The organism is Hanstruepera sp. CR43 (assembly GCF_055227665.1).
The window spans coordinates 1960830-2076172 of the sequence record NZ_CP200078.1; the positions used below are offsets into that span (position 1 = coordinate 1960830).

A 115343-nucleotide genomic window follows, 5' to 3' on the forward strand; every position below is an offset into this window, starting at 1 on the left:
ATCAGTATCTGGGCAACCATTAAATTCAGCAGGACCAGCTTCTTGTGGGCAAGAATCTTTAGCATCTTCTATACCGTCACCGTCAGAATCTGGACAACCATTGAATTCGGCCAATCCCCATACTTCAGGACAAGCATCATCTTTATCGTAGATACCATCTTCATCAGTATCTTTACCACCAAACTTAACTGATATACCAGCTGTGTGTTGGAAGTGTGTGTCTAAATAATCTTCAAATGCGTGCTTGTAGGATGTTTGAATGGTGAAGCCAACATTTTCTGTAAACCAAAAATTAAGACCAAAAGTTCCATTTAAAGTTCCAGCACCAATTTCATCAACCCAAGTGTATCCACCACCTACACCTAAATAAGGGTCAATACATTTAGAATTCAAAATACTAGCAAAACTATATTTTACTGTACCATCTAAACCAATATAAGTAGCGTCGTTATATCTTAATCCATCATCACCAAAGTCGTCGATTTTGTTAACAGAGGCAGTAGCTCCTACAGAAAACCCACTGTTAAGGTAACGAGATACGGTAATTGACGACAAAGATGGTAAAATGTTATAATGATCGTCAACATTAAAGAATTCATCAAAATAACCTCCAAGTGGAGCGTCTTCACCAGTTGGATAAAAATCAACCGCATTTACGCCAAAGCTAATAGCCCACGGGTTGTTCTCATCTTGTGCGTAAGTGTTGCTGAAACCTAAAATAAGCAACATAGCGAACAATAATCTGCTAAGATTTTTCATATTCAAAAATTTAATTTTTAAGTGTTAATTGTAAGCAAAAGTAAGTTGTTAAATATTATTAACAAAGACAAATATAGAAAAATATTGGAAAAATTACCTAAAATGTCAATGTTTGTCAGAAAAAATTAAATTATTTCAAGCGTTTTTCCAACTTTAATGAAAGCGGAAATAGCTTTGTCCAAATGTTCTTTGGTGTGAGCTGCTGATAACTGAACGCGTATTCTAGCTTTTTCTTTCGGTACAACAGGGAAAAAGAAGCCAATGACATAAATGCCTTCAGCCAATAACATATTGGCCATGGTTTGTGATAACTTGGCATCATAGAGCATAATTGGAACAATTGCGGAATCGCCATCCACTATGTCAAAACCAGCTTTTTTGATTCCAGATTTGAAATATTCTGTATTCCAGGCTAATTGATCTCTTAAACGCGTATCATTTTTTAGCATGTCGAAAACCTTGATAGACGCACCCACAATAGCAGGAGCTAAAGAATTGGAAAACAAATAGGGTCTGGAACGCTGCCTTAAAATTTCAATAATTTCCTTTTTGCCAGTTGTATAGCCGCCCATAGCACCACCAAGCGCTTTTCCTAGCGTTCCAGTAATAATGTCTATTCTGTTTAGAACGCCTTTTTCTTCAAGCGTACCCCTTCCCGTTTTACCTATGAAACCAGCCGCATGACACTCATCAATCATAACCATTGCATCATATTTTTCAGCTAAATCGCAAATTTTGTCCAAAGGCGCCACCAGCCCATCCATGGAAAATACACCATCAGTTACAACAATCTTAAATCTGGCACCATTTTTATTGGCTTCTATCAATTGCTTTTCCAAATCTTCCATGTCGTTATTTGCATAACGATATCGAGCGGCTTTGCAAAGACGCACACCATCAATTATAGAGGCGTGGTTCAAAGAATCGGATATGATGGCATCTTCTTGTCCCAATAAGGGCTCAAACACTCCACCGTTGGCATCAAATGCGGCAGCGTACAGAATGGTATCTTCTGTGCTGTAAAAGTCTGCTATTTTTTGCTCGAGTTCTTTATGAATATCTTGCGTCCCACAGATGAACCTTACCGAAGACATGCCAAACCCATGAGTATCCATAACATCTTTGGCAGCCTGAATGACTTCGGGATGTGATGACAACCCTAAATAGTTGTTTGCACAAAAATTCAATACGGTTTCTCCAGTGTTGAGGGTTATTTCGGCCCCTTGAGCCGATGTAATAATGCGTTCAGTTTTATAAAGACCATTATCTTTAATGGTTTGCAATTCGTCTTTAAGATGATCTTGAATAGTTCCGTACATTGATTTAAATATTTTTTACAAATTTAAAATTCTTTTATTTGAATATCATTATTTATATATATGAGAATTTTTTTTGAGACATTGAAGCCCATATCGTTTAAAACCTCCTCATAATTTAACAATTGCAATTCGTGTTTTTTGCTTGGGTTACCAGATTTATAATCAATTAAATAGACAGTATTGTCAGGAAAAACCACTAACTTATCTGGTCTAATTATTAAGTTGTTTTTAGCTATTACGTCCCGCTCATTATAGATTTTATTTTTTGGGTCGAAACAGGCTTCCAATTTAGGGTTGGAGACTAATTTTATCACCAAGGGTTTGAGTTCGACAGCTTGTGCCTTGCTGATTTTTCCGGACCTTAAATAATCACTAAATGCAAATTCGATATCTTCTTTCGTAGTGATATGCGACATAATATCATGAACCAAGTTGCCCTTTTCAATAGCCTCTTTTTGCTCTGTATCCCAAAGATATCCCGAATTGGTGGCAATCAAAATATTGTTGTCATTTTTGGAGACACTCACAAACTCTTGCGCAATAACAAAGTTGTTTTTACTACTTTCTGAAAATTGTTTGGTTGCCTTTTCACCAAAGATGTAGGTCGAGGTTTGATCATCCCACAGTTTTTGATTTTGTAAATACGAAATAAAAAATCCCGAAAATGTATTATTGTTTACGGCTCCTTTGGAGCTTATATCTTTCTTTGAAATAATGTACAGTTGCTCAATTGGCCTTGTCAAAGCCACATATAACAGGTTTATGTTGTCCAATTCCAATTCCGATTGATGTTTGTTAAAAATATCCAATCCCTGCTCGCCAAAGTTTTCAAAAGCACTGCTGTAATTCAATAATGCATATGAAAAGCCATTATAAGTTTTTGGATCAAGTGGGAACCATTCAACGGGATTTATTTCCCGATAAATATTTAAATCGGCATAAGGAAAAATGACTATTGGAAACTCCAAGCCTTTGGATTTGTGAATGGTCATGATCTGAACAGCGTCATAGCCTTCAGGAGCGATAATACTCAATTTGTCAGATTGGTTCTCGAAATATTCCAAAAAGCTTTGCAAATCGGCTTTTTGTCTATTTGAAAACTCTAAAACCACATCCATAAAATATTGAACATAAGCATCTGATTTTTCAACTAAACGGAATGATCTCACAATAGTTTCAACTAAATCATAAAATGATAGATGCGGTAATTCATCAAAATTAATTTGGCAATTAATAGACTCAAAGCTTTTGAAAAGGATCTTTAAGTCCAAGTTGATGTGTTCCTTTAAGAAATTATGTTTGTTTTCAATATTAAAAATAACAATCAAACTATTTAAAAGGTCCGCTTTTATTTCAAGATTATTGGGTTGGGATAAAAGCTTTAATAGCGCGACTATGAATCTAACTTTTATTGAATTATTTATCAGCAATGTTTCAGATGACATAATCTTTATGCCTGAAGCGTTTAAAAATTCTGCAAGAGCAAGCCCCTCTTTTTTCTTTCTTACCAAAACACAAATGTCATTTAAAGCATAGCCTTGGTCAAGACAGTCCAGAATTTTATCAAGTGTTTTTTGAGCATATACCAGGTCTTTGTCATCCGACGAATCGAAATCCAAAAAATCCAAACTCACATAACCAGTATTATTTGAACTGGATTGTTGATTGGAGTTCTTATAGAGTTCCCTATGAACATGATCACTAAAAAAAGTTTCGGAGAGATATTCAAAAAAGCGATTGTTGAACTCAACAATGGTTTCACTACTTCTAAAGTTTGCTTCAAGCGAAATAATTTGAGGGTCTACAAAAAATGGATTTTTAGTCTTATTGAATAGATTCATGAATTGCTCGGCTTTACCACCTCGCCATCGATAGATGGCTTGTTTGGCATCTCCTACAATCATGGCACTACCTTTTTCGGAAGACAATGCGTTGTCCATTAGGGGAATTAAATTTTCCCATTGCAATTGGGACGTATCCTGAAATTCATCAATGAAATAATGCTTGAAACGCTCTCCAAATCTTTCATATATGAATGGGGTAGGTTGATCTTTTATTTCATTACTGATTAACGAATTAAACTCTGAAATAAGTATGACATTCTGTTCAATCTTAATTTCTTCAAGTTCCTTCTGAATTTCATTCAATACAGACAAGGGGGTAATATTTCTGTAGAGCGCTTGTAAAAACTTGATTCTAAAAACGAGTGTTTTAGTATCAACATAGGCTTCAGCCAATTGGGATTGAATAGACTCAATTATTGAAGCAACATCATCAGATACTCTTGTAGGGTATAATTTATTACCTTCAATTAAATCTGTTTGCCAGGCAGTATTAAAGTTAATGTCAAAGTTTTTAGATGTGAGGTTTTCGAAATGCTTTGGTAAATACTTGCCTTTGAAATCTTCTGAAACAAGACCAGCTTCAGAGATTAATGTTAATATGGCATCAGCTGTTTCAACAATGGTGTTTTCAATGATTTTCAAGTCTCTTTTGGTATTGCTTTTTAGAGTTTTAAAATCATCCAGTGTTTTATCCTTTAAGGTTTTTAAATAATAAATGTCATTTTCATTTAAAAGCAGTTTAGAAATAGCATACAAATCTTTCGAAATATCCCAACTTTTATCATCATCAGCTTTTTCAAGAGCATAATCCACTAAAACTTTGGTTAGTTTGTCATTGGATCCAGCTTTAGAAATGAGCCTGTCAACCGCTTCGAGTAAAAGTGAATTGGTGTCCAATTCAACTTCAAAATTCAAGGGGAGTTTCAAATCATAGGCAAAGGTCTTGATTAGTTTGTGCACAAATCCATCGATTGTTGAAATATCAAAAGCTGCATAATTATGGATTAAGGCATCTAATATGAGAGCACTTTTATCTCTTAAGTCAGATTTAGGAATATCCAACTCCTGGCAGATTTGTTCAAACATGGGGTTTGTGTCAGATTCATCAGATTGTTTTGAAAAGGAAACCAAGGCATCAATGACTCTGCCTTTCATCTCAGCCGAAGCTTTATTGGTAAATGTTATGGCAAGAATGTTCTTGAAGGCCGAAGGGTTTTGGGACTTAAATAGAACTTTTAAATACTCTTTGACCAACGTAAATGTTTTACCACTTCCAGCCGAAGCATTATATATTAAAAAAGAACTTGGGTTGGCCATCAATCTAATTTTAACACAAGATAAAAACTATCGATGATTTCATAGGTATTTATTATTTTTTATTGCGTGTTATAATGCGTAAATTTGATGAAAATTAAGTTAAACAATTAAAAACAAAAATATTATGGCTTTCGAATTACCGAAATTAAAATATGCTTATGATGCTTTAGAGCCTCATATAGACGCTCGAACAATGGAAATACATCACTCAAAACACCATGCAGGTTATACTTCCAAATTGAATGCTGCAATTGAAGGAACTGATTTAGAAGGTAAGACCATTGAAAATATTCTAATCAATTTAGACATGACCAATATGGGCGTTAGAAATAATGGTGGTGGATTCTATAATCACTCACTATTTTGGGATGTTATGAATCCTGAAGACAGAGGGTATTTGTCTGGAGATCTTAAAGATGCCATTGAAGCAGAATTTGGATCTAAAGATGCTTTTATAGAAGCTTTTAGCAATGCTGCGGCCACACAATTTGGTTCCGGATGGGCTTGGCTTTGTGTTCATAAAGGCGGAAAAGTTGAAGTATGCTCAACGCCAAACCAAGATAATCCATTAATGCCTGGAGTGAGTTGTGGTGGAACACCAATTTTAGGTTTAGATGTTTGGGAACACGCCTATTATCTTAACTACCAAAACAGAAGACCAGATTACATAGAAGCTTTTTTTAAAGTGATTAACTGGAATGAAGTTGAAAGACGCTATGCAGAATCCAAGTAAGAATTGAATAATCTACACATCAAAAAAGCGGGCTCATTGAGCTCGCTTTTTTTGTTTTATATAATAATTGATCATTTTTCAAATGAAAAAAGGTGAACAGAAGTCCACCTTTTTTGCCCCAAATCTACCATAAACTTAACCTACTTATGTTATGGTGAAACAAATATAACATTGGTTTTGACTAACATTAAAAATTATTAGACAAACGACTTATAAATTGGGCTAAAATAATCTAAATGAGTTTTTTAATGGACAAATGACATATTAGGGAGTAAGTAAAAATAAAAAAAGCCGAACCAAAGTTCAGCTTTTTTTGCCCCAAATCTACCATGAACTTAACCTACTTATGTTATGGTAGCACTAATGTAATTTTTATTTAATTAGAACTTGTTAAAAAATAGATGAAATGCATTTTTTTTAGATAAAGCGCATATTTTTTCAGATAAAATGCAGATTTACAATCTTTTAATAGGCTCTTTCCTTGTTGCCTTCGTAAAAGTTAATAAAAGCTCTATTCACCACACGATTACCACCAGCAGTTGGATAATTACCCGTGAAATACCAATCGCCCAAATTTTTAGGACATGCTAGGTGTAAGTTATCTACTGATTGGAAAATTGTTTCCACCTCGGCATTAACCGAATCATCAGATATTAATTGGGCAATTTTAGCCGATATCTCATCATCAGTAAATTGCGCATATAGATCCTTTACAAAATTGTGAACGTCCTTATCCTCCAAATCAACTTGTGCTTTACACTTTTCATAGACCTCTTGAACCATTTGGTATTTATTGTTCTCTTCTAAAAGCTCCAACATGGCTCTAAAAGCAATTAAATCCTCTAGCCTGGCCATATCAATACCGTAGCAGTCAGGATAGCGTATTTGAGGCGCAGATGAGACAACAACAATTTTTTTAGGATGTAGTCTATCCATCATTTTAATAATACTCTTTTTTAAGGTTGTCCCTCTCACAATACTATCATCAATGATGACTAAATTGTCATTGGGCTTGATGACACCATATGTTACGTCATATACGTGAGCTACTAAATCATCACGACTACTATCTTCCGTAATGAAAGTCCTTAACTTGACATCCTTGATGGCTATTTTTTCTATTCGAGGTCTTTCAGATAATATATCTGTCACAGTTTCGGCAGACAGACCGCCTTTTCCATTCAATATGGCTTGCGTTTTTTTCTGGTTCAAATGATCTTCAACAGTTTCTATCATCCCAAAGAATGATGTTTCAGCAGTATTTGGAATGTATGAGAATACGGTATTTTGAGTATCGTTTTCAATCGACTCTAATACTTTTGGCATTAATAATTTTCCAAGCATTTTACGTTCTTGGTAAATTTCAGCATCACTACCTCTTGAAAAATAGATACGCTCAAATGAACAAGCTTTGCGTTCAAGCGGTTCGATAATTTTTTTGATGGATACCTCACCTGATTTTTTGGTAATTATAGCATGACCTGGCTCCAATTCTTTAACAGCATCAAAATCTACATTGAAAACCGTTTGAATAACAGGCCTTTCAGACGCAACCACAACTACTTCATCATCTTTATAATAATATGCGGGTCGTATTCCGGCTGGATCCCGCAGTACAAATGAATCACCATGCCCCAAAAGACCAGCCATGGCATAACCACCATCCCAATTTTTAGATGATTTTTTAAGAATTTTTGCAATGTTTAAACGCTCTGCGATTAATGGCGAACATTCACTTTTACTATAGCCTTCCTTTTTGAGTTTTTTGTAGATTTTCAAAACCGCATCATCTAAAAAATGACCAATTTTTTCCATGATAGTGATGGTATCAGCTTTTTCTTTTGGGTGCTGACCAAGTTGTACCAAACCGTCAAATAATTGATTGACATTAGTCATATTAAAATTACCCGCCACTATCAGGTTTCTGTGCATCCAGTTATTTTGTCTTAAAAACGGATGTACACTTTCCACACTGTTTTTACCAAAAGTGCCATAACGAACATGACCCAATAAAACCTCTCCTATGTAAGGGATGTGCTTTTTTTGAAGCGCAACATCATCAACGTATTCAGGATGTTCCGTAAAGTCTTTGTTGATGCGTTCATTTATTTGTGAAAATATATCTTGAATAGGCTGTTGGGCAATAGAACGTACCCGACTGATATAGCGCTCACCTGGTTTAGTATCTAATTTAATGCTGGCAAATCCTGCGCCATCTTGACCGCGATTGTGCTGTTTCTCCATCATGAGATACATTTTGTTTACTCCGTAAAAAGCACTACCGTATTTTTCCTTGTAGTACTCTAAAGGTTTAAGAAGTCTGATTTGTGCGATACCACATTCGTGTTTTAAAGCGTCACTCATTGGGTTATTTATATAATTAAAAACGCGCTCAAAATGGAGCGCGCTTGTTTATGTTAATTCAATATCGAACTGTGTTAAATCTCTAAACTGCTGCAAGCGTTTATGAACTTCATGAGGGTTTAAATTAATCATGCGTTCAGTTCCAAATTTTTCAACACAAAATGATGCCAAAGTAGATCCGTAGACTACAGCATTTTTCATATTCTCAAAACTTAAATCATCAGATTTAGCCAAATATCCTGCAAACCCTCCAGCAAAGGTGTCTCCTGCACCAGTTGGGTCAAACACTTCTTCTAATGGTAAAGCGGGCGCATAAAACACATTATCATCATGAAATAATAGTGCACCATGTTCCCCTTTTTTAATAACCACATATTGTGGTCCCATTTCATGAATCTTTCGTGCCGCAACAACCAGAGAATACTCGCCGGTTAATTGTCTGGCTTCCTCATCATTAATGGTAATAACATCTACTTTTTTTATCACATTTTGTAGCTCATCCATAGCACAGTCCATCCAAAAATTCATGGTGTCCAAAATGACCATTTTAGGTTTCTTGTTCATTTGATCCAGAACACTCATTTGGACGTTGGGATGTAAATTTCCTAACATAACTACTTCGGCGTCTTTATAATCAACAGGAACTATGGGATTAAAGTCGGCTAATACATTAAGTTCGGTAGCCAAGGTATCACGGGTATTCATATCGTTATGATACTTACCGCTCCAGAAAAAAGTTTTCCCTTCTTTTACAATTTCAACACCGGAAATGTCAATACCTTTATTTGATAACAAATTAAGATACTCTTGAGGGAAATCACCACCTACAACCGATACTGCAGCAGCATCGACATGAAATTGTGAGGCTGCAAGACCAATAAAAGTGGCTGCGCCACCAAGGATTTTATCAGTTTTCCCAAAAGGGGTTTCAATGGCATCAAATGCAACGGTTCCCACAATAACTAACTTACTCATAAGTATCTTTCGAATTTTGCTGCAAATATAAGGTTTTTAGTTACTAATAGCAGAATTTATTTCCTTCCAAAATCTGCAGGAATTTCACCCCAAGCTTTGGTTTCCCATTTTACAATGGTTGTTGCATAATTATTGGTTTTTAGCCAAGTAATAGCACGATCTACCAAGTCAAAAAGTGGTTTGTTTTTTTCAGAACGCTCTAGTTTGGTGTTAGCTGTTTTCTTTTTTACCCAGCTGATGGCTGTTTTGGAATCGGTGTAGATGATCCGATTACTGTTCTGTTTTTTAAGAAATGCCAGTGCGTGCACGATTGCCAAAAACTCACCAATGTTATTAGTGCCTTCTTCAAAGGGTCCTTGGTGAAACAACCGTTTTTTTGTTTTGGTGTCAACACCTTGGTATTCCATTTTACCTGGATTGCCACTTACGGCAGCATCAACAGCTATGGAGTTGTAATTGGGCTGCCCTATTTTTTTTAATTGTTCATCAGAGAGTTCACTAACAAACTTTTTGCTTTTGCCTATATAGTCTTTATAATTGCCTTTGTAGGCTTTTTTGGCCGCATCAAAGGTTGCAAACGATTTATATTGCGCACCTTCGAAGTCTTTTATTTGTGCTTTGCAGTCATCCCAACTTTCAAAAACACCAGTGTGGTGCCCTTTCCATACAGTATAGTATTTTTTCTTTTTTTTAGACATACTATGTAAAGATGCTGAATCAAGTTCAGCATGACAATTAGTTATTTAATAACCTCTCAACTACCTTTGGAAAATGCTCCATTTCCAACTTGTGAATTTTTTCAGCAACATCTTCAGCTGAGTCAGAAGGAGTAACCTCGCAAGTAGCCTGAAAAATAATAGCGCCTTCATCATAATGCTCATTGACATAATGAATGGTGATACCAGTTTCGGTTTCGTTGTTTGCTACAACCGCTTCATGGACATACATACCATACATACCTTTACCACCATATTTAGGTAATAAAGCCGGATGAATATTGATGACTTTATTTGGGAATTCATTTAAAATATGCTCTGGAAATTTCCATAAAAAGCCTGCCAAGACAATAATGTCTGGGTTTGAAGCTTTTAAGATATTTAAGACATCATCGGTTTCTAAAAAAGCAACCTTATTAAATGATAGGGCGCTTACTTTCAGTTTTTTACAGCGCTCTAATACTTTGGCATGAGGATTGTTAGTAAGCACTTGAATAACAGACACCTGTTCTCTGTTTTGAAAAAACTTAATTAAATTTTCAGCATTAGTACCACTTCCGGACGCAAAAATTACAATTCGCTTCATTTACAGATAATAGTGTTAAGATTGTTCACGCAAAAAAAAGAATAATAATTAACAATTAGAAGGCAAAAAGCATTTACTTCAATCGAATTTTAGTAAATTACAAGCACATTTTTAAACTAAAGGTGTGTAATAAAAATAAAGTTTTTTATTTTTGCCAACTAATTAAAACTTAAAATTAAAAGATTATGTCAGACATTGCATCAAGAGTAAAAGCGATTATCGTAGACAAATTAGGTGTTGATGAAAACGAAGTTGTAACTGAAGCTAGCTTCACTAACGATTTAGGAGCAGATTCATTAGACACTGTAGAATTAATTATGGAGTTCGAAAAAGAATTCGATATCCAAATTCCAGATGATCAAGCTGAAAATATTGCAACAGTTGGTCAAGCTATTTCATACATAGAAGAAGCTAAATAAGAACAGACTTTATGGCACTTAAGCGAGTTGTAGTTACAGGTCTTGGCGCTTTAACACCTATTGGAAACACCAAAGATGAATATTGGGATGCTCTGATTAGTGGAAAAAGTGGTGCGGCTCCGATAACATATTTTGATACTGAAAAGTTCAAGACGAAATTCGCTTGCGAATTAAAAAACTTTAACGCAACCGATTTTCTTGATCGAAAAGAGGCCCGTAAAATGGATAAGTTTACGCAGTATGCTATGGTAGCTTCCGATGAGGCTATTGCTGATGCGAAACTAAACCTTGATGAGGTAAACAAATTACGGGTTGGCGTTATTTGGGGAGCAGGAATAGGAGGTCTTGAGACATTTCAGGATGAAGTTTTAAACTTTGCCGCTGGTGATGGGACTCCTAGATTCAACCCGTTCTTTATCCCAAAAATGATTGCAGATATTGCACCAGGAAACATTTCCATTAAACATGGTTTTATGGGTCCTAATTACACAACGGTATCTGCATGTGCTTCTTCTGCCAACGCGATGATTGATGCATTAAACTATATTCGTTTAGGGCATTGTGATGTTGTAGTGACTGGTGGAAGTGAAGCAGCAGTAACCATTGCAGGTATGGGTGGTTTTAACGCAATGCATGCACTTTCTACAAGAAATGAAAGCCCTGAAACAGCTTCTAGGCCTTTTGATGCAACCAGAGATGGTTTTGTATTAGGCGAAGGAGCAGGCGCAATAATTCTTGAGGATTATGAACATGCAAAAGCAAGAGGAGCTAAAATTTATGCTGAAGTCATTGGAGGCGGTTTGTCTTCTGATGCCTATCACATGACTGCTCCACATCCAGATGGCATAGGTGTTATTGCTGTTATGAAAAATTGTTTGGAAAACGCTGGTATAGACCCTAAAGAGGTTGATCATATTAATACGCACGGAACATCAACACCACTTGGTGATGTAGCCGAGCTTAAAGCAATCTCTGAAGTGTTTGGTGACCATGCCAAAAACATCAATATTAATTCAACCAAGTCCATGACTGGACATTTATTGGGAGCTGCTGGAGCCATTGAGTCCATTGCTTCTATTTTAGCAATTGAACATGGTGTGGTTCCGCCAACCATAAATCACACAACGGTTGATGAAAATATTGATCCTGAATTAAACCTAACATTAAATAAAGCACAAAAACGCGATGTTAAAGTGGCCATGAGCAACACGTTTGGTTTTGGTGGACACAATGCCTGCGTACTGTTCAAGAAAATAGATTAAACATCGAATGAAACACATTCGTAACATACTAAATTCCCGTTCAAAAAACGACGGGAATTTTTTTGTGTCCATCCAGAAAATTCTTGGATTCAAGCCAAAGAATATTAAATTCTACAAAACGGCTTTTACACATCGCTCCATGAATATCAAGGATAGTCAAGGTCATCCTATTAACTATGAGCGTTTGGAGTTTTTGGGCGATGCCATGTTGGGTTCGGTTATTGCCTCTCATTTGTTTACGGAAGTCCCTAGTGGTGATGAAGGGTATTTGACCAAAATGCGTTCTAAAATTGTGAGTCGGGAGCATTTAAACGAATTGGGTAAAGACCTGAATCTAGTCGATTTAGTTGAAAGCAAAATTCCAAAAGGTCAGTTTGGCGACAATATTTATGGTAATTTATTTGAAGCACTTATTGGTGCTATATTTTTGGATAGAGGCTATAAGTATTGTGAAAAATTCATCTACAAAAAAGTTATTATTCCTTATGTGGATATTGAAAAACTGGAAGGCAAAGTTATCAGTTACAAGAGTTTGCTCATAGAATGGTGTCAAAAAGAGAAAAAAACATTTGACTACAATGTTTATGAAGACACAGGTAATGATGACATTAGACATTTTTCAGTCAAACTCTCCATAAACGATAAAATTGTTTCGAAAGCACGCGCCACCTCAAAAAAGAAAGCCGAAGAAAAAGCATCCAAACGTGCCTTTTTTGTGTTTCAAAACCAAATTTCGAAAGCCATTTAAAGTCCCATGTGCCAAACAGGGAATTATTAACGCAAACTATAACGTTTTCGTGATAGTAGACTGCTAAAATTAATTTAAAGGCTATATTATTCACCGTTTTAAGTACTATATTTACAATTATTAATAGCAATCTATGGCCGTTCAAAAACTAGTTCTGGATGATTTTTTAGATATCCATGATTATGGATTGATAGGTATTCATTGCTCTATTGAAGATTATAGGCTAGCTTATTTTCTGAATCAATACTTAAATATCAATCTTTCAAGGAAACCACAAGATTTAGATTTTAGTAAGCAAGTTCAGTATCCAATTTTTGAATGGGAAGATGAAAAGAAACAAATTATTTGGAATTTAGTATCCAACAGTTGTAAGGTAGAGAGTCAAACAATTAACCAAACGGAATCCCTTTTCAGTAATCCACAAGTGACTACTAAAACCCATTATCTTATTTCGGAATACAAGAAAGTCAACTATTTTTTGAAAATTAGTGAGGAGGATATCAATAAAACCAAACTGAAACTTGTTCTAAATAAAATCTTGAGCATTCCCCAAATTGTGACGGCCTACAATGTAAACCCAGAAGAACTAAAGTCTAGAAACAACTTAATATTTTATTAATGCCAAAGAGAAAGAAAACCAAAATCGTAGCTACATTAGGTCCAGCGACCAGTACAAAAGAAGTACTAAAGGGCATGCTTGATGAAGGCGCCAATGTGTTTAGAATCAATTTTTCACATGCCGATTATGAAGATGTCAAACAGCGCATTGCTATGATTCGTGAGTTAAATGAAGAGTTTGATTATAATGCTGCTATTTTAGCCGATCTACAAGGGCCTAAATTGCGTGTGGGAACCATGAAAGGTGAAGTTGTAGTTAATGAAGGCGATGAAATTGTTTTTGCAACAGGCAAACGTTTTGAAGGAACCAAAAAGCGTGTTTATATGACGTATGATCGCTTTCCCCAAGATGCTAAACCAGGTGAAAAGATATTATTGGATGATGGAAAACTCATTTTTGAGGTTGTTTCTACTGATAAGAAAAGTGAAGTGAAAGCACGTGTCCTACAAGGAGGACCCTTACGATCCAAAAAAGGGGTGAATCTGCCAAATACCAATATTTCTCAGCCAGCACTAACCGAGAAGGATATTGAAGATGCCCTTTTTGCTATCGAACAACAAGTGGATTGGATTGCCTTATCTTTTGTGCGTCATGCTGAAGATTTAATGCAATTAGAGGAATTAATACAAAAACATAGTGATCATAAAATCCCTATTATTGCCAAAATAGAAAAGCCCGAAGCTGTAGAAAATATTGATAAGATTGTGGCCTATTGTGATGGCTTGATGGTGGCCAGAGGCGATTTGGGTGTGGAGATTCCTGCTGAAGAAGTGCCATTAATTCAAAAAAAGTTAGTCTTACGGGCCAAACAAGCACGCATTCCAGTTATCATTGCTACTCAAATGATGGAAACCATGATTTCCAGTTTAACACCAACACGTGCTGAAGTCAATGATGTCGCCAATTCGGTGATGGATGGTGCCGATGCAGTGATGCTTTCTGGAGAAACATCCGTGGGAAGTTATCCTATTCAAGTGATTAAGCAGATGTCCAACATTATTAAAAGCGTAGAGGATTCGTCTTTAATACAAGTACCGCAGATACCACCACATATAAGAACCAAGCGATATATCACCAAGTCCATTTGTTACCATGCAGCCAACATGGCCAATGAAATTGATGCCAGTGCTATTTCCACTTTGACCAATAGTGGTTATACGGCATTTCAAATTTCTGCCTGGCGACCCAATGCCCACATTTTAGTCTTTACTTCCAACAAACGAATTTTAACACAACTCAATTTGCTTTGGGGCGTGAAAGCATTTTATTACGATAAGTTTGTGAGTACCGATGAGACCATTGAAGATGTGAATGCTATTGCCTGTAAAAAAGGCTACTTGGAAGTAGGCGACATGTTAATTAGTCTAGCAGCTATGCCTATACAGGATAAAGGGATGGTAAACACATTACGCGTTACGGAGATTACAAGTTGTAGTTTTTAGGGGTTTGTTTAATGGATTTTATTAATATGATATAACATTTATTTTAGTATATCTTCGATTAACTCTTTGTCAATTTCCTCTTTATTTAACTTTAAATATCGATAAGATTTGATTTTAGAGCTGTCAATTTCCAAAATCAAAATTTTGTTTTTCTGTGAATATGCAATTCCTTTATTAAAAGTCAGATAATTGGTTCCAAATTGCGATTCCAATTCTGTTTTAGTTAATCCAACGAGATTTGCTTTCCCTAGATCAGGGTCTCTGTTAAATATTAATAATTCAATTAGTATTTCTGTTTTATCATTATATCTATGTTTATTCTGCCCATATTTAAAAACAAGTATGCAATTTATTTTTTGAAAATTATGGGAATTTAGATCTTTTGGAAGATAATTATAGACGTAGAAAATGGAATCTTTTTTTTTAGGATGAAAATGAAAATACATTGCATTACCAACACCAGTTGTCACATAATTAGAGTTTTTTAGACTTTTAAAATGTTGCAAATCAACTGGGTTTTCGAGAAATGAAGTTAGGTTATGGTTTTGTAGGGATTTTTCTTTTTCAATTTTGCCAGTTTCAGGAAGTAATTCAAGCCTTTTTGATTTAGCTGAAGTTGATTTACTTTCATTGTTGTTTTTGCAACTTAAACAAACTAAAAGCAATATGATTAAAGAGCCAAATCTCATTTTACGATAAATCTTATAAGATACTTTGATATGAACTTTTATAATTGTTGGTGTCAGTATTTAACGAAGTTCGTCTATTTTTTTAACAAAGACAAGTCTATAAAAATCTTCGGTTACAATTTAAATTGATGTAATAATTGGTTATATTTAAGGAACTTAAAACCCAACCAATATGAAAAAAATCCTAGCATTATTGCTATTTATTCTTTTTCTCATTCTTGCTTGGTTTAGCTGGAATTGGTATAAAGAAACTGTTGTCTGTTGCGGGGACGAACCCGAAGAACCTATTGTTGAAGTTCAGTACGGGCCGCTAATTTTTGATTGTGTTTCAGGCGAAGCGATTACTAATGATCAATGGCCTAAAAAGAAACGAGACATTTTATCTGAAAGGAAACCAGATAAAAAGCTACTGCTTGTAGGGCCATATTTTGGATCTGAAACAGAAGATAAAGGCATTGCCAGAGCCGAAAAAGTAAAAGCCCTTTTTACAGAAATACCAGCTAGCGACATTAGAACAGCAGCTCGTTTTGGAGGTGATTGTGATGAAACAAAAACAAATATGCTTCACGAACTTCGTTATAAGTGGGTGATTGACAATGAAGATGTTGTCGAGCATTTTGACAAATTCTTGGTGTTTTATGAATATGATTCAGACAAAGAGGTAACCAATGCGAATGTTTTAAGATTTTTTGATGAACTATCGACATTCTTAAAGTTGACTGGAGACGAAATTATGTTAACAGGTCATACGGATAGTTCTGGAACCACTGAATATAATGAAGATTTAGGCCTTAAACGTGCAGAAGAATATAAAGCACACTTAATAAGTTTAGGCGTTGACGAATCTAAAATAAACGTACAATCAAAAGGTGAAACCATGCCTCTTAAACCAAACGACACTAAAGAAAACAGAAAAATGAACAGACGTGTCGAAATACACATTATTGAATAAATTAAAAGATAACAACTATGAGATTATTACAAATAAATACAACAGCATGTGACGGTTCAGATGTTTTTTGGCCATGGTTTTTATGGCTACTAGCCGCATTTTTATTAGGCCTATTATTAGGATGGCTTCTAAAGCAATTATTTGGAGGAACTGCTAGTTCTGGAACATATTCTGGAAAACAAGATTTACAAAAAGTAGAAGGGATAGGCCCAAAAATTGAAGAATTGCTTAACAAAAAAGGGATTGAAAACTACAATCAGTTATCAAACACTGACATAGCAACTCTCGAAAAGATTATAGCAGATGCAGGACCAGCATTTTATACACATAGAGGTTTGACAATAACATGGCCGGCTCAAGCAAAATTGGCTGAAACTGGACAATGGGAAGAGTTGGAAAAATGGCAAGGCCTATTAAAAGAGGGCGTGTAATTTTTTAAAACGCCATAAAGTAACTCAAACTCCCTGTAAAATTTTTACAGTGAGTTTTTTGTTTTTAAGCCCTACTGAATTTCTAAAATTCACCTGTATATTGGTTTTTAGAGGCTTAATATTTTGGTAAAAGTTGAGTTTAGAACTTTCAAGTTCTTAAAATTATAAACGCGTTAACTGGGCAATGAGTTAACGCGTTTAAACAAGCGGTTAAGTTATTGTATTAAGCTACCACGCTCAACTTTTCTGCAACTGTTTTGCTTGTGGAGGTTCCTTCAAATTGATTCGACGTATTTTTTTCACCACCAGCTTTTAGGGCATTATCACCAGCAAAAAACGTTTTGTGGTCGTCTCCTAAATCTGAACCTGCCATGCGTTGGTGCTTCACACAAGACACACCTTTTCGGATTTCCTGTCTTTGCACACCTTTTACATAGGCTAGCATGCCTTCCTCGCCGAAGTAGGTTTCCGTTAAATCATTCATGTGTAATGCCGTGGTGTGATAGGTAGGCAGCGTGATTAAATGATGAAATATGCCAGCTTCTTTAGCTGCATCTTTTTGGAAGGATTGAATTTTTAGGTCAGCACGGAAACTTAACTCCGAGTTGTCATATTCGGGATTCATTAAATCGTTCAAGTCATAGGCGGTCATGTTTTCACCTTCAGCCAGCATCTCTTCGAAAACTTGATTTCTGAAGTTCAAGGTCCAATTGAATGATGGGGAATTATTGTAAACCAATTTGGCATTTGGTACAACTTCTCTAATTCTGTTAACCATATGGGCAATTTGCTTAATATTTGGAGTAGGCGTTTCAATCCACAATAAGTCGGCACCATGTTGTAAACTGGTTATGCAATCTAAAACGACCCTATCAATATTGGATCCTTCTTTAAATTTATAAAGTCCATTAGCAAGTTTAACAGGTCTTACTAGTTTGCCATCTCTTTTTAAGAGCACATCATCTTCTTTAGCATCCTGAAGGTTAATGTCTTCTGCTTCAACAAATGCCAGGTATTGAGACGCCAAATCACCAGATTCTTGACTAACGGGTAGTTTTTGGGTTAGTCCAGCGCCTTCGGAATCCGTTCGCGCCACAATGATACCATCTTCAACGCCCAGCTCTAAAAAAGCATAGCGTATAGCGTTTATTTTGGCAATAAAATCTTCATGCGGCACGGTAACTTTCCCGTCTTGATGCCCACATTGTTTAGCATCGGAAACTTGATTTTCAATTTGTATAGCACATGCTCCAGCTTGTATCATTTTTTTAGCCAACAAATAGGTAGCCTCCTCGTTTCCAAAACCAGCGTCAATATCAGCAATGATTGGCACGATATGCGATTCATATTGATCTATTTGATCTTGCACATCTTCACCATTTTCAAGTCGTCTAAACAGATCATTTAATTCTATAGCATCGGCCTGACGTAGAAAATCATAAATTTCTTCAATTAAAGCAGGTACAGCTGTTTTTTCATGCATGGATTGGTCGGGTAATGGACCAAATTCAGAGCGTAGGGCTGCAACCATCCAACCAGATAGGTAGAGATACTTTTTATCAGTGGTTTTGTGATATTTTTTAACAGCAATCATTTTTTGTTGTGCCACAAAACCATGCCAGCACCCTAAAGACTGTGTGTAGTTTTCAGGATCTTTATCGTATGCTGCCATGTCCTTTCTCATAATGGCGGCGGTATATTTAGCTATGTCCAATCCTGTTTTAAAACGGTTTTGAATTGTCATCCTGGCGGCATGTTCCGGATTGATTGCCTTCCAAGTTTCACCATGTTTTTCCTTGAGGGTTTTTACGGCTTGATAAACAGATTGATACTTGCTGTGAACTAAATTTTCCATAATTTTGTAATAAGTTATTTTAATTAATAATCAAATCCTGTTGATTGTTGCAGCAATCGCAGGATTGTTTTTTTAGAGATATTTGTAAGCGGGAATCGTTAAAAATTCTTCGAATTTGTCTGATAGAACTAGTTTGTCAAATAGTTTTATGGCCACTTTAAACTTCGTGTTTCGGATGTTAGATTCACCCACTTCGGTGATAATCTTTTCAATCTCATCATCAAATAACTCCATGTAAAGCTCAAGAGTTAGGGTTCTACCGTCTTCCAATACGGCTTCATTTTTCAACCACTGCCATAGTTGGGTTCTTGATATTTCTGCCGTAGCGGCATCTTCCATGAGGTTATAGAGTGCCACGGCACCATAACCTCGCAACCAAGCTTCCAAATAGAGGATACCGACATTAATATTTTTTCTTATACCCAATTCAGAAACAGTGCCTTGTGGAATTTCGAGTAACTGGTCTTCGGTAATAAGAAAATCTTCTCGTTTGATGTGAATTTGATTATCTGTTGGCATATGTTTGTTGAACTCGCCCAATGCCACTGAAACTAAAGCGGGATGTGCTACCCAAGTGCCGTCATGACCATTTTTAACCTCACGTTCCTTGTCCAATCTTACTTTTTCTAGAGCAGCAGCATTTTCTTTTTCATTGTTTTTTATGGGAATTTGAGCGGCCATTCCACCGATAGCCGAAATACCTCGTTTATGACAACGCTGGATGACCAATTTGGAATAGGCATTCATAAAAGGGGTTGTCATGGTTACCTGATCGCGGTTTGGCACATTAAAATTTTTATGGTTTCTGAATTTTTTGATGTAGGAAAAAATATAGTCCCAACGCCCACAGTTTAGACCAACAATATGGTCTTTGAGCTCATAAATTATTTCATCCAACTGAAAACTCGCCGTAATGGTTTCAACTAAAACGGTAGCCTTGAAGGTGCCAATTGGGACATTCAAAAACTCTTGAGCAAATTCAAAAACCTCATTCCACCAACGCGCTTCTAGATAGTGTTCCAGTTTCGGCAAATAAAAATATGGAGCTGTATTTTGACTTAATAACGTTGCTGTATTATGGAAAACATACAACCCAAAGTCTACCAAACTGGCTGAAGCCTCATGATCATTAACTAATAGGTGTCGCTCATTTAAATGTAAACCACGAGGTCTAACCAATAGTACAGCTGTATTATCTTGTAATTGATAGGTTTTTTCACGAACACGGTCAACTAGGGTGATGGTTTTATTATTGGCATCAATAAGATTTTGTTGTCCTTCCATACAATTTTTCCAAGTAGGGGAATTGCTGTCCTCAAAATCTGCCATAAATGTTTTGGCACCAGAATTCAAAGCATTGATAATCATTTTTCGGTCAACAGGTCCTGTAATTTCAACACGTCTATCTTTTAAGTCATGAGGAATTTCACCAGCCACCCAGTCACTTTTTCGCAAGGTTTCTGTTTCGCTGGGAAAACTTGGCAGCTTACCAGAGTCAAAACGCTTTTGTTCTGTTTTACGAGCTTCCAGTAATGCTAATCGCTTATCATTAAATCTTTCTTGGAGTATGGTAATAAACGCAATGGCTTCGTCGGTCAAAAGTTCGGGATAGTAATTTTTTACGTTGTCGGCAAACTGAATTTTAGGCTGTTTTAATAGTGTATTTTCCATAATCGTATTGTTTTACAAGACAATATTAGAATAAAGTTTTTAAAAAAACAAGCGAACGTTCGCTAAAAATGTATTTTCGCTTTTTATTTTGTTTTCGCAAAATTGACTATTTTTGTTTTTAGACATGGAACAAGACTATATTAAACTCATATTTGGACTCAAGCTGAAACAGATTCGAACGGATAAAAATTTATCCTTATTTGGGTTGTCCAAGCTCACTGGATTATCAAAATCCTACTTAAACGAAATTGAAAAGGGGAAAAAATATCCCAAACCAGATAAGATTGCGATTCTATCAGAGAAATTGGATGTACCCTATGATCAATTGGTATCCTTAAAGCTTGATAAAAATTTAGCACCCATTGGGGAGTTGTTGCAATCTAAAATCTTTAAGGAAATTCCGTTGGATTTGTTTGGGATTAAAGAAAGTGACTTAATAGACATCGTTGCCAATGCACCAGCGAAAGTTAATGCGTTTATTAGTACTATTATTGAAATCGCGCAGCATTATAATTTTAGTAGAGAGAGTTTTTTCTTGGCTTCCGTACGCTCATTTCAAGAAGCTAACAATAATTATTTTGATGATTTAGAGCAAAGTGTTTTAAAATTTTCAAAAGCTTATCAAGTTGATTTATCAAAACCCATATCATCTAAAGACATTGAGGAAATACTCATTGAAGAATATGGATACACCATTAATGATAATGAGTTGAAAAAGCACCAGGCATTAGGTAGTCTTCGATCGGTTTTTGTTCCTAGAACCAGAACATTACTATTGGCTTCAGGGATTGATGAAGCACAACGCACCTTTATTTACGCCAAAGAAATAGCATACAATTATCTTGGAATAACCGATAGGTTATACACATTTCCATGGATTAAATTTGAAAGTTTCGATCAAGTACTTAATAATTTTTATGCCTCATATTTTGCAGGTGCCTTAATTATTCCAAAGGCTGAATTGTCTACTCAATTACAGAAACTTTTTGAGATGAAGACATTTGACAACTCGCGATTTATGAAGCTCATGGAAAGTTTTAATGCCTCTCCAGAATCATTCTATCAGCGGTTAACCAATGTTTTACCAAAAGCATTTAATATTCAAGATTTGTTTTTTTTACGGTTCACCCATAGAGCTGGAAGTGAAAAATTTCATCTTAAAAAAGAACTTCATTTGTCCCATCAGCATTCACCACGAGCTAATGAAACCAATGAGCATTATTGTAGAAGATGGGTGTCTCTTAATGTTCTGAAAGACATCAGTAAGAGTGATAAATCACATGAATTTAGTGTTCAGATTTCAAATTATGTCAATGATGACATGAAGTATTTGGTGTTGTCTTCAGCCACCAAAGATCCTTTTCGCGAAAATCAATATAGAAGTATTTCGGTAGGGCTTTTGATAAATAAACAACTGGAACGCAGACTTCATTTTTTAGGAGACAAAAATCTTATCACACATGAAGTTGGTGTCACCTGTGAACGTTGTTCCATCAAGGATTGTCTAGAACGTCAAGCTCCTGCTTTAGTGTTAGACAGAGCAGATAAGAACAAACAAATAGCTGCTATTGTTGAAACTTTAAACAAGACATTTTCTTAAAACTCAAACTGTAATTGCACACTGACTTCTTTTTTAGACTCTGTTTGTTTTGGTTTCTTTTCTGTGTTGAGGTTTGAGAGAGAAATGCCTAAAAGTCTCACAGAGTTTTGTAGTTTCTCTTGGTACAGCAAGTCCTTTGCGGTTTCTAGAATGATACTTTTATCACTAATGAAGTAAGGTAGTGTTTTGCTACGGGTTTGAAGTGTGAAATCACTGTATTTAATTTTTAAGGTCACGGTTTTTCCAGCAACCGTACTTTTATGTAAACGCCGAGAAACTTCTTCGGCAATATGGTCCAATTTTTCTAACATAAAAACCTCGGAAGATAAGTTTTCACTAAAGGTACGCTCTGCAGCCAATGATTTTCGTGTACGGTTGGGTTTGACATCACTGTTGTGAATACCGCGTACGACATAATAATAGTACCTGCCTGATTTGCCAAAATTCTCATCGAGGTATTCCAAAGATTTGCTTTTTAAATCTTTGCCTGTAAAGATTCCTTTTTGGTACATGCGTTCAGCGGTCACTTTGCCAACACCATAAAATTTTCGAATGTCTAATTCCTCTAAAAACTGAAGCACCTCTTCTGGGTTAACCGTTTTTTGTCCGTTGGGTTTGTTGTAGTCACTGGCTACTTTAGCTATAAACTTATTAATCGAAATACCAGCCGATGCTGTTAATCCGACATCTTTAAAAATACGTTCGCGTATTTCTTTTGCAATAAGTGTTGCACTGGGATTTCCTTTTTTGTTTTTAGTGACGTCCAAATAGGCTTCATCCAAAGAAAGAGGCTCTACTAAATCCGTATAATCGTAAAAAATCTTGCGAATTTTTTTAGATATGTCATGATATCTATCAAAACGAGGCCTTACAAATATTAATTCTGGGCACAAGCGTCTGGCTTTGACACCACTCATGGCACTTCGCACACCAAATTTTCGTGCTTCATAACTAGCCGCACTCACTACGCCACGTTTACTACTCCCACCAACAGCAATAGGTTTGCCCTTTAATTCTGGATCGTCCATTTGCTCTACAGAAGCATAAAAGGCATCCATATCCACATGAATAATTTTTCTAATTGGTAAATCGTTTGGCATGATGTAAATTTAGACATTAAATGTCTTTTATTTTTATGATAGAGATTGAACGTAAATTTTTAGTGGGATCTAATGATTATAAGACCGAAGCGCAGCATACGACTCGTATTATTCAGGGTTTTTTAAATACAGATCCCGAACGAACAGTCAGGGTACGTTTAAAAGGTCAGCAAGGATTTATAACCGTAAAAGGAAAATCAACGGAAGATGGACTATCTCGTTTTGAATGGGAAAAAGAGATTTCTAAATCGGATGCCGAATCGTTATTATTGTTGTGTGAAAAAGGTGTGATTGATAAAATACGTTACGTGGTTCCTTTTGGGAATCATACGTTTGAAGTTGACGAATTTTTTGGCGATAATGAAGGATTAATTATAGCCGAAATAGAATTGAACCATCAAACTGAAATTTTTAAAAAACCTTTGTGGCTGGGAGAAGAAGTCACTGGACAAGTTAAATATTACAATGCACAATTAAGCAAACAACCTTTTAATACTTGGTAACTTTGAAACAAATATTGTTGATAACACTATTACTTTTTGCATTTAGTTGTAAAGAAGATAAAACAACTGATTTAAAAACAGAAACTATTATTAAAACGGATACTGTTTTTGTTGAAACCTTTAAAGGAGAACCTGTAAAATCAGCCAAAGCACTTAAAGCTGAACTTACTGAAAAGGGTTATCAAACCTTTGACTATGTTGATGAAAAAACTCAAGACACTGTTTTGATGCAGCAATATTTTATAGCGTTTTTAAAATCAGGTCCAATTCGCTCACAAAATGAAGAAGAAGCTGCTAAACTTCAAAACGAACATTTGGCTCATTTAGGGCGTATGTACGAAGAAGGTTATGCTGATATTTCTGGGCCTTTTGGTGATGATGGTGAGATTCGTGGTATTACCATTTACAACGTGCCAACGTTAAAAATGGCCGATAGTTTAGCCAATATGGACCCAATGGTAAAAGCTGGGCGTTTAGTAATCGAAATACACCCATGGTGGGCAGCGAAAGGGTTTCCTTTGCGGTAATTATTCCGAAATTGTAAAATATCGTTTAGCTTCATTGCCAAATTCGTCTACCACAGTAATTAGGTGTTTGCCTTCTTTGGGGATAATGGCGAGTTCGTGTATGTCTTTAGTGCTTCCAATATAATTATCGTCAAGATACCAAAACACAGTAGTTTCAGGTTTTGAATGTGCGATTTGGAGCACTAAATCGTTTGTAGAACCGTCAAAATCTTTTGGTAAAAAAATACTGTTGTTTTCCTTTGGATAAATAAATGCCATTGAAATGCTGTTTTCACCCAAACAATCACTTCTAAATTTGGGCAAAGGCTTGTAAAACGGATTTTTGGTTTTGTAATAATAAGCCATTAAAGGCGGTAGCACAAACCACGATTTATGTGTGATATTGCTCATACTTTCGCAGGAAGAATTCACTTGAAACGTTTCGCTTTTATCCAAGTGCACTAATACATGATAAGGGCAAGGTTGTGTTTTTAATCCGCTAATTTGAATGAATTTATTTTCGGCATCATCACAATTTGGCGATGCTCGATGACCACTTTTTTTACAGATAGTAACCTCTTGCATTTCATCAAAAGGTTTTGCAAACCAGTCGCTATTGGGCAACACATCAAACACGTCAAATAAAATAGGAGCTGCTGCTTGTACTCCAACCAAACCTGGTCTGCCTTCGCCATCGGCATTTCCTACCCAGATACCAACGACGTAATCCTTTGTTGTACCAATAGCCCAAGCGTCACGAAAGCCAAAACTCGTTCCTGTTTTCCAAGCAATTTGTTTTGAGCCATCAAAAAACTCCCAACTTTCGTCGCCCTCCGGTCGGTTGACTTCTTTTAGACTTTCGTAAGTGAGATAAATGGAGCCTGCATCAAACAGTGTTTTTTCACTGGTTTTTTTTCCGAAGTCAACCGTTTCCGAAGCTAAAAATGTAGGTTCACAAAATTCATTGGAATAATATTCACTCGACGTTTTAGAAAAATGATTTAGGGTTGAAGATAATGCCGCGTAGCTTTTGCACAAATCCCAAAGGTTGCTTTCGGCACCACCAAGAATAAGTGATAAACCGTAATGATTGGCGTTGTATTTTAAATCTTTTAGCTGAAGTGTTTTTAAGTAATGATGAAATCGATCCAACCCAAACTCTTGAAGCATCCTCACCGAGGGTACGTTCAACGAACGCGACAAAGCTCTACTTGCTGGTATGGCACCATCGTAAGTTTTGTTGTAATTCTCGGGATTGTAACTCCCAAATTGGGTAGGTACATCGGCAACTAAAGTATTAGGTAAAATATCGCCAGCATCGAGCATTGCAGCATATAAAAACGGTTTTAAAATACTACCCGTGCTTCTGGGTTTGTCAATAATATCGACATCTTTTTGATGGGATTTATCGGTAGGCGTATTGCCCACATAAGCCAAAACCTGTCTGGTTTTTACATCTAAAACCAAAACGGCTGCATTGTAAATTTCATTCTGACTTAATTGATTGTAATGTCTTTTTACAATGCGATTAACCTGCTGTTGCAATGGTGTGTTGATAGTTGTTTTTATGTGTTTACCGGAATAATTTTGAGCCACTTTTTGCAACAAATGAGGTGCGATTTGAGGTAACGAATACGGTTTTTGTGGTAAACTTTCGGCAATTGATAGATTATAAGTTAACGAATCAATAATTTGGTTTTGAAGCAATTTTGCTAAAAGTCCGTTGCGTTTTTTAAGTAAACGTTCTTGGTTTTTTCCTGGATAAATTAAACTTGGTGCATTGGGTAAAACCGCTAAAGTAGCACTTTCAGCCCAAGAGAGCTCGTTGATATTTCTGTTAAAATAGCGCCACGAAGCAGCATCCAACCCAACTACGTTGCCACCAAAAGGTGCATTACTGCTGTAGTAAGAGAGAATTTTATCTTTGGAAGTTCGTAACTCCAAGCGTGTTGCCAGAATAATTTCAATGACTTTTTCAAAATAGGTTCGGTTTTTACCTTTTCTGGATAAACGAATGACTTGTTGCGTGATGGTGCTTCCACCACGTTTTATACCATTAGATTTTAAATTTTCGCGTAAGGCTTTAAAAATGGAAACCGGATTAAAACCGAGATGCTTATAGAAATATTCATCCTCAAACTGAATAATGCAAGTTTTGAATTTCTCTGGAATACTATCGTTATGCGGAAATCGCCATTGACCGTCTTTGGCAATTTGAGCCCCTAGTAATTCGTCGTTTTTACTGGTTATAACCGTTGCAGTTGGATCTTTGAAAAGTTGTTTTGGTAAACAGAAATAGTAGGCAATCAGTAACACAAAAAGCACGACTGACTTTATTTTGTTGTTTTTTATGTAGGTTGTTATTTTCTTCACAAATTAAACTCATACTCTCGTTCTACCTTGCAAATTTTCACATTGTACCAATTGTACCAATCTTGTCTACCTTTTTGTTGCGCTACTAAATGTTCGGTGTGCTGTTTCCAGTTTTTTATTGCCTCCAGACTTTCCCAATAACTCACTGTAATTCCAACCTCATTTCTTGCGCTATCCATACCTAAAAAACCGTTTTGAGTTTTGGCAAGTGCTTCCATTTGGTTTGCCATTTCAGCATAACCTTCAATATGCTCTTTTTGAGTTGAAGTGAAAATGACTGCATAATAGGGTTTAAAATATTTTTTCATAAACTAATTTTCAACAGTTATCCATTGGCCTTTAGTTCTCACCAAATACGCATTATCATACATGGCTTCGGCTTGAATTCCAGGAAAATAATAGGTTCCTAAATAAGAAGCATTCAGCATCACGTTGAACGTTTTTGTACCCTGTTTTCCTTTTTTGCCTAAATCGAAATAGAAATTCACACGGTCATCTCTTATGTCGGTATAACGTGCTTGACTTGTAGTCGTATCACCAAAATCGGTAAAACGTGTATTGACGATTTCCCAACCTGAAGGAAAAATTTGTGTTAATGCCACATCATTCACGTTTTCATTTTTAAGATTGCTAACGCTAACGGTTGCCACAAAATCCTGACCTTGTTTCAGCCTGGAAACATCAATTTTATTGCCTTTTAAATCCTTATACTGTACTGAAACACTCAAACCTCTTTGTTCAGCAATTTCTTGACCTAAAGGTAATTTCCCTGAATTCAACACACGCACGTAAACCACATTATCAATGTTATTGGTAAACGAAAACGTATTGGCACCATCAATAACGTTGAGTTCGCGTTGTGCAATGGCGCTTTTGGTGTTTATGGTTTCTGTTTTACCATTGTTGGTATAACTTACGTTTAAGTTTTTTCCGCCATTGGCTTCCACCATTTTGGCCATTGCCAACAAGCTGTAGGCTGAGGTTTGGGTACTCATCCAACGATTTCCAGACAACTCTTTAGCAATATATTGTGCTAATTCACGCTGCCTTGGGTTTTTGGTCAAAATCATAGTTTCTAAAGCCATCGCCCGATTTCTATCTACAGATCCATAAGTGTAGTAATTATATTTTGGAGGTTGAAATTCAATGTTGGCTGTTTTTGAAATAGCTTCACTAGCTTCTTTTTGTCCTGCCAACGCATATGCTGCTGCCAATCGCCATTTTGCTTCGTTGGAAATTTCGGTAAACTCACGCAAACGGTTCATACTTGCTAAATCGGGTTCGCCAGCCAACGCCAAAGTGTATAATCGGTAGGCTTGTGCCAAATCGGAATTGTATGTTCTGTAACTTGGTCTCCAATTTCGAGCGGCTTGTTTTTGATAGTTTAGCCAATTCGTCTTGAAAGTGAGCGGCAACACATAGCCTTTCTTTTCAGCTTCCAACATAAAATGTCCTGCATAGCTGGTGCTCCAATCGTTAGCGGTGTTTTCTCCCATCCAATAACTCATTCCGCCATTTGGCTGCTGAAAATGTGCTAGTTTTTTAATACCATTTTCAATATTGGATTGAATGTTTTGCTTTTTATCATAAGTTAAATCGAAAATATCACTCAAGAATAACTGCGGAAATACTGCCGAAGTGGTTTGTTCCAAACAACCGTGAGGATATTGAATTAAATATTGTAAACGGCGCGTAAAATCCATTGGAGGCAAGGTTGAAAATTCTACCGTTGCGCTGTTGGTTCCTGCAACACCAAAGGTTGAAAAATCCAATGAACCGGTTGCGTTAGCTTCTAAAGTTTTGTCGATGGCTTTTGAAGTAATTGGATTCGGATTCACCACATCTAACTCTACTTTGTAAGTCGATTTTTCACCATTTCCAGAAGCAATCACTTCAACGGTATTAATGCCTTTTGCTTTGCTTACATCTAACTCAAAATACGCCATTTGTTCATCGGGTTTGGCAAAGTTTAAATTTTTGGTTTGTTCACCAACTACGGAAATGCCATCGCTTAATTTCAAACTGACATTAACGTTTTTCACCTTGTTTTCCATAGCAAAAACAGTCACTGGAAGGGTTACTTTTTCACCTGGGCTTAATTTCCGCGGAAGAGAAGCCAACACCATCAATGGTTTTTTCACTTGTACGGTTTTGTCGGTGCTTCCGTAAGCCTCTTTGGTATTGTCTCCAGCAACCACCATAGTACGCACTGAACCAATATAATTTGGCAGTTTTATGCGGTGTGTGTTGTTTTCGCCAGCTTTTAAAGTAAAAGGGCCTAAATAGGTAACCACAGGTTTAAAACGGTTGGCTTTTTTGTTCTTTCCAGCCAATACGCTACCGTCACCACCAATGGCAAAAACCTGGTCGATACTGCCAGAATAAGCACCAATAACATCGTCGAAAATATCCCAAGTTTTTACGCCTAAAGCTTGACGTTTGTAAAATTCGTCCCAAGCATTTGGTGTTTTAAAACGCGTTAAATCGAGCAAACCTTCTTCCACCATCGCAATAGTGTAAGTCATGGATTTGTTGTTTTTTTCTGAAACCGAAACTTTAAATTCCTGTTCTGGTTTTAACACATCTGGCATTTTTAGTTGTGGTTCCAACTTGGTATTTGGGTCTTCCACCATAATTGGAATGACGCCATACAAGCGGATGGGTAAATCGTTTGCCGAAATAGCGTGTGGTTGCAACAACGAAATATTAACGAATACATTTGGTGCCATTACATTGGTTATCGGAACATCAACAACCGTTTCGCCTTGTTGGGTTTTTACCCATCTGTAATCGAGAACTTCGGCACCGTTTTCGATGCTTACCAAAGCGCGACCTTCGTTACTCGAATTGAAGGTTATTTTTGCCTTTTCGCCAACATTATATTGTTCTTTATCGGCTGAAAACACTAACATTTTAGCAGCTTCTTTATCGTTTGAAGGTGCTTTTTGCCACCAATTTTTGTAGAAATAAGCGGTTCGTCCTGTAGCGTGACCACTTTTTGGGTCAACCACTCTAATGAGGTAACGACCACGTTCGTTATCTGGAATTTTAATATTGAACGACCCTTTTCCGTTGGCATCGGTGTTTACTTTGGTGTCTAAATACGGTCTGTGGTAGCTGCTCGACACGTAACTTGATAGGTTGTCGTAAGAGGAATTCCACCACCAACGCCATTCAATTTTATAGACTTTTACTTCGAGATTTTTACGTTGGATGGGTTTACCATCCTTATCAACTACAACCACATCAAAGGTTTGATTTTCATCTGTAAAAAACGAACCGTAAGCATTTCCTTTAGGTGATTTTAAGCCGACAAACGACTCGTAAGGTGCATACAGTTTGGTAAAGGCATCCATTGAAAAATCACCACCATTTTCAAAAGCACGAACCAAGAATTGTACGTTCAACATGCCAGGGGCATTTTTGCCAACTTCTAATTTTTTATTGATTTTTGCCAAACCATCAGTATCGACTTTGCCTTCAAACACATTGATTTCTTCGGTATTGAATTCACGAGTTGGGTCGTTAAAAACGTAATCAGTATAATTTTTAAACCCTGAATACGATGTGCTGAATTTCGCTTTCACTTCAGCTTTTAGGTTTTTTCCAGCAGCTCCGTGAAGCCATTTTACGTCTAAAGTTCCGTTTAGCGGTTCGTTGCTGGTTAAAATGTCGTTTTCAAAATCGACTTTAAGTTTTAGTCTGTTGGGTTTTACGGTTTCAATTTTCAGGCCTTTATGAAATGTTGCACCTCCAACCGAAACTTTGGCGTTGTAATTTCCGGTTTTATCTTCAGAAGACGTTGGTACTGTAAACGTGTAAAAATTGTTGAGGTTGTCTGCAGTAATATTTTTGTAGACCAACTTGCCGTTAGGGTCTGTAATTTCCAGTTTTACAGGATGTCCTTTTGGGAGTTTGTTGGCAACATCATTTAGCATAAAGGTTAAATGCAGCGTATCTCCTGGTCGCCACACACCACGTTCGCCATAAATATAGCCTTTAAGCCCCCGTTGCAATTTGTTTCCAGAAACATCAAATTTGCTTAACGACAGCGAATTGCCATCGGCCAATTTTACATAAGTTTTGTTTGGGCCTTTTGCGACGATGGCAAACACCGCATTTTTTTCTAAATTAAAAAGTGTTAAACCTTCATTGTCAGTAGTTTTTTTTGCCAATTCCTGTTGCTGAAAATTATACAAAGTTACTGTGGCATTGGCTTCTGGATTGGTATTTAAAATATTGGTAACCGCAAAATAGTAGGAGTTGTTGGCGCCCTGTTTGGCAATCACACCCAAGTTTGAACCCAACAGATTTTGAGATACGATACGGTTTTCGTTGTAATAGGCTTCGTGACAAGGGTTGTCGCGTTCACGCCAATTATAAGTGTAGTTTCGGTATCTGTACGTGAGGTTGTCCCAATATTCTTCTTCCTTTAATTCTTCATCTTCGGTAAAGGTCTCATTGTAATCACCTTCGTAATAATAGTCTTCTTCGTAATAATAATCGTCGTATTCATCATCTTCAGTATTAGTAACAGAGGTATTTGCAGAGCAATCGTATAACGAATAATTTTTGTTGAAACTCAATTCCACGCGATACATCGCACCAGCATCAGCCTTAAAATAATGGGATAAATCGATGCTGTAGGCTTTCCATTTCCCGGTGTTTTCGGTAGCGGCTTGTAGTTGAATGGTTTGTTTTGCAATGCGGCGACCAACTCTTTTAATGTTGTATTCATTATTACTGTTGAGGTTGTTATCTTGAAGAAATTGCAAAATATTATCTTCAAAAATCTTAATCACCCGAACATCAACAGCACTCAAATTCACTGCTTCAAAATTGAATTTCAATTCCTGTGATTTTGGTAAAATGGTGCCGTTACTGATTAACCGAACTTGCGGTTTTAATTCTTCAAAAGCGATGCTTTCAGAAAATGGTTTTTTGAGTTTAAAACCTTCATCGTTGGAAATACCTTGAAACACATCAACTTGGATATTACCAACCAATTTTATGTCTGGATAGACTTTTAAGAGATTTCCATCAACAATATATTTGGGATTTTTTACATTTTGAATAGTGACCAATCCGTCAAAATTCTGCTGTTTTTTTAATGGATCGGAAAAGTTTATGGAAAGGTATTGTTCAGGTGATTGAATAACATCTACATCAATAATGGTGAAGTTGTTAATACCTGGAATGGCCACTTTATTTTCGCCAGAATTGTCTGATTTTATAGCTTTTCCGTTCCATTTCACCAGAATTTCGCTGTCCTCAATTTTTCGGTTGATGCTGTCAATTCTAAATTCAAAAACTTTTGAACGCGTGTTGTTTTCATTAAAAACAACGGACAGATTTTTTCCGTCTTGAGATGCTTCAACTAATTTTTTAGCATCTTCTAAATTAATCACATCTGCCGAACGTAAAACAGATTCTAAATACTGCCATTCCTTACTATAAGACTGGAGGTTGTTGGTAACAATACTAAAATTTGGTTTTATGGTTTTAAACTGAAACGTGTAGTTTTCAAAACCTTCAGAAATTGTAGTGTAAATCTTATTAAGTTTGACTGAAACCGTATATTCTGTATCTGGTTCTAAAGGCTCATCTGGGGTGAAAATTAATGTATGCTTGTTGGCAACGGTCAGTTTTCCTTCGGAATGTGGTGAGATAGACACTATTTTATCGGTAATTTCTTGTCCCACTCCCCAGCCCTCAACATCGTTAGCCAAATTAATTTGAATAGGATCAACTACCGAAACCAATCCTGAAGATGTGTAACTGATGTAGTCTCTAAATTTAAAAAGATTGTCGGTTTCTACTTCCTTCTTTTTACATGATGTGGCTATGGCAATTATTGCTGCTATAGCCAATAGCTTTTTAAATGGCATAGATTGATGGTTTTAAAAATTGTACTTAAAAAAAGAAGTGTAGGTAATTCCTTATGAATTAATTACGCTCAATTCTTGATTTTTAGTCTTCGCTATATGTTAAATTGTTCATAAAAGTTAATATTAAAATAAAACACGAAAACGATTGCGTTAAATTTATGATCCAATAATAGCAAGTATTCTGACCTCTTTTACAATGTTTCCCTATTTTTGTTAGGTGCATAAAGTTAACACATACAGTAGTGTTTTAATAAGCTTGATTATTTTTTTCTACGCGAATTTTGGTTATGCCCAATTAAGTTTTTGTAGCGGAAATTCAGGAGAACCTATTTACTTTGATGATTTTGGGTCAGGAACAATGAATGGTCCCGCGCTTCCTGTCGGAACGACTTCATATACTTATACCGATTCAGAGCCCAATGATGGTTTTTACACCATTTCAAGTAATACCAATTGGTTCGATTGGCATAACACACAAGATCATACACCAGGAGACACGAATGGCAGAAGTTTAATCGTGAATGCTGATTTTACGCCAGGGGAATTTTACAGAACAACTATTTCGGGTTTATGTGATAGTACGACCTATGAATTTTCAGCATGGTTATTGAACCTATTGCCGCCAGGCGGCTTTTGTGGATCCGGTATTCCAATTAATGTCAAGTTTCAAATTTGGGACAGTACGGACACAATACTATTAGCAACAGGTGATACTGGAGACATTCAAGGCTCAACCACTCCAATTTGGGAAGAGTATGGACTTGTATTCACAACAACAGTTGGACAATCCTCAATAATTTTAAAAATGATCAATAATGGTGTTGGTGGCTGCGGAAATGATTTAGCAATAGACGATATTGTTTTTAAAACATGTGGCGACTTTATAACTATTGAGGATAGTTCATCTAACACTAGTATGTCCTTATGCACTTACGAAGCACCCTATAATTCTCAATTGGAGGCTATTCCAGATTTCTCGGTTTTTGTTTCTCATTTTTATCAATGGCAACAAAGCAATGATGGGATAAACTGGGTTGATATATCAGGTGAAACTAATCAAACACTTACTGTAAATAATCTGACGTCCACAACTTACTTTAGAGTGAAAGTAGCCGAAACGGAAGCCAATTTATTGAACGAATCGTGTAATACTATTTCAGAAGCATTTGAGATAGTTGTCTTTCCTGAAGTAAGCCCCCCAATTAGCAATGGTGATGTTAATTTAAATTGTTCCAATGGTGTTTTGTCGGTAACAGTGCCAAATGGTATAGATGTAAATTGGTATAATACGCCAACGGGTGGTCAATTATTAGAGAGCAATAGCTTAAATTTTAGTCCCAATGCTTTAGGTGTATTTTACGCAGAAGCAATTGATTCTAATACTAACTGCCGTTCAACCACAAGAACAGCTATTGCCTTAACACTAGGGGAAGAGGTTCCGGTTCTCGAAGATGAATATCTCACGTTTTGTGAAGGTGAAATAATTGTTTTGGACGCTGGACTAATGAATATGAATTATTTATGGAGTACAGGTGAAACTACTAGTCAAATAATGGTAAGTACGCCTGGTTTTTACACTGTTGAAGTGACAAATTTATCAAATTGCTCAACCATTAAAACAATAGAATTAACACAAATTAATGTGCCAGTTATTGAAACAATCCATTCAAATGGCTATGAGGTTGAAATTTTTGTTTCAAGTGAAGGGAATTACCAATATTCATTAGACGGGTCATCTTATCAATCTAGTAATATATTTGTAATTGAAGGAGGAAATTATACCATATTTGTCAAGTCTGAAGGAGACTGTGGGATAGTATCTCAAGACTTTATACATTTTGTGATTCCAAAGTTTTTTACGCCAAATAATGATGGTCAAAATGATACTTTTAATTTGAAAGGGATTGAAAGTTTTTCCGAATCAGAGGTATATATTTTTGATCGTTACGGCAAACTAATAAAGAGCGCTGCTAATCAACCTTTTTCTTGGGATGGAACCTATAGAAACGAATTGTTACAAACGTCAGATTTTTGGTATTACATTCGAATAGAGAATCAAATTTTCAAAGGACATTTTACGCTTAAGCGTTAATCTAGTCGTTATAGATGCCAATATAAAGTTCACCTTTATCATTCATACTGGCCCTATACATGCCCGTTGTATTGAATTCCATAACTACATTTCCATATTTATCAATAGCAATAATGCCACCATCACCACCGAGCTCAGGTACTTTTTTGTGAATAACCTCTTTCGCGGCATCTTCTAAACTTAACCCTTTGTATTCCATTAAGGCTGAAATATCGTGAGCCACCATAGCACGAATAAAAAATTCACCCCAACCTGTACTGGACACAGCACAAGAGTTATTGTTTGCATAAGTTCCCGCTCCAATAATGGGCGAATCACCAATGCGTCCCCAGCGTTTATTCGTCATACCACCCGTTGAGGTGCCAGCGGCCAAGTTCCCATGTTTGTCTAATGCGACGCAACCAACAGTCCCAAATTTTGAATCATTGATGGACGCATCATAAAAGGCCGTTTTATCATTTAACTGGTTTTGGGCTTCATGTTCTTTCACGCGTTGAAGCGATTGAAAACGATTTTCTGTGTAAAAGTAGCTTGAATCAACTATTTCCAAACCCAGCTCTTTAGCAAAAGCTTCTGCACCTTTACCTGAAAGCATGACATGAGGTGAATGCTCCATAATCTTTCTAGCAAGATTAATAGGGTTCTTTATTATTGTAGTTCCTGCAGAAGCACCAGCATTCAGGGTTTTACCATCCATAATGGAAGCATCCAATTCATTGGTTTCAGCATTGGTAAATACAGCACCTTTTCCAGCATTGAACAGAGGAGAGTCTTCCAATACATTAATTGTTTTTTCAACAGCATCCAGACTGCTGCCTCCATTTTTTAGGATATTATACCCAACACGAATGGCTTCTTCCAGTGTTTCCTTATAAGCTGCTTCCGTTTCTGATGTCATGTTTTCCTTCAGTATCGTACCAGCTCCACCATGAATGGCTATTGAAAATTCAGCTTTACGAAGTTGTAATGTATCTGTTTTGGGATTGTTTTTTTGGGATATGGCTTTTAATTCTTCTTCATTTTTACAGTTAAGAAAGACGAAACATAGAGATATTAAAAAGATGACATTTTTCATGAAAAAGACTAATTAAATGAGTGCATTAAAGTTACTGGTTTTAAGATTAGGGTCAGAGACAAAAACAACAAATTATTAGTATCTTCGCATAAAAATTTAATAATTCGTAAAAAACAAACGCATATGGAAGCAGTTGCTACCGATTTTGGAATACAAAAGGCACTTGAACAGTTGGGTGTAAATGAAATTAATGAAGGAACATCGACAGGTTCAAATAATTTTTCTAATGGCGATATAATAGAGAGTTTTTCTCCTGTGGATGGAAACCTCATAGCTAAAGTTAAATCAACTACTAAAGAGGATTATGAAAAAGCCATGCAGGCAGCAACTTCGGCATTTAAAACTTGGAGGCTTATGCCTGCGCCACAACGTGGGGAAATTGTACGCCAGTTTGGAGATAAATTACGTGAGAAAAAAGAGGCTTTAGGTAAACTTGTGTCTTATGAAATGGGTAAGAGTTACCAAGAAGGGTTAGGTGAAGTACAGGAAATGATTGACATCTGTGATTTTGCTGTTGGACTATCTCGTCAACTACATGGTTTGACCATGCATTCAGAAAGACCAGGTCACAGAATGTATGAGCAATATCATCCACTTGGAGTCGTTGGAATCATTTCGGCATTTAACTTTCCAGTAGCTGTTTGGTCTTGGAATACGGCTTTAGCTTGGATTTGTGGGGATGTTTGTATTTGGAAACCAAGTGAAAAAGCACCACTTTGCGGTGTCGCTTGTCAAAATATTGCTGCTGAAGTTTTTAAGAACAATAATTTACCAGAGGGCATTTCATGCTTGATTAATGGGGATTATAAAGTGGGTGAATTTATGACAAAAGACACTCGAGTACCTTTAGTATCAGCAACTGGGTCAACCAGAATGGGTAAAATTGTAGCGCAGGAAGTTGCTGGGCGTTTAGGTAAAAGCTTATTGGAGTTAGGTGGAAATAACGCTATAATCGTGACACCAGACGCGGATATTAAAATGACCGTTATTGGAGCTGTTTTTGGAGCTGTGGGAACTTGTGGCCAACGCTGTACTTCAACTAGACGTTTAATCATTCATGATTCTATATACGATAAAGTTAAAGACGCTATTGTTGATGCTTATGGACAGTTACGCATAGGTAATCCATTGGATGAAAACAATCATGTGGGGCCATTAATTGATACCGATGCCGTGGGCATGTACCAAAACGCTCTGACACAAGTTGTTGATGAAGGGGGCAATATTGTGGTTGAAGGCGGTGTGCTTTCAGGAGAGGGTTACGAAAGTGGATGCTATGTTAAACCTGCTATAGCCGAAGCAGAACCTCACTTCAAGATTGTACAGCATGAAACATTTGCACCAGTTTTATACTTATTGAAATATTCAGGTGACGTTGAAAATGCCATTGATATTCAGAATAACGTGGCTCAAGGTTTATCATCAGCAATAATGACGAACAATTTACGTGAGGCGGAACGTTTTTTAAGTCATGCCGGAAGTGATTGTGGCATTGCAAATGTCAATATTGGGACATCAGGAGCTGAAATTGGAGGCGCCTTTGGTGGTGAAAAAGAAACTGGTGGTGGCCGTGAGTCTGGATCAGATGCTTGGAAAATTTACATGCGTCGTCAAACAAATACCATTAATTATACAACTGAATTACCTCTGGCTCAAGGTATTAAATTTGACTTGTAAAATTTTTTAAGATGATTATAAAAAGCCGTATTAATTTTAATACGGCTTTTTTATTAAGATCGTTATTCAATTTTTCCATTTCTTTTAGTTTGGCATGTTTTTTTTTAATATCTTAATTGTCACTAACTTAAAACAACCATCTAATGAGCAACAAAACACAATATCTCCTAGGTATTTTGTTCACTATCATTTTAGGCTCAATTCTCTATTATTATTTCTGTTGTAAGGACTGTATGGCAAATGCCAATTTAGACGAAACAGAAAAAACCATTGCAGAACCAGTTGACAACTCAACTAAAATGGCCTTTATAGTAAAGGATGAACAAGGAAGCCTTGATGTCGAACGAAATGATAATTTTAATTTTAAGGAATCGTATTTTACTATTTTAGAACCACTTTCCAATTCGGTCAATAGTGCGGTGGTTGAAGTTAAGAATTATATGCTGCAGGATTCGTTAAAAATCCTTCATATCACAGGGTATTATAAGTCAAGCGAAACGAATAATTCTGCATTCCCAAATTTAGGTTTAGCAAGAGCAAATGCTGTTAAAAACTATTTTGTATCTACTGGAATTTCATCAAAAAACATTGATACTTATGGTGAGCTCAATGACGATATGGTTCCTGATAATGATTATATATATTACGGGCCTGTTGGATTTTCAATGTCTACCCATGATGGTGTTGATACAACAAGGATGGAAGCCATTCAAGCATTAGGAGTAAGTATAAAGGAAAATCCATTAGTTCTGTACTTTGAAACCGGAGCATCAACCTTAAACTTAACAGCAGAGCAACGAGAAAAAGTAGCTAATATTTCAAGGTACATTGATAAAATTCACGAAGCACAGATACATGTTATAGGTCATACCGATAATACGGGTGATGCATTTAGTAATATGAAACTCGGTCAAAAACGAGCCGACTTTGTAAAACGCTATTTAATGGGCAATGCTATTTCTGAAAGTCAAATAGAAACCCTTTCTAAAGGCCAAGAAGAGCCTATCGCAACTAACGCCACTGATGAAGGGCGACAAAAAAACAGACGCGTTGTCGTAACAATTAACTAACAAAAAAAAGAAATTATGAATTGGTGTATTTTTATTCCATTAGCAGTTGGTGCCATATGCGCGCTACTAGGGTATTTATTAGGTAAACTTCTCAAAAAGGAAGCAAATAGTCAAGTAGATGTCGATGTTTGGAAAAATAAAGTAGCTAGGCTTGAGGCCGATTTGAAAGCTTGTCAGGCTTCTAAAGAAAAAATTCCATTTAATGCTGCCGAAGCTGCAGCTATTTTTGGTAAAAAAGTAAAAGAAAATGATTTAACGATTATTGAAGGTATTGGACCCAAAATAGCCGAATTATTTCACGATAAAAACATTGTGACCTGGAAAGCGTTATCTGAATGTAGTGTTGAAAAATGTCAAAGCGTATTGGATTTTGGAGGCGAACGTTTTAAAATCCATAATCCAGGTACTTGGCCAGAACAGGCTAAAATGGCTTATGAGGGTCATTGGAAAAAACTATTTGATTGGCAGGAAGAGCTCGATGGTGGAAGATAATTGACCTAAACAGTAATTTAAAAACCCATTACCCAAATGTAATGGGTTTGTTGTTTTTAAATAATACGTTCTTTTAGGAATGGATAAATAAAAAAGCCTTGAATGAAGTAGAATCTACCGTCATGGTCAAGGCTGATTTGGATATTGATTAATAGCAATACAAAGGTAAATAAAATACTGCCGAAGAATTTGAATATTACATAATTGGTATGAAAAACCACATAGTTGGTACTGTTTTTTGTGTGCCTTACATCATTAGCTATATTTAACTTTTCTCAAAATTCTAATAGTTTGTTTGTATAGCTGATAAACATCGGAATTATATGCTTTTAATAGAGGCTTAATTTCTGTTAATTTCTCAATGGCCATATCAAAACCATTTAAATAACAAATAAGGTAAGTAGCAGGAAGATTATTCAAATCGTTTATTTCCCGTTTTGTTAGTGAGAGCCCTTTATGTAATTTTTCCAGAATGGCGTTATTTGCATTAAAAATATGATGCAAAATTTTTCTGTCAAATTGTGGCGGCTCGAATATCAATGTGGTATCAATACTGTAATTGACATTTTCAAAAAAACTGATAACCGTTTCTTCTAAAGGATAGTATTTGAAAGAGTCCTGCAGGCCAAGTTTAACATACTCAACAATTTTAAAAGTATTGTCGTCGTAATAAATAGACACCTCATCAAGAGCCGAGTAAAATAGCCTTACTTGCTCATTAATAAGTTCAATATCCACACGGGAATAAAAGGTTTCGTTTTTTACTTGTTTTTTCTGACCAGCCCAACACATGACAAAAAACTCTTTAAACACTTTGTAGTTTGGCTCATAGTCTTTTCGGGTTTGCATAAAATCGAAAACACCGTCAAGAGTATGCTCAATGTTATTTTGTGCATGAGTTTCAATGGCAGCAACAATTTTGGAATTAACATCCTTGATTTCTATGTCAAAGACTTTAGGCATGCTAATACTACCATCCCTAAAAAACACGGATCCGCCATAGTATTTCCAAATATTTTTACGAAGCGAAGTAATCTTATCGTTTGGTCTAATAGTTACCAAACCAACAACCTTGTTATCCGGTAAATGTGGGAAAGAAATATTTTCATATTGGACTATGGGCGGATTGGTTAAATAGGCATTGATGAGGTTTTGAATTTTACTATCATCAAAAAAATCAACACCTATAATTTTATTGTCCTCATCTTCTACACCTATAACAATGTAGGAATTGTTTTTTGGGTTGCTATTGGAAAGGGCACAAATATGTTTTAAAAATTTGGCTTTACCTTCCTTAAAACCAATATCAATTTTACGCTTTTTATCATAAAAACTATTCTCATCATTGTGAGCCAATAAGTTTTTAATAAGTAAGCGTTTATTAATCATAGCAAATTCTTACTAATTAGAGGTGTTTTTGAAAATCACATTTCTTTTTTAACAATAGTACTATTTGCTTGTGCGGTGCAAAACATTAAAACATCGGCAATATTTACGTGTGCTGGTCTAGAAACGGCGAAGTAAATAACATCTGCTACGTCTTCAGCCTGCAATGCTTTGTAGCCTTTGTAGACCTCATCTGCTTTGGCATCACCCTTAAAACGAACTTGAGAAAACTCGGTTTCAACCAATCCTGGATTGATAGCAGACACTTTGATACCATGAGGATTCAAATCTATACGCATACCCTCGGTTATAGCTAAAACAGCATGTTTGCTAGCACAATATACATTCCCTTTTGGATAGACTTCTTTTCCAGCCGATGAACCAATATTGATAATATGCCCAGTTTGTCTTTCAATCATTTGAGGCATTATGGCTTTACTCACGTATAACAAACCTTTTACATTAATGTCCATCATAGCATCCCAATCGGCTATATCACCATCTTGAATGGGATCCAGACCATGAGCATTACCTGCATTGTTGATCAAAATATCGATATTCTTAAAAGTTTCGGGAATTGAATTAATGGCATTTATGGTAGCCTCTCTATCTTTAACATCAAAATTTAGAGTGTAAACGGCTACTTTTTCTTGTAAGGTTTTTGCAATATCATCCAATCGGTCTTGGCGTCTTCCACATAGTACCAGATTTATACCTTGTTTGGCGAACTTATATGCAGTGGCGCGTCCTATGCCACTAGTGGCGCCTGTTATTAATGCTGTTTTTTTTGTCATTTTTTTCAATTTTAGGGCACTTTATGGCCTTGTGAAGCTACCAATAGTTTAAACCAATCTTCTAATTCCAAATCAATATTTCCCGCTTTACCGGCATTAGCAATACGCTCTTTATTGGTCGTACCAATGACTGGAGAAATATTTGATGGATGTCTTAAAATCCAATTAAGCAAGAGTTGATCTTTAGTTGCCCCATATTTTTCACATAATCTATTTAGTTCTTGTTGTATCCTATCAACTTGTTCATCATTTTTTTTAAAAACAGAGCCCAAAGGAGACCAAGCCATAGGCTTAATATTATTAACCATCATATAATCCAAAGTACCATCATGCATTCCTTGATGCGATGTCAGGGAGAATTCAATTTGATTAACATCTATTTTATGATGTTTAGAAACGAGTTCCATTTGACTTGATGTAAAATTTGAAACACCAAAATCACGAATCTTCCCCGATGATTTTAATATAGAAACAGCTTCTGCTATTTCTTCAGGATCCATTAGTGGGCTAGGCCTATGCAGTAATAATAAGTCGAGGTAGTCCGTTTTTAAGTTTTGTAAGGAAGTGTCAACTGACCAGATTATATAATCTTTGCTGTAATCGTAATGCTTAACAGTGTTTTTTCTGTTATCACTCAAGTATTGAATACCACATTTAGAAATTAATTGAATGTCTTCCCTACGAATTCCAGAGTCTTTAAAAGCCCGGCCAAAGTCAGCTTCAGTGGTGTAAGCACCATAAATATCAGCATGGTCAAATGTGGTAATTTGCTGTTCTATACAATGATGCATTAATTCCACCATGGTACTTTTGGAAAGTTGATTTCCCCAACTTCCCCAAGTCATGGTTCCTGCAATGATTTTAGAGTAAGGCATAATAGGTTAAAATTCTCCATAAATGTACTTATAACAACTTGAAAAATAGAATGCATTCTTAAATAATTAGTATTTAACAAAAAATTAGTATTCTATACCAGCGTGATTTAAATATCGGTTTTTCAGGTTGTTATATTGTTTAAGCTATATGTTTTAGGTTAGAAAGTATGTGATAAAAATATGAGCAACATCTAAATAAGACCTTGAAGCCGTAAATAATATTGAACCAAAATATTTAATATATATGATTACGTTAAAACAATTTAAGTTAGCAATACTTTCAATTTTTGCAATAACATTATTTAATTGTAGTAGTGATGATGATACATCTTCTAATCAAGGAACATCAACTATTTCTGTAAAAATGATGGATAGACCGGGTGATTACGAACACGTTTTTGTTGAAGTTGTTGATGTAATGGTCAAAGTTAATGATGCTAGTGAAGATGATAACTGGACAAGTTTGGAAGCGATAAACACCGGAGTATATGATTTGTTGGAATTGACAGGAGGTATCAATGTTTTGTTAGTAGATGATTTTGTTGTGCCATCAGGAACATTAAACCAAATTCGTTTGGTATTGGGTGATGACAATTCGGTTGTTATTGATGGTGAAACCTATCCTCTAAATACACCAAGCGCACAACAATCAGGATTAAAAATTCAAGTCAATGAAACATTGGCACCAAATATAGCTTACACATTCTTATTGGATTTTGATGTTGATGAATCTATTGTAGAGGCCGGCAATTCGGGTAATATTAATTTACGACCCGTTATAAGAGCTAGTGTTGAAGCCAATACTGGAGCAATAAGCGGAAGCATAACACCTATTGAAGTTCAAACAGAAATTACAGCAACAAATGGTATGGATACTGTTTCAGCCTATGCCGATGTTGACGGGAATTTTGTCTTGGTGGGCTTGCCTCAAGGGGCTTACACAGTAACAATAACTCCAGATCCTTTATCAGGATTACCAATTCAGGTTTTAGATAATGTTGAAGTTGCCGTTGGTGCAACCACAGAATTAGGAATTATTCCATTAGAGTAAAAATCAGTTTTTTTAGACTAAAGAGCAGTACTATTCAGTGCTGCTCTTGTTTTTTTAACCAATTGTTAACAGCATGGAAGCAAAAATTTTAACAATTTAGCCGTGCTAAAATAAACCCTTATCAGAATAGCATTATAAAACTTAAAGACATGATGGAAGAAACGAGTACAATTGATATTAAGGCAATTAATGAGAAAATAGAGAAAGAAAGTGCTTTTGTTGATTTACTAACGTTGGAAATGAACAAGGTCATTGTTGGTCAAAAGCACATGGTGGAACGCCTGCTTATTGGCCTATTGGGGCAGGGGCATATTTTATTGGAAGGTGTTCCTGGATTAGCTAAAACGTTAGCTATCAACACACTTTCACAAGCAGTTGATGGTTCATTCAGCAGAATTCAGTTCACACCAGATTTACTGCCTGCCGATGTTGTGGGAACCTTAATTTATAATATTAAGCAGAACGATTTCACAATTAAAAAAGGACCCATATTTGCCAATTTTGTGCTGGCCGATGAGATTAACAGGGCTCCTGCCAAGGTGCAATCTGCTTTACTGGAAGCCATGCAGGAAAAACAGGTGACCATTGGTGATGAGACTTTTATTTTGGACAAACCATTTTTGGTTATGGCTACCCAAAACCCGGTTGAGCAAGAAGGAACTTATCCCTTACCTGAAGCACAAGTTGACCGATTTATGTTAAAAACGGTTATTGACTATCCTAAACAAGACGAAGAGCAGTTAATTATTCGAGCTAACTTAAAAGGGGCTTTTGAAAAAGTAAACCCAGTTGTTTCTATTACCCAAATCTTGAATGCTCAAAAAGCAGTACGAGAGGTCTACATGGACGAAAAGATTGAAAAATATATTCTAGACATCATTTTTGCCACACGATACCCTGAAAAATATAAGCTTTCAGACTTAAAACCATTAATATCATTTGGGGCGTCGCCTCGTGGTAGTATAAACTTGGCAAATGCTGCTAAATGTTATGCATTTATTAAGCGTAGAGGCTATGTGATTCCCGAAGATGTCCGCGCCGTAGTACACGATGTGTTAAGGCACAGAATTGGAATTACCTACGAAGCTGAAGCTGAAAATGTCACTTCTGAAGATATCATCAATAAGATTGTAAACGAGATTGAAGTACCATAGAAAGAAGTAAAATTTAATCTTTCCAGAATCATCATTGTTTTATGAAAATTGAAAAAGAGGTTGTCTTCAAGCCAAACCATAAACCAACTATTTTAATTCTATTGTTTTGTTTTTTTGGAATTATTATTCTAAAACAATTCGCAAAATTAGATGACGTGTTTATTTATGGATTGGGCTCAATGCTTGTTATTTTAATCTTGATTTATTTTTACAAGCAAACACAATATGATTTTGAAATAAAAATTAATCAACATTTACTTTCTTATAAGAATGACAAGAAAGTATTTGATTTAAAAAGAATTGAAAGCTTTTATACAATAGTCCAAATAAACAGAACTCCTGCCAAATTAGTGATAAGTTATAATGGAAGAGAGGAGGTATTACTTTTAGAGAATTTCAACAAGTCTAAACTAGAAAGCGTATCAAAAGTGTTGAATGAAAGAATTAAAGAGGTTAGAGTTTAGAAAATGAGTACGACGAAAGAACTTTTAAAAAAAGTACGGAAAATAGAGATTAAGACACGTCGCTTGTCTGATCATATTTTTGGAGGAGAGTATCACTCCACCTTCAAAGGTCGTGGTATGACTTTTTCTGAAGTGCGACAGTATCAATATGGTGATGATGTTCGAAATATAGATTGGAATGTTACAGCCAGAACCAATGAGCCACACATAAAAGTTTTTGAGGAAGAGCGGGAACTCACCATGATGCTTATGGTTGATGTTTCGGGTTCTGAATTTTTTGGGACAGCTTCTCAATTCAAAAATGAGGTAGTTACCGAAATTGCAGCTACGTTAGCTTTTTCAGCAACACAAAACAATGACAAGATTGGATTGATTTTGTTTTCAGATGAGATAGAACTTTATATTCCTCCCAAAAAGGGACGCTCTCATGTGTTACGAATTATTCGGGAACTCATAGAGTTTGAGCCTAAAAGCAAGCAAACTAATGTTGCCGAAGCCTTAAAATTTCTATCAAACGTTATGAAAAAGAAGGCTATTGTTTTTATGCTTTCCGATTTTATTGCAGATGATTATCAGCACACCTTGAAAATAGCATCTGGAAGACATGATGTTACCGGAATACGAGTTTATGATAAGCACGAAGAATCTATTCCAAATTTAGGCATGGTTCAAATGCAAGATGAAGAAACAGGTGATTATATGTTGGTCAATACGGCTTCAAAAAAAGTTCGTATGAACTATGGCAGATACTACAGTGAGAAAGTGGACTATTTTAAAGATAGTTTTTCAAAATCAGGTGCCGGAACTATTGATTGCCGAGTAGATGAAAGCTATGTAAAAAAATTATTGGGTTATTTCAAAAGACGCGGATAAGAGTAGATGATGAATTACGAATTGAAAAATACAAATTTTAAAAGGAAACAATTAAAAAGTTTTGTTTGGACTCTTTGTTGTGTTCTGTTTTCTGTTGTTTCTTACGCTCAAGTCAAGTCATCTATTGATACAACCAAGATCAAAATCGGCGAACAAATAACCTATAAAATTGAAGTAGATACAGATTCTACTAATCTTGTCGTGTTTCCCGAAGGACAGACTTTCATGCCTCTAGAAGTTATCGATTCTTACGACATTGATACAACCAAACATGACGCTAAAATCAATTTAATCAAAAAATACGGATTGACGCAGTTCGATTCAGGAGCCTACACTATTCCAAGACAGAAAATAGTCATTGGAGACAAAACGTTTTTTACAGACTCGTTAAGAGTTACAGTTAATAATATTATTGTTGATACTACCAAACAAGGATTATACGGCATCAAACCAATTATTCAGGTTGAAAAAGGTAAAAGCAATTGGTTTCGAAATCTATTAATTGTTTTAATTGCCATTGGGATAATAGCCTTTTTGATTTATTGGTTTGTTTGGCGTAAAAAACCATTAACCGAAGAAGAAAAAATTGCCTTATTGCCACCTTACGATAGAGCCAAGCTGGCCTTAAAGCAGTTAGATGAAAGCAATTATCTTGAACAAGATGAATTCAAAGCCTATTATTCTGAATTAACATTGGCCATCAGAAAATATTTGGACGAAAAAGTTTATGACCATGCGTTAGAAAGCACAACAGATGAATTAATTTCCAGACTAAAGCTTTTGAAAGATGGTAATCAAATAGATTTAAGTCAAGAAACCATCAAAAACTTGGAGAGTATTTTTAAACGTGCAGATTTGGTCAAGTTTGCAAAATCGGCTCCAGATAAGGAATTGGCCAAGTTAGACAGAAATACTATTGATGTAGAGATTGATCATGTAAAAGAGGTATTGCCGGAGCCTAGCGAAGAAGAAAAATTACTGAACCAACAGTATAAAGAAGCTCAAGAACGAAAGAAAAAGCGACAAAAGATAGTTATTACCGTTGCTACAATAATTGGACTTTTGTTGGCGACTTTTGTTGGGTTCGGTATCAAGTATGGCTTTAAATATGTTACTGACAAACTATTAAGTAACGACAGTTTGGAATTGTTGGAAGGCGAATGGGTCAATAGTGCTTATGGAGTTCCTCCAATTACCATTTCAACACCTCAAGTTTTAAAACGAATTGAAGCTGATAGTCTCAATATTGTTGCTGGACCAGTTAATTTTACAGAGTTTAAATACGGTGATGTTTTAGATGATTTAAGCATCAGCTTAACAACAGCGATCATTAAAGATCACAAAACTGATGAACCTATTGATTTGGTACAGGTTTCTGAAAAGGCCATTGAAGAGTTAGAAAAAAGTGGTATTGAAAACATTTTTGTTAAAACTGATAAGTTCGTAACACCAAACAATGCCGAAGGTTTAAAAACCTATGGTTCTGCTAGTTTCCCTTACCCAAATTCAGATAAGTTTGTTGATGGGGAATATGTCCTATTACATTTTACAGCCGAGAACATCATTCAGCAAATCGCTATTACCTATCATAGTGGTGATGAATATGCTGAAGAAATTGTAGCAAGAATTTTAAATTCAGTTGAACTTAAACCAGCAGCAGAATGATATTTGAAGGAATTGAGTTTTTGAATAAAGAGTTCTTTTGGTTGCTGTTAATACTACCAATAGCAATCCTTTGGTATATTTTTAAGTTTCAAAAGCAAACGGCTGAATTAAAAATATCAAGCATCAAAGGGTTTAAGGCAACACCATCTATTTTACCAAAGTTCAGACATGTTTTGTTTCTTATGCGTTTGTTAGCTTTGGCAGCCCTAATAACAGCTTTGGCAAGACCAAGAACGGTTGATGTAAGCACCAAAACCAAAACTACCAGAGGTATCGATATTGTGATGGCCATTGACGTTTCTGCAAGTATGTTGGCAAGGGATTTAAAACCCAACAGGCTGGAAGCCTTAAAAGAGGTTGCTTCAGAATTTATAAAAGGAAGACCTAATGACAGAATAGGTCTGGTGGAATACGCAGGAGAAAGCTATACCAAAACACCCATTACAAGTGACAAAGCTATTGTCCTTCGTTCATTGGATGATATAAAATACAACACCGTTATTGAAGGTGGAACAGCCATTGGTATGGGATTAGCCACATCGGTAAATCGCTTGAAAGACAGCAAGGCTAAAAGTAAGGTCATTATTTTATTGACTGATGGTGTCAATAATACAGGATTCATAGACCCTAAAATTGCAAGTGAATTGGCCGTTGAGTATGGGATTAAAACTTATACTATTGGTCTGGGAACGAATGGTATGGCATTGTCGCCTATAGGTATAAACAATGGTCAATTTCAATATGGAAGGGTTCAAGTCGAGATAGACGAAGAATTACTGAAAGAAATCGCAAGCGTTACTGGTGGTAAGTATTTTAGAGCGACAGATAATAAAAAGCTTGCAGAAATTTATGATGAAATCAATAAATTGGAAAAAACCGAGATAGAGGAATTCAAGTTTTATAATTACGAGGAAAAATTCAGACCACTTGTCATTTTAGCTGGTCTGTTGTTGGCTCTTGAACTATTATTACGAGTGACTATTTTTAGAAGTTTTATATAAAGGATGTATCAATTAGAAGAAAAAATATGGTTTTGGATTTTAGCAGCGATACCTGTTATTTGGCTGTTTTATACCATACTCCATATTTGGAAAAAACGCGTGCAAAACAAATTTGCCGACAAATCCCTTTTAAAAAGGTTAAGTCCAAACCAATCTATTTTCAAAACCGTATTGAAGCTTGTTGTTGTAAGTTTAGCTATTGGAGCCATGTCAATGGCATTGGTAAACCCTAAAATAGGCACCAAATTGGAAACCGTTAAACGGGAAGGGGTTGATATTGTTTTTGCAGTTGATGTTTCCAAAAGTATGTTAGCTGAAGATATTGCGCCCAACCGTTTGGAAAAATCTAAACAACTGGTTACCCAAATCATTAATAATCTGGCAAGTGACCGTGTAGGAATCATTGCCTATGCTGGCAAGGCATTTCCGCAGTTACCTATAACAACAGATTATGCTTCAGCCAAGATGTTTTTACAAAGCATGAATACCGATATGTTATCTTCACAAGGAACAGCCATAAACGAAGCTATTGAATTGGCAAAAACGTATTATGATGATGAAGAACAGACCAATCGTGTATTGATCATCATTTCAGATGGTGAAGACCACAGTGAAGTATCTGCCAGTATTGCAGAAGAAGCTAGTGAAGAAGGTATTAGAATATTTACCATTGGTGTTGGAGATGAAAAAGGAGGTCCCATACCTATCAAAAGAAATGGTGTAGTATTAAACTATAAGAAAGATCAGAATGGCGAAACCGTCATTACCAAATTGAATGAAAAAACCTTGATGGACATCGCCGAAGAAGCCAATGGCGTTTACATAAATGGTCGAAATACAAATGAAGTCGTGGAATCCATCAGGGATATTTTGAACAGTATGGACAAAAAGGAGTTTGAGGCCAAGCAATTTGCAGATTTTAAGGACCAATTTCAATGGTTTTTAGGATTGGCAATATTCTTGTTGTTTATTGATATTTTCCTATTGGAACGAAAAACAGCATGGTTAAAGAAGTTGAACTTATTTAATGAAAATCTGTGATAATGGAATTTTATAAATTTTTTAACTCACTAAAAACCAGTTGTTTTATAATTTAGTCTATTGTATGAGGCATATTATATTTTACATATTATTGATTTCAACATTCAGTGGGTTTTCCCAAGAAGAGAACAAGAAAGCAGTTAAAACACTTGAGCAAGCCAAAGATTTGGTTTATGAAGGCAATGAACTGGCACTCAATGAAGACTATATAAATGCAGAAATGGAATATAGAAAAGCCATTTCAAAGGAGCCTAGTTTAACGGTTGGAAATTATAATTTGGCGAATGCTTATTACGAAAAAGGAAGCTTTGATGAAGCACTTTACCGATTACAACAAGCTGCTAAAACGGCCGTTTCAAAAGAGGAAAAGCATAAAGCCTATCATAATATTGGGAATGTATTGATGCAAAATAAGAAGTGTAAAGAAGCAACTGAAGCATTCAAAAATGCCCTTCGAAATAATCCAGCCGATGAAGAAACGCGCTATAATTATGCGTTAGCAAAGCAATGTGCAGAAGAGCAACAAGAACAGCAAGATCAACAAGACGAAAATAAAGATCAGAACGACCAAAACGACGAGAACAAAGATCAAGACGACAAACAGGAGGATCAAAAGGAAAACGAGGACGAAAATAAGGAAGATCAAAAAGATCAAGGAGATCAGGATCAAAAGGAAGGTGACGATCAGAAAGATGAAAAAGGTGATCCAAAAGATGAACAGGAAAAAGATGGCAATCAAGAAAACCAGGACAAAGAACAACAAAAGCCTCAACCAAAACCAGGACAATTGTCTCCACAACAAATAAAAAATTTATTGGAGGCCATGAATAACCAAGAAGAAAAAGTTCAAGAAAAGATAAATGCAGAAAAAACAAAAGGAGTTAAAGTCAGATCGGAAAAAGATTGGTAATACCTTGAATTTTCAAATCATCAGAAACTCATTTTGAATTAGAATTATGAAACCACTAAAACATTTTCTCGTACTCATGTTGTTGCTTGTAACATCTGTTACTAGCGCTCAAGTTACTTTTGAAGCAAAAGTCAGCAAAAAGAAATTGGGTATCAACGAACGACTTCGTGTTGATTTTGAAATGAACAAGGATGGTGATAACTTCAATCCTCCTGACTTTGCAAATTTCATGGTAGTTGGAGGTCCCAACCAATCAGTCAGTAATTCCTGGATAAATGGAAAGCGTTCCTACTCAAAAACATATAGTTATTTTTTGGCACCAAAACGCCAAGGAACTTTTACGATCAGACAAGCTACTATAGAAATAGAGGGGGAGGTATATAAAACCACGCCTATTCAAATAACAGTTACTGCAGCAGTTGACAAACCAAAAGATGGTAATGATGCTGATTACATTGCTTCAGAAAATATACATTTGGTAGCCGAAGTTTCTAAAACTAATCCCTATTTAAACGAAGCGATTACAGTTGTTTATAAACTTTACGTATCACCCAACACAGGAGTCAGTCATTGGCGCGAAATAGACAATCCCAAGTACAGCGATTTCTGGAGCCAGAATATTGACATTAAAGGGCTAAAGGTTCAAAATGGCACTTATAAAGGAGAGGATTACCGGTATGTGGTTTTAAGAAAAACAGTCCTCTATCCACAAAAAACAGGTAAATTGGAAATAGAGCCATTGAGCCTAGACATCACAGTTGAGGTTCCAACCAATAGACGCGATATTTTTGGAGCCAGATTAATGAGTCAGGTTCATAAAACGGTATCAGCAGGAAATAGAACGATTAACGTGAAGCCTTTACCAGAAAAAGGAAAACCAGCCGATTTTACAGGTGCGGTTGGCGATTTTGATTTTAAGGTGACCACGTCAAAATATGAGTTAAATGCATCGGAATCGCTACAGGCAAAAGTTGAGGTATCTGGTAAAGGAAATTTAAAATTATTTGAGTTGCCAAAATTAAATCTACCAAGTTCGTTAGAAGTTTATGAACCTGAACACTCTGAAAATGTTCGAACAAATTTGGACGGTATGCAGGGTAGCATTTCAGATAGCTATACCGTAGTCCCACAATACAAAGGTAAATATCCTATTCCCAGTATTTCGTTTTCGTATTTCGATTTAAAAACAGAATCATACAAGACCGTCAATTCCAATGAAATAGTCGTTGATGTTTTAGAAGGTCCAACTAGTAATGTAGGCGAAGATATTACTTCAGCTAATGGTAACAAACAACGGGTAGTATTGAGCAATAATCAGTTTGCTTTTGTAAAGACTAATACAGACTTTGTTTCCACAAAACCAAAGCACTTTTTTAAATCTATGGCATTCTGGTCGGCCATGGTTTTGCCATTTTTAGCAATTCCATTGGTTATAGTTTTCAAAAAACAACAGGAAAAAAGACAAGCAGATGTCTTTGGCAACAGAATTAGAAAAGCAGATAAGTTGGCCAAAAAGTACCTTGGTGAGGCCAAAAGAGAATTGGGTAATAAAGAATCTTTTTACATAGCTTTAGAAAAAGCGTTGCACAATTATCTTAAAGCCAAGTTACATATAGAAACCAGTGATTTCACAAAGGAGAGAATTTCAGATTTGTTGATTTCAAAAGGAGTTGATTCCGAAACGGTATCTCATTTTAATGCTCTTTTGGAAAGCTGCGAATTAGCAAGGTACACACCAATTAATCATGTTGAAATGCAAAAGGATTATGATTTGGCAGCAAAAACGATTACAATTATAGATAAGGAAGTTAAATAAAGAATGATGAAAAAGTTTTTGATTTTAACGTTTTTAATAATTGGCTTAAGCAGTTTTGCCCAAAATATGGCATTGTTTGAGCAAGGCAATGAACTTTATAATGATGGGAAGTATCAAGAAGCTATTGAAAAGTACGAAGCTATATTAGATAGTGACATGCATTCGGCTGAATTGTATTTTAATTTAGGCAATGCACATTATAAACTGAATCACATTGCTCCCAGCATTTATTATTATGAAAAAGCATTGTTGTTAAACCCAGCGGATAAAGAGATTCAAAACAATCTCAATTTTGCTGAAAACATGACCTTGGATGATATTGATGTTGTTCCCGAAGTAGGTATTTCTAAAGTCATCAACAAGGTTTCGCATGGCTTGAGTTTTGATATGTGGGCTATTTTAGCGGTTATTTTTGTCATTCTATCCGTGATATTATTTGTCAATTATATTCTTTCCAGTGGCACAAAAACAAAACGTTTCTCATTTACTTTTGCCTTTGTTAGTATAGTCTTAATGATTGCTGCTTTAACTTCAGCATTCAACAAGTATAACTTGGATAAAAGTAATAACCCAGCTATTGTATTTGCTCAAGAAAGCAGGGTTAAAAATGAACCAAATCTGCGATCTGAAGAAGCATTTAGATTGCATGAAGGTGCCAAAGTTCAGGTAGTGGATACTGTTGATAATTGGAAAAAAATCAAACTTTCTGACGGCAAAATGGGTTGGATTCCATCAGATGACATTAAGTTGCTAAATAGGTTTTAAAGTTTATTTAACAAATCTAAATTTTTAAATAGTATCTTTGTTTACTCATGAGAAAAAAAACAATATCAACCATACTGTTCTATTTTATTCTTGGCATTTATCACAGCGCCAACGATTATTATTGCAGTTGATAATACGGTTGACGTTTCTATTTTCTATAGTATTACAGAGGAAGAAAACGAAAACATTAAACTTCCTTTTCCAGACAATAGTTTCAAAGGTTTAGAGAGTCTGGTGAGCCTTGACTCGGAAGAAAATTCAGGATATTATTTTAAAAACTATCCGAAGCCACATCTCAATATGATTTCTCCGCCTCCAGAGGCACACATATTATAATTCAGGATTCAAATTTGGGGTTTACCCATAATTTACTATTTAACTTTGTTGACCTTATAGGTTGACCTTAACTTTTTATAATATGTTTAAGTATATTAAAAGTGACATACCAGCGAGTATTGTCGTGTTTTTTGTTGCCTTACCATTGTGTTTAGGTATTGCTCTTGCCAGTGGAGCACCATTATTTTCAGGATTAATTGCTGGTATCATAGGTGGAATTGTTGTTGGTGGTTTAAGTGGCTCCAATATAGGGGTTAGTGGGCCAGCAGCAGGACTGGCTGCAATCGTTTTAACTGCCATAGGCACATTAGGAGGCTATCAAAACTTTTTAGTTGCCGTTGTTTTAGGAGGTGTTATTCAATTGTTGTTAGGAGTGCTAAAAGCCGGCATCATTGGATATTATTTTCCGTCATCTGTAATTAAAGGCATGCTTACTGGAATAGGCATCATCATTATACTTAAACAAATTCCACATTTCTTTGGTTATGACGCTGAACCCGAAGGTGCTGACAGTTTCCTCGAAACTTCTGGAGAAAACACGTTTTCGGCGATATTGCACATTTTTGACAACCTCATTTTAGGGTCTATGATCGTTGGCATTGTTGGATTAGGAATCATGCTTTTTTGGGATAATATATTAGCTAAAAAATCTAAATTTTTTAAAATAATACAAGGCCCATTAGTCGCTGTGGTACTAGGAATTATATTCTATATTCTTACCAAATCTCATGAAACACTGTCAATATCACAATCACACTTGGTGAATGTTCCCGTGCCTGAAGATGCTTCATCATTTTTAGGGCAGTTCAGCTTTCCTAATTTTAGTGTGATTACAAGTCCTGATGTTTGGATTGTTGCTTTTACAATTGCTTTAGTAGCTAGTTTAGAGACGTTATTATGCGTTGAGGCCACTGATAAGATAGATCCGCATAAAAATGTAACACCAACAAACAGAGAGCTTTTAGCCCAAGGAACGGGTAATATCCTATCAGGATTAATAGGGGGATTACCAATTACCCAGGTTATTGTAAGAAGTTCAGCTAATATTCAATCTGGTGGACGTACCAAATTATCGGCTATTGTTCATGGATTTCTGTTATTAATTTCGGTCATTTTAATACCTAGACTATTAAACATGATACCACTATCGGTTCTGGCAGCCATTTTATTGGTGGTGGGTTATAAATTAGCCAAGCCCCAATTATTCAAGCAAATGTATAAATTGGGATGGAAACAGTTTGTTCCATTCATCGTAACGGTGGTAGGCATTGTATTCACGGACTTATTGATAGGGATTAGTTTGGGATTAGCTGTTGGTATCGTCGTCATACTTTTAAAGAGTTATCAAAATTCACACTTTTTACATATTGAAGACAAAAGCAATGGTAAGCACAAAATAAAAATGACACTTGCGGAAGAGGTAACATTCTTCAATAAAGGAGCCATTCTTAATGAATTGAATAGTTTGCCAGTAGATACCAATTTGGAATTAGATGTGAGAAACACCAGATATTTAGACAATGATATTATTGAGATTTTAGATGATTTTGCCTATAAAGCAAAAGAACGAAATATCGATATTAAGTTGGTTTCAGAACGCGGTGTTGTAGAAAATCCGGAAAGTTTTATAGAGTTCTTCAAATTGGAACCTAAAATTGCTAAATAGACTTAACAGAAAAATATAAATTATTAAAATTTTTGGAGAATCTAATTTCCAAAATGAAGTAAACACAGAAATTTAAACACACAATTATGAAAGCGCATACAAGAGAAACACAGGCAACGATGACACCTGAAAAGTCCTTACAATTTTTAAAGGAAGGAAATTTACGGTTTCAGCAAAACCTAAAAGCCAATAGAAATTTACTGGAGCAAGTCAATGATACCAGTGATGGGCAATTTCCATTCGCTACGATTTTGAGCTGTATTGACTCTAGGGTATCTGCAGAACTGGTTTTTGACCAAGGTTTGGGAGATATTTTCAGCGTTCGTATTGCAGGGAATTTTGTTAATGAAGATATATTAGGTAGTATGGAATTTGCCTGCAAATTGGCAGGTACCAAGTTAATAGTTGTATTAGGACATACCAGTTGTGGCGCAGTCAAAGGTGCTTGCGACGATGCCAAATTAGGGAACTTGACAGCTATGTTGAGTAAAATTAAACCAGCGGTAAATGCCGTTACTGAGCCGAAGGATTCTAACTTAAGAAACTCTAATAACTTGGAATTCGTCGATAACGTTTCAGCTAAAAATGTTCAATTAACCATCGATAGAATTTTAAAAGAGAGCGACGTTTTAGCCGAAATGCAAAATAATGGAGAGATCATGATTATTGGTGCTATGTATGACATTAATACAGGTGAAGTAACCTTTTACGAATAACAATAAATTAGTTATTGAAAAGAAAAGTTTTAAGCAGTGTTAGCCTCATTGGTAACACTGCTTTTTTTGTTAAGTTGAGAAGTGAACAACATTAAGTTTCTTTTTGTAGATTTACTGAAGCAGCCTCGTTACCTAATGGATGGGGTCAAAAACAAAAGAAGAACTCTAATATTGTCTGAAGTGGATTTAAACAAGGTTTTTGATAATAACAAAAAATGGATCCAGGAAAAACTGGATGTTAATAGTACTTATTTTGATGATTTGGGTAAAGGGCAAAACCCTGACTTATTATACATAGGTTGTTCAGATAGTCGCGTAACCGCTGAAGAACTTATGGGTGCCGAGCCGGGAGAAGTATTTGTACACCGTAATATTGCTAATATGGTCATTAGTATTGACTTGAATGTGATGTCTGTAGTCAATTATGCGGTTGGCCATTTAAAGGTAAATCACGTGGTTGTTTGTGGACACTATGCTTGTGGAGGTGTCAAAGCAGCCATGCAATCGGCCGATTTGGGAATTCTTAATCCTTGGTTGCGCAACATTCGCGATGTTTACAGAATCCATAGGAAAGAGCTAAACGCCATTGAAGATGAGGACAAGCGCTATGATAGATTGGTAGAACTCAACGTTAAGGAACAATGCGTCAATCTAATAAAAACAGCTACCGTTCAAAAAGCCTATAGAGATAGAGGTTTAAAAGTACATGGTTGGGTGTTTGATGTACACACAGGAAAATTGATAGACCTTAAAATAGATTTTGAAGGCTATCTGAAAGATATCATGGAAATCTATCATCTAGATTAAAAATCAGTAACAAAATTATGCTATTGACTTATTTCTGAAAACTATTCAGTGTTTTCTTCAGTCAATTCAGCCTTTATCAACGTTGGAAATAATAATGGCGCTAATGATTTTACAGGCTCATAGAATATGGAATCCTTGGTATACTCTTCATCAACAAAAGTGATCGTGCTGTTCATTTTTTCAAAAATAATAAGCAAAACACTCAAGATCAGTCCAACTTTCAGTAACCCAAAGACACCTCCAAGCAATTTGTTCAAAAAACCTAAAGCTGCAAAATCGGCTAATTTTGTCAAGGCTTTGCCCGCTAAAGCCACAACCAATACAATGACAATAAATGTTATGGCAAATGCCGTGATGTTAATGGTTTTTTCATCCCATGCTACGTGATCCATTAAAATATTGGCTAGGTAATAACTAAAGTGAATGGCTCCATAAACACCAGCAATTAAGGCAGCCAAAGAGGCAATTTCAACAAAAAGACCCCTTAAAAGACCTCTAACCAGTCCAAAACCCAGTAAAACAACTAAAACAATATCTACAATAGCCATAACCTATAGAATTTCAACAAATATAAAGTAATGCTATATTACTTCTTTTGTAACTTTGTTTTTTTAAAATTATTATGTCAAGAGACCTCGAATTAAAACAACGATGGGAATTGGTAGTGGAAAAACTATCCAATCAATTTGCTGATGGAGAAACTTTGGATCTGGATGCTATCATCTACCTTATTGGTGTGCAGGAATTAGGTCAATTTAATAGAAAATTCAAAAAAGACCATAAACTGGATTTGATGCACATAGCCATTTGTCGTCTTTTAGAGCCTTATGGGTACTATGAATTTGATTACTATGATGATGATAAATGGCCTCATTACAAAGTAAAAGCGCAGTTGCCCAATCTAAAGGCGGGCGAACAAAGCATCTTGATGAAAGAAGCTATTGTAAACTATTTCTTGACATCAGAGTATATAGAGTAAGATTTACTAAATTTGCAGGCATTATAAGGATATCATGATAGATAAGTTAAAAGAATTAATTGCTGAAGCCGAAACGTTTAGTGCGCAGACAAAAGAAGAAGTTGAAGCTTTCCGAATCAAGTATTTAGGAAAAAAGGGGCTATTAAACGACTATTTTAAAGAATTTAAAAACGTTGCTAACGACCAAAAGAAAGAATTTGGTCAAGTGATTAATACTCTAAAGAAAACAGCTGAAGACAAGGTAAATGCCTTAAAGGAAGAACTAGAGAGCAAGGAAGAGGTCAAAGGTGTTTATGGTGACTTGTCACGTCCTGGTGAGCCAATTGAGATTGGCGCCAGACACCCTATTTCAATCGTTAAAAATCAAATTATTGATATCTTTTCGCGTATAGGATTTAATGTGAGTGAAGGTCCAGAAATTGAAGACGACTGGCACAATTTTACAGCGTTGAATTTGCCCGAATACCATCCAGCGCGTGATATGCAGGACACGTTTTTTATTCAAACTAATCCGGATATATTATTGCGTACGCACACCAGTTCTGTTCAAGTACGTTATATGGAAAACAACAAACCGCCTATTCGTACTATTTCCCCTGGGCGGGTTTACAGAAATGAAGCGATTTCAGCACGTTCACATTGCTTTTTCCACCAAGTGGAAGGATTGTATATTGATAAAGACGTCAGTTTTGCCGATTTAAAGCAAACGCTGCAATACTTCACTACTGAAATGTTTGGAAAGTCTAAAATAAGACTCCGTCCATCCTATTTTCCATTTACAGAACCAAGTGCGGAAGTTGATGTGTATTGGGGATTAGAGACCGAAACTGATTATCGTATTACAAAAGGGACCGGTTGGTTGGAGATAATGGGTTGTGGTATGGTTGATCCCAATGTTTTGGAAAACTGCGGCATTGATTCTAAAACCTATTCAGGTTTTGCCTTTGGTATGGGTATAGATCGTATAGCTATGCTCTTACATCAAATAGGCGATATTCGTTTGTTAAGCGAGAATGATGTCCGCTTTTTAGAGCAATTTAAGTCGGCACTATAATCCGCATGAAAAAAGACATTCAAATCCCAAAAGTTACTGACGTTTATGTGGCTGTTGTTAACGAATTCAACAAAGAGCACCAAACGCACGATTGGAATGCCTACATTATCAATAACAAGGATGTGGATTTAGATACCGTTTTAATTGCTACCAAAGGTTATAGTGACGATAAAATAACACCGGTTATGCGGCATACCATTAAAATGCTACCAGCCAGAAGCTATGCCAAAATTGAATATTTGCAAGAAGCGGTTTTAAAAATCAACAACGAGTTTAAAGTCACTTTTTTTGAAGGGAATACCATGTATGACAAAACTTATCTGTTCAGAAAAAACACCATCAATAAAAATGCCCTGCAGACCATACCATTAATGCAGGAAAAAGGGGTGTTGGTGAAATAGTTTCGTTTACGGTCTGATATGAAATGTTTTAATTGTTTATATCAGTTGTAAACGAAGTTCGACTATTTTTTTGAGAATGTCAAATAGGTTAATCCAACTTCTCTGTTAGTTTTTTAAACACCTTTTTGGCATCCTTTCCATCATAAAGAATATCATAAACCGCATTAATAATAGGCAGTCGGGTTTTCTTTTTGTTCTTTTCGTTGAGTAAATGAGCACTTTTGGTAGCATAATAGCCTTCAGCAACCATATTCATTTCCATCATGGCACTTTTCACCGTGTAGCCCTTGCCTATCATATTTCCAAACATACGGTTTCTGGAAAACACCGAGTAACCCGTAACCAACAAGTCACCCAAATAAGCCGAGTTGTTAATGTTACGTTTCATTTTGTGCATTTTCTTAATAAAACGCTTCATTTCGCGTATGGCATTACTCATCAACACACTCTGAAAATTATCACCATATCCCAAACCATGGGCAATACCCGCGGCAATCGCATAAATATTTTTAAGCATCACGGCATATTCAGTACCAATAATATCATCACTTATTTTGGTCTTTATATAGTCGCTGGATAGATTTTTGGCAATGGCTTTGGCTTTGTTGGCATCTGCACATGAAATAGTGAGGTACGATAAACGCTCCAAGGCGACTTCTTCAGCATGGCAAGGACCAGCAATAACAGCAATATTTTCAAAAGGGATATTATAAATATCATGGAAGTGTTCACCAACCAATAAGCCTGACTCTGGAATAATCCCTTTTACGGCTGAAACCACTATTTTATCGGTAATATCAACAGTCAGTTTTTCCAGTTCACTGTGCATAAAAGCCGATGGAATTACAAATATTAGCACATCGGCATAGGTTGCCATTTCATTGATATCATTGCTCAACTTAAGTTGATCCACTTTAAACTCTACCGAACTCAAATAACTTGGGTTGTGGTACTCTTTTAAAATGTGTTCTTTGGTATAAACACTGCGCATATACCAACCAACTTCCTCTAAATTTTCCGATAACATTTTGACAATAGCTGTTGCCCAGCTACCTGCTCCAAACACCGCGTACTTTAAAGGTTTATCCATGAATTGAAAATTAGTATTTAAGTCAAAAGTACGTAAAAAAAGCCGCTTTAGAAACTATCCTACAGAAGAAGCATTTTGATTTTGGCACGTGTTTTGAATTCTGTAAATCAATAACGTTAAAATGAAAGCTTATGAAGACTTTAAAACTACTTTTAGTATTTGCAGTATCGGCAACACTATTTACGTCTTGCTATACAGAAGAGATAATAGTTGATGGATATAATCCGCAACCAACGTCTTCAATTTCTTTGAATCAGTTATTAAATTCTTATGAGTTGTGGTATGTTGATATTAATGAAACTTTAGGATATGGTGAAACACCATTTTTACAAATGGCCTTTACAGTGTCGTTTAGAAATGGAAATGTGTTCGCTAACAATAATTTGGTGGGTATTGGTAGTCAAGGTAACGGCTACGGTATTCAAATTGGCACTTATGATGCCTACAATATGATTCTGGATGTATACCATATTATTGATGGATATCAAACATTTGATGTCTATCAAATTAATAACAATACTATTGAACTCTATAACCCAAACAATGATACCTCATACTTTTTGGTAGGATATCAGCGAGCGACTTTTGATTATGATTTTGTGTTTTATGATAACATTCACTATTTCTTGCAGGAGTACCGTGCATGGGAAAAAACCTATACCAGTGCTACTGGAACCGTAAATGATTTTGATTATGAAAACTATTTACAGTTTTTGGCCGGAGGTAATGATTCGGAGTTTAGAAGCTCGCAGGATGTGAATGTTGGTAACATAAACAACATTTATTGGGATTATACAGGTGTTTATGGCGTGAACAATGTTTCAGGTAATATGTATATGAAGACGTTAACGCTGGACTATGACTATTTTGGAAATGAACATTTTGAATTAACGGTTCTGAACGATGCCAAAATAGAGCTTTACCATATTTCTTCACAAACTATATATGAGTTTACGGGACGTGGTTACATACAATTCATGCGTGATGCAGCAGGAAAGGAAACCAAGAAGCCTAAAATGCGAAAGTTTAAAGCCGAACGTCAAGATAACCCAAGAGAAAATAATAGGGTTTAAAAAAATTTAATATAATATGTGACCTTTGGTTAAGAGTTGTGTCAAAATATGTAGAATGAAGAATTGGCAATGAATTCATTTTAAAAATTCTAGTTTAGAATAACGATTTTTGGTTGGTTGAAACTGTCTGCGAAACCTAGTAACAGGCAGTTTCTCATTTTAAAAGGCTATTAATCAGTAGGAATTCCAAAAGAATTTTTTGAACTTTACAATAATTAATAACAAAACAAACAAAGAGAATTATGGGATTATTTTCATTTATTAAAGATGCAGGAGCCAAAATTTTTGGAATAGGTAAAACTACTGCTGAAGAAGCTGCCGAAGCAGCAGCAGATGCGGCAGCGGCAAAACTACGTAGAGAAGAGGCTGCAGCCAGCCGGTTAGAAGAAACCGTTAGTGATTTACAACTACAGGTTGAGAATTTAGACATCAAAATTGTTGATGATATGGCTACAGTCACTGGAATGGCATATGATCAAGCCACAAAAGAAAAAGTAGTTTTAGTTGTAGGGAACTCTAATGGTATTGCTACAGTTGATGATCAAATGACGGTAGAGCATACAGAACCTGAAGCACAGTTTCATACAGTTGTGAGTGGTGATACGTTAGGGAAAATAGCCAAAACGTATTACGGCAATGCTATGAAGTATCCCGTGATTTTTGAAGCTAATAAACCTATGTTGAAAGATCCAGATTTAATTTATCCTGGTCAAGTGTTACGTATTCCTGCGTTAGACTAATAAATACTTATTATAAAATTGAAGCCAGCTGAAAAAGTTGGCTTTTTTTATTTATAAAAATTCATTTCATCCACATATTCCCATACATGTTCAGGGAGCATAGGCCTAATAATTTGGCCCGCTTTAATAGCTTTTCGAATGAACGTAGAAGATAACTGAATAATAGGTGCATCAATATGATGAATGCGATTGTGATTATCAAATTGAGTCTCTACAGCTCCATCGGATATTCTAGGATACACATAAATATCATGGTGTTCTAATATGAGTTCATAGTTTTTCCATTTATGAAAACTCTTCAAATTATCTTCTCCCATGATGAGAGAAAACTCATAGTCAGGATGTTTTTCCTGTAAATATGTTAAGGTATTGATAGTATAATTTGGTTGAGGTAAGTTGAATTCAATATCGCTAGGTTTTAAACGCACATAATCTTTTGTGGCTCTATAGACCATTTCCAATCTTTGATAATTATCCAGCAACGATTGTTTTTTCTTAAAGGGACTTTGTGGTGTAACGACCAACCAAATCTGATCTAAATCGCTATTTTCAGCCAAATGGTTGGCAATTATTAAATGACCAACATGAATGGGATTAAAGGTTCCAAAGTAAAGGCCAATTTTCATAGTAATTTAACTATTTATAAATTCAGAAACTAGGGTTTCAGCTTCTTTTAGAGCTTTATCTAGGTCATCATTTTCAATAATCACATCAAAAAGTGGTGCTGTCGCTAGTTCAGCTGATGCCTTGGCGATTCGCATATTGATTTTATCAGCACTTTCTGTTTTACGTTTTTTAAGTCTAATTTTCAATTCATCAATACTAGGCGGCTTTACAAAGACAGCAAGTGTCTCACTGGGAAATTTACGTTTGATGCGTAATCCTCCTGACACGTCAATATCAAAAATAACATGTTTGCCATGAGACCAAATACGTTCAACTTCGGTTTTTAAAGTACCGTAAAAATTATCTCTATAGACTTCTTCCCATTCCAAAAACGCATCGTTTTTAATTTTGTTTTTAAATTCTTTAGAACTTAAAAAGTAATAGTCCTTGCCATCAACTTCCTCGCCGCGTTTTTCACGGGATGTAGCAGAAATAGAGAATTCTAAATTAAGTTCGTCAATTCCCAATAAATGTCTCACTATGGTTGTTTTGCCCGAACCTGATGGTGCTGAAAATACAATTAACTTACCTTTCTTCATATTTACAACACGTTCAATAATTGTTCCTTAATTTTTTCAAGCTCATCTTTCATTTGAACTACTAGTTTTTGCATGGGCGCATAATTACTTTTAGAACCTATGGTATTGATTTCTCGTCCAATTTCCTGTCCAATAAAACCGAGTTTTTTACCATTAGAATCAGCAGAGTCCAATGATTTTATAAAATAGTCGAGATGGTTTTTTAGGCGTACTTTTTCTTCGGTGATATCAAATTTTTCAATGTAATACACCAATTCTTGCTCAAATCGATTTTCATCAACTTTTTCCTTAAGCTCTTCTATTCCTTTACGCAGGCGCTCACGAACAGCCACGATACGTTCAGGGTCCATAGTGATGACTGATTCTAAAAGGTCATCTATATTTTGAATGCGATTTCTAAAGTCGGTTTCCAAAGCCTTACCTTCATCCAAACGATAATTGTCTATACGTTTTAAGGCATCAAGCACACCCTCAGAAATGACCTTCCATTCGTCTTCATCAATATCATCTCGTTCGGTATTCAGTGCATCAGGAAATCTCACAGCCATTTTTAACAATTCGGTTTCATCACCATTTACAACCTCTTTAAGCTGTTTGATGTATTGTTGGACTACTGGTTTGTTCAATTGAGTTGAGGTTTCTTCCCCTGTCATTTCCACATAAATTGAAAAATCAATTTTACCACGTTCTAACTGATTACCTATAAGTTTCCGAAGATTCAATTCTTTTTCACGATACACAGAAGGCATTCGTGCATTCAAATCCAGGTTTTTACTGTTTAGTGATTTTATCTCTATGGTTATCTTTTTGGTAGGTAACTGTAAAACAGATTTACCATATCCTGTCATTGAATGTATCATAAGCTTATTTAAAGTCCTACAAAGGTAACCAAAACTGTATGTTTTGAAAACAGATTTCCGTTTAATGCATTATGACCTATTAATTGTATTTTTGAAACCTAAAAAATAAATAATGTTTACAAAAGAATTTGAAATACGTTGGAATGATCTGGATGCCAATATGCATTTGGCAAATGCTTCCTATATGAATTTTATGAGTCATACACGCATGGCTTTTTTTGAAGAATTTGGGTTTTCCCTTCATGAAATAGCCAAACATGAACTCGCTCCTATAGTTTTTAATGAGCACATTTATTATTTTAAGGAAGCGCATATTGGTGACCCAATTACGGTTGGATTAGAGGTCACAGGATTGAGTGAGGATGGTATGTTTTTTAGTATAGAGCACAATTTTTATGATAGAGAGGGAAAGAACATTGCCCATTGCGAAATGCTTGGTGCTTGGATGAATTTTAAGACCAGAAAATTGACAAAACTGAATGATGAACTTATGGCTTGTGCCAATCAGTTTCCAAAATCAAAAGATTTTAAGGTTTTAACAAAAGAAGACACGCGCAAAAACCAAAAAAGACCGATAGACTTAACTTTTTAGTGCTGGTTTTTTTGTTACTAAGTATACACCAATAAAGATTAACAAAGCAGCAATGAGCTTAATGCCATTTATGGTGTCACTTCCCATAATAATGGCAAATATTCCTGCTATAACGGGTTGTATGTACAAAAACGTACTGACTGTTGAAGCTTTTAATTGTCTTAACGCTAACGGGTTTAAGAGATAAGTGGTAAATGTTGCCCCAAGGATGACAAAAGCAACAGAGAAAATAATATACGGAGGGAATGATGTCCAGACAACTTCAGAAAGTTCTCCATAGCCGAAAGGGATTACCATAATTAGTCCAAATAAAAACAACCAACGAATAAATGTAAAAGGATGGTATTTGTCCGTAATTTTCTTAATGAGAATCAAATAGATACTATATGAAACAGCATTAATAAACACCAAAGTATTTCCCAATAATATATTGTCCCCAACTTGGGTAGATCTACCGTAGATGCTCAATACAATCGCGCCCGAAAACCCTAACAAAATTCCGATAAATTTTAAATGTGTAATGCGCTCCTTGAGGAAAACAGCCGATAAGACTAACACAACAATGGGCACAACAGTCATGATTACCGAAGCATGTATTGGTGTTGTAAATTCAAGGCCTTTAAAAAATGTAAGCATGTTCAAGGCTATACCAAAAATGGATGCGATGAAAAACTTAAAATAATCCTTTCGATCAATTTTTTCAGTTGGGGTGAATAAGCTTAATATCCAAAAGAGAATGGTTGCCCCAATAATTCGTAAAAGGATGAAACCATAGGGTTTTATGTGACCCTCGTCAATGACATCATTTGCAAATGTGAAGGTCAGCCCATAAATAACTTGGACCATAAAGGCAGCAAATAATGCAAAAAGACGGTTATTTCCCACTTAAGGCGTTTTTAACTTGTTCAACCGTTTTTTTTGAATTCCCGATGAATATTTGATTCCCGATTATTATGACCGGACGACTTAAAAAGGTATAGTGATCCAAGATGTAATGCTTGTAATCAGCCTCTTTTAAGTCGGCATTTTTCAAATCCATTTCCTTGTACAACTTGGCACGTTTACTAAAAAGGGATTCATAACTACCAGAAAGCTTTTGCATTTCCTCTACCTGTTTAACTGTCATAGGCTCCGTTTTGATGTCCTGTAATTCAAAATCTGGTGGTAGATTCAACGCTTTTAAAATACGAATGCAGGTGCTGCATGTTTTAAGGTAGTATACTTTTTTCATATCATATTAATATGGTGCAAAGTAAGTCCATTTTAAAAGAATTTTGGTTAATTTTAAGCAAAAATAAACTATGGATTGGGCATTTGATATTTCGATTAAGAACAGAAAATTATTGGAATCTATTCTAGATAATTATTCTTTACAACAACTCAATAAAATCCCTGATGGGTTTAGCAATAATCTGATATGGAATATTGCTCACACCATCGTCACACAGCAGTTACTGGTTTATAGATTATCTGGGTTGCCTTGCATCGTTTCTGAAGAATTGATTGAATTATTTAAAAAAGGGACAAAACCTGAAAGGGATTTATCTCAAGCTGAAGTTGATGCCATTAAAAATTTGTTATTTTCTACCATAGAAAAAACGAAAGAAGACTACAACAACAAGGTGTTTCAACAATTCAATGAATATACTGTCACAACAAAAAGCACACTAACAAATGTGGAGGAAGCCATCGACTTCAACTGTTATCATGAAGGCATTCATTTAGGTGTCATATTATCCTTGCGGAAGTTTGTTTAATTACTTGTAAGCCAATAGCGCATCTATTTCATTATAGGTCATGTGAATTTCAGTAATACCTGAAGAATAAGGCGCAATTTCATAAGTATTATACAATAATATGAGACCATCATCATCAAAGCCAATATTCGCTGGAAGGGTAAAATTATCAGGATCAAAATAATTTTCTTTTTTGTCAGCTATCTCCTTATTAAAATGACTTTTGGCCAATTCTTCAAAAGCTGAAAAATTAGAAAACAAATCGTTATTAGGAATGATGTCTCCCGTGAGCGTATCAAAATTCAAAAACCTAATTGTCAAAATACCATGGGCTCCTCCAGTATTCAAATAACTTGTTAAGGCAATGGATATTAAAGACTCCGATTGATAGGAAACTTCACCATCAATTTGAGCTTCCCAAACCATGGGGCTTTCTGGAAATTCATTTGTAAATTTTATATACTCATTGTTGAAATTAGTGATGCTTTCTTCAACAGATTTTGATGTAACCGGTTCAGGGTCGCCAATTTGCAGAGTAGCTATTATCGACTCGTTTATTTTAGAATTTATTTTTTCAGATACAGGGTTATTGCCTTTTGCTTTAGGAATAAATATTTCAACGAGTTTGTTTTCATGGGTAGTCATGTTTACTTCATTGAATAAAGTTGAAGATTTTTCATCCGCACATGAAAGGTTTAACAATGAGTAAGTTGATAGTATAAAAACGATAAAGTAATTTCGCATAATGACTTCCTGTTAATCTTGTACTAAAGATAGTTATTGCATTTGAATAGAACGAATTAAAATATAACTTTGTGGAAAAGAACATTTATATATGAAATTTAATACAAAAACAATACATGGTGGTCAGAAACATGATCCAGCTTATGGTGCTGTCATGCCACCTATATATCAAACATCAACATATGCTCAAAGCACACCAGGTGGACATAAAGGTTTTGAATACTCCAGAACACATAATCCAACAAGACAAGCTTTAGAAAATGCTTTTGCCAGTATTGAAAATGGTAACTATGGATTAGCCTTCGGTTCTGGATTGGCAGCCATAGATGCGGTTATTAAGTTGTTGGAGCCGGGTGATGAGGTTGTTTCTACTAATGATTTATATGGTGGCTCCTATAGATTGTTCACCTCGATTTTCAAGAAGTTTGGTATCAAGTTTCATTTTGTAGGTATGGAAAATGCCCATAATATTGAAAACTTCATTAATGGCAAAACCAAACTCATCTGGGTGGAAACACCAACAAACCCCATGATGAATATTATTGATATAAAAGCTTGTTCTCAAATAGCTAAAAAGCACAATCTGTTGCTGGCTGTTGATAATACTTTTGCAACACCTTATTTACAACAACCATTGGATTTGGGTGCTGATATAGTTATGCATTCAGCAACCAAGTATTTAGGCGGACACAGTGATGTGGTTATGGGAGCCCTAATTGTCAAGGACAAAGACTTGGCCGATAAATTGTATTTTATTCAAAACGCCAGTGGTGCTGTATGTGGTCCACAAGATAGTTTTTTAGTACTACGTGGTATTAAAACACTGCATATCCGAATGCAACGTCACTGTGAAAACGGTAAAGCTATTGCTGAATACTTGAATTCCCATCCAAAAGTTGAAAAGGTCTATTGGCCAGGTTTTGAAAACCATCCCAATCATAACGTTGCAAAAGCGCAAATGAATGATTTTGGAGGGATGATATCTTTTACAACCAAAGGGAATAATTACGAAGAAGCTATAAAAATTGTTGAAAAACTTAAAATATTTACATTAGCAGAGTCTTTGGGTGGTGTCGAATCTTTGGCTGGCCATCCGGCTAGTATGACACATGCAAGTATTCCCAAAGAAGAACGTGAAAAAACTGGTGTTGTGGATTCACTTATTCGTTTGAGTGTTGGAATCGAAGATATTGACGATTTAATTGAAGATTTAAAACAAGCAATAGGATAGTATTTTATAAAAGCATTGAACAAAAAAGCCCAAGTAAAGTTACTTGGGCTTTTTTGTTTATTTTTTAGATATTAATCTAGATAATAGATGTAACCAAAATTTAGCCAAACCAACCAATCATTATGCTTATTAGAACTTAATTGATGATTCAAACCATCAATCCAATCACTAAAGTAATATTGCCATCTTAAATCCAACATTAAATCGGACAATTTAGTTAATTTATAACGCGCACCAATACTGGTGACAACTGACCAAGTACTTCCTGAATCAGGGTTAATTGATCCAGGCTCCCATTGGCTCCAAAAATTACGAGGATCAGCAATAGTTTGTGTTCCATAAGTGGTAGAAGCTTTAGGATTAAAGGAAGTATAGTGAGCTCCTAAACTCACAAATGGCGCTATTCTATAGCTGAAAGCTTGAAAAGAGCGGATACTCAAAGGGAAATATTCCAATTGCATTCCAATATCAAAGTTATTGGCTTCACCTTTGTGTTTTCTCAATCTTTCAGCATTATCAGATGTTCCTGCTTGCCATTGTCCAAAATGGTCTAGTTTAGTAGTGTTATAAGATATTTCACTTCGTAACTTAAAATGATCATTAAAATAAGTGTCAGTAGAGTAACAATTACAATCTGCTCTGTAGGCAAAATTGATGTAGTGAATCAAACCTATTCCAATACCGGAATTACCAAAATTTGTTTCTTCATTATTTCTAACACCAAAGTCTGATCTAAATTGAACGGGACCTACAATAGCACCAATTTCATGAGAAAAACCTAGCTGCGAAAACCCCATTTGCATACCAGCAAAAAAGATTAAGATTACGGTTAATTGTTTCAAATTGAACATAGTATTACTTTCAATGATTTAGAGCAAACAGTTAACAAATATAAAAAAACGACTTTATCTACCAAATTAATTATTGAAATCCAATAAGATATACGGCAAATTAACAAATAAATAATTATTTCATCATAGATTATGAAAAATAAAAAAAAGACATTTCTTTTTTAAAGATAATGTATATTTGCACCCATTAAATTTCACAATATTTTTATATTTCTTAAAAATCAAGAAAATGAAAGAAAAAATAAATGCCTTTTTAGAGACAGTTAAGGGTAAAAATGGTCACGAGCCAGAATTTTTACAGGCTGTTCATGAAGTTGCAGAAACAGTTATACCCTTTATTGAAGAGAATCCTCAATACAAAGGGAAAATGCTATTGGAGCGCATGGTTGAGCCAGAGCGCACGATAATATTCAGAGTGCCTTGGATTGATGACGAAGGCAACACGCAAGTAAACAGAGGGTTTCGTGTTGAATTCAATTCAGCCATAGGACCTTATAAGGGCGGTTTACGTTTTCACCCTTCTGTAAACTTAAGCATACTTAAGTTTTTAGGGTTTGAACAAGTTTTTAAAAATTCATTGACCACTTTGCCAATGGGTGGCGGTAAAGGAGGAAGTGACTTTAACCCTAAAGGGAAAAGCGACAACGAAGTTATGCGTTTTTGTCAATCTTTCATGAATGAATTATTCAGACACATTGGTGCTAATACTGACGTTCCTGCCGGAGATATAGGTGTTGGTGCCAGAGAGATTGGCTACATGTTTGGTCAATACAAACGATTAAGAAATGAATTTACGGGTGTGTTAACTGGAAAGGGGATGTCCTATGGAGGTTCTTTAATTCGTCCAGAAGCCACTGGTTATGGATGTGTGTATTTTGCTAAAAACATGCTTGCAACAAAGGGAGACTCTTTTGAAGGGAAAACCGTTGTGATTTCCGGGTCAGGTAATGTGGCACAGTTTGCTTGTGAAAAAGCCACTCAATTGGGCGGCAAAGTTGTGACTATGTCTGATTCATCAGGATATATACACGATTCTGAAGGAATAGATGCTGATAAATTAGCATTTATTATGGATATTAAAAATGTTAAAAGAGGACGAATCAATGAGTATGTTGAAAAATATCCTTCTGCGAAATTTTATGCTGACGAGAGACCTTGGTCTGTTAATTGTGATATAGCTCTACCATGCGCAACCCAAAATGAGTTAAATGCAGAAGAAGCAAAATCTTTAATAAATAACAATGTAATTGCTGTTGCTGAAGGGGCCAATATGCCAACTACGCCTGATGCCATTGAAGCTTTTCAAAAAGCGAAAGTATTGTTTTCTCCAGGGAAGGCATCTAATGCTGGAGGTGTTGCAACTTCTGGTCTGGAAATGAGTCAAAACTCGTTACGTTTCAACTGGACTCGTGAGGAAGTGGACGCGAAACTTAATCAAATCATGAATGACATTCACGAATCGTGTGTTACTTATGGTAAGCAAGAGGACGGATATATTGATTATGTGAAGGGAGCTAATGTTGCCGGTTTTGTTAAGGTAGCTGATGCTATGCTTGCTCAAGGAGTAGTATAAAAAGAATAAATTTATTAAAAGGAGCTTTCTATTGATTTAGAAAGCTTTTTTTATTTAAAAAAATATGAAACACAACTTTAACTCGTTAGTATTAAATATATTTGAATACTGATAATTATATTATGATTAAAAGGACAATACTTTTTTTGTTTTTTGTAGTTTCTATTTTTGGTTATTCTCAAGATTTTTCTTCACAATGGCAGGGTCATTTTTCATATTTAAACATTAAAGACATTTCCCAAGGTAATAATAAATTATACGCTGCAGCTGAAAATGCCATTTTTATCTACGATACCCAAACTCAAGAAACAACGACTTTATCGACTATAAATGGATTGTCAGGTGAAACTATTTCACAAATTCATTACAGTGAGGCATATGAACTTCTCATTATCGGTTATGAAAATGGATTGATGGAAATTGTTTTTGACAACGATGAAAATGTTTTAACAATAGTAGATATACTTGAAAAACCAACCATTCCTCCTACTAACAAAAACATTAATCATTTTAATGAATATGAAGGACTAATATACATTTCAACAGACTATGGTATTTCGGTCTATGATTTAAATAGATTAGAATTTGGAGATACATATTTTATAGGGAATGGAGGTGCTCAAATAATTGTAAAACAAACAACAATTTTTGACGGGTATATATATGCAGCTTGTCAAGATGGAAATGGATTAAAAAAAGGTTTGTTGACGAGTAACGATTTAGTTGATTTTCAAGAATGGATAACAGTTAGAGGAGGTAATAATATTGCTATTGAGACTTTGATTGATAAATTGTTCGTAATGAGATTTAACAGATTTATTGCTGAAGTTATCAATGATGAGTTTTTCGATATTATTCAATATGACTCAAGACCAATTGATGTTCGAGCGGTGAATGATTATTTAATAATTACAGAAATTGATAAAGTTCATGTTTATGATATTAATTTTAACATAATAGCCGAAATTGCCATACCTGATAATTTCCCGACAGAGTTTACAGCATCAACATCGATAGGTAATGATATTTACATTGGAACTCAAGATTACGGAATACTTAAAGTTTCAATTTCAAATACTTTTGAATTTGAAGAGATTCACCCTGATGGGCCCTTATTAAATAACTCTTTTGCTATTGAGTCAGCATCCAATAGCTTATGGGTAACTTTTGGAGAGTATACCTTAACATATAATCCGTCTCCCTTGAACTCAAGAGGGGTTAGTCACCTCAACAACGGCGATTGGGTTAATATTCCTTATGACAGCCTTTTTGAAGCAAAAAATTTAAATAAGATAGCTATTAATCCTTTTAACTTGAATCAAGTATTTATCAGTTCTTTTCAAAATGGAATTGTTGAAATCAATGATGATTCGCCTACAATCCTTTATAATGAAACAAATAGTGGATTAGAGTCTGCTGAAAATCCAAATAATCAAAGTTTTTATAGTATAAGGCAATCGGCATCGACATTCGATAGAAATGGGATACTTTGGACAATGACTGGCCGAGTTGGTAAACCTTTGAAATCATATGACCCAACAACCGATCAATGGAGACGATTTGATTTTTTGAGTTTGATACAAGATCCTTTTAATGGTGAATGGGGATATAGTGATATAGAAGTTGACGACAACGGAACTAAATGGATAGGCGGTTATTATTTTGGATTAATTGGATTTAATGAAAATAATGGTCCTCAATTAAAAAGCCTCAATAGCGAAGACCAAAATATGCCTTCTAGTTTTGTTACTTCTGTAGCTATTGATAAACGCAATCAAATTTGGATTGGTACAATACAAGGATTAAGGGTACTGTATAACACATCCAATTTTTTTTCAGATGATAATGTGCAAGCACAACAAATAATAATTTTGGAAGAGGGTGTTCCAAAGGAATTATTATTTCAACAATTTGTTTCTGATATTGAGGTTGATGGATCTAACAATAAATGGGTTGCAACTATAGCTTCTGGATTATTTTATTTTTCATCAGATGGGCAACAAACCTTATACCATTTCACAAAAAATAACTCGCCCTTACCTTCAAACAATATCATAGACGTGTCTATTGATGGATCTAATGGAGTGGTTTATATAGCCACAGACAAGGGTTTGGTTTCTTTTAAAGCTGGAGGCTCCGAAACACAGGAAACACTAGAGAATGCTTTTGTCTATCCTAACCCTGTAAGGCCCAATTTCGAGATAACCCAGAAAAAGGTGAAAATAAGTGGGATTTCCGAAAATGTCAATATCAAAATTACCGATATTGAAGGCAATTTAGTTGCAGAAGCACAGTCCAGAACCAATTTGAGATTTAAAGGATATAATCTGGAAATAGATGGAGGTGTTGCTTTTTGGAATGGCAAAAATCTTCTTAATAATGTTGTTGCTTCAGGGGTTTATTTAGTCATGCTTTCAGATTTAGATACTTTTGAAACAAAGGTTTTAAAGGTAATGGTCGTTAGGTAATGTTAGCTGTCAACAAAGTAATTGTACTTTCCAAAATTAAGTATCGAGACAATGATGTCATTGTAAAATGCTACACAGAAAAGCGTGGTGTTGTTAGCTACTTGGTTAGAAATGCTTATAAAAGTAAGGGCAGCAGATCTATAGCTTATTATCAACCACTTTCGCAATTAGTCATTGAAGAAAAATATAGACAGAATCAATCTCTACAATATATATCAGAAGTTAAGTCTAGTTTTTTTTACAAATCACTCCATACTAATGTTTTAAAAAGTTCTGTAGCTATTTTTATTGCAGAAGTTTTGGCTGCTGTGCTAAAGGAAGAAGAGCAAAACACCAACTTATTTGATTATCTTGAACCGGCTCTACAATGGCTTGATGCTGAAAGTAAATTCTCTAACTTTCATCTGTTGTTTTTAGTTGAGTTAACTAAATATTTAGGATTTTATCCTCAAAGCAGTTTTAATGAATCATCATTTTTCAATCTTCAAACAGGGGCTTTTGAAAACAATCTCATTGACAAATTCTCTGTATCAGACCAAAATAATACTATTTTAAAAAAGCTGTTGGGCATGAAATTTGATGAGTTAAATATGTTGCATTTAAATGCTGCCCAAAGAAGAAATTTTTTAAATATGCTTTTGCTATATTATGAATTGCATCTAGGATATTTTAAAAAACCAAAATCATTGGAAGTATTTAGTCAACTTTTCAATTAACCAACTAACCAATTAAAAATTTTAGAAATGAAGTTAAAATTCCTATTTCTATTTTTTTCTGTAATTTATTCTATCAACACGTTTTCACAAAAAGTTATTGTGCTAGAGAAAGATTCAAATACACCATTGGCGGGTGTAACTATTTCTGGTGATAACGAAACCATTCAAACTAATATTGATGGAGAAGCTTCATTGGATTTGTTTGAAAATAATGAATTACTAACTTTTAGAAATAAATCCTACAGAGAGGCTCAATTGAAGAAATTAGAAATTATTGATGCCAATTATAAAGTATATTTAGTCAGTATTGTTGACTTAGACGAAATAGTTATTTCTGCATCTAAATTCGAACAAAGCTCAAGGGATATACCTCAAAAAATAGTCAACATTACGGCTAAAGAAATACAGTTTACAAATCCACAAACCAGCGCTGATTTATTGGAAAACACTGGAAATGTGTTTATTCAAAAAAGTCAGTTGGGAGGTGGTAGCCCAATGATTCGAGGGTTTTCAACCAATAGGCTATTGATTACTGTTGATGGTGTTCGTATGAATAATGCCATTTTTAGGTCGGGAAACCTTCAAAATGTGATTTCAATAGACCCTTTTACCATTCAAAATACCGAAATAACACTTGGAGCAGGATCTGTAGTCTACGGTAGTGATGCCATAGGCGGTGTTATGAGTTTCTATACCAAAAAACCACAGTTATCTTACAAAGAAGATCTGTATTTTAGGGCTAATGCATTAGCAAGATATGCTTCAGCTAACTTTGAAAAAACGGGACATTTTGACGTGAATTTTGGATTAAAAAAATGGGGCTTTTTAACTAGTTTCAGTTATAGCGATTATGATGATTTAAGAATGGGTAAACACGGTCCAGTGGATTATTTGAGACCAGAATATGTTGAAACTGTTAATGGGGTAGATTCTGTTGTAGAAAACGAAAATCCATTAGTGCAAACACCTACAGGGTTTAATCAATATAATCTCATGCAAAAAGTGCGTTATGAACCCAAAGAAGATTTAAGTTTAGATTTAGGAGTATATTTTTCAAGAACATCGGATTATTCAAGATATGACCGACTCCTACGTTACAGAGGAGAAAATTTGCGGTCAGCTGAATGGTATTATGGCCCACAACAATGGTTTATGACTAGTTTTCAGTATACCAAATTGAGAAGTAGATCGAACCTTTATGATAAGGTTCAAACAACTCTTGCATACCAAAACTTTAAAGAGAGTAGATATGATCGTGATTTTCATTCAGAAATAGAAAATATCAGAGAAGAAACGGTTAACGCACTGTCATTTAATATCGATTTAGAAAAGAAAATTAGTCCAAAATCAGAGCTTTTCTATGGTTTTGAATATGTCTACAATTTAGTTAACTCTTTAGGAGAAGAGAAAAATATCACTACCAATACTATTAATTCAACGGTTTCACGCTACCCAGATGGTTCTGATTGGCAGTCTGTAGCAGTTTATACAAGTTTAAAATACAAGCCGAGTAATACATTCATTTTCCAATCTGGTTTGCGTTATAACCAAGTGTTTGCAAACGCGAGTTTTACAGAAAACAATGAATATTTAAATCTGCCTTTTGATTCAGCTAAAATTAATTCAGGTGCATTAACGGGAACAGCTGGTATTAGCTGGTTACCCAACAAAACTATTCAATGGAAATTGAACGCTTCAACAGCTTTTAGGGCTCCAAACATTGATGATGTAGGAAAAGTGTTTGACTCAGAACCAGGTTCGGTAGTGGTACCTAACAACAATCTAAAGCCAGAATATGCCTATGGAGGAGAGTTGGGCTTAATACTAAACTTTGATGGCATTTTTGTTTTGGATATTGAAACCTATTATACATTTTTAGATAATGCATTGGTGCGAAGAGATTATTCGATCAATGGCGAAACGGAAATTATTTATGATGGTGAGTTGAGTAATGTCCAAGCTATCCAAAACGCCTCTAAGGCATGGATTTATGGTTTTGAGGCGGGTCTGAAAGTTAATTTTTCTGAGAATGTCAAACTCACTTCTCAATATAATATTATAGGAGGTTCAGAAGAAGACAACGGTATTGAAATTCCGGTTAGACATGTTGCTCCAAATTTTGGGAATACGCATATAATCTTCAATAAAAACCGTTTGAAAATAGATGGATTTATTGATTACAATGGAGAACTATCGAATAATCAATTGGCGCCATCTGAAGCCGAGAAAGACTATATATATGCCAAAGACGAAAATGGTAATCCTTATTCACCCTCTTGGTATACTCTAAACTTGAGAACTCAATATGAATTGAAAAAGTCATTAAATATAACTATGGGTTTAGAAAACATAACAGATCAGCGATATAAAAGGTATTCTTCAGGCATAGCCTCTCCAGGAAGAAACTTTATTGTGTCTTTGAATTATTCTTTATAAAAAAAGCCCTCTAAATTTAGAGGGCTTTTTCGATATTATATTTATACAAAATTACTTTTTGATAGCTTTTTTAACAACAACATAATTATTGGACAAGGTTATTCTAGCTATATAGGCCGAGCTGCTTAAGTTGTATAAGTTATATGTTTCAGAACTATTTTGTCCTCTGAAATTAAACACTGTTCTTCCAGTTAAATCAATAATTTCAACATTTTTGATTGACAGGTTATTTGAATGAACTGTAAATCTTACATCATCATTGTCTAACTCAATAATGCTGATATCATTTGGATTCGTGATTATTTCATCAACAAACAAAGCGTTTGATCTAAATACGATTTCAAAACGACTATTAAAGGTACCTTCTTCGGCCATAAAGCTGTATGGACTACTTCTTAAATCATGAGTAATTCCTATTAGATTGTCCTTTAAAAATATAGGTTGAGAATTTGTGTCAAATATACCATCAACCGCAGCAATAGCTATGGTGTAATTGCCACTAATGGTGCTTTTATAACCTAAAGGAATAACATCAGAATCGGTAAAAGGAAGTCCCAGACCTTGAATAACAAATGCTTTATCCTCTATTAATGAATAAAAACTTAAGTTATCTGCAATGGCATCAAACATATGGTCTTTATCTTGGGTTGCATTTTGCGCGTAGCCAACTAAAATACGATTTGTTGGTTGATTTTCAGAAACCAAATCCAACCAGATACGGTGTTTTTCTAATTGACGGTAATCAGTAGTTTTATTATTGACACCCAATCTATAAAATTGAGAGTTATCATGTCCAACACCTCTCATAGCATTGTTAAACACAACATTACTTCCTGAAGGAGCGGTATCCAACATATTGACCATAAAACTTTGCCCAGAAGCAATGTATAGATCACCTGGACCACTTGAGGCACCCATACCATTGTAGGTTAAATAATCAGTTTCAGTATAGTTAGAGCCAAAATCATAATAAAAAGGATCACCGATAGCTGTACTTGGTGGATTACCATGTGTCCATAGATTTACAAAACCATCTAACACACTGCTGTTTTCATCCAAAAAGGTATAAGCATCAATAGCCGAAGGATAAGGATTCCCTAATAAATTCCATTGATCATCGTTACCAGGAATGGACCCTCTTGTAACTTGCAATGTGTGAGTTAATCCATTATGTGGGACACCGTTATCGAAAATGGCAGTAAAATTCAAATCACCTGGTACTGCCGGTGAAGTTTGACCGTTAGGCACCCGTATGATGTAACCTAAACCTTTTACCATGGTTTCACCAGCTGCTGAAACCCAATTCCCAAAAGTACCATTGGTATTAGCAAAAGTTGGATTCCACTTATAAATTCGATTAGTTGGCGAACTTGGCGAAACGTTATTGACATTCATATTGGTTATTGGTGAAGACCAATATACATAATCTTGATCATCAACAGAGGCAGATCGTTCCACGCTAATGTTACCAGTATTTATACCTGAATCATCACCTTGTACTAGTGAGCCATTATTTTCTATGAGAAATGAGCCATTATTTGTAAAGTTGTCATTAACAAAAATGTAACGACCATCCGTAATTGTGACGGTATTTGTTGGATCAACTATCAAGTCACCTTTTACATATAAATTATTGGAAGTACTGGTATCAAAATGGTTATCTAGCGTAACATCATAAAATTCTTCTGTATTGGTAGGAACATTATTATTAATAACTTGTGGACCATCCAAAGGATCTCCAGTAAATACCACGTGACCGTTACCTTCATCGAAAGCATTGACATTAACGTCATTAGTCCAATCACCATATAAATAAATCAGACTCCCTGGTGTTCCAATGCCATCGTGGTTCATATCTAAAGAGCCTGTTCCTTGAATGTTGATATCACGCACATACAAAATATCCAAGTCAGAATCTATATTTAATTTTTCATCACTGATGGTTAAATCTTGACAGTCCGCAACATAGCCATATTTTGCTGCATTTGGGGAAGTATGATCAATATCACAATAGGTCTCTGATGTACTATCTATTGTTACATCCGTATCACGTCTTGGAACAGAAAAATTCTCCCAGTTTTTACAATCAAACCAATCATTACCGGTAGAACTAGTGGTGCTGCCAATCCAATGACCTGCAACATTGGCCGTACCAGTAATAGTATATTGACTACCACATAGTGTAGTAATATCATCACTCTCCTGTCCAGAACTAGCACTTGAAATGGTCCAATTACCAATATCTGTAATATGAGCTAACAATTCATAATGACTGCCTGTGGTTAAAACCCTGTCATGATAGCCATAGAAACGTGTGGAAGAAGTCGGTCCAGTTTCCAAATAGACACATTCAATATCTGGATGTATTCTGGATACACGTGTTTCACCATAGCCAGTTTGAGAGAAAGTTCTAAAATTCCCTTTGGTTTGTAAACCTCCTAAAACAACACCAGTGAAAGTCCTAAAATAATCCTGCTCAGAATCAGGGTCTCCTGGGCCATCTGCTTGTGGTATCGCATTCGAAAACGTCCCTTGCATTAACCAAATAGCATCTGGATTAGTAGTACTGATATTTCCAGCAATATTATCATTACTATGAGCTGGATTGTCTAAAACAACAAAATCTGAAGTCCAATCATCACCGTTCACAGTTATAGATAAAATATATGCTGGGAAGCTATTGGTTTCAATACAAATAATGGAGCCTTTTGGAATATCTGTACAACCAATATATTGAAGCGTAGCATATGGAGGCTCACCTGCTTCGTTAAAGTCATCGTTACAATCATACCATTTATTGGTTCGTTCATTGGCGTTAGCATTTGCCTCAAACAACAAATTAGCAATTGTAAATTCAGTACCTACTCCAATATCAACCATATTTAATATAGAAAACCGATCATCTCCACCACCAATGTAACTATCAAAACCAACAAATACCAAATCACCAGGAAAAAAGGTTGTTGGTCCAGACCCTCCAGAACTTATTGGAGTTGCGCTACTAGTCATAGGTGTAGTACTCCATTCAGTTCCTATCCTCGTAAAAATTTTAAAATGGTATGAGATACCATCAGTTAGCCCAGTTATCGTTTCGGTAGTAGCAACCCCTTTAAAAACAACTTTTCCAGATAGCAAGTTTGAACCACTTCCAGAAAAATTGGAATCAGCCGTATAGGTTGAACCGTCCCCAGTTGGAGAACCTGCAGCTACAGGATTATTAGCTCTAGCGACAACCAATACTTCATCATAACAAGTTGGAAGAGTCCAAGTTAAAGCAATATCTCCGCATCTATTGGTTGCGCTAAATGGGTTAACGTTATCTACAGTAACATTATAAGTAATATTGTAAAGTGCTCCCGAAGACCACGTAGTTCCAACTCTGGAAAATATGGCAAAATGATAGGGATTCCCGCTTGTAAAACCAGTAATTGTTGCAGATGTCCCAGTGCCTTTATACACTACATATTCTAGTGACCCCATATCAGTTCCGTTTCCAAAAATACTATCTGCAATATAAGAGGAACCATCATTTCCATTTACAGGTGTGGCGGTAACTGCACTTCCTTGTCGTCCAATAATCAGAACTTCTTCAGCACAGGATGGAGCGTCCCAAGTTAAATCAATAGCACCACAATTATAGGATGCAGAAAAAGAAGTAGCAGTTACGGGAGTCGAACAAGAGCCGCAGGTTATATCAACATTATCTAAATAAAATGAACCACCACTTCGTGGACTTTGAATAATTCTTATGTAATAAGTACCTAGCAAATTTAGACTTAAGTTATAGGTAGAAGAGGTAGTAGTTACATCTCCAGTATTAGAGCCATCAGCAACCAATGTTACCACATTTGTCCATGGTCCTGTATTTGAAGTAGAATATTCAAAATTAACAGAAAAATTGGAAGTTGTACCGGATGCTCTAGCTTCAAAACTTATAGATTGTGGGTTTGTTAAAGAAACGTTGGTCACAATATTATCCCCATTGGTATTGAAACCAGTTCCATTTCCAGTTACTCCTGCTGTTGAATTTTGATAGGTACCTGAACCAGTCCAGTTTCCATACCCAGAATCAAAATCATCAGATAAACAGGGTCCAGTAAAAACATCCCATTGGGCATATAGCGTTACATCAGAAGAGAAATTATATGTGGCGCCTTCAGCATAAGTAGTTCCGCTTCCATCTGCTACCGTATTCCAACTATTGAAGGTATATCCAGTGTTGGTAAAGGCATTACTATCAAGGTTGGCAGCGACACAATTAGTTTGAGTTGGCATACTTCCTGTGCCACCATTACTATCAAAAGTTACAGTGTTTCCAGTTGGTGTCCATTGTGCATATAAGGTAGTATTGGTTGTAATATTAAATGTATTTCCTCCACTGTAGCTACTACCACTGCCATCAGTAGCGGTATTCCAACCGCTAAAAGTATTGCAAGTATTAGTAAACGTATTTCCTAAAACCGTCACAGAGTCACCTGAATTATAGGTGTTTGGATCAATTGGAGTCGTTCCTCCATCACTACCATTTCCATCATAGTTTACAGAATATGTTGGTGTACCTGATGTATATGTAACGCAAAATTGGTCGATATAAATCCTTTCCGTAGCATCTCTTTGATAAAACTCAAGAGTGCTTACAGCAGATAAACCATTCATAGTATAGGTTGTGCCACCAGCTAGACTATTTGTGCCACCACCATCAACTATATACTCAGCTGACCCAGTAGATCCGGAGGCGTTAATAATAACTTCAGTGATCGTAACTCCGTTTAATGCATCTATTATAAAACCTCCGCCTTTTGTTGCATTTTGATAACATCGTAATTGGTTATTCCAAATACGAGTATTAGCACTTCCACTATTTTGATAAGTTGTAAACCTTATATTAGCATCAAGGTTTTGATTTGTAAAAGTTGTACCGTCAGAGTAACCGGTTGAAAAATCAAAACAAACTGTTGTCTGCCCAAACCCAAACATTATTGCGCCCAAAAAAGCGATAAATACGAGGGAGTATTTCTTTATCATAAGGATAATTAATTTTTAAGCTGAATGCAGCGTACAAATATAAGGCTAATTACTAATAAAACAATGATTTACAGTTTCTTACTTGTTAACAAATTGTTACTATATTGTATGCATGATTCAAGGTAAAACTTACACGATAGAAGAAGCCAAGAGAGCACTTGAAAACTATTGCGTTTACCAAGAACGTTGCCACAAGGAGGTTCGGGATAAGCTTATAAAAATGCGAATGATTCCAGAAGCCATTGATATGGTAATTGTACACTTATTGGAACATGATTTTTTAAATGAAACCCGATTTGCCAAAACTTTTGTTTCTGGAAAATTTAGAATGAAAAAATGGGGAAGAAACCGAATTAAAAGTGAGTTGAAATTACGTGAAATAAGTAGCTACAATATTGATGTAGCACTAAATGAAATCGCAGATTTGGATTATTTGGAGACGTTTCACGAATTAGCGGACAAAAAAATAAGCAGTATTAAGGAAACAAGTTTGTTGAAGAAAAAAAAGAAAATAGCTGATTATTTATTTTACAGGGGATGGGAAAGCCACCTTATTTATGACAAACTAAATTCCATAAAAAAATGAGCATCTGATTAGATGCTCATTTATAGTATTTAAAGAATTTATAGATTGAAAACGGCCCCTACATTCAAAGAAAATTGATTATGTAATTTTTCAGCAGGTGTTAAAGAATCCGAATTATATTTTGCTATCGGAAACAATGCTTCGGTAAATACGCCAAAACCAGAAGAAAAGAAATAGCGAGCACCAACATGTCCACCAAAATTCTTTAAACTAAAGCTCAATCCTGGATAAAAATCGAAATTATCATCAATCTTTAATACATTTCCTATATTGGCATTAAAACGTGCTTTTAGGTCAAACCGATCTACAAAACCAGCTTTCTCTAAAGCTTTTTCATTGTTTATATAAACATCGTCTTTTAAGTCGTTTGAAACGCCCAATGAATAGGTTGATGAAATACCAATAGAAATATTTTCACCCAAACCGTAATCAAAGCTCATATTTAACCCAGTGGCATTATTTTGAAAATTAGCACCTATTTGAAGTTTCTGATCACCTTTTCCTGAAAAAGCCTGACCGTTTACAAAAGAAACAGTTAATACTAAAAGTATAAATAATATATTTTTCATATGTTTAATTTTAAGTTTCAAAGATATTATAAAATGTGTTTATGAGTATTTAAAACAGCCCGTTCATTTTTCCAGTCTATCCATTTTTGACCCTTTATTCGTCGCATTAAATTGTCAAAATTTCTCATAATAAAAATGTTATATATAGCTTTTGCCAAATGTTTTGGGTTTCTAGGAATAGAGCGTAAACTCATTGAAAATCCTGGCGTAATATACTTCATGTAGTGCCAATATCCTTCTGGCATAAAAAGCACATCTCCATGTGTTAAGCTTGCCCTATAGCCCTGGGCTTTACTTAAACCTGGCCATTTTTTTAGATCAGGATTAGAAAAATCAATATCCTCTCGGGTAATCAATGAATGGGGGACTTTATACAAAAAATCATTTTGTTCCTGATCAAACAGAATAACCTCCTTTGTCCCTTCAAAATGAAAATGGAAGATATTGGCTAAATCAATATCATAATGCATGAATGTATGAGAGTCCTTACCTCCAAAGAAGAGCATGGGAAGCCCTTTCATAAATTTCAACCCTAAATTAGGATACCAATAATCTTTCTGTAATTCAGGAACTTCCTTTAAAATATTCCAAAGAAATATGCGATATTTTGTCGGTTCAGTCTTTAGTAAATCAATATAACTGCTCATTTTCATATAGGCATGGGCTTCATTAAAGCCATCCTTATAGTCTACGGGTCTATCATCATACAGTGGAACCGTTTTATTACCAGCAACGGTTTTCATATATTCTAGATTCCATAGTGTAAACGCAGGCCATTCTTTGGTAAGTTGTTCAATAACAACAGGTTTTTGAGGCTTTAAGTAAGACCTAATAAAATCTGATTTGTCAATAGATTTTACACGCGGAATATCTTGAAGTTTTAATGACAAGGCGTTTTTGGTATTAAAAAAATCAAATGCGAATAAAACCTACCTTAAAGATTTGGCTTTTTCTTTAGCTGATTCATTTCGTTCAATGGTATGATCTGGTCTTGACCATTTTGGCTTTTCTCCCAATGATTGAAATTGAGAGTCAACAGCCTCAACCGTTTGTGGCTGCATTTTCTTAATAAATGGTTTTTGTGGGTTTAGCCCTAACAATTTAAACATTTCCATATCCTCATTCACATCAGGATTTGGAGTTGTCAATAGTTTATCACCTGCAAAAATAGAATTTGCTCCAGCAAAGAAGCACATGGCTTGACCCTCGCGACTCATTTCGGTGCGACCTGCACTTAATCTCACTTGTGTTTCTGGCATGACTATTCGCGTGGTTGCAACCATACGAACCATATCCCATATAGAAACAGGTTTTTGGTCTTCTAGAGGTGTACCTTCAACTGCGACTAGGGCATTAATGGGAACAGATTCAGGCTGGGGATTTAAAGTTGCGAGCGCGACCAGCATTCCTGCTCGGTCTTCTTCTTTTTCGCCCATGCCTATAATGCCACCAGAACATACTGTGACATTGGTTTTACGCACGTTGTCAATGGTTTCCAATCGGTCTTCAAAACCACGTGTAGAAATAACTTCTTTATAGTATTCTTCTGAAGAATCTAAGTTATGGTTGTAAGCATACAAACCCGCTTCGGCTAATCGCTGTGCCTGGTTTTCGGTTAACATACCAAGCGTACAGCAAACTTCCATGTCTAATTTATTGATGGTTCGAACCATTTCTAATACGTCATCAAATTCAGCACCGTCTTTCACATTTCTCCATGCGGCACCCATACATACCCGCGAACTTCCTGATGCTTTGGCTCGCAATGCTTGTGCCTTTACTTGCTGTACGGACATTAAATCATTCCCTTCTACATTGGTGTGATAGCGAGCAGCTTGTGGGCAATAACCACAATCTTCAGGACAGCCACCTGTTTTTATGGATAACAACGTTGAAACTTGAACCGTGTTAGGATCATGATATTTACGATGTACTGTGGCAGCATCATAAAGCAATTCCATTAACGGTTTATTGTAAATGTCTAATATTTCTTCTTTTGTCCAATTGTGTTTTGTATCGCTCATAAATCAAAAATAACGCAATAAATATTTAAAACTTAAATTACAAAAAGCAAATTTAAAGTACTTTTCAACAATTAAGGTTTTTCTAAAATTATAGTCACAGCATTCCCTCCAAAACCAACAGCATTGATCATAATTTTGTTAAGTCGCTTTGGATTTTGAGACTCTAAATAAGGCACAGGAATGAAGCTTTGATGCCGTAGCATCAGTATTGCCATTTCGATATTTAACATACCTGATGCACCCAAAGTATGTCCTAGTTTCCATTTGTTGTTTGTAATGCTAGGAATGTTTTTATCAAACACTTTTTTAATGGCGTTAAATTCGGACAAGTCACCCTTTAAAGTACCTGGCGTGTGAGTGACAATCACATCAATTTCTTCAGGTTTTAAGGTGTCTAACGCCATTTTCATGGAGCGCTGAAAGCAATCGGCATTGGTTGATAACGACGCATTGTGTTCCAGAATTTCAGTTGCATAACCAACACCAATGATATTTGCTAATGCTTTTTCTGAATCATTCTCAAGACAAGCTACTGATGCACCTTCTCCAAGAATCATTGAATTCTGTTTTTTATCAAAATCCAATGCTTTACAAGGGTATTTAGAGGTTTTATTTTTGTTATATATTTTCAATGCTTGCATTTGGGCAATGGTGAAATTGGTTAATGGCGCTTCGCTGCCACCTACCAAAAACTTGTTGCACATGCCCGATTGTATCCATGCTATGCCATTTAACATGGCATGAAGCGCCGAAGAACACGTAATGGAATGACTAATTTCAGGGCCTTTCGTCTGTAAATCGTGAGCGACCCAAGAAGAAATATTCCCCAAAGTACTATTGGGTGAAGTTAAAGGTTTGGCTCTACCAGTTTTTAAAAACGCTTCATGATGTTCTTCAAATAATTGTGTAGCTCCACGAGAAGATCCAATATTTATGCCATAGTTGTCAGTAGGCTTCCATTTTGCATACTCAATAGCTTTTCGTGAAGTATAAATAGCAAATAATGTTGTGTCATCCAATGCCTTGTATTTTGTATCAGATTGGCGTAACTTCTTTAAAGCATCCTTTGTGGCTTCTGGGAGTTTGGCCACTAATACCTTTCCTTTTTCAGAAAAACAATGATTATCATTTTGATAACCAGACCAGCTCTCGTGAAGAGATTCACCCAAAGGCGATATCGAAAAAATGCCAGTAATGGAAATGGGTTTTTTCAAATGACAAATTTTGATGCAAATTTAGAGGATTTCTAATGCATCCTGAATGGTTTTGTAAACTTTTTCCAGTTCAGAATCTGAAATTACATAAGGAGCCAAAATATAAATGGTGTTTCCTAAAGGCCTTAAAAATACACCATGATTCATGAAATGTTGAAAGAGTTTATCTCGTAAACCACCATACCGGGGCATTTCAATATTAAGGTCCAAAGCATATATCACTCCCAACTGTCTAGTTGACTCAACTTTATGATGTGACTTTATTTTAGAATCAAACCGTCTGTGAGATTCAATAATACGCTGAATATTTTTTTGGATAGCGTCAGATTGAAGCAATTCAATACCTGCCAAAGCAGCCGAGCATGCTAAAGGATTTGCAGAATATGTATGCCCATGAAACAAGCCTTTCTTTAGATCATCACTATAAAATGCATCATATATTTTTTGTGAACAAGATGTAATAGCCATGGGCAATAAACCTGCCGTCAATGCTTTACTCAAACACATGATATCGGGCTTAATTTCCATATAATCTGATGCAAAAAACCTACCGGTTTTGCCGAAACCCGTCATCACTTCATCGGCTACTGTAATAATAGTATGGTCTTTACAGAATTTTAAAATCGCATTCAACCCTTCTGCATGATGCATTTTCATGGCTGCGGCACCTTGAACCAAAGGTTCGTAAACAAAACCAGCAATTGAATGTGTTTTGTGTATACTCTTTAGTAATTTTAAAATAGCCTTCGTGTTTTGTCCGTTGGGAGTTGGAATACGTTTAACATCAATAAAGAAATCTTCAAAAGGGCCGTTGTAAACAGAAAGTCCTGAAACGCTCATAGCACCAAATGTATCGCCATGGAATCCGTTTTCAAAGGCAACTAATGTTTGACATTTGTCACCTTTGTTGAAGTGATATTGCAGTGCCATTTTTATACCTATTTCAACAGCTGTTGAGCCATTATCACTAAAGAAAATTTTATTTTGATTTTCAGGAAGTATAGCAACTAATGCTTCAGAAAGTTTAACAGCAGGTTCATGGGTAAATCCGCTAAACACCACCTGGTCCAATAGTTTCATTTGTTCAGAAACCTTGGTTGTAACGTACGGATTGCAATGTCCATACATACAGGTATACCAAGAGGCAATGGCGTCAATGTACTGATTTCCATCTTCATCATATAAGGTGCACCCTTCTGCTTTTGTGATAGCAATAGTATCAGGGTGTGTTTTGTGCTGGGTTAATGGATGCCAGAGGTGTTTTTTGTCGCGTTCTGCTAAACTCATAGTTTTTCTAATTCGGGTTTAAATAATTTAGCATATTCTTTCACGACATTTTCATCAAAATACGGTTCTTCTTCAATACGTCCAATCACTGGCACATCAGTCATTTTAGAGATAATAGCCTCCGTTGTCGGATGTTCATTACCGCTATAAAGCAAGGACACATGAAATCCTTTTTCCTTTAACAAATTCAGTGTTAAAAGCGTATGGTTAATACTTCCTAGATAATGCCTGGAAACCACAATAACTTTATAATCTGGTTGTATTAAATCTAAAATGGTTTGGGTATTGTTAATGGGAACTAATAAGCCACCAGCACCTTCAATAACCAAACTGTTTTTGGTTTTGGGTATATGAATATCTTTTAATGTTATTTGAAGACCATCCATTTCAGCTGCTGCATGCGGACTCATAGGAGTTTGAAGTGCAAAGCTGTTCGGATGAAATTTTGATTTGGCATTGGAAACCAATCGCCTTACTTTTTTAGTATCACAATTATCCAAGTCGCCTGCTTGAATGGGCTTCCAATAGTCTGCTTCCAAAGCTTCAGTTATAATAGCCGAAGCGATGGTTTTTCCAACATCGGTGGATATTCCTGTAATGAAATAGTTACTCATGCTACAAAAGTAGCGAACAACTGCAAGACTTCCGAGATTTCTTCTTTAGAATTAAAACTGTGAATACAAAAACGCAAACGTTCCTGTCCGTTTGGTACCGTAGGCGATAAAATAGGTTTGACACTATACCCACTATCATTTATTTTTTTTGCAAGTTTTTTGACCAAATCATTACCAGGAACAATAGCACATTGAATAGCCGAATGACTTTTTATAAAATATAATTCTAATGATTTGTTATGTAATTCAGCTCTAAAATGATGGATGTTCTCATGTAACTTTTTTATTTCTTCGGTTTTTATCAATTCCAAGTAAGCTGAATTGATAGTCGCCAAAGAATGTGGCGGAAGTGCCGTCGAATAAATCAGGCTTCTTGAAAAATTCACCAAATAGGATTTAAGCTGTTCACTGCCCAAAATGGCGGCACCATGAGAGCCTAAAGCTTTCCCAAAAGTTACAATTCTTGCAAATAGCTGTCGCTCCAGTCCCAATTCTTGAATAAGTCCTTTCCCGTGGTTGCCAAAGACGCCTATTGCATGTGCTTCGTCTACTACCAAATGAGCATGATAGTTTGTACAGAGTTGGACCAGAGTTTCCAAATCCGGCGAGTCGCCATCCATAGAGAACACAGATTCTGTAACAACATATATTGAAATACTGGAATCCAAAATGGTATCTGAATGACGCTTCAATAAAGCATCCAAATCACTTAAATCATTATGGACAAATTTATAAGCGTTAGCATGGCTTATACTAATGCCATCGCGTATAGAGGCATGTATATATTCATCGTATAAAATAATGTCATGTCGTTGTGGAACACTTGAGAAAAACCCTATGTTGGCATCATATCCCGAGTTGAATACTAAGGCTGCTTCTGACTTGTGGAATTCACACAATACGGTTTCAGCCAAATGATACAAGTTGTGATTGCCTGATAATAATCTGGATCCCGTTGACCCGTTTTGTTTCATGTTGTGGCCAACTAAATAATCATGCGACTGATTGAAAATAGCCTCTGATTTTGAAAAACCTAAATAGTCATTAGAAGAAAAATCTATTAGTAAATCGGTATTAGAAAGTTCTCTAAAAGCATTATCAGTTTTACGCTTTTGAATTTTGTCTGAAAGTTTTTTGGGGAATGATTTCATGGTGTAAAGATAGGATGTTAATCCGTGTAAATTATTTTTCCAGAATCTTTAGTAGCTTCTTTATCCACCCACTGGAAATTATTAGGGACAGTAGAATCTAATAAAGGCAGTTCTAATTCTTCAGATAATTCAAATGCCATGCGAAATGCATCAACATAGTTGTCTCTTTCAAATAGTTCTAAATGCTTATTTCTATTGTGCCAAAGGTTAATTTCATAGGATGTTAATCCATCCGCTTTAGGTGTTAGAAAAACTGAAACATATTCGGGGTGCAATATTTTTATCCATTTACCTAATTTTAATGGACCAATCTCCAATGTTGGTCTGAATATCATATTTTTTAAATCAACATGAATGGTTTTTTTAGAACTAAATCCCACACCAAATGATATTAAAAGGGCAATAGTTTTGGTAGAATTAATGCTTCTTTGGAAAGCATAATAGTTTAAATTTAATTCTAAAACCTGCAAGACAATTAAGGCTATTGCTAAAGTAAAAAACAAGGATGCAATTGCGAGTTGCCAAAACGGTCTTGGACTTTCAGAAATTATAACATCCTTATTTTTCACGAATCAAATATAATAAATGAGCATTTATAAAACCGTTTTGTTTTATCTTTATACGCATGTATGCTTTAGTTGATTGCAATAACTTTTATGCTTCTTGTGAACGGGTTTTTAACCCTAATTTGCAAGGGAAACCAGTTGCTATTTTAAGCAATAATGACGGCTGTGTTATCTCTATGAGTGACGAGGCTAAAGCCATTGAGTTACCATTTGGCGCACCTATTTTTAAATGGGAAGGCTTTTGCAAAGTGAATAATATTCAGGTTTTGTCTTCTAATTATCCCTTGTATGGCGATATGAGCTCACGTGTTATGGGAATACTTCACCAATTCACACCGGATGTTGAGGTGTACAGTATAGATGAAGCATTTTTGCAATTTAAGGGGTTTGACAATTGTGATTTTACGGATTACGGCATACAAATTCGAAAACGTATTCTAAAATGGACAGGTATTCCAACCTGTGTTGGAATAGCCCCAACGAAAGCGTTAAGCAAGGTGGCCAATAAGATTGCACGTAAATTCCCTGATCAAACCAAGGGAGTATATGTAATAGATTCTGAAGAAAGTCGCCTAAAAGCTTTAAAATGGACTAAAATTGATGCTATTTGGGGCATTGGTTACCGTCTAGCAAAGCGCCTAAAAGCAAAAGGCTGTAAAACAGCCTATGATTTTACGCAACTGCCAGATGACTGGGTCCGGAAAACATTTTCCATTACTGAATGGAAACTAAAAAAGGATTTAGAAGGAACTCCCAAAATACTTTTAGATGAGCCCAAAAATAAGCGGGCGATCGCAACAACGAGAAGCTTTGATTATACCTATGACGACATCAATTATATAAAGGAACGCGTGTCAACCTTTGCAACCAGCTGTGCTGAAAAGCTACGAAAACAACAATCTTGTTGCCATATGATTATTGTAACCTTGAGCAGCGATACACATAAAAAAGATTTAGAGCAACATCGAGCGAGCAAATATATTAGTTTGCCTTATCCAACGGATTCGTCATTGACGATAAGTAGTGAAGCGGTTAAAGCCGTAACTGCTATTTTTAAAGAAGGCATCAAGTACAAACGTGCTGGTGTTATAGTCGCAGGAATTGTACCTAGGGATAATTACCAACTGGATATGTTTGAACATGAAAATCCTAAACATAAACCATTGATGTATGCAATAGACCATATCAATAAAAAATACCATGCAGACAAAATAAAATTAGGCAATCAAGACTTGGCACGTACCTGGAAAATGCGTCAAGAGCGCTTGTCACCAAGATATACAACTAATATTAATGATATAATTAAAGTAAAATGCTAACGAAAGAACCCCAAAAATTGACCTTTTTCATTCCAGAAATTTTAGAAGATTCTGGAGCGCTTTTTGTTGATACAGGAATTTCGGCTGGATTTCCCTCACCAGCTGAAGACTTTAAAGAAGAGCGTTTGTCATTGGATGAGATGCTGGTTAAAAATAAACTGGCAACGTTCTATGCGCGAGTTTCAGGACAGAGTATGATAGATGCTGGATTGGATGATAATGATTTATTGGTTATTGATAGAAGTTTAGAACCTGAAAACAATAAAATTGCTGTTTGTTTTCTGGATGGTGAATTCACTGTAAAACGATTACGTGTGGAGAGAGATGGCGTTTGGTTACAACCAGAAAATGCCAATTATAAGCCTATAAAAATTACCGAAGACAATGAATTTGTTATTTGGGGCATTGTGACCAACGTGATAAAAAAGGTATAACAAATAGTAATCAAAAAATACTATATTACAGTCATCAAACTAACTATTACAATGACTGAACAACAAAACTACAAACAAGCACTGTACACTTTGGTTACAGTGTTTTTCTTTTGGGGCTTTATTGCCGCATCCAATGGGGTTTTTATTCCATTTTGCAAAACCTATTTTGAAATTGATCAATTCCAATCACAACTAGTAGACTTTGCTTTCTATGGGGCTTATTATTTTGGAGCTCTTTTCCTCTTTGTAGCATCCAATACTAAAGGAAAGGATATAATGAACAGCTGGGGCTATAAAAACGGCATTATTTACGGACTGTTATTAAGTGCTTTAGGAGCTGTAGTGATGTTTCCTGCCATAGAGGGAGCGCAGCCAGGTGATTCAAACATTTTTTATTATGTACTAGGTGCTCTGTTTATTGTTGGTCTCGGATTTTCATTGCAGCAAACAGCTGCTAATCCCTTTGCCATTGCATTGGGGGATCCAGAAAAAGGAGCCCATCGTCTTAACTTAGCTGGTGGTGTCAACTCTTTTGGCACAACCATTGGTCCAATAGTAATTGCATTAATTTTGTTTGGGTCTACACCAAAGTCCGGAGCAGAATTAAAGGAAATGATTGCCAATCAGACGATTACATTGTCAACAGTTCAATATTTATATTTAGCTGTTGGTGGCTTATTTTTGGCGGCAGCGGCCTTATTTTACTTTTCTAAAAAATTGCCACAAGCTAAAGCCATTCCTGAAATTATTAAATCGCCTAAAGCCGTTGGCGCTTTGAGTATGATGACCTTGTTATTGGTGATTTGCTTTTATTTTATTTTTGATCAGTATAAAGGAACACCCGATAATGATTTTATATTAAAATTATCCGTTGTAGGATTAATAGTAGTTGTAGGGGTATTGTTGCTATCTAATTTACTGGCAAAAAAAAATCAAGAAGGCTGGGGTGCTATGCGCTATCCACAATTGGTTTTAGGTATGCTGGCTATTTTTACCTATGTAGGTGTTGAAGTGACTATTCAAAGTAATTTAGGGGAATTATTAAAGCATGTTACGGAAACCATTAATGGCTTAGATTATAATGCTTTAGGTATGCCAGCAATGAGCGACTCGCAAATAGCCCCTTTAATTTCTTTGTATTGGGGAGGTCTTATGATAGGACGTTGGGCAGGTGCTATTGCCGTTTTTAATCCAGCTGACAAGTGGAAAACATGGTTATATATTATTGTGCCTTATGTAGCTTTTGGAGTGGTGTTATTTGTGAATTATGTATCTGGTTTTGATGTGAGTAGTTTGTTTTTATTTGCTGTTTGTATAGCTATTCAAATTGGAGGGTTCTTTTTAGGCAAGGAAAAACCGGCATTAACTTTGAAAATATTCGGTTTTCTGGGTGTTTTGGCTATGTTGATTGGCTTATTCTCAACCGGGAAACTAGCGTTGTTCGCCTTTATTAGTGGTGGCTTGTTCTGCTCTATTATGTGGCCTTGTATTTTTGCTTTGAGCATTCAAGGTTTAGGAAAGTATACATCCCAAGGGTCATCATTCTTAATCATGATGATTTTAGGTGGAGCTATTATACCACCAATACAGGGAAAGTTGGCAGATGTCATTGGCATTCATCCATCTTATTGGGTAGCGGTAGTATGTTTTTTGTATTTAGTATTCTTTGCGCAACGTGTACAAGGCATTTTAAGAAATCAAACAGTATAAAAAAAGCCTTCCAGTATTATTTGGAAGGCTTTTTTCTAAAACAGAATTTTTCTATAAACAATCTTGTCATTACTCAAGGTGATTTTTAACAATAAAATCCTATTCGATTTATTGATGGAATCTATTTTGTATGATGTATTGTTAATATTTTCAGCGTTGGTTATTTTTCTGCCTAAAACATCATAAATAGTAATACTTTTTATGGTTTCATTTTGAGATTCAATATGGATTTTATCCTTACCAGTTATGGTGATTCCATTGGTAATAATTTCAAATTCTTCTGAAGACAGAGCCGCATCATTAAATTTTAGTACAAATCGGTTATTGACTTCTTCAGCCTCTGAATAGAATATATACGGTGTTTCAGATATGTTGTTTATGGTATTTAAGTGTAAGTCGTGTAAATAAACATCTTGACTGGTAAACAAACCTTCAGCGGCATGTATGGATATATAATAATTACCTTCATTGGGAATGTTGACACCAACAGGTATAATATTGTCAACGGAAAACGGTAAACCAAACGCCTGAATGGCCATTTTATCAGCTTCAATAAAAGTATATATTTTTTGAGCGCCACCTTCCACATTAGTAACGGCATCATAAAGTCTATCCTTTAAATCAGTGGCTTCATTTAGATATGCAATGAGTGTTCGTTCAGAAAAACCATCTTCATCCGATAAGTTTAACCACAATCTATCCAATTCTTCTGTTCGTGATGTTCTGTAAAACTGATTATTGGCATAAGAGATATCACGAAGAGAGTTGTTAAAAGTGAGATTGTCAGTCAAAGTAGAACCATCATTCATAAGAACCATAAAGCCTTGTCCACCAGCAATCAAACCATTAAAACCATTAGGGCCACTAACGGTTCCTGTACCATTATGAACAATATAATCAGATGGTGAATAACTGGTTGCAAAATCTCCATAAAACGAATCGGCATTGGATGAACTTGGGAGTGTTCCATGAGTCCATATTCTAACAGCACCTTCAATTACAGAACTATTTAAATTTAGAAAGTCTAAAGCACTGATGGCCGATGGGTATGGATTTCCAACTAAATTCCAATTGTCATCAAATCTTGTAATGGTGGCAGAATTATTACCGGTATAATCCGCACCTGTATAACTGCCACGTGATATGGGTAGCGTTATCACACCATTGTTAGGTTTACCATTAAGGAATTCGGCAGTAAAGTCTTGTGCTGTTGAATTATAATTACTTGGACCTCTAACGATATAGCCTTTACCGGGAGTCATCAGTTCGGAAGGTGTGTTTATCCAATTACCCTGACCACCGTTGGAATTTACAATAGTAGGATTCCATGTATACAATAATGTCGTTGGCGTATTGGGAGATATATCTCCAACATCAAAACCTTCGATTGGTGACGACCAATAGACGTAATCAAGTTGTCTTATAGAGGCTGTTCGCTTATAGTTAATCGCTCCAGTATTGACCGCATTATCATTTACCTGAATTAATGATCCGTTGTTTTCAACAGTTACCGTTCCGTTATTTGTTAGTTCATTATCAATAGATACATAATCAGAGTCATTAATAATTAACGTTCTCCCAGAATTTACAAGTAAAGTACAGCACTCAAAGCTTCCATGAATATTGGTGTCATAATTTCCATCAATAGTTACACTTTTGCTTAATGAGGGTGTTCCATTACTCCATGAAGTTCCATTCCACGTTGTTGTAGAACATCCAAGCGCCGTAAATTTAATATCATCTATAGCCATGTCAGATTCAAAACCATTACCCGTAATTCCTCTAACTCTTATCTTAATAGTTTTACCAACATAAGCTGATAGATCTGCAGTCATATCATTCCATGAATTCCCAACATTACCCGAAATAGGCGTAACAAGATCTTCTTGCCAAGAACCACTATCAAAAATATCAATATGCAAACTCCCCATACTGCCACCATACATGTGGTAGCCAACAGAAAAGATATAAGATTGATCAATAATCATACAATCACTTTCTAAAATGGCAGTATTAATATTACAAGTTCCTGAAGCCTCCAGATAAGCGTAGTTTCCTGTGCTTGTTCCAGGATTATAGTCTACGGAAGGTCCAGTATTTGCAGAAGGAGTTCCATTTTCATCTATTCGCCAATCAATATCGTCGTCAGTTCCGTTAGTTAAATTTGTCCAAAAGCCTGAAAAACCACAAACTGTTGTTCCACAGTTTGAGGTTGTGGCACATAATGATTCGCTTTCAAAATCCTCATTAAAATTAGAAGCCACTGTGCCATTGCTAATACTAATATAAGCTGTTTTAGTTTCAGTATCAGAACCATAAGCATTGGTTACCGTTAATTCAATGGTATAATTTCCAGCACTACTGAAGATTATTTCAGGATTTTGAGAGGTCGACGTTGTACTATTAATATAAGAAAATGTGCCTGGGGTAATTGTCCAGGCCCATGACGTCGGGCTGTAGTCCGAATTATCCGTTAATATAAATTCATTCCCGACACAGCCACTCGTTGAACTTGCTTTAAAACAAGCAACGGGAGCAACACTTCCAGGGTCTTTTAAATCACTAATCCACAATCCTTGTCCATAAGTTGCAGCGTATATTTTTCCCTTACAATCAGTGCCATAATGAATTTCTAGTTCAGTGATTTCTAAATTTGCTAGTCCGGTAGAATAAGATACCCAGTCAGACATATTACTATCTTTATAATATACGCCAACATCCATTCCTACATACATAGCATCAACAGGGCTTGATTGATCAATTACAATGGTGTTTAATGACAGATTTGGTAATGTTCCTGCAATATTAGTCCAATTGACACCACCATCTGTAGATTCATAAATGTCATTATTTAAGGCAATAAAGACATGTGTTGGATCATTTGGATCTATTTCTATATCTAAAGGTTCGTTCGATACAGGCAGATTAGCAGATAAATCGGTCCAGGTAGGCGAACCTGATGTAGCATTAATTGAGCGTCGAAAACTGTTATCGTAACGGGATACATAAACAACATCGCTATTTGATGGTGCAATGGCAATATCGCGAATATTGCTTGTACCACCAAAACTTGAAATTTGAGTCCAAGTTGTACCCGTTCTAACAGCATCATTTCGCCAAATATTGTCAAAGCCGGCAAACATTCTATTGGGATTGTTGGGGTCTAATTTGTAAGGGGTTACCCAACCACCCGTTTCTCCAATAGTATTGGCGATGCTACCAAATGAAGTGCCTCCATTTGTTGAACGTCTAATGTCTCCATAGTAGAGTGCACCATACATATAGTTATCATCTGTTGGGTCAATAATACACTCCATCCCATCACCACCAATTTCGGTGGTAAAAGTAGAACTGTTACATATGGCTGTTCCATTATCTTGATAACCATTGATAATTAATTCTTCCGACATTTGAGAAACGCCAATTTTATAGATTTGAGCAATGGCTAAACCACTGCTAATGTCAGTCCAATTAGTTCCGTCATTTACAGAATAATAGACACCACCGTCATTTCCACTATAAATCACATTAGTATGTGGTGAAAATTCCAAGGCATGTTGATCGGCATGTACGCCATCTATGGAACCACTGACCCCAACCCAATAAGATGTACAATTCATTGTGGAACCACCATCAGTTGATTTCCACAAGTTCACACCACCAGTATATATGGTATTGGCATCGGTAGGATCGGCTGCAATTACTAAATCATACCATGCTTGACTACCAGTGCCGCCAGTAGTAGCATATCCTAAAATATTCGGCGTTGTGGTTCTTGTTGAGAAGGATGTTCCACTATTTGTCGAACGATAAATACCCACAAGTCCATTACCGTCACCGGCTAAAAGATAAACCCAGTCTGGCTGATTGGCTGATACAGCCAAAGCAATTCGTTGCACTGATCCAGGAACACCACTTGTAATCTGGGTCCAGTTTACACCTCCGTCAGTTGATTTGTGAAACAAAGTTCCGGCAGCATAAACAATATTTGAGTTTCCTGGATGAAATGCTATATCCTTAGCATTTTGGCCAATAGTGGCAGCACTCCAACTAGCACCACCGTTAGTAGTCCGATAAATACGACTTCCAGATGTTGAAGCAACCATTATGTTTGAATCAGAAGGATCCATGATTATTTCATAAACGGTACGATTACCCATTCCAGAATTTCTTGTAGTCCAACTATTACCACCATCGGTACTACGCCAAACACCATAGCCAGGGGCATCGCCTGCATCTCTATCACCAGTACCTATATATATAATATCTGGATTTGTTGGGTCAATAACAATACTGGACACTCCTAAACGGGTCAAACCATTAAGATGATCAGTCCAGGTTATACCATTATCAGTAGATTTCCAAAAGCCTCCAGAAGGCGCTCCAGCATATATAGTATTTGGATCTGTAGGATGAAAAGCAATGCAATTAACGCGTCCATTTCCATTTAATTGACCAGTACCATTATTTGGGAGACTAACAGGGCCTACAATCTCCCAATTTCCGGAACCTGTTGCATAGCGTTGCGATTCATTATGACGACTTCGATAACGCTCAATTTCTTCTATAACATGACCATCAGCAGGAAAATTTCCATTTTCATCAATGCGACTTTCCCAATAATATTCCCATCTTTTAAATTGCTTTATACCCTTGCCTTTGGGGAGTTCATTGGGATTGATGACATTGTTTTTATAGTAAAGTTCGAAATCAGCCTGAATTTCATAAAAATTGGCATTCCTATCGAATATCATTTGTTGCCATTTGTCTTGAGAATAAGACAAGGCTGTAAGTATTAAGAATACAAAAAGTAGTATTTTTTTCATTGAAATCAAGATTTGGGATTTTGATAACGGGATAAATATAGAGAAAAAAAATATGCCTTTCAACATTGAAAGGCATATTAATTATTTCATTTATAACTATTTAAGCAATTAATCAGCTAAAATAATGACTTTATTGTCTTTCATTTCAAGAGTTCCTGAATTGATTTTTAAGGTCAATATCTTGTCATTATCAAGATGAGGAACAATACTAGCATGTAACTCATCGAAAACCAAATGACTTTGAGTATGTGTATGAATTTTAATAGTTCCTTCTTTTAAAAGCGACACAATAGGAGCGTGATCTTTTAACATTTCGAATTCACCATTAACACCAGGTACAAGCACAGAATCCACTTCTGAACTGAATAATGTTGCTTCCGGTGATACAATTTCTAAATACATAGTCTTATTTGTTAACTAATATTAAGCTTCCGCCAACATTTTTTCACCAGCTTCAATAGCTTCTTCTATGGTTCCTTTCAGGTTAAAAGCTGCTTCTGGTAAGTGGTCTAACTCGCCTTCCATAATCATGTTAAAACCTTTAATGGTTTCTTTAATATCAACTAACACTCCAGGAATACCAGTAAATTGTTCTGCTACGTGGAATGGTTGTGATAAGAAACGTTGAACACGACGAGCACGAGATACGGCTAACTTATCTTCTTCAGATAATTCTTCCATACCAAGAATAGCAATGATATCTTGTAATTCTTTATAACGTTGTAATAACTCCTTTACTCTTTGTGCGCAGTCATAATGCTCTTTTCCTAAAATATCTGCGGTTAAGATTCTAGAAGTAGAATCTAATGGGTCTACCGCAGGATAAATACCTAACTCGGCAATTTTACGCGATAATACGGTTGTTGCATCCAAGTGGGCAAATGTTGTTGCAGGAGCAGGGTCCGTTAAATCATCCGCAGGTACGTAAACCGCTTGTACCGATGTAATAGATCCTTTTTTAGTTGATGTAATACGCTCTTGCATAGCACCCATTTCAGTTGCTAATGTAGGTTGATAACCCACTGCAGAAGGCATACGACCTAAAAGTGCAGATACTTCAGAACCAGCTTGTGTAAAACGGAAGATGTTATCTACGAAGAAAAGAACGTCTTTTCCTTGTCCGTCTCCAGCACCGTCACGGAAATATTCTGCTATTGTTAGTCCTGAAAGGGCTACACGTGCACGAGCTCCAGGAGGCTCATTCATCTGTCCAAATACGAAGGTTGCTTTAGATTCTTTCATTTTAGATTTATCAACTTTAGATAAATCCCATCCGCCTGCTTCCATAGAATGCATAAAGTCATCACCATAACGGATAATACCAGATTCTAACATCTCACGAAGTAAGTCATTACCTTCACGAGTTCTTTCACCAACACCAGCAAATACAGATAAACCACCGTGTCCTTTTGCAATGTTGTTAATCAACTCCTGAATCAATACCGTTTTACCAACACCAGCACCACCAAATAATCCAATCTTACCACCTTTTGCATAAGGCTCAATAAGGTCAATTACTTTAATGCCTGTAAAAAGTACTTCAGTAGACGTTGATAAATCTTCGAATTTAGGAGCAGATCTGTGGATTGGTAATCCAGCATCTCCAGCTTTAGGTAAATCTCCAATACCATCAATAGCATCTCCAATTACGTTAAATAAACGACCATAAACATCTTCACCGATTGGCATTTGAATTGGAGCACCAGTTGCAACAACTTCAGTTCCTCTACTTAAACCATCAGAAGAATCCATAGCGATAGTACGTACCGTATCTTCACCAATGTGCGATTGTACCTCTAATACTAAAACAGAACCATCAGGTCTTTTAATTTCTAATGAATCATAAATCTTTGGAAGTTCAGCGCCAGCACCGAATTCAACGTCGATAACCGGACCTACTATTTGTGCAACTTTACCTGTAACTTTTGACATTACTTATGTGTTTATTGTTTTGCTAAATTTTAAATATGAAAAACACCTCGTTTTTCGCGCTGCAAAGATATTATTTTAATTTAAAAACAACAGTAATTTTTTTGGCTTTTTTGCGCATAAAAAAACGCCTTCAAATTGAAGACGTTTTACCAATATATTTTTGTTATTTTATTGAAGCGTAGGCGAATAATTGGTAGGATATTGACCAACTTCAACTAAACTACCCGAAGCTTCAAAGTTAGAGCCATAGGTAGCATCAATAACCTTCATGAACTCATTAGCCATGACAGCATAACCTCTAGCAGTTAAATGAATTCCATCTAGGCTTACCAAACCGCCTGTTACTAAGTCGGTTGTTAAAATGAAATTTCCTGAAGCTATTCCAGTAGTTGATGCTTCGTCCAATATACCTTTAAAGTCAACCAAAGCTAATCCCCTACTTGCTGCAACAGATTCTATGGTTGCGTTGTAAGCGTCTGTAGCTGTTTTGATAGCGAGTTGTTCACTAGGGATTAATACCCATTGATCTCCTAGAGGAATTTGGGTTCCATACCCTTGTGGAATAAAACTTGATAGGGGTAAAATTAATAAATCCTCAGGGGTTGCTTGTCTATATTGTGGTATTCCCGCAAATGCAGAATTTATGGCACCTAAATCGGTTAAATCTTCATCAATAATTACAAGAGCGTTTTCTGCGCCCTCTGAAAAAGTAATGGTTCTTTTTTCAACTTCTTCAGCAGTAAATAAACCAGTACCCGATAGAGCGGCTAAAGCTTGTTGAAGGCCTTGGTTATAGGCAGCATAACCAGCATTTAATGCATTAGCATCAGTTTCACTTAACGGCACAGGGTTGTAGGGAACGGTTGTGAAAAATGGTAAATTAGTAATATAAGGTACATTTGCAACCACTCCTTTAGTATTAGCGCTACCAATCAATGCATCTACAACTGATGTAAAAGAAGCTGCAAATACATTCGGATCAGTTATGTCATTACCGCCATAAGTTGTTGGATCAGTATTGCCCGTTTGGTCAACACCGATACCACCAGAAGTAGCATAAGACAATACATCATTACCACCAATTTCAGATAACGTGAAAAATGTGGGGTTTTGAGCAACAGCGTCTCCTAGCATAGTTGCTCCAGCAGCAGAAGCCATTCTACCAAAATATGGGTTGAAAGCACCATAACCTGGCGTTATTAAATGGAAGCTTTTTGCGCCAGGAACACCAACATTATTGAACGTACTGCCTAAATTAACTGTTGCATCTGTGGTGATAGGAGGTACAGGGGCTCCCAAGCCTTCAAGAAATTCATTTAGACGTTCAGGAGTTTCTCCATTAAAAACTAATCGATAAGCAGCAACAGGGGTAGTACCTGCAACCATCCCACCAGTATTGTCATTCATAAGTGGTTGGGAAAAGCTACCACCTCCAGACATGGAAAATTGTTGAGCCAAAATACTTGGAAATGAATGGTTCTGACCAGCAATAAACAAAGCACCATCAGTATATCCTGCAGTAAAAGACGCTCCCAATGACACATATTTAGAAAAATCAGCATTTCCAGCTGTTAATGCAGGTAAATTTTCTGTTGTGGATGATGAATCATCATCACTCTGACATGCTGTAAAGCCTAAAAAGAGTGCTAACAGCAAAATAAACGTTATGTTTAAATTTATCTTTTTCATGTTCTTATAAGTTATTAATTACTAATGATGCATAATACATAGAGCCTATATATCCTGTTCCAATGGCAGTGAAATACTCATCGCCTAAAATATTGGTAGCACCAACCTTAATTATAGATTTTAATTTTGGTATTGTATAGCTTAATTGGGCATCTAGAGTATGATAAGAAGGGATATCACCATCTGCAAATGTCGCTTGCCAGAAATAACTATCACTCCATCTCCATGCTACGTTAAAGCCAAAGTTTTTAAATAAATCGGTATTTCCAAAACTTACTTTTACTTTGTGTTCAGGGGTGTTGAAACTGGTTCTAAAGTCAGGGTCTGCCGCTTGGTCAAAATCTTGTTTGGCATAGGTATAGTTAGCACCTAAATCAAAATCACCAAATACTTTCGTGGTCAAACCAATAGAACCTCCATAAGAATTAACATCAGCATCTGAATTGGTATACGTTTGATAGACTGCAACATCACCATTTTGAAGAGCAGCTAGAGACAAGCCACCATCGCCAGCGGTACCATAAAGCGGAACGATTACACGTTCATTAGAAATAAAATCTTTATAAGAATTGTAGTACACACTTGCATCAACTATCAATCTATTAAATTTTCCACGGTAACCAACTTCAAAGGAAGCCACCTGCTCTGGCTTAACAATATCTATATTTGAAACAACAGGCGCTCCATTTTCAACAGAACTAAAAGAATAAGTTGGACCATAGGCTGCTGCTCCAGTTAGAGTGACTGAAGATGGCTGACCTAACATTTGACCGCTAGCACTAACGGAGTACGTGCGTACATCACGATCTAAATTAGCTTCAGCTGAACCAATTAACACATAAGGACCGGCATTTAACCCAATAAATAAATCTTGGGTTGTAGGATTCCTAAAACCTGTTTGATACGATGCTCTAATATTATGATTTTGATTAACCGTAAATCCAGCCGATAATCTTGGTGAAAAGAATCCATCAAACAATTCTGATTTATCATAACGAATTGAACCAGTTAGTTTTAAATCCAAACTTTCAGACAACTCTAAATCCTTTTGGATTTGTGTATAGATACCATATTCATTGTATTCAATAGAGCCGTCTGAATCCGTATAGATAGTTCCCGAAGAGTTTAAACTATATTGTCTAAATGAACCACCAACTTGAATTTCGGCCCAATCTATTAAATGGCTAAAGTTGTAATTAGCATCTGAATGGTAATATTTGGATGCATCTTGGAATTTTGAACCAGTAGCAATATCAGGATCATTTATACTTCTATTAAACGCAGCTTGAAACTGTGGTGAACCAGGTAAATAACGGCCTGATTCAGCAGCAGCACGAGCAGCAGCATGAGCTTGCTCCTCTGTTGCACCTCCAAGTGTAGCACCAGCATATGTACCAATATAATCACCAAACCAATCTGCGTCACTTTTCCATGCTCTGTTAATTTGTATTCCAGTAACAGTCATATCATAAGAATCTCCGGCTTTATCAGCAACCACGTAGCCTCTTACAAAGAAGTTATCGTTTCGAACTTCAATTTTATGTTGTTGTTGCGTAAATCCGTCGATGTAATAACGGTTGGAACCTTGATAAATCGTTGAGCCAGTACCTATTTTTCCAACATACTGTATTTCAAAATCGTTGGCCCATGGTCTCAAATAAAGGCCCCAATCCGCTTTGATGCTCTCAGCATTATAATCAGTTAAGTCACTCTCATTATATCCTGTTCTACTCACAACCACGTCAGGAATTATTCCTAATCCACCTGATAATCCTCTTATGTTAGCAGCAACTTCATCTCCAAAAACATTATAGCCATCGTAATCCAAACTAGCCCGAGTAGCTCCAGTTCCTGGCTTACCAGCATAATTATTAGCAACCCAATCTGTGCCTCGAAGCCAACCAAAATTCACTTTTGCTGCAAAATGATCGGTAAACTTATGGGCCATTCTAATACCTACATCTGTGTAGCTATTATCACCACCTGCATCTTGAGACGTAATACCTTGTTTTATGGATCCGCTGATGCCTTGAAAATCAAAAGGGTTTTTACTGCGCATAAACAAAATACCATTGAAGGCATTCGCACCGTAAAGAGCCGAAGCGGCGCCAGGTAATAATTCCACACTTTGAACATCGGTTTCAACCATACCAACTAAATTCCCAATAGGGAAATTTAAAGCAGGCGTCGAGTTATCCATGCCGTCCACTAATTGCATGAAACGATTATTAGCGAAAGTAGCAAAACCCCTCGTATTGATGGATTTAAAAGTTAAACTGTTGGTATTGACGTCCACACCTTTTAAGTTTTCAAGTCCATCATAGAAATCTGCTGATGCGGTGTTTTTAATTTCTTTCAGACCAAAACGCTCAACTGTAACAGGTGATTCAAAAATACGTTCAGGTGTTCTAGAAGCAGAAATTACTACTTCATCAAGTGCAGTACCTTCAGACAAAACTAGTTTTATAGCTTCAGTAGTTGAAGTAACCTCTAAAGTAGCAGTTTCAAACCCGACACTACTCGCCTGAACACTGAAAGGCGGTGATAAATCTGTAGTAATTGTAAATCCACCGTCAAAGTCTGTTATGTTACCAGTTGACGTTCCAACAATAATCACATTGGCTCCCGGAACAGGCTGTTCATTGTCGTCCACAACTGTCCCTGAAATTGTTGTTTGCGCAAAAGAAAAAGTGCCGCAAAGCAACAATAGAATTGAAAGAATTGATCTCATTTTTTAGTTTTAGTTAATTATTATGATAGCAATATATATAAATCTATGAAAACTGAATGAGATTTTCATAAAAAATTATGCACGCATAATATAAATTAACAAAATAACCCTATTAAAAATGATAAAATGCTAATTAAGACAATAATTATTCTACAGTAACTGATTTTGCCAAATTTCGAGGCTGGTCAACATTCTTCCCTAACATAACCGCAATATGATAAGACAATAATTGCAAAGGAATTGTAGTTAATAACGGTGATAATGGTTCAAGAGTTTCAGGTACTTCAATAATATGATCTGCAAGTTCCTTAACATGAATGTCTCCTTCAGTAACAATACCGATTATTTTACCTTTTCGAGATTTGATTTCTTGGATATTGCTCACAACTTTTTCGTAATGACCTTTTTTGGTTGCAACCACTACAACTGGCATTTGCTCATCAATAAGTGCAATTGGACCATGTTTCATTTCTGCTGCAGGATATCCTTCGGCATGGATATAGGATATTTCTTTAAGTTTAAGAGCGCCTTCTAATGCAACCGGAAAATTATAACCACGCCCTAAATATAAACAGTTTCGAGCGTCTTTATAGATGTCGGCAACTTGTTTGATATGCTCATCTGATTCAAGAGCTTTGGCTACTTTTTCAGGAATCAACTCTAATTCTTGTAAATGGTAACGATAATCCGAATTTGAGATTGCTCCTTTGGCTTTGGCTAACTTTAGAGCAATAAGTGTCAATACTGTAATTTGTGTCGTAAAAGCTTTAGTTGATGCCACACCAATTTCAGGGCCAGCATGTGTGTAAGCTCCGGCATTGGTTTCTCTAGCTATTGAAGAACCAACAACATTGCAAACACCAAATACAAAGGCGCCATTTGCCTTTGCCAATTTTATAGCGGCTAAAGTATCTGCCGTTTCTCCTGATTGTGAAATAGCAATAACCACATCATTGGGCGTAATAACAGGATTACGATATCTAAATTCGGAAGCGTATTCTACCTCTACCGGGATTCTTGCTAAATCTTCAAAAATATATTCTGCAACAAGTCCAGCATGCCACGATGTACCACATGCAACCACAATAACACGATTGGCATTAAGGAATTTCTCCATGTTGTCGTCAATTCCAGCCATACGTATAATGCCCTCTTTTACCAACAAACGACCTCTGTAGGTATCTCTTATGGCATTTGGTTGCTCATGTATTTCTTTCAGCATAAAATGCTCAAAACCTCCTTTTTCAATTTGCTCCAGGTTCATTTGCAGTTCTTGAACGTAAGGGTCAACTAATGTATCGTCTTTTATCTTTCTAATTTTGAGCCCTTTATTGATTCGTATGATAGCCATTTCTTCATCCTCGAGGTAAACAGCATTTTTAGTGTATTCAATAAAAGGGGAAGCATCGCTTGCAATGAAAAATTCATCTTCACCAATACCAACAGCTAAAGGGCTGCCTAGTCTTGCAATGACTATTTCATCAGGTTTGTTTTTGTCAAAAACAGCAATGGAGTAAGCACCTATAACTTGGTTTAGTGCAATCTGAACGGCTTTTCCTAACTTAACATTTTCTTTTAACTTAACGTCTTCAATTAAATTAATTAAAACTTCAGTATCTGTATCCGACTTGAAGGTGTAACCTCTTGCAATCAACTCTTTTTTTAAGGCATCATAATTTTCAATGATACCGTTGTGAATGATAACAAGATTACCCGAATTTGAATAATGTGGATGGGCATTAATGTCATTAGGTACACCATGGGTTGCCCAGCGTGTATGACCAATTCCAAGATTGGCATTGGTTGAAATCTCCGAAGCGACACGATTTTCTAAATCTAAAACCTTTCCTTTGGTTTTTGAAACTTTAAGGTCAGTGCCATCAAATAATGCAATACCTGCACTGTCATAACCTCTATATTCCAATCGCTTTAGTCCCTCTATGATAATAGGATAAGCTTCTCTATGCCCAATATAGCCTACAATACCACACATATTTTTTTAATTGTTAGGTTCAGTAAAATAAATCTCAAATTGCACTTTTTTATCGTCTGGAACATTTTGATTTGTTCCATACAAAGCAGTCCCTCTTGGCGACAATACTGTCCCTGTTGTAACATACTCATCATCGGCATTTAACACATCAGCATTTTGAATATTATTAACGTTAGTCGATACATATAAACCTAGATTGACATTAGTCGAATCGCGCAATAAAATATTATTAAGATGTTCTGTTAGTCGTAATTTGTATCTTACGCCATTGTTGTCTTCATCGCGTTCCAATTTTCGGGAATAAGCAATTTTAGAATTAAGTGGGTTGTTTGTGTTGGTTGATGAGTCAAAGTAATAGTCTATAATGGGGACGTTATTTTTTAAATCATATAGAATGACCCGATCAGGTTCTTGACCATTCACTTCATTTTGGTTGACATAAAATGTAAGATTGGCCTCATTTAACAACCAACTTTCTTTCTTACTTTTAAAATAATCAAAAGCATTTACGACATTATTGTCCTCGTCTAAAATGTCACCACTGAACAAGTTTAACACTGTCATAGAACCTTCACCGCCTTTAAGGTAAAGGGTTTCGTCGCCATTTACCATATCGGCATTAGCATCGGCATTACTGATTACAGTATTAGATGGATCGTTTTCTAAAATGTTTAATGTGTTTCCAGTAAAATTCATGTTAATGGCCCTGTCTTCTCTTGTTTCCACTGTTTCCCCATTCTCATCAACGTCAGTAACCAAAACAGTGTAATTTACTACGATACTTCCCTGACTTAAAGGTATAAACACCATGTTACCAGAATTGCCTATGCCTTCAATTTTAAAATACAAACCTCTAAAGTAGTTTTTGAAGTTGTTAGAATTACTTAATTCTACCGGAGATTCTATATCTGGATCATTAAAAAAGAAAAGATCATCCCAAAACTCATTGTCGTTCGATAGTTCTACCCTAATTCCTGGTGAAAGTCTATTTACAACTTCAAGTTCGCCAGTTTCTTCACTGATTTCTTCAATTACTATTTCACTATCATCAGGGACAAACATATCATCTTCAAAAAGTAATTGACCTTGGTGATTATTGAAGTTAATAGTTTGATTAGCATTCGAATAATAATTTTGAGATTCAGTCAAGTTAGTTTCAGGGTCAAAATCTCTCAAGAAATAATTGTTCTGATAAATTGAAAACTTAACAGGCTGATTTCCAAAAAGAGAGTCAATAACATATAGGTTATTGCCATCCTCATCTGTTCCGTCACCTGTTGAGAAATAAGGAATGGTTAAAATTACAGATTCAACTTCTGGAGCATCACCATAGTCTACGCCATAGGCACTTAAACCCATCTGACTAACAATACTTGCAGTAGTTTTACCATATATATGATCGTCGTAAATTCCTAACAGATATGATGAAAGCCCATTGGTCTGAACGGGATTTAGTTTTTTGTTATAAGCTACTACCGGAAAAGACATTGAGGTGTTTTCAAAATTTTTAATACCTTCAATATCACTTTCTATGGAGGTAAAATCTCTGTCACAAGCAGTAAATGCGAAACCGATGATTGCCACTAGCACAAAAGGCGAATATAGATTCAATAATTTTTTCATAATATTTTTTTGAGACACTATTTTCTTAACCCAGCACTTGCGTGTTGTAAAATTCGGTGTAGGCTTCACTAAAGTCGTCTTTAGAGTGGTAATCTAAAACAGGTTTTTTTGAATTTTGCAAATAATTTGTTAATTCTTCCGGGAGCTCTTCCGATCCAACTATCAATGCGTCTGAATGGTTTATGGCAACCTTCATTAAATTATTGTAGGTAGGCTCATCAAGTACTGATATAGCCTGGTCATCAATATTATCAAACTTAATTTTGCTTTGCATATCCTTGTTCAAAGGACCATCAAAGCTTTGATTGTAAATGGATGTTACAATTTTACTTTCATTGAATAAAGGTTCGTCTTTGTAATATTCTTTCAGATACAATGGTAATAGAGAAGCCAGCCAGCCGTGAACATGAATGATATCTGGAGACCAATTCAATTTTTTTACAGTTTCAATAACACCTTTCGCAAAGAAAATAGCTCTTTCGTCATTATCAGGAAACAAATTCCCATCTTCATCGGTCAACGTTGCTTTTCTTTTGAAATACTCATCGTTGTCTATGAAATAAACTTGGATTCGTTCTTTGGGAATAGAAGCGACTTTTATAATCAGAGGCATGTCAAGATCATTGATTACCAAATTAATTCCAGAAAGTCGTATAACTTCATGTAGTTGATGTCTTCTTTCATTGATATTGCCATATCTAGGCATAAAAATTCGGATTTGTCCACCAAGCTGGTTTACCATTCGTGGTGCTTCAAACGACATAGAAGAAATTTCGGTTTCAGGTAAATAAGGTACTACTTCAGATGATACATACAATATCCTCTTATCTTTCATATAACTTTGCTTTTGAAGATTCAAAATAAAAAACACGCAAAAGTACAAAAATTTATGCTAATTGCCCGTAAAATATTAAGTTTGCACGCGTTAATTTTTTATTAAGGTGAGGGTTTTTACAAAAAAAGAAGAAATTCAAAATTATTTATCGGGACTTAAATCAAAAGAGCAATCAGTTGGTTTTGTACCAACAATGGGAGCCCTGCATCAAGGTCATGTTTCTTTGGTTCGAACAGCGCTTACAGATAATGATATTGTGGTTGTCAGTATTTTTGTAAACCCTACACAATTTGACAACCAGAACGATCTAGATAAATACCCAAGAACACTTGATAGGGATGCGGAACTTTTAAATGATGTTTCGGCTGATATTCTGATTTATGCGCCAACAGTCAATGATATTTATGATGATCAAATAGAATCCGAAAAGTTTTCATTTGGTGGGTTGGAATTCGAAATGGAAGGGAAATTTCGTTTGGGACATTTTGACGGTGTTGGAACCATTGTAAAACGCCTGTTTGAAATCGTAAAACCCGAAAATGCCTATTTTGGAGAGAAAGATTTTCAACAATTAGCCATCATCAGGGCTATGGTTAAAATTCATAGGCTTCCGGTTAGAATAATTGGTTGTCCAATTTTTAGAGAGTCAAATGGCTTAGCTATGAGTTCACGCAATGAACGTCTAAAACCTGAATATAAAAAAGCAGCACCATTTATCTACAGAACTTTAAAATCTGCCAAAAAACAGTTTGGCACAAAAAGTGCTAAACAAGTCACTGAATGGGTTGAAGAACAGTTTACCAAACATGAGCTATTAAAATTGGAATATTTTACAATTGCTGATGTGGAAACACTAAAACCTATAGAGAGAAAATCAAAAAATAAACTGTATAGAGCCTTTATAGCCGTCTATGCAGATGATATTAGACTTATAGATAATATCGCTTTAAATTAATTATCTTTGCCGCATGCAAATACAAGTAGTAAAATCAAAGATTCACAGAGTAAAATGTACAGGTGCTGACCTAAATTATATAGGTAGTATAACTATAGACGAAGATCTCATGGATGCAGCCAATATTATTCAAGGTGAAAAAGTTCAGATTGTCAATAATGATAATGGTGAACGATTGGAAACGTACTGTATTCCTGGACCTAGAAATAGTGGTGAAATTACGCTCAATGGGGCTGCTGCCCGAAAAGTATCGGTAGGAGATACATTGATTTTAATTACCTACGCTTTTATGGACTTAGAAGAGGCTAAAAAATTTAAACCATCATTGGTTTTTCCTGATGAAGCTACTAATAAGCTAATTTAAATTTGAACCCAGCAATAAAGAAGATATTAAAAATTATACTCCCGATTCTGTTGGGAGTTTTTTTAATATGGTATTCTTTGTCCAAAGTTTCCTTTTCAGAATTGCTGGTTTATTTTAAAAAGGCTGATTACTACTGGATAGTTTTAGGGATATTTTTTGGTCTACTTAGTCACCTATCCCGCGCTTACCGATGGCGGTTTCAGCTGGAGCCCATGGGCTATAACGTAAAATTGCCTAACAGCGTTATGGCGGTTTTTGCGGCATATCTTATAAATTACACGATACCTCGTGCCGGAGAAGTGGCAAGAGCATCTGTCTTAACAACTTATGAAGGCGTACCATTTGAAAAAGGATTTGGAACCATTGTCTCCGAACGTGTAGCCGATTTGATAGCGATGTCAGGAATCATTATAGTAACACTATTTTTGCAGTTTGACTTTATCAGTTCATTTTTATATAAATCTTTCCATCCCAAAATCATTTTCATAGGGGTGGCTTCTATAGCAATATTGTTTTTGGTTTTTATATTCTATGTTAGAAAAAGCAAATCTAAAATGGCAGTGAAGATAAAGAGTTTCGTTTCGGGCTTGATTGAAGGTGTTTTGAGTATCTTTAAAATGAAGAAAAAGTGGGCTTTTGTTTTTCACACATTGTTTATTTGGACGATGTATGTACTTATGTTTTATGTTACTACTTTTTCAGTATCAGAACTTAACGGCATTCCTTTTGGAGCCATATTGATTGGATTTATTTCAGCAAGCTTTAGTATAGCAGCTACAAATGGTGGTATAGGATCATATCCTTTAGCAGTTTATGCAGCGTTTACCATTTTTAATATTCCAGAAGATCCCAGTATGGCCTTCGGTTGGATTGTATGGACTTCACAAACACTACTGTTAATGACACTAGGAGGATTATCTTTATTGTTGTTACCAGTTTACAACAATAAAGATCAATAAATTACACCGAAAAGCTCCATTATTTTTCTTTTAGACTTTAGCGTTAATTTCATAACTTGCCGTAAATATTTATTTTTTTCCAAATGAAAAAACTTACCTTCTTTTTGAGCTTTTTTTGCTTGTTGCACACAGTAAATTCTCAAGTCATTTATGAACCCTTCCAATCTTCTAAATTAGGTGAAACTAGAGAATTGAAAATTCTGTTACCAAGGGGCTATAATCCTGATGACAAAACGGAATATCCGTTGGTTATTGTTTTGGACGGTGATTATCTTTTTGAACCCGTAATTGGTAATATTGATTATCAATCCTATTGGGATGACATGCCAGAATGCGTAGTAGTTGGAATTAAACAATCGGATACCAGAACGGTGGACTTCACTTATAATGAAGAAACATATTTTCCATCTCATGAGGGTGCCAGTTTTTTTGAATTTATTGGTATGGAGCTCATACCTTATATTGAGGATACCTACAATGTCTCCAGATTTAGAGTGATTGTCGGTCACGATTTGAGTGCTAATTTCTTGAATTATTATTTATTCAAAGAGTACCCAGTTTTCAGAGCTTATATTTCTTTGAGTCCTGATTTGGCTCCACAAATGGACGCTCGATTGCAGGAAAAGTTCCCTCTTTTACAAGAAGATACATTTTATTATTTGGCGACTGCAGATGATGATGTACAGGCGCTTCATACAAAGATTGTGGCTACCAATGATCTTTTAAAAGCCATAGACAATCCAAAACTTCATTACCGATTTGATAATTTCACAGATGCCAATCATTATTCGTTGGTTGGGTTGGGTATCCCAAAGGCTATTAATGAGATATTTACACTTTATAAACCGATAAATAGATTGGAGTATAAAGAAAAAGTACTAACCTATGAAGCGGGACCTTATGCCTATTTGGAAAAAAAATATGAGGATATTAAGTCGTTTTATGGATTTGAAAAAAAACCCATAGAAAATGATTTTAGAGCTGTTGCTGCTGCTGCCAAAAAACTAAATGATATGGAATCATTGGAAAGTCTTTCAAAATTAGCGCGTAAAGAATATCCTGAATCTATGATCAGTGCATATTATACGGGTATGTATTTCGAAGAAAAAGGCAATATCAAAAAAGCACTGCAATATTATAATAGTGGACTTTTGTTAACACCTTCTGAATTCATAGATAAAGACATGCTACTTGAAAAAACCTATGAATTACAAGAATAAGAAAGAAAAAACCCACAAAAAACCACACTTTATCGAATAAATTTGCGTTTTAAGGATTAATTAGTACTTTTATAGCCCAAATCTTAACCTACTAATTATGAAAAGAGCAGTACTTATCACGCTGTTTTTAACTTTTAGCGTCTTGTTGTTTGCACAAACAACCATTAAGGATTTTAAATCTAGAAAGTTAAATTCCACACGGCAATTAAAAATAAAACTTCCAAAAGATTATGATGCAGCTTCAACGATCAAGTACCCGTTGATTATTGTTTTTGATGGTGATTATTTGTTTGGACCCGTAGTTGGGCAAACCCAATTTCAAACATATTTTGATGAAATGCCAGGATGTATTGTTGTGGGTATTTCTCAAGGTAAAGAAAGAACCTACGATAGTTTAACCGATGAGGTTACTGGATTGCCGTTTGAGTCTGGATCTCGATTCTTTGAGTTTGTGGGACAGGAGCTTATTCCATATTTAGACGAAAAATATAATACCAGTAAATTTCGTGTGGCTGTTGGACATAATATCATGGGAAATTTCATCAACTCGTTTATGATGAAAGATTTGCCCTTGTTTCATGCCTATGTTAATTTGAGTCCCGATTTAGTGGGCTCTATGGGAGACAACATTGCTAACCGATTAGAGTGGGTTAAAGATGACGTGTTTTATTATATGGTCACCAGTTCCGATGATAAAAGACAACTTCGTGAAGAAATTTTAAAAACACATGAAAAAATCAAAGCTATTGACAATTCTAATCTAACCTACTATTTCGATGACTTTGAAGGGGAATCACATTATACTTTAGTTACAGGAGCTGTTTCAAAAGCATTTGATAAGATCTTTGAAATGTATAAGCCACTTCATGAAAAGGAATTGAAGGAAAAAGTGTTGCCTTATGAAGGGACATTGGATGATTATTTAGTATCACGATATGATCGTATTGAAGAACTTTTCGGAATTGTGAAGCCCATTTCGGAAGAAGAATTTCAAAAAGTTGTTGCAGTTGCCGATGAGCGAGAGGATATTGAATCCCTTGAAAAATTGGGTAAATTGGCCAATAAGCAACTTCCAGAATCTCTTTTAGGTAATTATTATTTGGCCATTCATGCTGAAAAAATTGGTAAGCCCAAAAAGGCAGTTAAGTTTTATGAGGATGCTCTGTTGTTAGAAGATGCTCAAACCATTAATAAGGAACTGATTCAAATAAATATGGATACGCTAATGGCTGAACTGACCAAAGATGATAAAAAAGAAGAAGAAATGGAAGGTGAGGTTTTAGCAGAATCAGATTAATAAATCTATTTATTAACGACTTGTTTTTATCATAGAATTATAAGTATTTTAGCCTAAATTTTTAACCATTGGCTAAAGTAAAAACCACCTTTTATTGTCAAAATTGCGGCACCCAGTATGCCAAATGGCAAGGACAGTGTAATGCCTGTAAAGAATGGAATACTATTGCCGAAGAAATCCTTCAAAAGCCCGAAAAAAGTGATTGGAAACCTTCGGCTTCTTCTACAAAAAGAGCTTCAAAGCCCTTATTGATTAATGAAATTGACGCCTCTCAAGATGCTAGAATGCTAACAGATGATGGTGAGTTTAATCGAGTTTTAGGTGGTGGCATTGTTCCAGGTTCCTTAACATTATTAGGCGGTGAACCAGGTATTGGTAAAAGTACTTTGCTATTGCAAATTGCCTTAAAGTTGCCATATAAAACACTTTACGTTTCGGGTGAAGAAAGCCAGAAGCAAATTAAAATGCGGGCTGAACGCATCAACCCAAATAACAATAACTGTTATATTTTAACTGAAACCAAAACTCAAAATATTTTCAAACAAATTGAGGATTTGGAACCAGATATTGTGGTGATTGATTCCATTCAAACACTACATAGTGATTACATAGAATCCTCTTCAGGAAGTATTTCGCAGATAAAAGAGTGCGCAACAGAATTTATAAAGTTTGCTAAAGAAACTGCAACGCCAGTTATTTTAATTGGTCACATCACCAAAGATGGTAATATCGCAGGGCCCAAGATTTTGGAACACATGGTCGATACGGTTTTACAATTTGAAGGTGACCGCAATCATGTATTTAGAATTTTACGCGCCAATAAAAACCGCTTTGGTTCCACCAACGAATTGGGTATTTACGAGATGCAAGGTTCTGGTTTACGCGAAGTCTCCAATCCCAGTGAGATTTTAATCTCTAAAAAAGATGAAGAATTATCCGGTAATGCTATTGCAGCAACTTTAGAAGGTATGCGACCATTAATGATTGAGGTTCAGGCTTTGGTCAGTACAGCCGTATATGGAACACCACAACGGAGTGCTACGGGTTTTAATGCCAAACGATTAAATATGTTACTGGCTGTATTAGAAAAGCGCGCGGGATTTCGTCTGGGCGCTAAAGATGTCTTTTTAAATATCACTGGCGGTATTACGGTTGATGATCCAGCAATAGATTTAGCGGTTGTGGCAGCTATTTTATCATCTAATGAAGACGAAGCCTTACAGCGCGATTACTGCTTTGCGGCAGAGGTAGGTCTTTCTGGTGAGATTCGTCCGGTGCAACGGGTGGAGCAGCGTATTTTAGAAGCCGAAAAACTCGGATTTTCTACCATTTTTGTGTCTAAATACAATAAAATAGCACTTAAAAATACAGTTATCAAAATTCAATTGGTTTCCAAGATTGAAGATTTGGTGAGTTTTATTGTTTAAAAACCTCTAAACCAAGGTTTATTTTCTTAAAAATCATTAATTTCGCACGTCGAAACGAATTAATGATATAATGAGTAAGAAATTCCCTGAATATAAAGGTCTTGACTTACCAAAAGTTGCTGAAGAAATTGGCAATTATTGGCAAGAAAATAACGTATTTGAAAAAAGTGTAACCACTCGCGAAAATGCCAAGCCATTTGTATTTTTTGAAGGACCACCTTCTGCAAACGGATTACCTGGCGTACACCACGTTTTAGCGCGTGCTATCAAAGATATTTTTCCGCGTTACAAAACCATGAAAGGTTACCAAGTAAAGCGTAAAGCTGGTTGGGATACCCACGGATTACCTATTGAATTAGGTGTGGAAAAAGAATTGGGAATTACTAAAGAAGATATTGGCAAGACCATTTCGGTTGAAGATTACAACGCTGCATGCCGTAAAGCTGTTATGCGATATACTGATGTCTGGAATGACCTGACCCAAAAAATGGGTTATTGGGTAGATATGGATGACCCATATATTACCTACGAACCTAAATACATGGAATCGGTTTGGTGGTTACTAAAGCAGATATATAACAAAAGTTTGTTGTATAAAGGTTATACCATTCAACCCTATTCTCCTAAAGCCGGTACAGGATTAAGTTCACATGAGTTGAACCAACCAGGAACCTATCAAGATGTAACAGATACTACGGTTGTTGCCCAGTTTAAAGCCAATGAAGCATCGCTTCCAGACTTTTTACAAAACGAAGGTACTATCTATTTTCTGGCTTGGACGACTACACCTTGGACCTTACCAAGTAATACAGCTTTAACCGTTGGCCCAAAAATTGACTATGTTTTA

96 protein-coding genes (2 of these 96 cut by a window edge) are annotated in these 115343 nt (G+C 35.8%); 52 read left to right on the forward strand and 44 right to left on the reverse strand.

The genetic code is table 11. The features are described from left to right. The 3 genes from ACKXGU_RS09025 to ACKXGU_RS09035 form a co-directional block, all read right to left on the reverse strand. Window positions 1–759, reverse strand: partial view of an OmpA family protein gene (locus ACKXGU_RS09025; RefSeq protein WP_463465004.1) — the 5' portion only. The gene continues 606 nt to the left of window position 1, outside the view; only the first 759 of its 1365 coding nucleotides appear in the window; the start codon lies at window positions 757–759; its stop codon lies off the left edge, out of view. Between the two features lie 125 nt (window positions 760–884). After that, window positions 885–2078, reverse strand: coding sequence for a glycine C-acetyltransferase (gene kbl / locus ACKXGU_RS09030; RefSeq protein ID WP_463465005.1), 1194 nt, complete (start codon window positions 2076–2078; stop codon window positions 885–887). Between the two features lie 23 nt (window positions 2079–2101). Next, entirely contained in the window at window positions 2102–5239 is a 3138-nt protein-coding gene (locus ACKXGU_RS09035; RefSeq protein WP_463465006.1) for a UvrD-helicase domain-containing protein, read from the reverse strand. Between the two features lie 124 nt (window positions 5240–5363). On the opposite strand from ACKXGU_RS09035, the gene ACKXGU_RS09040 reads away from it, so the two are divergent. Continuing rightward, a complete protein-coding gene (locus ACKXGU_RS09040; RefSeq protein ID WP_463465007.1) occupies window positions 5364–5972 on the forward strand; it encodes a superoxide dismutase in 609 nt (202 codons plus the stop codon). A gap of 465 nt (window positions 5973–6437) precedes the next feature. On the opposite strand, the gene ACKXGU_RS09045 is transcribed toward ACKXGU_RS09040, so the two are convergent. The 4 genes from ACKXGU_RS09045 to purN are packed head-to-tail and all read right to left on the reverse strand — an operon-like array spanning window position 6438 to window position 10613. Beyond that, a complete protein-coding gene (locus tag ACKXGU_RS09045; protein ID WP_463465008.1) occupies window positions 6438–8336 on the reverse strand; it encodes an amidophosphoribosyltransferase in 1899 nt (632 codons plus the stop codon). Window positions 8337–8384: 48 nt separating this feature from the next. Then, window positions 8385–9311, reverse strand: coding sequence for a PfkB family carbohydrate kinase (locus ACKXGU_RS09050; protein WP_463465009.1), 927 nt, complete (start codon window positions 9309–9311; stop codon window positions 8385–8387). Window positions 9312–9367: 56 nt separating this feature from the next. Next, window positions 9368–10009 carry a ribonuclease H1 domain-containing protein gene (locus tag ACKXGU_RS09055; RefSeq protein WP_463465010.1) on the reverse strand — a complete coding sequence of 214 codons (642 nt, stop codon included), beginning with the start codon at window positions 10007–10009 and terminating at the stop codon, window positions 9368–9370. A 37-nt stretch (window positions 10010–10046) separates the two neighbouring features. Next, window positions 10047–10613 carry a phosphoribosylglycinamide formyltransferase gene (gene purN, locus ACKXGU_RS09060; RefSeq protein ID WP_463465011.1) on the reverse strand — a complete coding sequence of 189 codons (567 nt, stop codon included), beginning with the start codon at window positions 10611–10613 and terminating at the stop codon, window positions 10047–10049. Between the two features lie 185 nt (window positions 10614–10798). On the opposite strand from purN, the gene ACKXGU_RS09065 reads away from it, so the two are divergent. The 5 genes from ACKXGU_RS09065 (at window position 10799) to pyk (ending at window position 15103) form a co-directional block, all read left to right on the forward strand. Then, window positions 10799–11032, forward strand: a complete 234-nt coding sequence (locus tag ACKXGU_RS09065) for an acyl carrier protein (RefSeq protein ID WP_008269813.1) — start codon at window positions 10799–10801, stop codon at window positions 11030–11032. A gap of 11 nt (window positions 11033–11043) precedes the next feature. Next, window positions 11044–12294, forward strand: a complete 1251-nt coding sequence (gene fabF / locus ACKXGU_RS09070; RefSeq protein ID WP_103050732.1) for a beta-ketoacyl-ACP synthase II — start codon at window positions 11044–11046, stop codon at window positions 12292–12294. Window positions 12295–12301: 7 nt separating this feature from the next. Beyond that, window positions 12302–13042: a ribonuclease III gene (gene rnc / locus ACKXGU_RS09075; protein WP_103050733.1), complete on the forward strand. Its 741-nt coding sequence runs from the start codon at window positions 12302–12304 to the stop codon at window positions 13040–13042. Window positions 13043–13175: 133 nt separating this feature from the next. Beyond that, window positions 13176–13661 carry an IPExxxVDY family protein gene (locus ACKXGU_RS09080; RefSeq protein WP_463465012.1) on the forward strand — a complete coding sequence of 162 codons (486 nt, stop codon included), beginning with the start codon at window positions 13176–13178 and terminating at the stop codon, window positions 13659–13661. Continuing rightward, a complete protein-coding gene (gene pyk / locus ACKXGU_RS09085; RefSeq protein WP_463465013.1) occupies window positions 13661–15103 on the forward strand; it encodes a pyruvate kinase in 1443 nt (480 codons plus the stop codon). The genes ACKXGU_RS09080 and pyk overlap by 1 nt, the downstream gene beginning before the upstream one ends. Before the next feature lie 38 nt (window positions 15104–15141). Here the strand turns inward: pyk and ACKXGU_RS09090 are convergent, their stop codons facing one another. Further along, window positions 15142–15792, reverse strand: a complete 651-nt coding sequence (locus tag ACKXGU_RS09090) for a hypothetical protein (protein WP_463465014.1) — start codon at window positions 15790–15792, stop codon at window positions 15142–15144. A gap of 172 nt (window positions 15793–15964) precedes the next feature. Between ACKXGU_RS09090 and ACKXGU_RS09095 the strand changes: the two genes are divergently transcribed. Together ACKXGU_RS09095 and ACKXGU_RS09100 are read left to right on the forward strand one after the other, a co-directional pair. Then, window positions 15965–16744, forward strand: a complete 780-nt coding sequence (locus ACKXGU_RS09095; protein WP_463465015.1) for an OmpA family protein — start codon at window positions 15965–15967, stop codon at window positions 16742–16744. Between the two features lie 17 nt (window positions 16745–16761). Next, window positions 16762–17175, forward strand: coding sequence for a helix-hairpin-helix domain-containing protein (locus tag ACKXGU_RS09100; protein WP_463465016.1), 414 nt, complete (start codon window positions 16762–16764; stop codon window positions 17173–17175). A gap of 223 nt (window positions 17176–17398) precedes the next feature. On the opposite strand, the gene ACKXGU_RS09105 is transcribed toward ACKXGU_RS09100, so the two are convergent. Together ACKXGU_RS09105 and aceB are read right to left on the reverse strand one after the other, a co-directional pair. After that, complete coding sequence (locus ACKXGU_RS09105; protein WP_463465017.1) at window positions 17399–19030, reverse strand: isocitrate lyase; 1632 nt, start codon at window positions 19028–19030, stop codon at window positions 17399–17401. Window positions 19031–19102: 72 nt separating this feature from the next. Then, on the reverse strand, window positions 19103–20701 hold the full coding sequence (gene aceB, locus ACKXGU_RS09110) for a malate synthase A (RefSeq protein ID WP_463465018.1): 1599 nt from the start codon (window positions 20699–20701) through the stop codon (window positions 19103–19105). Between the two features lie 124 nt (window positions 20702–20825). Between aceB and ACKXGU_RS09115 the strand changes: the two genes are divergently transcribed. Next, the gene (locus tag ACKXGU_RS09115) at window positions 20826–22301 is read left to right on the forward strand and encodes a helix-turn-helix domain-containing protein (protein WP_463465019.1); all 1476 of its coding nucleotides are present in this window, start codon (window positions 20826–20828) and stop codon (window positions 22299–22301) included. Here ACKXGU_RS09115 and dinB read toward each other — a convergent pair. After that, complete coding sequence (gene dinB / locus ACKXGU_RS09120) at window positions 22298–23401, reverse strand: DNA polymerase IV (protein ID WP_463465020.1); 1104 nt, start codon at window positions 23399–23401, stop codon at window positions 22298–22300. The two genes, ACKXGU_RS09115 and dinB, sit on opposite strands and share 4 nt — an antisense overlap. Window positions 23402–23436: 35 nt before the next feature. Between dinB and ACKXGU_RS09125 the strand changes: the two genes are divergently transcribed. After that, window positions 23437–23904, forward strand: coding sequence for a CYTH domain-containing protein (locus tag ACKXGU_RS09125; protein WP_463467424.1), 468 nt, complete (start codon window positions 23437–23439; stop codon window positions 23902–23904). Window positions 23905–23906: 2 nt separating this feature from the next. Then, on the forward strand, window positions 23907–24431 hold the full coding sequence (locus ACKXGU_RS09130) for a YciI family protein (RefSeq protein ID WP_463465021.1): 525 nt from the start codon (window positions 23907–23909) through the stop codon (window positions 24429–24431). Here the strand turns inward: ACKXGU_RS09130 and pbpC are convergent, their stop codons facing one another. Genes pbpC through ACKXGU_RS09145 form a run of 3 tightly spaced genes read right to left on the reverse strand, consistent with a single transcriptional unit; the run spans window position 24432 to window position 32671 of the window. After that, window positions 24432–26783, reverse strand: coding sequence for a penicillin-binding protein 1C (gene pbpC, locus ACKXGU_RS09135; RefSeq protein WP_463465022.1), 2352 nt, complete (start codon window positions 26781–26783; stop codon window positions 24432–24434). Further along, window positions 26780–27091, reverse strand: coding sequence for an antibiotic biosynthesis monooxygenase family protein (locus ACKXGU_RS09140; RefSeq protein ID WP_463465023.1), 312 nt, complete (start codon window positions 27089–27091; stop codon window positions 26780–26782). The genes pbpC and ACKXGU_RS09140 overlap by 4 nt, the downstream gene beginning before the upstream one ends. A gap of 3 nt (window positions 27092–27094) precedes the next feature. Continuing rightward, complete coding sequence (locus ACKXGU_RS09145) at window positions 27095–32671, reverse strand: alpha-2-macroglobulin family protein (RefSeq protein ID WP_463465024.1); 5577 nt, start codon at window positions 32669–32671, stop codon at window positions 27095–27097. A gap of 256 nt (window positions 32672–32927) precedes the next feature. Here ACKXGU_RS09145 and ACKXGU_RS09150 point away from each other — a divergent pair, with 256 nt between their 5' ends. Then, window positions 32928–34763: a T9SS type B sorting domain-containing protein gene (locus tag ACKXGU_RS09150; RefSeq protein ID WP_463465025.1), complete on the forward strand. Its 1836-nt coding sequence runs from the start codon at window positions 32928–32930 to the stop codon at window positions 34761–34763. A 1-nt stretch (window position 34764) separates the two neighbouring features. On the opposite strand, the gene ACKXGU_RS09155 is transcribed toward ACKXGU_RS09150, so the two are convergent. Continuing rightward, a complete protein-coding gene (locus tag ACKXGU_RS09155) occupies window positions 34765–35838 on the reverse strand; it encodes an isoaspartyl peptidase/L-asparaginase family protein (RefSeq protein ID WP_463465026.1) in 1074 nt (357 codons plus the stop codon). A 123-nt stretch (window positions 35839–35961) separates the two neighbouring features. Here ACKXGU_RS09155 and amaB point away from each other — a divergent pair, with 123 nt between their 5' ends. From amaB to ACKXGU_RS09170, 3 genes are all read left to right on the forward strand, one after another. Next, on the forward strand, window positions 35962–37515 hold the full coding sequence (gene amaB / locus ACKXGU_RS09160) for an L-piperidine-6-carboxylate dehydrogenase (protein ID WP_463465027.1): 1554 nt from the start codon (window positions 35962–35964) through the stop codon (window positions 37513–37515). 143 nt (window positions 37516–37658) lie between these two features. Continuing rightward, window positions 37659–38585 (forward strand): OmpA family protein, encoded by a 927-nt coding sequence (locus ACKXGU_RS09165; protein ID WP_463465028.1) that lies wholly within the window; start codon window positions 37659–37661, stop codon window positions 38583–38585. 15 nt (window positions 38586–38600) lie between these two features. Continuing rightward, complete coding sequence (locus ACKXGU_RS09170; protein WP_463465029.1) at window positions 38601–39077, forward strand: hypothetical protein; 477 nt, start codon at window positions 38601–38603, stop codon at window positions 39075–39077. A gap of 255 nt (window positions 39078–39332) precedes the next feature. Here ACKXGU_RS09170 and ACKXGU_RS09175 read toward each other — a convergent pair whose 3' ends face one another. The 3 genes from ACKXGU_RS09175 to ACKXGU_RS09185 are packed head-to-tail and all read right to left on the reverse strand — an operon-like array spanning window position 39333 to window position 42132. Next, complete coding sequence (locus ACKXGU_RS09175) at window positions 39333–40466, reverse strand: DUF5929 domain-containing protein (protein ID WP_463465030.1); 1134 nt, start codon at window positions 40464–40466, stop codon at window positions 39333–39335. A gap of 35 nt (window positions 40467–40501) precedes the next feature. Continuing rightward, complete coding sequence (locus tag ACKXGU_RS09180) at window positions 40502–41257, reverse strand: SDR family NAD(P)-dependent oxidoreductase (protein WP_463465031.1); 756 nt, start codon at window positions 41255–41257, stop codon at window positions 40502–40504. Window positions 41258–41268: 11 nt separating this feature from the next. Beyond that, window positions 41269–42132, reverse strand: coding sequence for an aldo/keto reductase (locus ACKXGU_RS09185; RefSeq protein ID WP_463465032.1), 864 nt, complete (start codon window positions 42130–42132; stop codon window positions 41269–41271). A 244-nt stretch (window positions 42133–42376) separates the two neighbouring features. Here ACKXGU_RS09185 and ACKXGU_RS09190 point away from each other — a divergent pair, with 244 nt between their 5' ends. The 14 genes from ACKXGU_RS09190 to ACKXGU_RS09255 all read left to right on the forward strand — a co-directional run bounded on the left by ACKXGU_RS09190 (window position 42377) and on the right by ACKXGU_RS09255 (window position 56397). Further along, window positions 42377–43183: a DUF4382 domain-containing protein gene (locus ACKXGU_RS09190; protein ID WP_463465033.1), complete on the forward strand. Its 807-nt coding sequence runs from the start codon at window positions 42377–42379 to the stop codon at window positions 43181–43183. A 152-nt stretch (window positions 43184–43335) separates the two neighbouring features. Further along, the gene (locus tag ACKXGU_RS09195) at window positions 43336–44337 is read left to right on the forward strand and encodes an AAA family ATPase (protein WP_463467425.1); all 1002 of its coding nucleotides are present in this window, start codon (window positions 43336–43338) and stop codon (window positions 44335–44337) included. Between the two features lie 41 nt (window positions 44338–44378). Beyond that, window positions 44379–44801, forward strand: coding sequence for a hypothetical protein (locus ACKXGU_RS09200; protein WP_463465034.1), 423 nt, complete (start codon window positions 44379–44381; stop codon window positions 44799–44801). Between the two features lie 3 nt (window positions 44802–44804). Next, window positions 44805–45674 (forward strand): DUF58 domain-containing protein, encoded by an 870-nt coding sequence (locus ACKXGU_RS09205; protein ID WP_463465035.1) that lies wholly within the window; start codon window positions 44805–44807, stop codon window positions 45672–45674. A 6-nt stretch (window positions 45675–45680) separates the two neighbouring features. Further along, on the forward strand, window positions 45681–47339 hold the full coding sequence (locus tag ACKXGU_RS09210) for a BatD family protein (RefSeq protein ID WP_463465036.1): 1659 nt from the start codon (window positions 45681–45683) through the stop codon (window positions 47337–47339). Beyond that, window positions 47336–48340, forward strand: a complete 1005-nt coding sequence (locus ACKXGU_RS09215) for a vWA domain-containing protein (RefSeq protein ID WP_463465037.1) — start codon at window positions 47336–47338, stop codon at window positions 48338–48340. The genes ACKXGU_RS09210 and ACKXGU_RS09215 overlap by 4 nt, the downstream gene beginning before the upstream one ends. Window positions 48341–48343: 3 nt before the next feature. Further along, entirely contained in the window at window positions 48344–49381 is a 1038-nt protein-coding gene (locus tag ACKXGU_RS09220) for a VWA domain-containing protein (protein ID WP_463465038.1), read from the forward strand. A 64-nt stretch (window positions 49382–49445) separates the two neighbouring features. Further along, on the forward strand, window positions 49446–50291 hold the full coding sequence (locus ACKXGU_RS09225) for a tetratricopeptide repeat protein (RefSeq protein WP_463465039.1): 846 nt from the start codon (window positions 49446–49448) through the stop codon (window positions 50289–50291). A 46-nt stretch (window positions 50292–50337) separates the two neighbouring features. Next, window positions 50338–52107, forward strand: a complete 1770-nt coding sequence (locus tag ACKXGU_RS09230) for a BatD family protein (RefSeq protein ID WP_463465040.1) — start codon at window positions 50338–50340, stop codon at window positions 52105–52107. 3 nt (window positions 52108–52110) lie between these two features. Further along, window positions 52111–52872 carry a tetratricopeptide repeat protein gene (locus tag ACKXGU_RS09235; RefSeq protein WP_463465041.1) on the forward strand — a complete coding sequence of 254 codons (762 nt, stop codon included), beginning with the start codon at window positions 52111–52113 and terminating at the stop codon, window positions 52870–52872. A gap of 90 nt (window positions 52873–52962) precedes the next feature. After that, entirely contained in the window at window positions 52963–53208 is a 246-nt protein-coding gene (locus ACKXGU_RS09240) for a hypothetical protein (protein ID WP_463465042.1), read from the forward strand. 82 nt (window positions 53209–53290) lie between these two features. Further along, window positions 53291–54874, forward strand: a complete 1584-nt coding sequence (locus ACKXGU_RS09245; RefSeq protein WP_463465043.1) for a SulP family inorganic anion transporter — start codon at window positions 53291–53293, stop codon at window positions 54872–54874. 86 nt (window positions 54875–54960) lie between these two features. Beyond that, window positions 54961–55590 carry a carbonic anhydrase family protein gene (locus ACKXGU_RS09250; RefSeq protein ID WP_463465044.1) on the forward strand — a complete coding sequence of 210 codons (630 nt, stop codon included), beginning with the start codon at window positions 54961–54963 and terminating at the stop codon, window positions 55588–55590. 180 nt (window positions 55591–55770) lie between these two features. After that, window positions 55771–56397, forward strand: a complete 627-nt coding sequence (locus tag ACKXGU_RS09255; RefSeq protein WP_463467426.1) for a carbonic anhydrase — start codon at window positions 55771–55773, stop codon at window positions 56395–56397. A gap of 41 nt (window positions 56398–56438) precedes the next feature. Here the strand turns inward: ACKXGU_RS09255 and ACKXGU_RS09260 are convergent, their stop codons facing one another. Further along, the gene (locus ACKXGU_RS09260; RefSeq protein ID WP_463465045.1) at window positions 56439–56945 is read right to left on the reverse strand and encodes a CvpA family protein; all 507 of its coding nucleotides are present in this window, start codon (window positions 56943–56945) and stop codon (window positions 56439–56441) included. A gap of 74 nt (window positions 56946–57019) precedes the next feature. On the opposite strand from ACKXGU_RS09260, the gene ACKXGU_RS09265 reads away from it, so the two are divergent. From ACKXGU_RS09265 to ACKXGU_RS09275, 3 genes are read left to right on the forward strand one after another with little or no spacing between them, the layout of a single operon-like run. Next, entirely contained in the window at window positions 57020–57376 is a 357-nt protein-coding gene (locus ACKXGU_RS09265) for a hypothetical protein (protein WP_103050758.1), read from the forward strand. A 34-nt stretch (window positions 57377–57410) separates the two neighbouring features. Then, window positions 57411–58430 (forward strand): phenylalanine--tRNA ligase subunit alpha, encoded by a 1020-nt coding sequence (gene pheS, locus ACKXGU_RS09270; protein WP_463465046.1) that lies wholly within the window; start codon window positions 57411–57413, stop codon window positions 58428–58430. A 5-nt stretch (window positions 58431–58435) separates the two neighbouring features. Further along, complete coding sequence (locus tag ACKXGU_RS09275; RefSeq protein WP_463465047.1) at window positions 58436–58831, forward strand: hypothetical protein; 396 nt, start codon at window positions 58436–58438, stop codon at window positions 58829–58831. Window positions 58832–58919: 88 nt separating this feature from the next. Here the strand turns inward: ACKXGU_RS09275 and ACKXGU_RS09280 are convergent, their stop codons facing one another. Beyond that, a complete protein-coding gene (locus tag ACKXGU_RS09280; protein WP_463465048.1) occupies window positions 58920–59921 on the reverse strand; it encodes an NAD(P)H-dependent glycerol-3-phosphate dehydrogenase in 1002 nt (333 codons plus the stop codon). 131 nt (window positions 59922–60052) lie between these two features. Here ACKXGU_RS09280 and ACKXGU_RS09285 point away from each other — a divergent pair, with 131 nt between their 5' ends. Together ACKXGU_RS09285 and lysM are read left to right on the forward strand one after the other, a co-directional pair. Continuing rightward, window positions 60053–60994 (forward strand): nicotinic acid mononucleotide adenyltransferase, encoded by a 942-nt coding sequence (locus ACKXGU_RS09285; protein WP_463465049.1) that lies wholly within the window; start codon window positions 60053–60055, stop codon window positions 60992–60994. Window positions 60995–61236: 242 nt separating this feature from the next. Next, entirely contained in the window at window positions 61237–61734 is a 498-nt protein-coding gene (lysM, locus tag ACKXGU_RS09290) for a peptidoglycan-binding protein LysM (RefSeq protein WP_103050765.1), read from the forward strand. A 47-nt stretch (window positions 61735–61781) separates the two neighbouring features. On the opposite strand, the gene nadD is transcribed toward lysM, so the two are convergent. From nadD to ACKXGU_RS09305, 3 genes are read right to left on the reverse strand one after another with little or no spacing between them, the layout of a single operon-like run. Further along, window positions 61782–62360, reverse strand: coding sequence for a nicotinate (nicotinamide) nucleotide adenylyltransferase (gene nadD, locus ACKXGU_RS09295; RefSeq protein WP_463465050.1), 579 nt, complete (start codon window positions 62358–62360; stop codon window positions 61782–61784). Between the two features lie 6 nt (window positions 62361–62366). Then, window positions 62367–62939, reverse strand: a complete 573-nt coding sequence (gene gmk, locus ACKXGU_RS09300) for a guanylate kinase (protein ID WP_463465051.1) — start codon at window positions 62937–62939, stop codon at window positions 62367–62369. A 2-nt stretch (window positions 62940–62941) separates the two neighbouring features. Further along, entirely contained in the window at window positions 62942–63799 is an 858-nt protein-coding gene (locus ACKXGU_RS09305) for a YicC/YloC family endoribonuclease (protein ID WP_463465052.1), read from the reverse strand. A 112-nt stretch (window positions 63800–63911) separates the two neighbouring features. Between ACKXGU_RS09305 and ACKXGU_RS09310 the strand changes: the two genes are divergently transcribed. After that, window positions 63912–64391: an acyl-CoA thioesterase gene (locus tag ACKXGU_RS09310; protein ID WP_463465053.1), complete on the forward strand. Its 480-nt coding sequence runs from the start codon at window positions 63912–63914 to the stop codon at window positions 64389–64391. On the opposite strand, the gene ACKXGU_RS09315 is transcribed toward ACKXGU_RS09310, so the two are convergent. Together ACKXGU_RS09315 and ACKXGU_RS09320 are read right to left on the reverse strand one after the other, a co-directional pair. Further along, window positions 64380–65276, reverse strand: coding sequence for a DMT family transporter (locus tag ACKXGU_RS09315; RefSeq protein ID WP_463465054.1), 897 nt, complete (start codon window positions 65274–65276; stop codon window positions 64380–64382). The genes ACKXGU_RS09310 and ACKXGU_RS09315 overlap by 12 nt on opposite strands. Next, the gene (locus tag ACKXGU_RS09320; protein ID WP_463465055.1) at window positions 65266–65622 is read right to left on the reverse strand and encodes an arsenate reductase family protein; all 357 of its coding nucleotides are present in this window, start codon (window positions 65620–65622) and stop codon (window positions 65266–65268) included. Before ACKXGU_RS09320 ends, ACKXGU_RS09315 begins: the two co-directional genes overlap by 11 nt. Before the next feature lie 70 nt (window positions 65623–65692). Between ACKXGU_RS09320 and ACKXGU_RS09325 the strand changes: the two genes are divergently transcribed. After that, window positions 65693–66148, forward strand: coding sequence for a DinB family protein (locus ACKXGU_RS09325; RefSeq protein WP_463465056.1), 456 nt, complete (start codon window positions 65693–65695; stop codon window positions 66146–66148). Here ACKXGU_RS09325 and ACKXGU_RS09330 read toward each other — a convergent pair whose 3' ends face one another. Next, window positions 66149–66871 carry a DUF3298 and DUF4163 domain-containing protein gene (locus tag ACKXGU_RS09330; RefSeq protein WP_463465057.1) on the reverse strand — a complete coding sequence of 241 codons (723 nt, stop codon included), beginning with the start codon at window positions 66869–66871 and terminating at the stop codon, window positions 66149–66151. A 91-nt stretch (window positions 66872–66962) separates the two neighbouring features. Here ACKXGU_RS09330 and ACKXGU_RS09335 point away from each other — a divergent pair, with 91 nt between their 5' ends. After that, the gene (locus ACKXGU_RS09335) at window positions 66963–68102 is read left to right on the forward strand and encodes a cystathionine gamma-synthase (RefSeq protein ID WP_463465058.1); all 1140 of its coding nucleotides are present in this window, start codon (window positions 66963–66965) and stop codon (window positions 68100–68102) included. A 71-nt stretch (window positions 68103–68173) separates the two neighbouring features. Here the strand turns inward: ACKXGU_RS09335 and ACKXGU_RS09340 are convergent, their stop codons facing one another. Then, a complete protein-coding gene (locus ACKXGU_RS09340) occupies window positions 68174–68953 on the reverse strand; it encodes a THC0290_0291 family protein (RefSeq protein ID WP_463465059.1) in 780 nt (259 codons plus the stop codon). Between the two features lie 229 nt (window positions 68954–69182). On the opposite strand from ACKXGU_RS09340, the gene gdhA reads away from it, so the two are divergent. The 4 genes from gdhA (at window position 69183) to ACKXGU_RS09360 (ending at window position 76146) form a co-directional block, all read left to right on the forward strand. After that, a complete protein-coding gene (gdhA, locus tag ACKXGU_RS09345) occupies window positions 69183–70526 on the forward strand; it encodes an NADP-specific glutamate dehydrogenase (protein WP_463465060.1) in 1344 nt (447 codons plus the stop codon). Window positions 70527–70648: 122 nt separating this feature from the next. After that, window positions 70649–72994, forward strand: coding sequence for a type IX secretion system anionic LPS delivery protein PorZ (porZ, locus tag ACKXGU_RS09350; protein ID WP_463465061.1), 2346 nt, complete (start codon window positions 70649–70651; stop codon window positions 72992–72994). Continuing rightward, window positions 72994–73710, forward strand: coding sequence for a DNA repair protein RecO (gene recO / locus ACKXGU_RS09355; protein ID WP_463465062.1), 717 nt, complete (start codon window positions 72994–72996; stop codon window positions 73708–73710). The genes porZ and recO overlap by 1 nt, the downstream gene beginning before the upstream one ends. A 27-nt stretch (window positions 73711–73737) precedes the next feature. Beyond that, window positions 73738–76146: a TonB-dependent receptor plug domain-containing protein gene (locus ACKXGU_RS09360; RefSeq protein WP_463465063.1), complete on the forward strand. Its 2409-nt coding sequence runs from the start codon at window positions 73738–73740 to the stop codon at window positions 76144–76146. A 51-nt stretch (window positions 76147–76197) separates the two neighbouring features. On the opposite strand, the gene ACKXGU_RS09365 is transcribed toward ACKXGU_RS09360, so the two are convergent. After that, complete coding sequence (locus tag ACKXGU_RS09365) at window positions 76198–81171, reverse strand: InlB B-repeat-containing protein (RefSeq protein WP_463465064.1); 4974 nt, start codon at window positions 81169–81171, stop codon at window positions 76198–76200. A gap of 112 nt (window positions 81172–81283) precedes the next feature. Between ACKXGU_RS09365 and ACKXGU_RS09370 the strand changes: the two genes are divergently transcribed. Then, window positions 81284–81757, forward strand: a complete 474-nt coding sequence (locus tag ACKXGU_RS09370) for a regulatory protein RecX (RefSeq protein ID WP_463465065.1) — start codon at window positions 81284–81286, stop codon at window positions 81755–81757. 38 nt (window positions 81758–81795) lie between these two features. On the opposite strand, the gene ACKXGU_RS09375 is transcribed toward ACKXGU_RS09370, so the two are convergent. From ACKXGU_RS09375 to ACKXGU_RS09410, 8 genes are all read right to left on the reverse strand, one after another. Continuing rightward, entirely contained in the window at window positions 81796–82326 is a 531-nt protein-coding gene (locus ACKXGU_RS09375; RefSeq protein WP_463465066.1) for a DUF6646 family protein, read from the reverse strand. 26 nt (window positions 82327–82352) lie between these two features. After that, on the reverse strand, window positions 82353–83216 hold the full coding sequence (locus ACKXGU_RS09380) for a cupin-like domain-containing protein (RefSeq protein ID WP_463465067.1): 864 nt from the start codon (window positions 83214–83216) through the stop codon (window positions 82353–82355). A gap of 39 nt (window positions 83217–83255) precedes the next feature. Next, window positions 83256–84350, reverse strand: coding sequence for a biotin synthase BioB (gene bioB / locus ACKXGU_RS09385; protein ID WP_463465068.1), 1095 nt, complete (start codon window positions 84348–84350; stop codon window positions 83256–83258). A gap of 71 nt (window positions 84351–84421) precedes the next feature. Continuing rightward, complete coding sequence (locus ACKXGU_RS09390; protein WP_463465069.1) at window positions 84422–85564, reverse strand: beta-ketoacyl synthase N-terminal-like domain-containing protein; 1143 nt, start codon at window positions 85562–85564, stop codon at window positions 84422–84424. 21 nt (window positions 85565–85585) lie between these two features. Beyond that, entirely contained in the window at window positions 85586–86851 is a 1266-nt protein-coding gene (gene bioA / locus ACKXGU_RS09395; protein WP_463465070.1) for an adenosylmethionine--8-amino-7-oxononanoate transaminase, read from the reverse strand. Further along, window positions 86848–87465, reverse strand: a complete 618-nt coding sequence (gene bioD, locus ACKXGU_RS09400) for a dethiobiotin synthase (RefSeq protein WP_463465071.1) — start codon at window positions 87463–87465, stop codon at window positions 86848–86850. The genes bioA and bioD overlap by 4 nt, the downstream gene beginning before the upstream one ends. After that, complete coding sequence (locus ACKXGU_RS09405) at window positions 87462–88616, reverse strand: aminotransferase class I/II-fold pyridoxal phosphate-dependent enzyme (protein WP_463465072.1); 1155 nt, start codon at window positions 88614–88616, stop codon at window positions 87462–87464. Before ACKXGU_RS09405 ends, bioD begins: the two co-directional genes overlap by 4 nt. Window positions 88617–88633: 17 nt before the next feature. Further along, on the reverse strand, window positions 88634–89185 hold the full coding sequence (locus ACKXGU_RS09410) for a hypothetical protein (protein WP_463465073.1): 552 nt from the start codon (window positions 89183–89185) through the stop codon (window positions 88634–88636). 56 nt (window positions 89186–89241) lie between these two features. Here ACKXGU_RS09410 and ACKXGU_RS09415 point away from each other — a divergent pair, with 56 nt between their 5' ends. From ACKXGU_RS09415 to ACKXGU_RS09425, 3 genes are read left to right on the forward strand one after another with little or no spacing between them, the layout of a single operon-like run. Continuing rightward, window positions 89242–90501 (forward strand): Y-family DNA polymerase, encoded by a 1260-nt coding sequence (locus ACKXGU_RS09415; protein ID WP_463465074.1) that lies wholly within the window; start codon window positions 89242–89244, stop codon window positions 90499–90501. Further along, a complete protein-coding gene (locus tag ACKXGU_RS09420) occupies window positions 90495–90935 on the forward strand; it encodes a LexA family protein (RefSeq protein WP_463465075.1) in 441 nt (146 codons plus the stop codon). The genes ACKXGU_RS09415 and ACKXGU_RS09420 overlap by 7 nt, the downstream gene beginning before the upstream one ends. Before the next feature lie 51 nt (window positions 90936–90986). Then, complete coding sequence (locus ACKXGU_RS09425; protein WP_463465076.1) at window positions 90987–92645, forward strand: MFS transporter; 1659 nt, start codon at window positions 90987–90989, stop codon at window positions 92643–92645. 35 nt (window positions 92646–92680) lie between these two features. Here ACKXGU_RS09425 and ACKXGU_RS09430 read toward each other — a convergent pair whose 3' ends face one another. From ACKXGU_RS09430 to ACKXGU_RS09465, 8 genes are all read right to left on the reverse strand, one after another. Then, the gene (locus ACKXGU_RS09430; RefSeq protein WP_463465077.1) at window positions 92681–97471 is read right to left on the reverse strand and encodes a VPS10 domain-containing protein; all 4791 of its coding nucleotides are present in this window, start codon (window positions 97469–97471) and stop codon (window positions 92681–92683) included. A 108-nt stretch (window positions 97472–97579) separates the two neighbouring features. Further along, the gene (locus tag ACKXGU_RS09435) at window positions 97580–97873 is read right to left on the reverse strand and encodes a F0F1 ATP synthase subunit delta/epsilon (RefSeq protein ID WP_103050796.1); all 294 of its coding nucleotides are present in this window, start codon (window positions 97871–97873) and stop codon (window positions 97580–97582) included. A 21-nt stretch (window positions 97874–97894) separates the two neighbouring features. Then, on the reverse strand, window positions 97895–99403 hold the full coding sequence (gene atpD / locus ACKXGU_RS09440) for a F0F1 ATP synthase subunit beta (RefSeq protein ID WP_463465078.1): 1509 nt from the start codon (window positions 99401–99403) through the stop codon (window positions 97895–97897). A gap of 168 nt (window positions 99404–99571) precedes the next feature. Beyond that, on the reverse strand, window positions 99572–101092 hold the full coding sequence (locus ACKXGU_RS09445; protein WP_463465079.1) for a G-D-S-L family lipolytic protein: 1521 nt from the start codon (window positions 101090–101092) through the stop codon (window positions 99572–99574). Between the two features lie 4 nt (window positions 101093–101096). Then, on the reverse strand, window positions 101097–103823 hold the full coding sequence (locus ACKXGU_RS09450; protein WP_463465080.1) for a TonB-dependent receptor: 2727 nt from the start codon (window positions 103821–103823) through the stop codon (window positions 101097–101099). 145 nt (window positions 103824–103968) lie between these two features. Further along, window positions 103969–105816 (reverse strand): glutamine--fructose-6-phosphate transaminase (isomerizing), encoded by a 1848-nt coding sequence (glmS, locus tag ACKXGU_RS09455; protein ID WP_463465081.1) that lies wholly within the window; start codon window positions 105814–105816, stop codon window positions 103969–103971. 6 nt (window positions 105817–105822) lie between these two features. Continuing rightward, window positions 105823–107439, reverse strand: a complete 1617-nt coding sequence (locus ACKXGU_RS09460; RefSeq protein ID WP_463465082.1) for a DUF4270 domain-containing protein — start codon at window positions 107437–107439, stop codon at window positions 105823–105825. 25 nt (window positions 107440–107464) lie between these two features. Beyond that, entirely contained in the window at window positions 107465–108274 is an 810-nt protein-coding gene (locus ACKXGU_RS09465) for a glycogen/starch synthase (RefSeq protein WP_463465083.1), read from the reverse strand. A gap of 106 nt (window positions 108275–108380) precedes the next feature. Between ACKXGU_RS09465 and panC the strand changes: the two genes are divergently transcribed. The 7 genes from panC to ileS all read left to right on the forward strand — a co-directional run. Continuing rightward, window positions 108381–109229: a pantoate--beta-alanine ligase gene (gene panC, locus ACKXGU_RS09470; RefSeq protein WP_463465084.1), complete on the forward strand. Its 849-nt coding sequence runs from the start codon at window positions 108381–108383 to the stop codon at window positions 109227–109229. A 13-nt stretch (window positions 109230–109242) separates the two neighbouring features. Further along, window positions 109243–109593: an aspartate 1-decarboxylase gene (gene panD / locus ACKXGU_RS09475; RefSeq protein ID WP_463465085.1), complete on the forward strand. Its 351-nt coding sequence runs from the start codon at window positions 109243–109245 to the stop codon at window positions 109591–109593. 2 nt (window positions 109594–109595) lie between these two features. Continuing rightward, window positions 109596–110552 carry a lysylphosphatidylglycerol synthase transmembrane domain-containing protein gene (locus tag ACKXGU_RS09480; protein ID WP_463465086.1) on the forward strand — a complete coding sequence of 319 codons (957 nt, stop codon included), beginning with the start codon at window positions 109596–109598 and terminating at the stop codon, window positions 110550–110552. An 83-nt stretch (window positions 110553–110635) separates the two neighbouring features. Continuing rightward, window positions 110636–111772, forward strand: coding sequence for an alpha/beta hydrolase (locus ACKXGU_RS09485; protein ID WP_463465087.1), 1137 nt, complete (start codon window positions 110636–110638; stop codon window positions 111770–111772). A 97-nt stretch (window positions 111773–111869) separates the two neighbouring features. Continuing rightward, window positions 111870–113069: an alpha/beta hydrolase gene (locus tag ACKXGU_RS09490; protein ID WP_463465088.1), complete on the forward strand. Its 1200-nt coding sequence runs from the start codon at window positions 111870–111872 to the stop codon at window positions 113067–113069. Window positions 113070–113137: 68 nt separating this feature from the next. Further along, window positions 113138–114496: a DNA repair protein RadA gene (gene radA, locus ACKXGU_RS09495; RefSeq protein WP_463465089.1), complete on the forward strand. Its 1359-nt coding sequence runs from the start codon at window positions 113138–113140 to the stop codon at window positions 114494–114496. A 70-nt stretch (window positions 114497–114566) separates the two neighbouring features. After that, window positions 114567–115343: the start of an isoleucine--tRNA ligase gene (ileS, locus tag ACKXGU_RS09500; RefSeq protein ID WP_463465090.1), read on the forward strand. 2646 nt of this gene lie beyond the right edge of the window; 777 of the gene's 3423 nt are visible here — the first part of the coding sequence; the start codon lies at window positions 114567–114569; the stop codon falls past the right edge of the window.

Bases quoted from the DNA above. Each gene is read 5' to 3' on its own strand.
- ACKXGU_RS09430 (WP_463465077.1), bottom strand. From the start codon at position 97,471: ATGAAAAAAATACTACTTTTTGTATTCTTAATACTTACAGCCTTGTCT.
- ACKXGU_RS09180 (WP_463465031.1), bottom strand. From the start codon at position 41,257: ATGACAAAAAAAACAGCATTAATAACAGGCGCCACTAGTGGCATAGGA.
- ACKXGU_RS09170 (WP_463465029.1), top strand. From the start codon at position 38,601: ATGAATTGGTGTATTTTTATTCCATTAGCAGTTGGTGCCATATGCGCG.
- ACKXGU_RS09490 (WP_463465088.1), top strand. From the start codon at position 111,870: ATGAAAAGAGCAGTACTTATCACGCTGTTTTTAACTTTTAGCGTCTTG.
- ACKXGU_RS09080 (WP_463465012.1), top strand. From the start codon at position 13,176: ATGGCCGTTCAAAAACTAGTTCTGGATGATTTTTTAGATATCCATGAT.
- bioB (WP_463465068.1), bottom strand. From the start codon at position 84,350: ATGAGCGATACAAAACACAATTGGACAAAAGAAGAAATATTAGACATT.
- ACKXGU_RS09195 (WP_463467425.1), top strand. From the start codon at position 43,336: ATGGAAGAAACGAGTACAATTGATATTAAGGCAATTAATGAGAAAATA.
- ACKXGU_RS09465 (WP_463465083.1), bottom strand. From the start codon at position 108,274: ATGAAAGATAAGAGGATATTGTATGTATCATCTGAAGTAGTACCTTAT.
- atpD (WP_463465078.1), bottom strand. From the start codon at position 99,403: ATGTCAAAAGTTACAGGTAAAGTTGCACAAATAGTAGGTCCGGTTATC.
- ACKXGU_RS09105 (WP_463465017.1), bottom strand. From the start codon at position 19,030: ATGGAAAATTTAGTTCACAGCAAGTATCAATCTGTTTATCAAGCCGTA.
- ACKXGU_RS09125 (WP_463467424.1), top strand. From the start codon at position 23,437: ATGATAGAGATTGAACGTAAATTTTTAGTGGGATCTAATGATTATAAG.
- ACKXGU_RS09190 (WP_463465033.1), top strand. From the start codon at position 42,377: ATGATTACGTTAAAACAATTTAAGTTAGCAATACTTTCAATTTTTGCA.
- ACKXGU_RS09370 (WP_463465065.1), top strand. From the start codon at position 81,284: ATGATTCAAGGTAAAACTTACACGATAGAAGAAGCCAAGAGAGCACTT.
- ACKXGU_RS09310 (WP_463465053.1), top strand. From the start codon at position 63,912: ATGTTTACAAAAGAATTTGAAATACGTTGGAATGATCTGGATGCCAAT.
- ACKXGU_RS09325 (WP_463465056.1), top strand. From the start codon at position 65,693: ATGGATTGGGCATTTGATATTTCGATTAAGAACAGAAAATTATTGGAA.
- dinB (WP_463465020.1), bottom strand. From the start codon at position 23,401: ATGCCAAACGATTTACCAATTAGAAAAATTATTCATGTGGATATGGAT.
- ACKXGU_RS09205 (WP_463465035.1), top strand. From the start codon at position 44,805: ATGAGTACGACGAAAGAACTTTTAAAAAAAGTACGGAAAATAGAGATT.
- rnc (WP_103050733.1), top strand. From the start codon at position 12,302: ATGAAACACATTCGTAACATACTAAATTCCCGTTCAAAAAACGACGGG.
- ACKXGU_RS09050 (WP_463465009.1), bottom strand. From the start codon at position 9,311: ATGAGTAAGTTAGTTATTGTGGGAACCGTTGCATTTGATGCCATTGAA.
- ACKXGU_RS09460 (WP_463465082.1), bottom strand. From the start codon at position 107,439: ATGAAAAAATTATTGAATCTATATTCGCCTTTTGTGCTAGTGGCAATC.
- ACKXGU_RS09445 (WP_463465079.1), bottom strand. From the start codon at position 101,092: ATGAAAAAGATAAATTTAAACATAACGTTTATTTTGCTGTTAGCACTC.
- ACKXGU_RS09280 (WP_463465048.1), bottom strand. From the start codon at position 59,921: ATGGATAAACCTTTAAAGTACGCGGTGTTTGGAGCAGGTAGCTGGGCA.
- ACKXGU_RS09435 (WP_103050796.1), bottom strand. From the start codon at position 97,873: ATGTATTTAGAAATTGTATCACCGGAAGCAACATTATTCAGTTCAGAA.
- pheS (WP_463465046.1), top strand. From the start codon at position 57,411: ATGATAGATAAGTTAAAAGAATTAATTGCTGAAGCCGAAACGTTTAGT.
- lysM (WP_103050765.1), top strand. From the start codon at position 61,237: ATGGGATTATTTTCATTTATTAAAGATGCAGGAGCCAAAATTTTTGGA.
- ACKXGU_RS09155 (WP_463465026.1), bottom strand. From the start codon at position 35,838: ATGAAAAATGTCATCTTTTTAATATCTCTATGTTTCGTCTTTCTTAAC.
- bioA (WP_463465070.1), bottom strand. From the start codon at position 86,851: ATGAGTTTAGCAGAACGCGACAAAAAACACCTCTGGCATCCATTAACC.
- ACKXGU_RS09095 (WP_463465015.1), top strand. From the start codon at position 15,965: ATGAAAAAAATCCTAGCATTATTGCTATTTATTCTTTTTCTCATTCTT.
- ACKXGU_RS09285 (WP_463465049.1), top strand. From the start codon at position 60,053: ATGAAGACTTTAAAACTACTTTTAGTATTTGCAGTATCGGCAACACTA.
- recO (WP_463465062.1), top strand. From the start codon at position 72,994: ATGTTAGCTGTCAACAAAGTAATTGTACTTTCCAAAATTAAGTATCGA.
- ACKXGU_RS09225 (WP_463465039.1), top strand. From the start codon at position 49,446: ATGAGGCATATTATATTTTACATATTATTGATTTCAACATTCAGTGGG.
- ACKXGU_RS09250 (WP_463465044.1), top strand. From the start codon at position 54,961: ATGAAAGCGCATACAAGAGAAACACAGGCAACGATGACACCTGAAAAG.
- ACKXGU_RS09100 (WP_463465016.1), top strand. From the start codon at position 16,762: ATGAGATTATTACAAATAAATACAACAGCATGTGACGGTTCAGATGTT.
- ACKXGU_RS09165 (WP_463465028.1), top strand. From the start codon at position 37,659: ATGAGCAACAAAACACAATATCTCCTAGGTATTTTGTTCACTATCATT.
- ACKXGU_RS09210 (WP_463465036.1), top strand. From the start codon at position 45,681: ATGATGAATTACGAATTGAAAAATACAAATTTTAAAAGGAAACAATTA.
- ACKXGU_RS09115 (WP_463465019.1), top strand. From the start codon at position 20,826: ATGGAACAAGACTATATTAAACTCATATTTGGACTCAAGCTGAAACAG.
- kbl (WP_463465005.1), bottom strand. From the start codon at position 2,078: ATGTACGGAACTATTCAAGATCATCTTAAAGACGAATTGCAAACCATT.
- gdhA (WP_463465060.1), top strand. From the start codon at position 69,183: ATGAAAGAAAAAATAAATGCCTTTTTAGAGACAGTTAAGGGTAAAAAT.
- ACKXGU_RS09360 (WP_463465063.1), top strand. From the start codon at position 73,738: ATGAAGTTAAAATTCCTATTTCTATTTTTTTCTGTAATTTATTCTATC.
- ACKXGU_RS09140 (WP_463465023.1), bottom strand. From the start codon at position 27,091: ATGAAAAAATATTTTAAACCCTATTATGCAGTCATTTTCACTTCAACT.
- ACKXGU_RS09405 (WP_463465072.1), bottom strand. From the start codon at position 88,616: ATGAAATCATTCCCCAAAAAACTTTCAGACAAAATTCAAAAGCGTAAA.
- ACKXGU_RS09220 (WP_463465038.1), top strand. From the start codon at position 48,344: ATGTATCAATTAGAAGAAAAAATATGGTTTTGGATTTTAGCAGCGATA.
- ACKXGU_RS09235 (WP_463465041.1), top strand. From the start codon at position 52,111: ATGATGAAAAAGTTTTTGATTTTAACGTTTTTAATAATTGGCTTAAGC.
- ACKXGU_RS09045 (WP_463465008.1), bottom strand. From the start codon at position 8,336: ATGAGTGACGCTTTAAAACACGAATGTGGTATCGCACAAATCAGACTT.
- ACKXGU_RS09425 (WP_463465076.1), top strand. From the start codon at position 90,987: ATGACTGAACAACAAAACTACAAACAAGCACTGTACACTTTGGTTACA.
- ACKXGU_RS09485 (WP_463465087.1), top strand. From the start codon at position 110,636: ATGAAAAAACTTACCTTCTTTTTGAGCTTTTTTTGCTTGTTGCACACA.
- bioD (WP_463465071.1), bottom strand. From the start codon at position 87,465: ATGAGTAACTATTTCATTACAGGAATATCCACCGATGTTGGAAAAACC.
- ACKXGU_RS09265 (WP_103050758.1), top strand. From the start codon at position 57,020: ATGTCAAGAGACCTCGAATTAAAACAACGATGGGAATTGGTAGTGGAA.
- ACKXGU_RS09305 (WP_463465052.1), bottom strand. From the start codon at position 63,799: ATGATACATTCAATGACAGGATATGGTAAATCTGTTTTACAGTTACCT.
- ACKXGU_RS09055 (WP_463465010.1), bottom strand. From the start codon at position 10,009: ATGTCTAAAAAAAAGAAAAAATACTATACTGTATGGAAAGGGCACCAC.
- panD (WP_463465085.1), top strand. From the start codon at position 109,243: ATGCAAATACAAGTAGTAAAATCAAAGATTCACAGAGTAAAATGTACA.
- ACKXGU_RS09450 (WP_463465080.1), bottom strand. From the start codon at position 103,823: ATGAGATCAATTCTTTCAATTCTATTGTTGCTTTGCGGCACTTTTTCT.
- ACKXGU_RS09320 (WP_463465055.1), bottom strand. From the start codon at position 65,622: ATGAAAAAAGTATACTACCTTAAAACATGCAGCACCTGCATTCGTATT.
- ACKXGU_RS09365 (WP_463465064.1), bottom strand. From the start codon at position 81,171: ATGATAAAGAAATACTCCCTCGTATTTATCGCTTTTTTGGGCGCAATA.
- ACKXGU_RS09275 (WP_463465047.1), top strand. From the start codon at position 58,436: ATGAAAAAAGACATTCAAATCCCAAAAGTTACTGACGTTTATGTGGCT.
- purN (WP_463465011.1), bottom strand. From the start codon at position 10,613: ATGAAGCGAATTGTAATTTTTGCGTCCGGAAGTGGTACTAATGCTGAA.
- ACKXGU_RS09340 (WP_463465059.1), bottom strand. From the start codon at position 68,953: ATGTTCAATTTGAAACAATTAACCGTAATCTTAATCTTTTTTGCTGGT.
- ACKXGU_RS09330 (WP_463465057.1), bottom strand. From the start codon at position 66,871: ATGCGAAATTACTTTATCGTTTTTATACTATCAACTTACTCATTGTTA.
- ACKXGU_RS09065 (WP_008269813.1), top strand. From the start codon at position 10,799: ATGTCAGACATTGCATCAAGAGTAAAAGCGATTATCGTAGACAAATTA.
- ACKXGU_RS09260 (WP_463465045.1), bottom strand. From the start codon at position 56,945: ATGGCTATTGTAGATATTGTTTTAGTTGTTTTACTGGGTTTTGGACTG.
- nadD (WP_463465050.1), bottom strand. From the start codon at position 62,360: ATGAAAATTGGCCTTTACTTTGGAACCTTTAATCCCATTCATGTTGGT.
- ACKXGU_RS09375 (WP_463465066.1), bottom strand. From the start codon at position 82,326: ATGAAAAATATATTATTTATACTTTTAGTATTAACTGTTTCTTTTGTA.
- glmS (WP_463465081.1), bottom strand. From the start codon at position 105,816: ATGTGTGGTATTGTAGGCTATATTGGGCATAGAGAAGCTTATCCTATT.
- ACKXGU_RS09415 (WP_463465074.1), top strand. From the start codon at position 89,242: ATGTATGCTTTAGTTGATTGCAATAACTTTTATGCTTCTTGTGAACGG.
- aceB (WP_463465018.1), bottom strand. From the start codon at position 20,701: ATGGAAAATACACTATTAAAACAGCCTAAAATTCAGTTTGCCGACAAC.
- ACKXGU_RS09090 (WP_463465014.1), bottom strand. From the start codon at position 15,792: ATGAGATTTGGCTCTTTAATCATATTGCTTTTAGTTTGTTTAAGTTGC.
- ACKXGU_RS09215 (WP_463465037.1), top strand. From the start codon at position 47,336: ATGATATTTGAAGGAATTGAGTTTTTGAATAAAGAGTTCTTTTGGTTG.
- ACKXGU_RS09230 (WP_463465040.1), top strand. From the start codon at position 50,338: ATGAAACCACTAAAACATTTTCTCGTACTCATGTTGTTGCTTGTAACA.
- ACKXGU_RS09040 (WP_463465007.1), top strand. From the start codon at position 5,364: ATGGCTTTCGAATTACCGAAATTAAAATATGCTTATGATGCTTTAGAG.
- ACKXGU_RS09035 (WP_463465006.1), bottom strand. From the start codon at position 5,239: ATGGCCAACCCAAGTTCTTTTTTAATATATAATGCTTCGGCTGGAAGT.
- ACKXGU_RS09420 (WP_463465075.1), top strand. From the start codon at position 90,495: ATGCTAACGAAAGAACCCCAAAAATTGACCTTTTTCATTCCAGAAATT.
- ACKXGU_RS09175 (WP_463465030.1), bottom strand. From the start codon at position 40,466: ATGATTAATAAACGCTTACTTATTAAAAACTTATTGGCTCACAATGAT.
- gmk (WP_463465051.1), bottom strand. From the start codon at position 62,939: ATGAAGAAAGGTAAGTTAATTGTATTTTCAGCACCATCAGGTTCGGGC.
- fabF (WP_103050732.1), top strand. From the start codon at position 11,044: ATGGCACTTAAGCGAGTTGTAGTTACAGGTCTTGGCGCTTTAACACCT.
- ACKXGU_RS09145 (WP_463465024.1), bottom strand. From the start codon at position 32,671: ATGCCATTTAAAAAGCTATTGGCTATAGCAGCAATAATTGCCATAGCC.
- porZ (WP_463465061.1), top strand. From the start codon at position 70,649: ATGATTAAAAGGACAATACTTTTTTTGTTTTTTGTAGTTTCTATTTTT.
- ACKXGU_RS09335 (WP_463465058.1), top strand. From the start codon at position 66,963: ATGAAATTTAATACAAAAACAATACATGGTGGTCAGAAACATGATCCA.
- ACKXGU_RS09200 (WP_463465034.1), top strand. From the start codon at position 44,379: ATGAAAATTGAAAAAGAGGTTGTCTTCAAGCCAAACCATAAACCAACT.
- ACKXGU_RS09245 (WP_463465043.1), top strand. From the start codon at position 53,291: ATGTTTAAGTATATTAAAAGTGACATACCAGCGAGTATTGTCGTGTTT.
- ACKXGU_RS09185 (WP_463465032.1), bottom strand. From the start codon at position 42,132: ATGCCTTACTCTAAAATCATTGCAGGAACCATGACTTGGGGAAGTTGG.
- amaB (WP_463465027.1), top strand. From the start codon at position 35,962: ATGGAAGCAGTTGCTACCGATTTTGGAATACAAAAGGCACTTGAACAG.
- pyk (WP_463465013.1), top strand. From the start codon at position 13,661: ATGCCAAAGAGAAAGAAAACCAAAATCGTAGCTACATTAGGTCCAGCG.